This window comes from Frondihabitans australicus, from assembly GCF_003634555.1.
Taxonomy (GTDB): domain Bacteria; phylum Actinomycetota; class Actinomycetes; order Actinomycetales; family Microbacteriaceae; genus Frondihabitans; species Frondihabitans australicus.
Window position 1 is genome coordinate 2,320,739 of the sequence record NZ_RBKS01000001.1, and the last position, 115,343, is coordinate 2,436,081.

Annotated in this window: 101 protein-coding genes and 1 tRNA gene (2 of these 102 running past the window's edge); 40 read left to right on the forward strand and 62 right to left on the reverse strand. The window is 69.7% G+C overall.

The window, feature by feature from the left end:
- The 6 genes from C8E83_RS10895 to C8E83_RS10920 form a co-directional block, all read left to right on the forward strand.
- Positions 1–1,467: the 3' portion of a cell wall-binding repeat-containing protein gene (locus C8E83_RS10895; protein WP_147430151.1), read on the forward strand. 783 nt of this gene lie to the left of the window's left edge; the window shows 1,467 of its 2,250 coding nt (coding positions 784–2,250); its start codon lies beyond the left edge, outside the window; it ends in the stop codon at positions 1,465–1,467.
- Positions 1,468–1,493: 26 nt separating this feature from the next.
- Positions 1,494–3,671: a cell wall-binding repeat-containing protein gene (locus C8E83_RS10900; RefSeq protein ID WP_121369914.1), complete on the forward strand. Its 2,178-nt coding sequence runs from the start codon at positions 1,494–1,496 to the stop codon at positions 3,669–3,671.
- A gap of 89 nt (positions 3,672–3,760) precedes the next feature.
- Positions 3,761–5,890, forward strand: coding sequence for a cell wall-binding repeat-containing protein (locus tag C8E83_RS10905; RefSeq protein ID WP_170159917.1), 2,130 nt, complete (start codon positions 3,761–3,763; stop codon positions 5,888–5,890).
- Between the two features lie 153 nt (positions 5,891–6,043).
- A complete protein-coding gene (locus C8E83_RS10910) occupies positions 6,044–7,405 on the forward strand; it encodes an LLM class flavin-dependent oxidoreductase (RefSeq protein WP_121369916.1) in 1,362 nt (453 codons plus the stop codon).
- A gap of 242 nt (positions 7,406–7,647) precedes the next feature.
- The gene (locus C8E83_RS10915; protein WP_121369917.1) at positions 7,648–9,348 is read left to right on the forward strand and encodes an NHL repeat-containing protein; all 1,701 of its coding nucleotides are present in this window, start codon (positions 7,648–7,650) and stop codon (positions 9,346–9,348) included.
- A gap of 174 nt (positions 9,349–9,522) precedes the next feature.
- Positions 9,523–11,901 carry a LamG domain-containing protein gene (locus tag C8E83_RS10920; RefSeq protein WP_121369918.1) on the forward strand — a complete coding sequence of 793 codons (2,379 nt, stop codon included), beginning with the start codon at positions 9,523–9,525 and terminating at the stop codon, positions 11,899–11,901.
- Between the two features lie 133 nt (positions 11,902–12,034).
- On the opposite strand, the gene C8E83_RS10925 is transcribed toward C8E83_RS10920, so the two are convergent.
- The 5 genes from C8E83_RS10925 to rsmI all read right to left on the reverse strand — a co-directional run bounded on the left by C8E83_RS10925 (position 12,035) and on the right by rsmI (position 16,912).
- On the reverse strand, positions 12,035–12,634 hold the full coding sequence (locus tag C8E83_RS10925) for a hypothetical protein (RefSeq protein WP_121369919.1): 600 nt from the start codon (positions 12,632–12,634) through the stop codon (positions 12,035–12,037).
- Between the two features lie 3 nt (positions 12,635–12,637).
- The gene (gene rsmA / locus C8E83_RS10930) at positions 12,638–13,486 is read right to left on the reverse strand and encodes a 16S rRNA (adenine(1518)-N(6)/adenine(1519)-N(6))-dimethyltransferase RsmA (RefSeq protein WP_121369920.1); all 849 of its coding nucleotides are present in this window, start codon (positions 13,484–13,486) and stop codon (positions 12,638–12,640) included.
- 3 nt (positions 13,487–13,489) lie between these two features.
- Positions 13,490–14,428, reverse strand: coding sequence for a TatD family hydrolase (locus tag C8E83_RS10935; RefSeq protein ID WP_121369921.1), 939 nt, complete (start codon positions 14,426–14,428; stop codon positions 13,490–13,492).
- Positions 14,425–15,996: a methionine--tRNA ligase gene (gene metG / locus C8E83_RS10940; protein WP_121369922.1), complete on the reverse strand. Its 1,572-nt coding sequence runs from the start codon at positions 15,994–15,996 to the stop codon at positions 14,425–14,427. Before metG ends, C8E83_RS10935 begins: the two co-directional genes overlap by 4 nt.
- A 100-nt stretch (positions 15,997–16,096) precedes the next feature.
- Entirely contained in the window at positions 16,097–16,912 is an 816-nt protein-coding gene (gene rsmI / locus C8E83_RS10945) for a 16S rRNA (cytidine(1402)-2'-O)-methyltransferase (protein WP_121369923.1), read from the reverse strand.
- A 62-nt stretch (positions 16,913–16,974) separates the two neighbouring features.
- Between rsmI and C8E83_RS10950 the strand changes: the two genes are divergently transcribed.
- Positions 16,975–18,717, forward strand: coding sequence for a dolichyl-phosphate-mannose--protein mannosyltransferase (locus C8E83_RS10950; RefSeq protein ID WP_245981599.1), 1,743 nt, complete (start codon positions 16,975–16,977; stop codon positions 18,715–18,717).
- Positions 18,718–18,729: 12 nt separating this feature from the next.
- Here C8E83_RS10950 and C8E83_RS10955 read toward each other — a convergent pair whose 3' ends face one another.
- On the reverse strand, positions 18,730–20,295 hold the full coding sequence (locus tag C8E83_RS10955; protein ID WP_121369924.1) for a long-chain-fatty-acid--CoA ligase: 1,566 nt from the start codon (positions 20,293–20,295) through the stop codon (positions 18,730–18,732).
- A 146-nt stretch (positions 20,296–20,441) separates the two neighbouring features.
- Positions 20,442–20,963 carry a hypothetical protein gene (locus tag C8E83_RS10960; RefSeq protein WP_147430152.1) on the reverse strand — a complete coding sequence of 174 codons (522 nt, stop codon included), beginning with the start codon at positions 20,961–20,963 and terminating at the stop codon, positions 20,442–20,444.
- A 169-nt stretch (positions 20,964–21,132) separates the two neighbouring features.
- Here C8E83_RS10960 and hrpA point away from each other — a divergent pair, with 169 nt between their 5' ends.
- The 3 genes from hrpA to arfA all read left to right on the forward strand — a co-directional run bounded on the left by hrpA (position 21,133) and on the right by arfA (position 27,671).
- Complete coding sequence (gene hrpA, locus C8E83_RS10965; RefSeq protein WP_121369926.1) at positions 21,133–24,927, forward strand: ATP-dependent RNA helicase HrpA; 3,795 nt, start codon at positions 21,133–21,135, stop codon at positions 24,925–24,927.
- An 18-nt stretch (positions 24,928–24,945) separates the two neighbouring features.
- On the forward strand, positions 24,946–25,953 hold the full coding sequence (locus C8E83_RS10970) for a LacI family DNA-binding transcriptional regulator (RefSeq protein ID WP_121369927.1): 1,008 nt from the start codon (positions 24,946–24,948) through the stop codon (positions 25,951–25,953).
- Positions 25,954–26,135: 182 nt separating this feature from the next.
- The gene (gene arfA, locus C8E83_RS10975) at positions 26,136–27,671 is read left to right on the forward strand and encodes an arabinosylfuranosidase ArfA (RefSeq protein WP_121369928.1); all 1,536 of its coding nucleotides are present in this window, start codon (positions 26,136–26,138) and stop codon (positions 27,669–27,671) included.
- 48 nt (positions 27,672–27,719) lie between these two features.
- On the opposite strand, the gene C8E83_RS10980 is transcribed toward arfA, so the two are convergent.
- Positions 27,720–28,205: a GNAT family N-acetyltransferase gene (locus C8E83_RS10980; RefSeq protein WP_121369929.1), complete on the reverse strand. Its 486-nt coding sequence runs from the start codon at positions 28,203–28,205 to the stop codon at positions 27,720–27,722.
- A gap of 38 nt (positions 28,206–28,243) precedes the next feature.
- Here C8E83_RS10980 and C8E83_RS10985 point away from each other — a divergent pair, with 38 nt between their 5' ends.
- From C8E83_RS10985 to C8E83_RS10990, 3 genes are read left to right on the forward strand one after another with little or no spacing between them, the layout of a single operon-like run.
- Positions 28,244–29,017, forward strand: a complete 774-nt coding sequence (locus tag C8E83_RS10985) for a class I SAM-dependent methyltransferase (RefSeq protein ID WP_121369930.1) — start codon at positions 28,244–28,246, stop codon at positions 29,015–29,017.
- Positions 29,018–29,044: 27 nt separating this feature from the next.
- Positions 29,045–29,206, forward strand: coding sequence for a hypothetical protein (locus C8E83_RS19520; RefSeq protein ID WP_170159918.1), 162 nt, complete (start codon positions 29,045–29,047; stop codon positions 29,204–29,206).
- Positions 29,207–29,242: 36 nt separating this feature from the next.
- Positions 29,243–29,734: a GNAT family N-acetyltransferase gene (locus tag C8E83_RS10990; RefSeq protein WP_121369931.1), complete on the forward strand. Its 492-nt coding sequence runs from the start codon at positions 29,243–29,245 to the stop codon at positions 29,732–29,734.
- 13 nt (positions 29,735–29,747) lie between these two features.
- On the opposite strand, the gene C8E83_RS10995 is transcribed toward C8E83_RS10990, so the two are convergent.
- The 6 genes from C8E83_RS10995 to C8E83_RS19895 form a co-directional block, all read right to left on the reverse strand.
- On the reverse strand, positions 29,748–30,659 hold the full coding sequence (locus C8E83_RS10995) for a carbohydrate ABC transporter permease (RefSeq protein WP_121369932.1): 912 nt from the start codon (positions 30,657–30,659) through the stop codon (positions 29,748–29,750).
- Positions 30,660–30,661: 2 nt separating this feature from the next.
- Positions 30,662–31,624: a carbohydrate ABC transporter permease gene (locus tag C8E83_RS11000; protein WP_170159919.1), complete on the reverse strand. Its 963-nt coding sequence runs from the start codon at positions 31,622–31,624 to the stop codon at positions 30,662–30,664.
- Between the two features lie 52 nt (positions 31,625–31,676).
- Complete coding sequence (locus C8E83_RS11005; protein WP_121369933.1) at positions 31,677–33,023, reverse strand: type 2 periplasmic-binding domain-containing protein; 1,347 nt, start codon at positions 33,021–33,023, stop codon at positions 31,677–31,679.
- Positions 33,024–33,258: 235 nt separating this feature from the next.
- Positions 33,259–34,038 carry an amino acid ABC transporter ATP-binding protein gene (locus tag C8E83_RS11010; RefSeq protein ID WP_121369934.1) on the reverse strand — a complete coding sequence of 260 codons (780 nt, stop codon included), beginning with the start codon at positions 34,036–34,038 and terminating at the stop codon, positions 33,259–33,261.
- Complete coding sequence (locus C8E83_RS11015; RefSeq protein ID WP_121369935.1) at positions 34,035–34,916, reverse strand: amino acid ABC transporter permease; 882 nt, start codon at positions 34,914–34,916, stop codon at positions 34,035–34,037. Before C8E83_RS11015 ends, C8E83_RS11010 begins: the two co-directional genes overlap by 4 nt.
- A complete protein-coding gene (locus C8E83_RS19895) occupies positions 34,913–35,743 on the reverse strand; it encodes an ABC transporter substrate-binding protein (RefSeq protein WP_245981601.1) in 831 nt (276 codons plus the stop codon). Before C8E83_RS19895 ends, C8E83_RS11015 begins: the two co-directional genes overlap by 4 nt.
- Positions 35,744–35,864: 121 nt before the next feature.
- On the opposite strand from C8E83_RS19895, the gene C8E83_RS19525 reads away from it, so the two are divergent.
- Genes C8E83_RS19525 through C8E83_RS11040 form a run of 4 tightly spaced genes read left to right on the forward strand, consistent with a single transcriptional unit; the run spans position 35,865 to position 40,211 of the window.
- On the forward strand, positions 35,865–37,553 hold the full coding sequence (locus C8E83_RS19525; protein ID WP_245981602.1) for an adenosylhomocysteinase: 1,689 nt from the start codon (positions 35,865–35,867) through the stop codon (positions 37,551–37,553).
- Positions 37,550–38,872 carry an amidohydrolase family protein gene (locus tag C8E83_RS11030; RefSeq protein WP_121369937.1) on the forward strand — a complete coding sequence of 441 codons (1,323 nt, stop codon included), beginning with the start codon at positions 37,550–37,552 and terminating at the stop codon, positions 38,870–38,872. Before C8E83_RS19525 ends, C8E83_RS11030 begins: the two co-directional genes overlap by 4 nt.
- A 53-nt stretch (positions 38,873–38,925) precedes the next feature.
- Complete coding sequence (locus C8E83_RS11035; RefSeq protein WP_245981603.1) at positions 38,926–39,441, forward strand: cupin domain-containing protein; 516 nt, start codon at positions 38,926–38,928, stop codon at positions 39,439–39,441.
- A complete protein-coding gene (locus C8E83_RS11040; RefSeq protein WP_121369939.1) occupies positions 39,438–40,211 on the forward strand; it encodes a hypothetical protein in 774 nt (257 codons plus the stop codon). The genes C8E83_RS11035 and C8E83_RS11040 overlap by 4 nt, the downstream gene beginning before the upstream one ends.
- A 170-nt stretch (positions 40,212–40,381) precedes the next feature.
- On the opposite strand, the gene C8E83_RS11045 is transcribed toward C8E83_RS11040, so the two are convergent.
- From C8E83_RS11045 to nrdH, 8 genes are all read right to left on the reverse strand, one after another.
- Positions 40,382–40,987, reverse strand: coding sequence for a response regulator transcription factor (locus tag C8E83_RS11045; protein ID WP_121369940.1), 606 nt, complete (start codon positions 40,985–40,987; stop codon positions 40,382–40,384).
- On the reverse strand, positions 40,984–42,162 hold the full coding sequence (locus tag C8E83_RS11050) for a sensor histidine kinase (protein ID WP_121369941.1): 1,179 nt from the start codon (positions 42,160–42,162) through the stop codon (positions 40,984–40,986). Before C8E83_RS11050 ends, C8E83_RS11045 begins: the two co-directional genes overlap by 4 nt.
- Positions 42,163–42,565: 403 nt before the next feature.
- Positions 42,566–42,772 (reverse strand): hypothetical protein, encoded by a 207-nt coding sequence (locus tag C8E83_RS11055; protein WP_147430153.1) that lies wholly within the window; start codon positions 42,770–42,772, stop codon positions 42,566–42,568.
- A gap of 35 nt (positions 42,773–42,807) precedes the next feature.
- A complete protein-coding gene (locus tag C8E83_RS11060) occupies positions 42,808–43,410 on the reverse strand; it encodes a hypothetical protein (RefSeq protein ID WP_121369943.1) in 603 nt (200 codons plus the stop codon).
- Positions 43,411–43,541: 131 nt separating this feature from the next.
- On the reverse strand, positions 43,542–44,543 hold the full coding sequence (nrdF, locus tag C8E83_RS11065; protein ID WP_245981606.1) for a class 1b ribonucleoside-diphosphate reductase subunit beta: 1,002 nt from the start codon (positions 44,541–44,543) through the stop codon (positions 43,542–43,544).
- A gap of 12 nt (positions 44,544–44,555) precedes the next feature.
- Positions 44,556–46,709 carry a class 1b ribonucleoside-diphosphate reductase subunit alpha gene (gene nrdE, locus C8E83_RS11070; protein WP_281270809.1) on the reverse strand — a complete coding sequence of 718 codons (2,154 nt, stop codon included), beginning with the start codon at positions 46,707–46,709 and terminating at the stop codon, positions 44,556–44,558.
- Positions 46,679–47,095: a class Ib ribonucleoside-diphosphate reductase assembly flavoprotein NrdI gene (nrdI, locus tag C8E83_RS11075; protein ID WP_121369944.1), complete on the reverse strand. Its 417-nt coding sequence runs from the start codon at positions 47,093–47,095 to the stop codon at positions 46,679–46,681. The genes nrdE and nrdI overlap by 31 nt, the downstream gene beginning before the upstream one ends.
- A gap of 86 nt (positions 47,096–47,181) precedes the next feature.
- Positions 47,182–47,415, reverse strand: a complete 234-nt coding sequence (gene nrdH / locus C8E83_RS11080) for a glutaredoxin-like protein NrdH (protein ID WP_121369945.1) — start codon at positions 47,413–47,415, stop codon at positions 47,182–47,184.
- A 298-nt stretch (positions 47,416–47,713) separates the two neighbouring features.
- Between nrdH and C8E83_RS11085 the strand changes: the two genes are divergently transcribed.
- The 4 genes from C8E83_RS11085 to C8E83_RS11100 are packed head-to-tail and all read left to right on the forward strand — an operon-like array spanning position 47,714 to position 51,273.
- Complete coding sequence (locus C8E83_RS11085) at positions 47,714–48,925, forward strand: MFS transporter (RefSeq protein ID WP_121369946.1); 1,212 nt, start codon at positions 47,714–47,716, stop codon at positions 48,923–48,925.
- Positions 48,926–48,938: 13 nt separating this feature from the next.
- A complete protein-coding gene (locus C8E83_RS11090) occupies positions 48,939–49,769 on the forward strand; it encodes an aldo/keto reductase (RefSeq protein ID WP_121369947.1) in 831 nt (276 codons plus the stop codon).
- Positions 49,770–49,771: 2 nt separating this feature from the next.
- A complete protein-coding gene (locus tag C8E83_RS11095; RefSeq protein WP_121369948.1) occupies positions 49,772–50,692 on the forward strand; it encodes a patatin-like phospholipase family protein in 921 nt (306 codons plus the stop codon).
- A 53-nt stretch (positions 50,693–50,745) separates the two neighbouring features.
- Positions 50,746–51,273, forward strand: coding sequence for a ribonuclease H family protein (locus C8E83_RS11100; protein ID WP_121369949.1), 528 nt, complete (start codon positions 50,746–50,748; stop codon positions 51,271–51,273).
- Between the two features lie 95 nt (positions 51,274–51,368).
- Here the strand turns inward: C8E83_RS11100 and C8E83_RS11105 are convergent, their stop codons facing one another.
- The 3 genes from C8E83_RS11105 to C8E83_RS11115 form a co-directional block, all read right to left on the reverse strand.
- The gene (locus tag C8E83_RS11105) at positions 51,369–53,939 is read right to left on the reverse strand and encodes a DEAD/DEAH box helicase (protein ID WP_121369950.1); all 2,571 of its coding nucleotides are present in this window, start codon (positions 53,937–53,939) and stop codon (positions 51,369–51,371) included.
- A 538-nt stretch (positions 53,940–54,477) separates the two neighbouring features.
- Positions 54,478–55,149 carry a hypothetical protein gene (locus tag C8E83_RS11110; RefSeq protein ID WP_121369951.1) on the reverse strand — a complete coding sequence of 224 codons (672 nt, stop codon included), beginning with the start codon at positions 55,147–55,149 and terminating at the stop codon, positions 54,478–54,480.
- Between the two features lie 100 nt (positions 55,150–55,249).
- Entirely contained in the window at positions 55,250–56,791 is a 1,542-nt protein-coding gene (locus C8E83_RS11115; protein ID WP_121369952.1) for a DUF7059 domain-containing protein, read from the reverse strand.
- Positions 56,792–56,888: 97 nt separating this feature from the next.
- On the opposite strand from C8E83_RS11115, the gene C8E83_RS11120 reads away from it, so the two are divergent.
- Positions 56,889–58,622 (forward strand): ABC transporter ATP-binding protein, encoded by a 1,734-nt coding sequence (locus C8E83_RS11120; RefSeq protein ID WP_121369953.1) that lies wholly within the window; start codon positions 56,889–56,891, stop codon positions 58,620–58,622.
- Entirely contained in the window at positions 58,619–60,580 is a 1,962-nt protein-coding gene (locus C8E83_RS11125; protein ID WP_121369954.1) for an ABC transporter ATP-binding protein, read from the forward strand. Before C8E83_RS11120 ends, C8E83_RS11125 begins: the two co-directional genes overlap by 4 nt.
- A 468-nt stretch (positions 60,581–61,048) precedes the next feature.
- On the opposite strand, the gene C8E83_RS11130 is transcribed toward C8E83_RS11125, so the two are convergent.
- The 5 genes from C8E83_RS11130 to galU form a co-directional block, all read right to left on the reverse strand.
- Entirely contained in the window at positions 61,049–61,333 is a 285-nt protein-coding gene (locus C8E83_RS11130; RefSeq protein WP_121369955.1) for a hypothetical protein, read from the reverse strand.
- A 305-nt stretch (positions 61,334–61,638) separates the two neighbouring features.
- Positions 61,639–61,711: transfer RNA gene (locus C8E83_RS11135), tRNA-Ala, on the reverse strand.
- 37 nt (positions 61,712–61,748) lie between these two features.
- Positions 61,749–62,885, reverse strand: a complete 1,137-nt coding sequence (locus C8E83_RS11140; protein ID WP_121369956.1) for a hypothetical protein — start codon at positions 62,883–62,885, stop codon at positions 61,749–61,751.
- A 124-nt stretch (positions 62,886–63,009) separates the two neighbouring features.
- Positions 63,010–63,648, reverse strand: coding sequence for a GNAT family N-acetyltransferase (locus C8E83_RS11145; protein WP_121369957.1), 639 nt, complete (start codon positions 63,646–63,648; stop codon positions 63,010–63,012).
- A 144-nt stretch (positions 63,649–63,792) separates the two neighbouring features.
- Positions 63,793–64,686 carry a UTP--glucose-1-phosphate uridylyltransferase GalU gene (galU, locus tag C8E83_RS11150; protein ID WP_121369958.1) on the reverse strand — a complete coding sequence of 298 codons (894 nt, stop codon included), beginning with the start codon at positions 64,684–64,686 and terminating at the stop codon, positions 63,793–63,795.
- 51 nt (positions 64,687–64,737) lie between these two features.
- Between galU and C8E83_RS11155 the strand changes: the two genes are divergently transcribed.
- The 3 genes from C8E83_RS11155 (at position 64,738) to mscL (ending at position 66,307) form a co-directional block, all read left to right on the forward strand.
- Positions 64,738–65,319 (forward strand): 5-formyltetrahydrofolate cyclo-ligase, encoded by a 582-nt coding sequence (locus C8E83_RS11155; protein WP_121369959.1) that lies wholly within the window; start codon positions 64,738–64,740, stop codon positions 65,317–65,319.
- Positions 65,320–65,362: 43 nt separating this feature from the next.
- Complete coding sequence (locus C8E83_RS11160; protein WP_121369960.1) at positions 65,363–65,719, forward strand: FmdB family zinc ribbon protein; 357 nt, start codon at positions 65,363–65,365, stop codon at positions 65,717–65,719.
- Positions 65,720–65,803: 84 nt separating this feature from the next.
- Entirely contained in the window at positions 65,804–66,307 is a 504-nt protein-coding gene (gene mscL, locus C8E83_RS11165; protein WP_121369961.1) for a large conductance mechanosensitive channel protein MscL, read from the forward strand.
- Positions 66,308–66,408: 101 nt separating this feature from the next.
- Here the strand turns inward: mscL and C8E83_RS11170 are convergent, their stop codons facing one another.
- Both C8E83_RS11170 and C8E83_RS11175 read right to left on the reverse strand, forming a co-directional pair.
- On the reverse strand, positions 66,409–66,660 hold the full coding sequence (locus C8E83_RS11170) for a hypothetical protein (RefSeq protein WP_147430154.1): 252 nt from the start codon (positions 66,658–66,660) through the stop codon (positions 66,409–66,411).
- Positions 66,644–70,450, reverse strand: coding sequence for an AAA family ATPase (locus tag C8E83_RS11175; protein ID WP_245981960.1), 3,807 nt, complete (start codon positions 70,448–70,450; stop codon positions 66,644–66,646). The genes C8E83_RS11170 and C8E83_RS11175 overlap by 17 nt, the downstream gene beginning before the upstream one ends.
- Positions 70,451–70,690: 240 nt before the next feature.
- Here C8E83_RS11175 and C8E83_RS11180 point away from each other — a divergent pair, with 240 nt between their 5' ends.
- From C8E83_RS11180 to C8E83_RS11195, 4 genes are all read left to right on the forward strand, one after another.
- Entirely contained in the window at positions 70,691–71,098 is a 408-nt protein-coding gene (locus C8E83_RS11180; RefSeq protein ID WP_121369963.1) for a transposase, read from the forward strand.
- A 44-nt stretch (positions 71,099–71,142) separates the two neighbouring features.
- Positions 71,143–71,331, forward strand: coding sequence for a YegP family protein (locus tag C8E83_RS11185; protein WP_121369964.1), 189 nt, complete (start codon positions 71,143–71,145; stop codon positions 71,329–71,331).
- A gap of 92 nt (positions 71,332–71,423) precedes the next feature.
- Positions 71,424–72,065 carry a DUF4166 domain-containing protein gene (locus C8E83_RS11190; RefSeq protein WP_245981609.1) on the forward strand — a complete coding sequence of 214 codons (642 nt, stop codon included), beginning with the start codon at positions 71,424–71,426 and terminating at the stop codon, positions 72,063–72,065.
- On the forward strand, positions 72,062–73,030 hold the full coding sequence (locus tag C8E83_RS11195; protein ID WP_121369965.1) for an epimerase: 969 nt from the start codon (positions 72,062–72,064) through the stop codon (positions 73,028–73,030). Before C8E83_RS11190 ends, C8E83_RS11195 begins: the two co-directional genes overlap by 4 nt.
- A 25-nt stretch (positions 73,031–73,055) precedes the next feature.
- Here C8E83_RS11195 and C8E83_RS11200 read toward each other — a convergent pair whose 3' ends face one another.
- The 6 genes from C8E83_RS11200 to C8E83_RS11225 form a co-directional block, all read right to left on the reverse strand.
- Positions 73,056–73,643 carry a GNAT family N-acetyltransferase gene (locus tag C8E83_RS11200; RefSeq protein ID WP_121369966.1) on the reverse strand — a complete coding sequence of 196 codons (588 nt, stop codon included), beginning with the start codon at positions 73,641–73,643 and terminating at the stop codon, positions 73,056–73,058.
- 83 nt (positions 73,644–73,726) lie between these two features.
- Positions 73,727–74,092, reverse strand: a complete 366-nt coding sequence (locus C8E83_RS11205) for a hypothetical protein (RefSeq protein WP_121369967.1) — start codon at positions 74,090–74,092, stop codon at positions 73,727–73,729.
- Positions 74,093–74,107: 15 nt separating this feature from the next.
- Positions 74,108–74,449, reverse strand: coding sequence for a hypothetical protein (locus C8E83_RS11210; protein WP_147430155.1), 342 nt, complete (start codon positions 74,447–74,449; stop codon positions 74,108–74,110).
- Positions 74,446–76,044, reverse strand: a complete 1,599-nt coding sequence (locus tag C8E83_RS11215) for a WXG100-like domain-containing protein (protein ID WP_147430156.1) — start codon at positions 76,042–76,044, stop codon at positions 74,446–74,448. Before C8E83_RS11215 ends, C8E83_RS11210 begins: the two co-directional genes overlap by 4 nt.
- Before the next feature lie 47 nt (positions 76,045–76,091).
- Complete coding sequence (locus C8E83_RS11220) at positions 76,092–77,366, reverse strand: GAF domain-containing protein (protein ID WP_121369970.1); 1,275 nt, start codon at positions 77,364–77,366, stop codon at positions 76,092–76,094.
- Between the two features lie 59 nt (positions 77,367–77,425).
- Positions 77,426–77,872 carry a GtrA family protein gene (locus C8E83_RS11225; protein WP_121369971.1) on the reverse strand — a complete coding sequence of 149 codons (447 nt, stop codon included), beginning with the start codon at positions 77,870–77,872 and terminating at the stop codon, positions 77,426–77,428.
- 93 nt (positions 77,873–77,965) lie between these two features.
- Between C8E83_RS11225 and pbfA the strand changes: the two genes are divergently transcribed.
- From pbfA to C8E83_RS11245, 4 genes are all read left to right on the forward strand, one after another.
- Positions 77,966–79,357, forward strand: coding sequence for a (R)-1-hydroxy-2-aminoethylphosphonate ammonia-lyase (gene pbfA, locus C8E83_RS11230; RefSeq protein WP_211331689.1), 1,392 nt, complete (start codon positions 77,966–77,968; stop codon positions 79,355–79,357).
- A 67-nt stretch (positions 79,358–79,424) separates the two neighbouring features.
- Positions 79,425–80,438, forward strand: a complete 1,014-nt coding sequence (locus C8E83_RS11235) for a heavy metal-binding domain-containing protein (RefSeq protein WP_147430157.1) — start codon at positions 79,425–79,427, stop codon at positions 80,436–80,438.
- 64 nt (positions 80,439–80,502) lie between these two features.
- Positions 80,503–81,333, forward strand: coding sequence for a heavy metal-binding domain-containing protein (locus C8E83_RS11240; RefSeq protein ID WP_121369974.1), 831 nt, complete (start codon positions 80,503–80,505; stop codon positions 81,331–81,333).
- Complete coding sequence (locus C8E83_RS11245; protein WP_121369975.1) at positions 81,330–82,160, forward strand: hypothetical protein; 831 nt, start codon at positions 81,330–81,332, stop codon at positions 82,158–82,160. The genes C8E83_RS11240 and C8E83_RS11245 overlap by 4 nt, the downstream gene beginning before the upstream one ends.
- A gap of 3 nt (positions 82,161–82,163) precedes the next feature.
- On the opposite strand, the gene C8E83_RS11250 is transcribed toward C8E83_RS11245, so the two are convergent.
- The 4 genes from C8E83_RS11250 to C8E83_RS19245 form a co-directional block, all read right to left on the reverse strand.
- Complete coding sequence (locus C8E83_RS11250) at positions 82,164–83,405, reverse strand: toxic anion resistance protein (RefSeq protein ID WP_121369976.1); 1,242 nt, start codon at positions 83,403–83,405, stop codon at positions 82,164–82,166.
- A gap of 176 nt (positions 83,406–83,581) precedes the next feature.
- The gene (locus C8E83_RS11255) at positions 83,582–84,178 is read right to left on the reverse strand and encodes a TetR/AcrR family transcriptional regulator (protein WP_121369977.1); all 597 of its coding nucleotides are present in this window, start codon (positions 84,176–84,178) and stop codon (positions 83,582–83,584) included.
- 136 nt (positions 84,179–84,314) lie between these two features.
- On the reverse strand, positions 84,315–84,998 hold the full coding sequence (locus C8E83_RS19240) for a hypothetical protein (RefSeq protein WP_147430158.1): 684 nt from the start codon (positions 84,996–84,998) through the stop codon (positions 84,315–84,317).
- A gap of 148 nt (positions 84,999–85,146) precedes the next feature.
- A complete protein-coding gene (locus C8E83_RS19245) occupies positions 85,147–86,229 on the reverse strand; it encodes a hypothetical protein (RefSeq protein WP_147430159.1) in 1,083 nt (360 codons plus the stop codon).
- 173 nt (positions 86,230–86,402) lie between these two features.
- Here C8E83_RS19245 and C8E83_RS11270 point away from each other — a divergent pair, with 173 nt between their 5' ends.
- A complete protein-coding gene (locus C8E83_RS11270; protein WP_121369980.1) occupies positions 86,403–88,136 on the forward strand; it encodes a flavin monoamine oxidase family protein in 1,734 nt (577 codons plus the stop codon).
- 14 nt (positions 88,137–88,150) lie between these two features.
- Here the strand turns inward: C8E83_RS11270 and C8E83_RS11275 are convergent, their stop codons facing one another.
- The 5 genes from C8E83_RS11275 to C8E83_RS11295 all read right to left on the reverse strand — a co-directional run bounded on the left by C8E83_RS11275 (position 88,151) and on the right by C8E83_RS11295 (position 95,304).
- The gene (locus C8E83_RS11275) at positions 88,151–90,226 is read right to left on the reverse strand and encodes a GMC oxidoreductase (RefSeq protein WP_121369981.1); all 2,076 of its coding nucleotides are present in this window, start codon (positions 90,224–90,226) and stop codon (positions 88,151–88,153) included.
- A 108-nt stretch (positions 90,227–90,334) separates the two neighbouring features.
- Positions 90,335–91,369, reverse strand: a complete 1,035-nt coding sequence (locus C8E83_RS11280) for a LacI family DNA-binding transcriptional regulator (RefSeq protein WP_121369982.1) — start codon at positions 91,367–91,369, stop codon at positions 90,335–90,337.
- A gap of 140 nt (positions 91,370–91,509) precedes the next feature.
- Complete coding sequence (locus tag C8E83_RS11285; protein ID WP_211331690.1) at positions 91,510–92,373, reverse strand: MIP/aquaporin family protein; 864 nt, start codon at positions 92,371–92,373, stop codon at positions 91,510–91,512.
- The gene (glpK, locus tag C8E83_RS11290; protein ID WP_121369983.1) at positions 92,373–93,887 is read right to left on the reverse strand and encodes a glycerol kinase GlpK; all 1,515 of its coding nucleotides are present in this window, start codon (positions 93,885–93,887) and stop codon (positions 92,373–92,375) included. The genes C8E83_RS11285 and glpK overlap by 1 nt, the downstream gene beginning before the upstream one ends.
- Before the next feature lie 214 nt (positions 93,888–94,101).
- Positions 94,102–95,304: a hypothetical protein gene (locus tag C8E83_RS11295; RefSeq protein ID WP_121369984.1), complete on the reverse strand. Its 1,203-nt coding sequence runs from the start codon at positions 95,302–95,304 to the stop codon at positions 94,102–94,104.
- Positions 95,305–95,427: 123 nt separating this feature from the next.
- On the opposite strand from C8E83_RS11295, the gene C8E83_RS11300 reads away from it, so the two are divergent.
- A complete protein-coding gene (locus C8E83_RS11300) occupies positions 95,428–96,564 on the forward strand; it encodes a bifunctional 2-methylcitrate synthase/citrate synthase (RefSeq protein ID WP_121369985.1) in 1,137 nt (378 codons plus the stop codon).
- Positions 96,565–96,876: 312 nt separating this feature from the next.
- Here the strand turns inward: C8E83_RS11300 and C8E83_RS11305 are convergent, their stop codons facing one another.
- Together C8E83_RS11305 and C8E83_RS11310 are read right to left on the reverse strand one after the other, a co-directional pair.
- A complete protein-coding gene (locus C8E83_RS11305) occupies positions 96,877–97,896 on the reverse strand; it encodes a Gfo/Idh/MocA family protein (protein ID WP_121369986.1) in 1,020 nt (339 codons plus the stop codon).
- 93 nt (positions 97,897–97,989) lie between these two features.
- A complete protein-coding gene (locus C8E83_RS11310) occupies positions 97,990–99,354 on the reverse strand; it encodes an amidohydrolase family protein (protein WP_121369987.1) in 1,365 nt (454 codons plus the stop codon).
- A 126-nt stretch (positions 99,355–99,480) separates the two neighbouring features.
- Here C8E83_RS11310 and C8E83_RS11315 point away from each other — a divergent pair, with 126 nt between their 5' ends.
- Complete coding sequence (locus tag C8E83_RS11315; RefSeq protein ID WP_121369988.1) at positions 99,481–99,666, forward strand: hypothetical protein; 186 nt, start codon at positions 99,481–99,483, stop codon at positions 99,664–99,666.
- 27 nt (positions 99,667–99,693) lie between these two features.
- Here the strand turns inward: C8E83_RS11315 and C8E83_RS11320 are convergent, their stop codons facing one another.
- Positions 99,694–100,158 (reverse strand): Lrp/AsnC family transcriptional regulator, encoded by a 465-nt coding sequence (locus C8E83_RS11320; RefSeq protein WP_121369989.1) that lies wholly within the window; start codon positions 100,156–100,158, stop codon positions 99,694–99,696.
- Between the two features lie 98 nt (positions 100,159–100,256).
- Between C8E83_RS11320 and C8E83_RS11325 the strand changes: the two genes are divergently transcribed.
- Complete coding sequence (locus C8E83_RS11325; protein WP_245981616.1) at positions 100,257–100,724, forward strand: DUF2000 domain-containing protein; 468 nt, start codon at positions 100,257–100,259, stop codon at positions 100,722–100,724.
- A gap of 6 nt (positions 100,725–100,730) precedes the next feature.
- On the opposite strand, the gene C8E83_RS11330 is transcribed toward C8E83_RS11325, so the two are convergent.
- Positions 100,731–101,978 carry an MFS transporter gene (locus C8E83_RS11330; protein ID WP_121369990.1) on the reverse strand — a complete coding sequence of 416 codons (1,248 nt, stop codon included), beginning with the start codon at positions 101,976–101,978 and terminating at the stop codon, positions 100,731–100,733.
- 81 nt (positions 101,979–102,059) lie between these two features.
- Here C8E83_RS11330 and C8E83_RS11335 point away from each other — a divergent pair, with 81 nt between their 5' ends.
- Positions 102,060–102,986 (forward strand): LysR family transcriptional regulator, encoded by a 927-nt coding sequence (locus tag C8E83_RS11335; RefSeq protein ID WP_121369991.1) that lies wholly within the window; start codon positions 102,060–102,062, stop codon positions 102,984–102,986.
- Here the strand turns inward: C8E83_RS11335 and C8E83_RS11340 are convergent.
- Genes C8E83_RS11340 through C8E83_RS11370 form a run of 7 tightly spaced genes read right to left on the reverse strand, consistent with a single transcriptional unit; the run spans position 102,937 to position 110,241 of the window.
- Positions 102,937–103,992 (reverse strand): class I mannose-6-phosphate isomerase, encoded by a 1,056-nt coding sequence (locus C8E83_RS11340; RefSeq protein ID WP_121369992.1) that lies wholly within the window; start codon positions 103,990–103,992, stop codon positions 102,937–102,939. The two genes, C8E83_RS11335 and C8E83_RS11340, sit on opposite strands and share 50 nt — an antisense overlap.
- A gap of 34 nt (positions 103,993–104,026) precedes the next feature.
- Positions 104,027–104,938, reverse strand: a complete 912-nt coding sequence (locus C8E83_RS11345) for a phosphogluconate dehydrogenase C-terminal domain-containing protein (RefSeq protein WP_121369993.1) — start codon at positions 104,936–104,938, stop codon at positions 104,027–104,029.
- Entirely contained in the window at positions 104,935–105,747 is an 813-nt protein-coding gene (locus C8E83_RS11350; protein ID WP_121369994.1) for a sugar phosphate isomerase/epimerase family protein, read from the reverse strand. The genes C8E83_RS11345 and C8E83_RS11350 overlap by 4 nt, the downstream gene beginning before the upstream one ends.
- Positions 105,744–106,562, reverse strand: a complete 819-nt coding sequence (locus C8E83_RS11355) for a triose-phosphate isomerase family protein (protein WP_170159922.1) — start codon at positions 106,560–106,562, stop codon at positions 105,744–105,746. Before C8E83_RS11355 ends, C8E83_RS11350 begins: the two co-directional genes overlap by 4 nt.
- Complete coding sequence (locus C8E83_RS11360) at positions 106,556–107,056, reverse strand: ribose-5-phosphate isomerase (RefSeq protein ID WP_121369995.1); 501 nt, start codon at positions 107,054–107,056, stop codon at positions 106,556–106,558. The genes C8E83_RS11355 and C8E83_RS11360 overlap by 7 nt, the downstream gene beginning before the upstream one ends.
- 24 nt (positions 107,057–107,080) lie before the next feature.
- Positions 107,081–108,808, reverse strand: coding sequence for a dihydroxyacetone kinase family protein (locus C8E83_RS11365; RefSeq protein ID WP_121369996.1), 1,728 nt, complete (start codon positions 108,806–108,808; stop codon positions 107,081–107,083).
- Positions 108,805–110,241: an MFS transporter gene (locus C8E83_RS11370; RefSeq protein ID WP_245981618.1), complete on the reverse strand. Its 1,437-nt coding sequence runs from the start codon at positions 110,239–110,241 to the stop codon at positions 108,805–108,807. Before C8E83_RS11370 ends, C8E83_RS11365 begins: the two co-directional genes overlap by 4 nt.
- 170 nt (positions 110,242–110,411) lie before the next feature.
- On the opposite strand from C8E83_RS11370, the gene C8E83_RS11375 reads away from it, so the two are divergent.
- Entirely contained in the window at positions 110,412–111,155 is a 744-nt protein-coding gene (locus tag C8E83_RS11375) for a FadR/GntR family transcriptional regulator (protein WP_121369997.1), read from the forward strand.
- Here C8E83_RS11375 and C8E83_RS11380 read toward each other — a convergent pair.
- The 4 genes in view from C8E83_RS11380 to C8E83_RS11395 are tightly spaced (at most 12 nt apart) and all read right to left on the reverse strand, a layout consistent with a single transcriptional unit that may run on beyond the window.
- A complete protein-coding gene (locus C8E83_RS11380) occupies positions 111,152–112,171 on the reverse strand; it encodes an ABC transporter permease (RefSeq protein WP_121369998.1) in 1,020 nt (339 codons plus the stop codon). The genes C8E83_RS11375 and C8E83_RS11380 overlap by 4 nt on opposite strands.
- Entirely contained in the window at positions 112,168–113,172 is a 1,005-nt protein-coding gene (locus tag C8E83_RS11385; protein WP_121369999.1) for an ABC transporter permease, read from the reverse strand. The genes C8E83_RS11380 and C8E83_RS11385 overlap by 4 nt, the downstream gene beginning before the upstream one ends.
- Positions 113,169–114,674, reverse strand: coding sequence for an ATP-binding cassette domain-containing protein (locus tag C8E83_RS11390; RefSeq protein WP_121370000.1), 1,506 nt, complete (start codon positions 114,672–114,674; stop codon positions 113,169–113,171). The genes C8E83_RS11385 and C8E83_RS11390 overlap by 4 nt, the downstream gene beginning before the upstream one ends.
- Positions 114,675–114,686: 12 nt before the next feature.
- Positions 114,687–115,343 carry the 3' portion of a substrate-binding domain-containing protein gene (locus C8E83_RS11395; RefSeq protein WP_121370001.1) on the reverse strand. Its footprint extends 411 nt past the window's final position, so 657 of the gene's 1,068 nt are visible here — the last part of the coding sequence; the start codon falls outside the window, past its right edge; its stop codon occupies positions 114,687–114,689.

Genomic DNA, 115,343 nt, shown 5'->3' on the forward strand with positions numbered 1-115,343 from the left:
GGAATCGTCCCGAGCAACGTGCTCGTCTCCCCCGACGGCTCCCGGGTGTTCGTGTCGAGCCTGAACGAGTCGAACAATCTGTCGGAAGTGGGTGTCTTCACTGCCCCTGGCCTCAGGCCCGTGTCGACGATCACGCTCCGGGACACTCAGGAGGACGTCCTCCAGGAGACCGGCGACGGCAGTCGGATCATCGCCAGCGGCGGCTACGACGTCACCTCGATCGACCCGACGACCCTGGCCACGTCGACCATCGGCGGAATCGCCGAGGGCGTCGTCCCGATTCCGGGAAGCTCCAAGGTCTACTTCGGCAACCCTCCGCGCATAAACGACCCCGACCCGTACGCCGTCGACTGGAGCTCTTTCGGTGAGGTGGAGGACGCCGCCGCGGGAAAGACCGTCAGCATGTACCACCCGGGGGCCGACGGCTTCCTCGCCGACGAGGCCGTGATCGTGGGCGACCACGACCTGTACTTCCCCGGTCCTTCTGCGACCTCCGGACAGGGCGACATCGACCACCTCGACCTCAATGAGGGCTACAGCCAGGTGGCCGTGTCACGTCACGCGGGGCCCGACCGCTACACGACCGCTGTCGACGTCGCCGAGTACGCGGCTCTCGATGCCAACTCCCGACGCACCTCGACTCTCTTCCTCGTCAGCGGCGAGGAGTACCCGGACGCCCTGAGCGCGGGGCCGGTCGCCTCGCACGAGGGAGGACAAGTCCTCTTGACGACCAAGACCACGCTCCCGAATGCCGTCATCAGCTACATCACCCACTTCATCCCCCACAAGATCGTGATAGTCGGCAGCACGGCGTCGATCTCCCAACACGTCGCCGACGAGGCGAAGACCCTGACCCACGGGCACATCCCCGTGGAGCGTGTGGCAGGTGCCGACCGCTATGCGACATCGCGCGCGCTGGTGACGGACTTCTTCGGGTCGAGGCTGAAGCACGTCTGGATCGCCACCGGCCGCGACTTCCCGGATGCGCTGGCGACGGTGTCGGCGGCGAGCTTCAAGAACGAGCCGCTGATCTTGGTCGACGGATCCCGGTCGACGCTCGACTCGACCACCGCCGCCTACCTCCGTCACGAGGGAGTCACGTCCATCACGGTGGTCGGATCGGAGTCCTCGGTCAGCACCGGCGTCGCACAGGGTCTAGCGTCCATCGCACCCGTCGCACGGATCTCGGGCTCGGATCGCTACGAGACGTCCAAGGCTGGGAACGACTCGGTGTTCCCTCGGGCGACGACGGCGACCGCCGTCCTGACGACCGGAGAGGGTTGGGCAGACGCGCTCGCCGGTGACCAGCTCGCCGCACCGCTGCACTCCCCCATGGAGCTCGTGCCGCCGACCTGTCTCCCGGACGACTTCGCCGAGCAGCTTTCCGCGCATCCCGGCGTGAATGTGCACCTCCTGGGCGGCACCCCGTCGCTGTCCACCGAGATCGCGAACTTCGCCGCGTGCTGAGACCTCGTGCGTCCCAAGGAATCCAGATGAATACGATCCGTCGTCGTCCCACCCGCCTCCTGACCGCAGGAGCCGCGGCACTGCTGCTCGTGGCCGGCGTCACGGCGCTCGGTGCCGCCCCCGCCTCCGCCACGACGGTCATCTCGGGGCAAGCCTCGCATCACGATCTGCCGATCAAACCGACTCAGCTCGCCGCCTCGCCCGACGGGACCGCCATCTACGCGGCGACGAACAGCCCAACGATCCTGGTCATCGACCCCGTCACAGTGACGGTGAAGCGCACCATCGTGCTTCCAGCCCCAGTCACGAACATCGTCGTGACGTCGGCGGGAGACATCGACTCGATCGCGCTGAATTCAGACGCATCGTCGTCACCCGAATCGCTGTACGACATCGACCCACAGACGGGCAGCTGGGTGGCCACGCCGCTGCCCTCCGGTTTCCTCCCGTGGGCGTGGACCGTCACGCCCGACGGGACGACGGCCGTGCTGGCCGCAAACACGGTCGACTCGGACGGCGTGCTGTCGGGTTCCGAGGACGTCGTCGTTCATCCACAAGCCGGAACCCTCGGGGCCGTCACGACGTTACCCAACCTCGTTCGACCCTGGGAGGTCGCCATTACGCCCGACGGCTCCGAGTACATGACCGTGACCGAAATCGACGCGACGAAGCCAAGGGGGCACGGAGGAATCGCACTCGTCGACGCGGCGAGCGGATCCGTCCTGGCGACGCTCGATTCCGGAACCGCGTCGTCTCCGACCGGCGCCCTGGCCTCCCCTGACGGGAGCCGCTTCTTCGCCTCCTTCGGCCGCGCTGCAGGGGAAGGCACTGACATTGCGCCAGTCCTCGTCATCGACACGGCGACCTCATCGATCGTCTCGACCATCGACGTCCCGGGTTTCTACCTCGGCGAGAGAAACCTCGGATCGGGACAAGAGACCTATCCGCCGTCCGGCGGAGTGGTCCTGGCGGGTGACGGATCGACAGTCCTGGCGACGACCGATACCCACACGGCTTTCATCGATCCCACGACGCTCGACACGCACCTCGTCACGTGGGGTGACGCGGAGAACGCTCCGGTCGTGGTGCCCGGCTCCGACGACGTCTACATCGACGGCGACGAGTTCACGACGAATGGCGTGGCCTCTTCGACCCGTCGGGCGTACTCCTCCGGCCTCGACTTCGGCAGCACCATCGCTCTCCCCGGCGATCACGACCTCTTCTCTCCCAGTGCATCGCTCGACGGAGCACCGGGCGCCCTCGCTCACCTCGACCTGGCCGCGTTCCTCAGTTCGGTCAACGTTGACCGTATTGAAGGATCGGATCGGTACGTCACGACCTCGATGGTGGCCGACGCGTCGAAGTCGACGAACTCGGGCGTGCTGTACCTCACCAGCGGCGAGGAGTACCCGGACTCGTTGAGCGCGGGGCCGGCCGTCACGCACACTGACGCGCGTCTCCTGCTGACGACGCCGACCAGCCTGCCCCAGGTCGACAAGTCGTACCTGACTTATCGACCCGTGAAGAAGGTGGTGATCGTCGGCAGCACGGCATCGATCTCCGCGAAGGTCCAGGCGCAGGTCAGGTCCGTCACGCACGGCAAGATCCCAGTGGTTCGCATCGCGGGTGCCGACCGATACGCCACGTCTCGGGCACTGATCCGAAATGCCTTCGGCTCCAGGCTGTCGCACGTCTGGATCGCTACCGGCCGCGACTTCCCTGACGCTCTGGCCACGGTGTCGGCGGCGAGCCACGAGAACGAGCCACTCCTCCTCGTCGACGGCTCACGAACGACCCTCGACGCGTCGACTGCGGCCTTTCTGAAAGGCGAGGGCGTGAGCTCGATCACTGTCGTCGGAGCGGAATCGTCCGTGACGGCCGGCGTGATGAACGGCCTCCAGGCCCTCGCTCCCACGACTCGTGTTGCCGGACAAGACCGCTACGCGACGTCGCAGGCCGTTCTCGACTCGGCGTTCGGAACGTCGCGCTCTCGCGTCGTGCTCACCTCGGGCGCGAACTGGCCGGATGCACTCGGCGGCAATCAGTTCGCGGCCTCTCTGGGCGCCCCGATGGCACTGGTGAAGCCCACCTGCGTGCCGGATCCTCTGGCCGAGCAGGTCGCCGCAAGTCCCGGGCACGACGTCGACCTCCTCGGTGGACTCCCTTCTCTCAACGCCGAAGTCGGCAACTTCGCCGCCTGCTGATGTCCCGTCGCGCCCAAGGAACCAGAATGAGTCCGCTCCGCCGTCGCCCCACCCGCCTCCTGGCCGCAGGAGCCGCGGCACTGCTGCTCGTGGCCGGTGTCGCGACGCTCGGTGCCGCGCCCGCCTCCGCCGCGCCTACCGACACCGTTGATCACTATCCAGGCCAAGGGACGACCTACAGCCTGCCGCTCCCGCCGATTCACATCGTCGCGGCGAGCGACGGGTCGGAGATCTACGCGGCCACGGGAACGAACGTGATGATGGTGATCAGTCCTCAAACCGAGCACGTCATCAGGGAGATCACGCTTCCCGGTCGCGTCGGTTTCATGACGCTCACCAATACAGGGATGCTCGACGCCCTGGCTCAACCCGCCGCCGGCAGCACGGCTCCATACTCGTTCTTGGAGATCTCACCGTCGACAGGAGAAACGACCGCCACCTCATTCCCCACGGGATTCGTTCCCAAGAACTTCGCCGTGACGCCGGACGGTTCGACGGCGGTCGCCACGACCGAGACGTCAGGGGACAGCGTCACGTCCACTGCATCGGCGATCGTGGTACATCCTCACGCCGGAACCCTAGGGCCGACCACGGTCCTCAAGGGGCTCGTGACGATCGTCGCCGACACCATCACGCCCGATGGGTCCAAGTACTTCGTCACGTCGGCGCAGGTCCTCCCCGCGATCGATCACCAGGGTGGGTCAAAAGGTGGAGTCGTGGAAGTCGACACCGCCTCGGGAGCCGCAGCGCCGCTCCTCGTTCTGGATGGGATGTACAGTCGCGCCGCCGTCGTCTCCCTCGACGGTTCGAAGCTCTTCATCGCCAACAGCACCGGACCCGTCGATGTCGTAGACACGGCATCGCTGACCATCGAGGCGTCGTTGGATACCGGCGACACGTTCGATGACACACTCCAGCTCACCGGGGATGGAAGCACGGTGGTGGCGGGAAGTTCGGATTCGAACCTGCTGATCGATGTCACGACGCTCAAGACGATGACGATTCCGTACAACGGCAACAGCTACCCGGCCACGATGATCCCCGGCTCGTCACACATCCTCGCTTACTCCTTCCAGCCACCCACGATCGTCGATGGACGCGAGACCATGTGGCAGGCCTTCCTCGCCAACGAGATCGACGCTCACACTGGCAAGATCGTTCGCACTGCCGCAATCGGTGGAGGCGACGCTCGCAACGTCAATCTCGTCCTGCCGAACGACCGCGACTTCTTTTTCGTGACGCCTATTCCGGGCATCAAAGAGATCACGCACGTCGACCTCGACGCGACGGGCCGCGTCGTGACGACCCTCAGGCATTTCGGGGATGACCGCTACGAGACGGCCGAATCCGTCGCGGCCGCGACGGTGTCGCACACATCCGCCGCGCGTGCTCGAACCCTCTATCTCGTGAGTGGTCAGGAGTATCCCGACGCTCTGGGCGCCGGGCCTGCCGCATCGCATCAGAATGCCGCGCTGCTCCTCACCCCGCCGTCCGGTCTCTCGCCGTGGGTGACGTACTTCGTGAAGCACCATCCGATCAACAAAATCGTTGTCGTGGGGAGCACCGCGTCGCTCCCCGACCGGATCATCGAGCAGGCGAAGGCCCTCACGCACTATCGAATCCCCGTCGTGAGAACCGCCGGCACGGATCGTTACGCGACGAACCGAGCGCTCATCTCGTCGTCGTTCGGCTCGAAGTTCACGCACGTGTGGGTCGCGACGGGTACGGACTTCCCGGATGCGCTGTCGACCGTCTCGGCGGCGAGTCACGACGACGAACCTCTGCTGCTCGTGAACGGCTCAACGTCATCACTCGACTCTGCGACGACGGCGTTCCTACGCCGAGCGGGGGTCAAGTCGATCAACGTCGTCGGCGGCACCACATCGATCTCCACCGGCGTCGAGTCTTCCTTGGCGTCCATAGCCTCGACGACCCGCATCGCCGGATCCGATCGCTACGCGACATCTGAGCTCGTGAACGATGCCGCCTTCACGGCCCCTCTCCATGACGAAGTCATGGCGTCGGGGGCGAACTGGCCCGACGCTCTGTCCAGCGACCAGCTCGCTGCCGTCATGCATGCCCCTCTGGCGATCGTCCCGACCAGCTGCGTACCGGATCACCTGGCCGAACAGATCGATGCTCGTTCGAACTCTCTCGTCGAGTTGATCGGCGGCTACCCGTCGCTCGACAACGACATGGACCTGTTCGAGTCCTGCTGACCGCAGAGTTCCGGCCCACGCGCCCCGCCTAGGAGCGGCGCGCAGGCCGGCCAGCCGCGGACACGCCGGAACGACGCGCGCAGACGCACCACGCGAGCGACGCCCGGTTACGACCCGACCACGCGCCGCGCCTCGACGCGGCAGACTGTCCGCATGGCTCCACGCGCACAGCACTTCGGATGGTTCTTCGGCCGCGGCTTCGGCCCGCAGGGCTGGCTGCGCGACGACTACCTGTGGGGCCACCGGTGGGACCGCCCGCAGCTCTACCAGCAGTCCGCGAAAGAGCTCGAGCAGGCCGGCCTCGACCTCCTCATCATCGAGGACAGCCTCTCCCCCGGGCCGCGTGAGCAGCTCGACCTCCGCGTGCGGAGCGCACTCGGCGCCCCGAAGCTCGATCCGCTGCTCCTGACCCCCTATCTCTTCGCGGCCACCGAGCACCTCGGGGTGGCGCCGACGATCAACGCGGGCGTCTACCCGCCCTACCTCGCCGCCCGGCAGTTCGCGACGCTGCAGCACCTGAGCGACTACCGCGTCGGCCTCAATGTCGTCACCGACGTCAAGGGCAGCCGCCACTTCGGCATCCCCGAGCTCGCCCACGACCAGGCGTACGACCGCGCCGAGGAGTGGATGCACGTCGTCCGCCGCCTCTGGCACAGCTGGGCCGACGGCGCGATCGTCGAGGACACCGAGACGTGGCGGTACGCCGACGGCACGAAACTCGACGCGTTCGAGCACCGGGGCGACTACTTCTCGCTCGACGGGCCCCTGAACGCCCTGCCGTTCGACCGACAGGCCGACACGGCGGCAGGAGCACCCGCAGCAGGAGCAGGCGACGGCGACCCGGTGATCGTGTCCCCCGGCGGCTCGGGCCGCGGCCTGCAGTTCGCCGGCCACAACAGCGACGTGCAGCTCGCCCTGGCGCCCCTCGACGCCGACAGCGTGCGGGCGTACCGCGAGAAGATCCACGCGGCGGCGCGGGCCGAGGGGCGCGACCCCGAGAGCATCCGGATCCTGTTCGTCTTCACCCCCGAGATCGTGCCGAGCGACGAGGAGGCCGACCGCCTGGTGAGGGCGTCGGCGCATCCGTCCGACTCCGACCTGCACGAGGTCATCGAGCGGCAGTCGATCATCACCGAGACCGACCTGACCGGGCAGGATCTCGACAGTCCGCTCGACCTCACCGTCTTCGGCCAGCACGTCTCCGCCGGATCGATCGGCGGTCTCGTCGGCAAGCACGACCCGTCGACGCCGCTGCGCGAGCTGTTCACCGCGAAGTACCGCAAGGGCCGCATCGCCGACGGCACCGGCACCGTCGGCACCGTCCGCCAGGTCGCCGACTTCATCGAGGCGCTCGGCGACGACGCAGGAAACGACGGCTTCATCTTCAATGGCGACCTGCACCCGGCGACGGTGCATCGCGTGCTCGACCGGCTCGTTCCCGAGCTGCGACGGCGCGGGATCCTGCGCACCGAGTTCGGCGGAGGCGGCCTCCGGGGCAACCTCTTCGACTTCTAGGCGGCGCGACGCCTGTCGCGCAACGGGGCTCACCGCGGTGTCCCCCATACGAAGGACCCCCATTTGGGGGGACATTCCGGTGCGAACCCCTTTCGCACTGAGGACTGTTCACCTAGTGTCGAATCAACGGAACACGAGCCTGCATCCCACAGGCCGCGACGTCCGGGGCCCGAAACCCACCGTCGCGCGCGACCACCCATCGCGCGTCTCTACCCGAAGAGGCATCGCTCCGGCGACCACGCATGAACCCGAAGACCTACCCGCGCCCGAATCGCGTCGGCCGACGCCGACTCGCGATCGTCGCCGTCGTCACGGCGGCTCTGGCGACCGCCCTCACCACCGCCCTCGCCGGACCGGTGAATGCCGACACCGCTCCCAGCGACCCGGGCTCCCCGTCGACACCGACCACGGTCTCGGCCGACGCCCTCCCTGCGCCGCAGATCGACGGCGTCGTCTGGACTCAGGCGATCGCCGGCAACACGGTCTGGGCCGCCGGCTCCTTCACGACCGCGCGCCCCGCGGGCGTCGCCCTCGGAGGCGCCGGCACCGTCCCGCGCTTCAACGTGCTCTCGTACAACCTCACGACCGGCGTGCTGAACGCCGGCTTCGCGCCCCAGGTGAACGGCGCCATCCGGGCCATCGCGGTCGACAGCACCGGCCAGCACCTGTGGCTCGGAGGCTCGTTCACGCAGGTCGGCGGGCGCACGGCGAACCACATCGCCGAGCTGAACGCGCAGACCGGCGCCGTGCTCACCGGCTTCCGCGGAAACATCAACGGAACCGTCAACGCCCTCGCGCTGCGGAGTGACAAGAACACTCTGTTCGTCGGCGGCGGCTTCAGCTCGGCCGACCTCAAGAAGCACTTCAACCTCGCAGCGCTCACCGCGAACGCCGGGACGCTCCGCAACTGGTCGCCGACGGCGACCGGCGGCACGGTGCAGGCCATCGCGGTGGCGCCCGACTACTCGCGCGTGGTCGTCGGCGGAGCGTTCACCGCGCTCAACTCCGTCGCCAACCCGGGCTACGGGATCGGCTCGCTCAACCCCTCGACCGGGCAGCACCAGACCTGGGCGATGAACTCCGTCATCCGCAACGGCGGCAAGAACGCCGCGATCACCACCCTCGCGGCCGACAGCACGGGCCTCTACGGCGGCGGCTACACCTACGGCTCGGGCGGCAACCTCGAGGGCACCTTCCGGGCCGACTGGAAGACCGGCAACCTCGTCTGGATGGAGGACTGCCACGGCGACACCTACTCCGTCGCGGTGACGCCCACCGCCGAGTACGTGGCCGGACACGCCCACTACTGCGGCAACGTCGGCGGCTTCGTCGACGAGAAGGCGACGAACTACCGCGGCATCGCGTTCAGCAAGGCGGCCACGCAGACGATCACGACGAACCCGGTGAGCGGCTACGCGAACTTCGCCGGTCAGCCGGCCCCGTCGCTCCTGCAGTGGTACCCGAACTTCAACGTCGGCACGTACACCGGCCAGGGGCAGGGGCCCTGGAGCGTCGCCGCCACCTCGCAGTACGTCGTGTACGGCGGCGAGTTCACCACCGTCAACGGCGTGGCCCAGCAGGGCCTGGTGCGCTTCGCGGTGTCGTCGATCGCCCCGAACAAGATGGGTCCGCAGGCGGTGGGGCAGGATCTGATGCCGACCTCGACCGTCTCGTACAACCGGCCCACGCTGTCCTGGCAGTCGGACTACGACCCGGACAACAAGACCCTGACCTACGAGATCTGGCGCCGCGACCCGCAGGCCACGACGTACACCCAGATCGCCTCCGTGAAGGGCGACTCCAGCGTCTGGAACCGGCCGACGATGTCGTGGACGGAGCCGAATTCGCTCGCCGCCGGGAAGTACTTCTACGAGATCGTGGCGGTCGACCCGTTCGGCAACCAGGCGATCGGTCAGCAGACTCCGGTGACCGTCGGCGGCTGACCCGAAGATTTTTCTTCCGGGGGGCTGTGCTCCGGTGGAAATCGATCTATCCTCACCACTATGTCCCCCGTGAGGGGGACTCTCACAACGAACGCGACCTCGCCGCGTTTGGGGCCCGAAACCCACACGTCATCTCGGTCTTCGCCGAGCCGATCACACAGAGGCAGTTCATTCATGGGGATCTCCATCCGTGCGCTCCGGCGTACTCTCGCAGTCACCGCGGTCGGTGCGCTGGTCACCGCCGGCGCTCTCGTCGCCACGTCGTCGGCTCAGGCCGACACCGCCCCGGTCAACCCGACCGACCCGAAGACCCCGGTCTCGGTCTCGGCGGACGCCCTGCCCGCGCCGCAGATCGACGGCGTCGTCTGGGTCCAGGCTGTCTCGGGCAACACGGTGTTCGTCGGCGGCAACTTCCAGAAGGTGCGCCCCGCGGGTGCGGCCGCCGGCACGAGCACCGTGTCGCAGCCCTACTTCTTCTCGTACAACCTCACGACCGGCGTGATGAACGCCGCCTTCGCGCCGAAGCTCAATGCGCAGGTGCGAGCGATCGTCCCGTCGGCGGACGGCTCCACCGTCTACGCGTCGGGTAGCTTCACGACGGTCAACGGCGTGACGCGCAACCGCGTGGCCGAGTTCAATGCGACCACGGGCGCGCTGATCACCACCTTCACCGCGACCCCGAACTACGTGGTGAACGCGCTGGCGCTCTCGGGCAACCAGCTCTTCATCGGCGGTGGCTTCACGACCGTCGGCGGTGCGACGCACAACCACGTGGCGTCGGTCAACGCCACGACGGGCGCGGTGAACAACGCGTTCACGACCGACCTCGAGGGCGGCAGCGCGACGTCCCTCACCGCGGACCCCGACGGATCGCGCATCGTGGTCGGCGGCAACTTCCAGACGACCAACGGGTCGAGCAACCCCGGCTTCGGCGTCGCCATGGTGACGAGCACGACCGGGTCGCTCCTGCCGCTGAAGGCGAACGCGCAGCTCCGTGACGCGAGCGACGGCTCGGGAGTGACCTCTCTCGCGAGCGACGCCAGCGGCTTCTACGTCTCGGGCTACGACTACGGCGGAGACGGCAACTTCGAGGGCTCGTGGCACGCCAGCTGGACCGACGGCACGCTGATCTGGCTCGAGGACTGCCACGGCGACAGCTACTCGATCGCCGTCACGGACAACGCCGAGTACCTCGCCGGCCACCCGCACGTGTGCTCCACGCTCGGCGGCTTTCCGCAGACCAACCCGTTCACGTACCACCGGGGCATCGCGTTCACGAAGGTCGCGACCCAGACGCTGACCAGGAGCGCCGACCTCACCAACTGGGCCGGGAAGCCGGCACCGTCGCTGCTCGACTGGTTCCCCGACTTCAACGTCGGCACCTTCACCGGCGAGAGCCAGGGCCCCTGGAGCGTCGCCACCTCCGCCGACTCCCGCTACGTTGTCTACGGCGGCGAGTTCACGACCGTCAACGGCGTGAAGCAGCAGGGCCTCGTGCGCTTCGAGCTCCCCGCCTTCGCGCCGAACAAGATGGGCCCGACGACGAACCTCGCCGCGCCGACGTTCTCATCGGTCGGCAACACCAGCGTGACGGTCAACTGGAAGACCGTCAGCGACCAGGACAACCAGACGCTCACCTACAGCATCTACCGCGACGGCAGCACGACCCCGATCGCGACGAAGCAGGTCGCGTCCACGTTCTGGAACCTGCCCAGCGCAAGTTGGACCGACACGACCGTGACGGCCGGGACGACTCACACCTACCGCGTCGCGGCGAGCGACCCCTTCGGCAACACGCAGCCCGGCGTGGCCGCGACCGTCAAGACGACGGGCACGGCCGGCGGCGGTGGCGGCGGCGGCGGTGGCGGCACCACGCCCACCGGCTACGCGGCGACCGTCGCGTCGCAGGGCGCCGTCGACTACTGGCGCCTCGACCAGGCCAGCGGCACGACCGCGGCCGACAGCCGCGGCTCGCTGCCCATGACGCTCCAGGCCGGGGTCACCTCCGGCACGGCCGGCGCCATCAGCGACGGCGACAAGGCGTCGACGTTCAACGGCACGACGACGGGCACGGCCTCGACGACCAGCCCGATCACCGCGCCGAACACGTTCTCGGTCGCCGCGTGGTTCAAGACGACCACGACCGCAGGAGGCAAGATCGTCGGCTTCGGCGATACGCAGACCGGCGGGTCGGGCAAGTACGACCGCCACGTGTTCATGAACGCCGACGGCACGCTGACCTACGGCGTGCGGACCAACGGCGTCAACAAGCCGATCTCGACGACCGCGAAGTACAACGACGGAGCCTGGCACTTCGTCGTCGGCACGACGTCGTCGGCCGGATCGACGTTCTACGTCGACGGGAAGCTCGTCGGCAGCGACGCGAGCGCGACGAGCGGGCAGACGAACACCGGCTACTGGCGGATCGGCGGCGACAAGACGTGGACCACCGGCGTGCAGTGGTTCGCCGGCTCCATCGACGACGTGTCGATCTACGCCGCGCCGCTGTCGGCCGCGCAGGTCGCCGCCCAGTGGACGGCGGCCGGCCACTAGGCAGGCCCTCGCCGGCGCCGGACTCCAGGACGTGCCGCTCACCTTCGGGGGTGGGCGGCATCTTCTGGAGTCCGGCGCCGGCGGTCACGCTCCGCTTGCACGCATCAGCGCCGCGCCCGGGCGCGGTCGTCGGTCAGGCCCCGGCGGCCACCGCCCGAACGACCTTCTCGAGCCGCGACCGGACCCCCGGCACGAGCTCGGGCAGGCGGATCCGCGACTCGACGAGGCTGACCGCACACGGCGACCCCGGCGCCGACGCCGCGGGTGCGCCCACGCGGGCCTCGAGCACGTCGCCCCCGTCGAGCTCCCAGCGCGCCAGGCTTCGCTCGGGGAGTCGGTGGACCTCCGTCGGCTCCTGCTTCACGGCCGCGTTGACGCTCGCGATCGCGAGGTCGAGGAGCGCCGGCTGGCTGCCGCGCAGGCTGCGGCTGACCGACACCTCGAAGGTGCCGTCGGGCTGCTCACCGGGCAGCAGGATCCCGTGATCGTGCTGGTACCGAACCGCCACGGCGCGCGCACCCCACTCCGGCGCCTCGTAGACCTCCACGAGCAGGTCGACGATCTGCTCGTGCGACAGTCGCACAGCGCCTTCCGCGTCGAGGATCTCGTACCAGGCGGCGGCCGACCGGCCCGTCCGCGCGGCGAGCTTCGCGTCGCTGAGGCCGCCCGCTGCTCCTGCGCCCTGAGCGCCCTGCTGGCGACCTCGCGCGCCGGAGCCGCGTGAGCGCGCCACGCCCTAGTGCTCCCCCGCTGCGATCAGCCCCCGCGCGATCGCCAGGAAGTCGTCGACGGTGAGCTCTTCGCCGCGCGACGTGGCGGCGAGACCGGCGGACTCGATCGCCTCGGAGGCGGCCTGCGACGACCCGATGACGTTCGAGAGCGACTGCCGCAGCATCTTGCGGCGCTGCTGGAACGCGGCGTCGACGAGCTCGAACGTGACCCTGCGTTCGGCCTCGGTGCCCTTCGGCTCGTGGCGGTCGTAGGCCACCAGGATGCTGTCGACGTTCGGCACGGGCCAGAAGACCTGCCGCGACACGAGCCCGGCGGTCGACCAGTCGCCGTACCAGGCGGCCTTGATGCTCGGCGACCCATAGACCTTCGACCCGGGCTCGGCGGCGAGACGCTGACCGACCTCGGCCTGCACCATCACCAGACCGCGTTCGAGGCTCGGGAAGTGCTCGAGGAAGTGCAGGAGCACGGGCACCGAGATGTTGTAGGGCAGGTTCGCCACGAGATGGCTGGGTTCGGTCGGCAGCGACACGACCTTCATGGCGTCGTCGACGACCACCGTGAGCCGGGCGCCGGGCTGCATCAGCTCGACCGTCTTGGGCAACTGCTCGGCGAGCCGGCGATCGATCTCGACCGCGGTGACCGTGGCCCCGCGCTCGACGAGCCCGAGCGTGAGCGAGCCGAGGCCGGGGCCGATCTCGACGACGCTGGTGCCCTCGCCGATGCCGGAGGCCTGGACGATGCGGCGCACCGTGTTGGCGTCGTGGACGAAGTTCTGGCCGAGCTTCTTGGTCGGCGAGACGCCGAGGAGGTCGGCGAGATCGCGGATCTCCGCCGGGCCGAGGAGGGTGGGCATCGGCTACTCGTCGATCAGCGGGGGCTCGGACTCCCACGTGCCGTAGACGAGCTCGGTGGTGGAGGTGATCTGCGCGGCGAGCATGGAGACGTCGGTGCCGATCGTCTCCGCCATCGAGCGGAGCGTCAGCGGGATCAGGTACGGGGAGTTCGGTCGGCCGCGGTGCGGGGTCGGCGTGAGGAACGGGGCGTCGGTCTCGACCATGATCAGGTTGCGCGGCGCCTGCCGGAGGGCCTCGCGGAGCGGCTCGGCGTTCTTGAACGTCACCGTGCCGGCGAACGACATGTACCAGCCGTTGTCGGCGCAGACGCGGGCCAGCGCGGTGTCGCCCGAGAAGCAGTGGAAGACGGTCATCTCGGGGGCGCCGACGCGCTTCAGGGTCTCGACGACGTCGTCGTGGGCGTTGCGGTCATGGATCTGGAGGGCGAGCCCGTGACGCTTCGCGATCTCGATGTGCGCCTCGAACGACTCGTGCTGCGCGCGTCGGGCCGCCTGCTCGTCGAGACCGAACTCGGCCGCCTCGTCGACCCGGAACCAGTCGAGGCCCGTCTCGCCGACAGCGCGCACGCGAGGGCGCCCGGCGAGCTCGTCGATGACGGCGATCGACTCGTCGAGGGTGCCGGCGGCCGCGAGCCGCGGGGCCTCGTTGGGGTGGAGCGCGACCGCCGCGAGCACACGGGGCTCGCGCGCCGCGATCTCGGCCGACCAGCGCGACGTCGCCACGTCGTTGCCGACCTGGACGACGCCGCGGATGCCGACGCTGGAGGCGCGGTCGAGGTGCTCGCGATGGTCGAGCCCCTCGCCGTCCTCGATCTCGAGGTGCGTGTGGTTGTCGTAGACCGGCACCGTCAGCGCCTCGGGCAGCGGCGGGTAGGTGAGGTCGCGCTTCTGCCCGTCGGCGCTGGTGGCCTGGCGCTGGCGGATGTGCGCGGCGTCGCTCACGCGGCGCCTTCCTCCGGCTGCTCGATGCGCGGGAAGAGCGTCGACTCGAGCGGGGTCACGCTCGGCGCCGACGACCACTCGGCGGCGCGGTCGATGTTCTGGCTGGTCAGCTCGCCCTGGCCGATGCTCGCCCACAGGCGGTGCGCCGCACCGGGGATGAACGGGCTCAGGAGCACGGTGAGCGTGCCGAGACCGCGCAGCGCCGTGTTCAGCACCGTGGCGAGGCGGTCGCGAGTGGCCTCGTCTTTCGCGAGCACCCAGGGCTCCTGCTCGGTGATGTAGCCGTTGAGGGCGTCCACGAGTTCCCAGATCGTCGCGACGGCCTCGTGGATCGCGTACCGGCCGATCGCCGCGTCGGCCTCGGCCGTCACGCGCAGCTCGGTCTCGCGGATCGCCAGGTCGGCGTCGGTCAGCTCGCCGGCCACCGGCACCGTGCCACCGAAGTAGCGCGTGATCATCGCGATGATGCGCGACGCCAGGTTGCCGAAGCCGTTCGCGAGCTCGGCCTGGTATCGAGCCGAGATGTCCTCCCACGAGAAGTTGCCGTCTTGGCCGAAGGTGATCGCGCGCATGAAGTAGTAGCGGAATGCGTCGACGCCGAAGGTGTCGGTGATCTGCTGCGGCGCGATGCCCGTGAGCTTGGACTTCGACATCTTCTCGCCGCCGACGAGCAGCCAGCCGTGGCCGAAGACGTTCTTGGGCACCGGCAGGCCGGCGGCCATGAGCATGGCCGGCCAGATGACGGCGTGGAACCGCGCGATGTCCTTGCCGACGAGGTGCATGGCGGGCCAGCGGCGGGCGAACTGCTCGTCGTCGACGCCGTAGCCGATCGCGGTCACGTAGTTGAGCAGTGCGTCGAACCAGACGTAGACGACGTGAGAGTCGTCCCACGGCACCTTGATGCCCCAGTCGAACGACGCGCGCGAGATCGAGAGGTCGCGCAGGCCCTGCTTGACGAACTGCACGATCTCGTTGCGGACGCTCTCGGGCTGAATGAAGTCGCGCTGCGACTCGTACAGGTCGAGCAGCGGCTGCTCGAAGTCGCTCATGCGGAAGAAGTAGTTGCTCTCCTTCAAGAGCTCGACCGGCTTGGAGTGGATCGCGCAGACCAGCTCGCCCTCGTAGGGGCCGGTGCCGTCGACGAGGTCGGAGAGCTGCTTGTACTCCTCACAGCCGACGCAGTAGTAGCCCTCGAACTCGCCCTGGTAGATGAAGCCGTCGTCGTAGAGCTTCTGGAGGAAGCGCTTCACGCCCTCCTCGTGCCGCACGTCGGTGGTGCGGATGAAGTCGTCGTTCGTGATGTCGATCGCCTGCAGGAGGGGCTTCCACGCCTCCTCGACGAGGCGGTCGGCCCACGCCTTGGGCGTGACCTCGTGGCTGACGGCGGTGCGCTGGATCTTCTGCCCGTGCTCGTCGGTGCCGGTCAGCAGCCAGGTGTCGTCGCCGCGCTGGCGGTGCCAGCGGGCGAGCACGTCGGCCGCCACCTCGGTGTACGCGTGGCCGATGTGGGGCACGTCGTTGACATAGAAGATGGGCGTGGTGACGTAAAAGGAATCGCCGGCGGGCATGTCGTCCAGTCTAAAGCGCGCCACCGACGTGATGACGCCCGTTCTCCACAGGCGTCAGCGCGCGGGCGCAGTAGGCGTCAGCGGGCGGGCACAGCCGGCGTCAGCGCGCGGCGAGCGCCCCCTGGTAGAGGTCGCGCTTGGACAGCCCGGTCGCCTCGGCGACGTCCGCCGCAGCCTCTTTCAGGCGGTCGCCGGACGCAACGGCCGCGAGCACCTGCGCGACTCCGGCCGCGAGGTCGAACTCCCTGGCAGGCGCGCCTTCCACGACCAGGCAGATCTCGCCCCGGACCCCGTCGGCGGCCCAGTCGGCGAGCTCGCGCGCGGTGCCTCGGCGGACCTCCTCGTGGAGCTTCGTGAGCTCGCGGCAGACCACGGCCCGGCGGGCGTCGCCGAGCTCCTGCGCCAGATCGGCCAGCGAGTCGGCGAGACGGTGCGGCGACTCGAAGAAGACGAGGGTGCGTCGCTCGTCGGCGAGGTCGCGCAGGGCCTTGCGGCGGTCGCCGGGCTTGCGCGGCAGGAACCCCTCGAACGCGAAGCGGTCGGTCGGCAAGCCGGAGACGGCGAGCGCGGTGAGGACGGCGCTCGGACCGGGGATGGCCGTGACGGTCACGCCGGCAGCGGCAGCGGCCTCGACGAGCGGGAACCCGGGGTCGCTGATCGCCGGCATGCCCGCATCGGTGAGGACGACGACGTCGGCCTCGCGGGCGAGCTCGACGACCTCGGCCGCGCGGTCGCGCTCGTTGTGCTCGTGCAGCGCGAGGAGCCTCGGCCGGTTCTCGACTCCCAGGGCGCGCATGAGGTGCACGGCCGTCCGCGTGTCCTCGGCGGCGACGATCTCGGCGTTCGACAGCACCTCGATCAGCCGTGCCGAGGCGTCGCCGAGGTTGCCGATGGGCGTTGCCGCGAGAACGATCACGAGATCATTGTCCCCGGTTCTGGTGCGGTTTCCCGCAGAGGAAGCACCCCTACGATGGCCTGGTGACCCCGAGCCCCGACGACTTCGACGCGATCGTGGGCTCGCGGACCCCCGTCGAGTCGGGTGGCGGCCCGTCGTCGGCTCCGGCTCCGACTCCGACTCCGGCTCCGGTCGCAGGAGCAGCGGCACAGCCCGTCGCCCTCGCGCCCGAGCCGCGCCACGCCCTCCCGGCCGAACCCCACCGCCTCACTCTCCTCGACGAGTGGTGGGGGCGCGTGCTGGCCACGGAGTCCTCCCGGCGACTGTGGGCGGTCCTCGGCCCCGTCTTCGTCACCCTCCTCGCAGCCGTGCTGCGCCTCTACCACCTGGGGCACCCGCACTCCCTCGTGTTCGACGAGACCTACTACGTCAAGGACGCGTGGTCGCTGCACAGCCTCGGCTACGAGGGCACGTGGCCGCAGAACGTCGACGACAGGTTCGCGAACGGCCAGACGAGCCTGTTCACGTCCGCACCCGAGTTCGTGGCGCACCCGCCGCTCGGCAAGTGGCTCGTCAGCCTCGGCATGGCACTCTTCGGGCCCGACGACCCGGCCGGCTGGCGCTTCAGCGTCGCCGTCGCGGGCATCCTCGCGGTGCTCGTCGTCACCCTCATCGCGCGTCACCTGCTGAAGTCGAACCTGCTCGGAGTGCTCGCCGGCTTCTTCATGGCCATCGACGGCCAGGCGATCGTCATGTCGAGGGTGTCGCTGCTCGACAACTTCGTCATGTTCTTCTCGCTGCTCGGCTTCGGCGCAGTGCTCCTCGACCGATATCAGTCGAAGCGGAGGCTCGACGCCTGGGTGGTGCGGATGGACCACGCGGGGCGCGACCTCACCTGGGGCCCGGCGATGTGGTTCCGCCCCTGGCTGATCGTCGCCGGGCTGCTGCTCGGCGCGGCGACGGGCGTGAAATGGAACGGCGCCTACTTCCTCGCGATCTTCGCCGTCTACACGATCGTCGTCGACATGGCCGCCCGCCGTCGCGCCGGCGTCGAGTTCTGGGGGTCGGGCACCCTGTTCAAGCAGGGTCCGGTCACCTTCGTCCTCATGGTGCCGATCGCCGCGGCGACCTACGTGGCCTGCTGGACGGGCTGGTTCGTCACCAGGGGCGGCTTCTACCGCGAGTGGGTCGAACAGGGCGGCACCCGCTGGAAGGGCGCGCTGGCCTGGGTGCCCGACGTCGTGCAGAACTGGTGGCATTACCAGGTCGGGATGTACGAGTTCAACATCACGCTCGCGACGCCGCACCCCTACCAGGCGAACCCTCTGCTCTGGCTCGTGGTGCAGCGGCCCACGAGCATGTACTACCTCGGCATCGCCGACGGAACGAGCGGCTGCACCTCGGTCGGCTCGTGCGGGCAGGCGATCGCCGGGATCCCGAACCCCCTCATCTGGTACGGGGCCGTCCTGGCGTGCCTGTACCTGCTGTACCGCCTCGTCCGCTTCCGCGAGTGGCGCTACGGCCTGATCCTCACGGGGCTCGCCGCGGGCTACCTGCCGTGGATGCTGTACATCCGCCGGACGGTCTTCCAGTTCTACACGATCTCGTTCGAGCCCTACCTCATCCTCGCGCTGGCCGCGGCGCTGGGCGTCGTGCTCGGGAAACGCAGCGACGACGTGGTCCGGCGCACCTCGGGGATCCGGGTGGCCGGGATCGTGGTGATCGTGGCGATCCTGCTGACGGTGTTCTACTACCCGATGTGGACGGCCGAGCAGGAGCCGTTCTTCTACATCAACCTGCACTACTTCGTGCCGAGCTGGAAGTAGCTCCGCCCGCGGTCAGGCGTGGGCGGGGGCGAACTTCGCGACGAGCTCGCGTTTGAGCACCTTCCCGCTCGGGCCGAGCGGCAGGGCGTCGACCAGGTGGACGACCCGCGGGTACTTGTAGGCGGCGATCTCGTCCTTCACGAAGTCGATCAGCTCGTCGGGTGTCGCCTCCGCGCCGGGGCGGAGCACGACCGCGGCCTCGATCTCCTGGCCGTGCGTCTCGTGCGGGACTCCGAACACGGCGGCCATGGCGACCGCGGTGTGGGCCGCGAGGACCTCCTCGACCTGCCGCGGGTAGACGTTGTAGCCGTTGCGGATGATCATGTCCTTCGTGCGGTCGACGATCGTGAGGTAGCCGTCGTCGCCCTTCGTGCCGAGGTCGCCGGTGCGGAACCAGCCGTCGACGATGGCCTTCGCGGTGTCGTCGGGGCGGTTGAGGTAGCCGTTCATGATGTTGTGGCCGCGGACGACGATCTCGCCGATCGACCCTGGGGGCATCAGCACGATGGCGTCCTCGACGTTCTGGTCGGCGACCTCGACGTCGACGCCCCAGACCGGGGTGCCGATCGTGCCGGGGTGCGGCGCGACCCCGACGTGGTTGAAGCACGCCACCGGCGAGGTCTCGGTGAGGCCGTAGCCCTCGTGGATATCGGCGCCGTACACCTCTCGGAAGCGGTCCATCACCGCCAGCGGAAGCGCGGCGCCACCCGAGATCGCGTACTTGAGGGTGGGCCGGGCCTCGCTGCGGGTGGCCGCGTCGAGCAGGGCCATGTACATCGTCGGCACGCCCATGAAGATGTCGCAGCCCTCGTCGGCCATGACCTGGAGGGCCGCGTCGCCGGTGAACTTCGGCACCATGACGACGGTGGCGCCGGCCCGGAAGGCGACGTTCATGGTGCAGGTCTGGCCGAACGTGTGGAAGAGCGGCAGCGCGCCGAGCACCTTGTCGCCGGCCTTCATCTCGAAGGTCGAGAGCAGCAGCACGTTGGCCTGCTCGATGAGCGAGAAATGGCAGCCCTCCGCCCCCTTCGGCTGCCCGGTCGTGCCGCTCGTGTAGAGGATCGTGGCGGTGTCGAACGGGTCGCGGGGCACGTACGTGTCGATCGGCTCGGCGGCCTCGGCGAGCGCCTCGAGCCGGTCGAAGCCGGTGGCCAGGTCGGGCGGCGCGAGCACGGTGACGACGTCGACGCCGGCGAGGCCGGCCCCGGAGGCGCCCTCGGCGAGCAGCGGCGCCGCGCAGACGAGCATCGTCGAGCCGGAGTCGCGCAGGACGTACTCGATCTCGTGCTGCTTGAGCAGGGCGTGGATCGGCACGGCGACGGCACCGAGCGACAGGATCGCGTAGTAGACGCGCGGGAAGTCGGCCACGTTCGGCACGAGCATCGCCACCCGAGTGCCCTCGGTCACCCCCTTGGCTCGGAGAGCCCCGGCGTACGCCTTCGTCTGCGCCCAGAGCTCGGCGTAGGTGACGCGCTCGGGCCCGACGACGACCGCCACCTCGTCGGAGAATCGCTCGGCCGACTCCCGGAGGATCGAGGCGACCGAGGCGGTGGCGCGCGAGGGTGCGGGCGTTGTCATGATGACTCCTTCGTCGACGGTGACGGGTCTTCGTGCCTCGCCGGGCCGGCGTCGGGTGGTAGGTCCGGTGCCGCGGCGGTGCCGATGCACGAATCCTACGAGCGCAGGAGCCGGGGCGCGCCCTTCTCGCAGCAAATCCACCCCCGTCACCCGGCCTCGGGCAGACGCTCGTCGCCGAACTGCGCGTCGTCGGTCGCCGAGTCGACGTCGGGGTCGGCGAAGGCGAAGCCGAGCGATCTGGCGCGGACGCGCGCGGCGTGACGCCGCCCGGCCTCCGACTCTCGGAAGAGCGCGCCGCGGCGCCGACGGAACGGGTCGGTGCTGCGGGTGTCCCACGCGGCGAGGATCGCGCCGACCGTGTCGGCCGCGTGCTCGTCGTCGCCCACGGCCCGGAGCCATGCCAGGTGGTCGAGGCCTTCCCGGCAGTGCTCGTCGAAGTCGTCGATCCCCTTCGACGCGATCCGGTCGAGCCCGGCGCGCTCGATCCAGCCGATGCCCACGAGCCCGTCGATCACCTCGGCGGTGTGCTCGACGGAGAGGCCGAGACGTCGGCTGACGAGGGCGGCCACGGCGGACTCGCACGTGTGACCCGAGTTCACGAGATCGAGGGCGAAGACGCAGGCGGGGTCGGTGAGGACGATGAGGGACTGGATACCTGTTGTACGCATGGGCGTCATGGTGCGACGAACCGGCCCCGTCGGATCCTGAGACCTGCTCGAACTGTGGAGAACCGGGCAGAGGCGCCCGTTGTGGAGGAGAGACGGGTCAGCGCTCAGGATCGGCCACAGCCGCTCGGCCACACTGTTCTCCGGCCGCGCTCGATAGACTGGAGGGCTCATGATTCCTGCCATCACGTACCCGCCCGAGCTGCCGGTCAGCCAGCGTCGCGACGACATCGCCGCGGCGATCCGCGATCACCAGGTCGTGATCGTGGCGGGCGCGACCGGCTCGGGCAAGACGACTCAGCTGCCGAAGATCTGCCTCGAGCTCGGCCGGGAGATGATCGGCCACACGCAGCCTCGACGCATCGCGGCCCGCAGCGTGGCGGAGCGCATCGCCGAGGAACTCGGCGTCGAGATGGGCGGCCTCGTGGGCTACCAGGTGCGCTTCACCGACCGGGTCGGCGACGAGACGCGCGTGAAGCTCATGACCGACGGGATCCTGCTCAACGAGATCCACTTCGACCGCGACCTCACGAAGTACGACACGATCATCATCGACGAGGCGCACGAGCGCAGCCTCACCATCGACTTCCTCATCGGCTACCTCAAGCAGCTGCTGCCCCGCCGCCCCGATCTGAAGGTGATCATCACCTCGGCGACGATCGACCCCGAGTCGTTCTCGAAGCACTTCGGCGGTGCGCCGATCATCGAGGTGTCCGGCCGCACCTACCCGGTGGAGATCCGGTATCGGCCGCTGGTGGCCGACGCCGACGCGGGCGACGACGACCCCGACGACGAGGGCGAGCAGGGCTCGCCGAGCCGGTCCGACGATAAGGACTATCTGCAAGGCATCAACGACGCCCTCGACGAACTCGCCCGCGAGAGCAACGGCGACGTGCTCGTCTTCCTCTCCGGCGAGAACGAGATCCGCGACGCCGAGGAGTCGATCCGCGGCCGCAATCTGCCCTACACCGAGGTGCTCCCGCTCTACGGCCGCCTGAGCGCCGCCGACCAGCACCGCGTCTTCGAGCCGAGCAGCATGGCGGGCGTCCGTCGCCGCATCATCCTGGCCACCAACGTCGCCGAGACGAGCCTCACGGTGCCGGGCATCCGCTACGTGATCGACGCGGGCACGGCGCGCATCAGCCGCTACTCGACCCGGGCGAAGGTGCAGCGGCTCCCGATCGAGGCCATCTCGCAGGCCAGCGCTAACCAGCGCTCGGGGCGCTCGGGCCGCACGAGCGACGGCATCGCGATCCGGCTGTACTCCGAGCAGGACTTCGATCGGCGGCCCGAGTTCACCGAGCCGGAGATCCTGCGCACGAACCTGGCCGCGGTGATCCTGCAGATGATCTCGCTCGGCCTCGGCGACATCGCCAGGTTCCCGTTCCTCCAGCCGCCCGACAGCCGCGGCATCAAGGACGGCCTCGACCTCCTGCGCGAGCTCGGCGCCGTCCACACGAAGGCGAACGGCGACCCGGTGGCGACGCGCATCGGCCGTCAGATCACGCGGCTGCCGATCGACCCGCGCCTGGCGCGCATGGTGCTCGAGTCGAAGCAGCACGGCACGACCCGCGAGGTCATGGCGATCGTGGCCGCCCTCAGCATCCAGGATCCCCGAGAGCGCCCGCTCGAGAAGCGCCCGCAGGCCGATCAGCAGCACGCGCGCTTCGTCGATCCGGCCGGCGACTTCATCACGCTGCTGAATCTCTGGAACTACCTGGAGGACCGCCAGAAGGAGCTCGGCTCCAGCGCCTTCCGACGCCTCTGCCGCGCCGAGTTCCTCAACTACCTCCGGATCCGCGAGTGGCAGGACGTCTACCGCCAGCTCGTCCGGTCGAGCCGCGACCTCGGTCTCCACGTCGGCGGCCGCTCGACCAACCCCGACGGCATCCACAAGTCCCTCCTCGCCGGGCTCCTGAGCCAGATCGGCCTCAAGGACGTCCAGAAGAAGGATTACGTCGGCGCCCGCCAGACCCGCTTCGTGATCTTCCCGGGGTCTGCCCTGGCCAAGAAGCAGCCGAACGCCATCATGAGCGCCGAGCTCGTCGAGACGAGCCGCCTGTTCGCCCGGGTGAACGGCGCCATCGACCCGGCGTGGGCCGCTCCGATCGCGGGCGACCTCGTCAAGCGCAGCCACTCCGAGCCGCACTGGGAGAAGAAGCAGGGCGCGGTCGTCGCCTTCGAACGCGTCACGCTCTACGGCGTGCCGATCATCCCGAGGCAGCGGGTGCAGTTCAACCGCATCGACCCGCCGTACGCGCGCGAGCTCTTCATCCGCCACGCCCTCGTCGACGGCGACTGGGAGTCGCACCAGGCGTTCCAGCAGAAGAACGCCGACCTCATCGACGAGCTCACCGAGCTCGAGGAGCGCACGAGGCGGCGCGACATCCTCGTCGACGGCGACGCGGTGTTCGAGTTCTACCAGCGGCGCATCCCGGCCGACGTGTCGACGACGCGCTCGTTCGAGGGCTGGTGGCGGAAGGCGCGCACCGAGACGCCCGACCTCCTCACCATGCGCCAGGAGGACCTCCTCGGCGACGACGAACCCGAGGTCGACGAGTCCGCGTACCCGACGACGTGGCGCCAGGGCGACCAGACCCTCGCCCTGCGGTACCGCTTCGAGCCCGGAACACACGACGACGGTGTCACCGTGCTGGTGCCGCTGCCACTCCTGGCACGCCTGTCGCCGCTCGGCTTCGACTGGCAGGTGCCCGCGTTCCGCGACGAGCTCGTGCAGGCGATGATCCGCTCGCTGCCGAAGCAGATCCGCAAGAACGTCGTGCCGGCGGGCGACTGGGCGACGAAGATCACGGCCGAGCTGCCGGCCGACCCGCCGACGCAGCCCACCGAGCCGTTCGCCGACACCGTCGCGGCCGTCATCAAGCGCCTCGCCTACACCCCGGTCACCGGCGCCGACTTCGACCTCGCGCGCCTGCCCGCCCACCTGCGCATCACCTTCGCCGTGGTCGACGAGCGATCGCGCGTCGTCGGCATCGACAAAGACCTCCGAACCCTGCAGCAGGAGCTCGCGGCAGACACCCGCACCAGCGTCGCCCGCGCCACCGAGCAGCCCGCGGTCGGCCCCTCGATCCAGCAGCGAGGTCTCACCCGCTTCGACTTCGACGACCTCCCCGCCTTCGTCGACACGCGTCACGGCGAGACGACGGTCCGCGCCTACCCCGCGATCGTCGACGACGGCGACTCGGTTTCGATCCAGCTCATGGCGACCGAGGCCGATCAGCGGATCGCGACGCCGCAGGGCGTCCGGCGGCTGCTCATGCTGGGCACGCCGTCGCCCATCGCGTACGTGCAGCAGCACCTCACCGCGCCCGAGAAGCTGATCCTCGCCACGAGCCCGTACCAGAACACCGCGGCCCTGTTCGCCGACTGCCTGCAGGCGGTGGTCGACGACGTCCTCTACCGGGTGAAGCCCGACGGCATGGTCCTCACCCGGAAGGAGTTCGAGACCGTGCGCGACCGCGTGTCGGCCGCCGTCATGGACTCCATGTTCCAGACCGTGTCGCTGGTCGCCCGGACGCTCACGGCCGCCCGGGATGCCGACAAGGCGCTGAAGCAGGCGACGAACCTCGCGCTGCTGCCGGCGCTGACCGACGCGCGCGAGCAGCGCGACCGGCTCCTCTACCCCGGATTCGTGGGGCGGACCGGGCTGCAGCAGCTGCAGCGCGTGCCCGTCTACCTCGTCGGGATCCAGCGACGGGTCGCGAAGCTGGTCGAGAACCCGGCCCGCGACCGGGCCTGGATGGTCGAGGTCCAGCAGGCGACGAGCAGGTACGTGGATGCGGGGGGCTCGTTCCCGCCGGAGGTCGCGGCTCCTGCGCCCCTCGTCAGGGCCCGCTGGATGCTCGAGGAGTTCCGCCTGTCGCTCTTCGCACAAGACCTCCGGCCCAGCGAATCGGTGTCGCTGCAGCGGATCGTCAAGGTGCTTGCCAGCGCTCGGCAGGCCTGACCGATAGCCTGTCCGAACATGCGAGCAACAGTCAGAGACGTCGCCGCCCGCGCCGGGGTGAGCCCGAAGACGGTCTCGAACGTCATCAACGGCGTGGTGTTCGTCCGCCCGGAGACGAAGGAGCGCGTCGAGGAGGCCATCGCCGAGCTGCAGTACGTGCCCAACCTCTCGGCCCGGGGCTTGCGGAACGGGCGCACCGGGGCGATCGCGCTCGCGTTCCCCGACCTCAGCATGGAGTACAGCGCCGAGATGCTCGACCAGTTCGTCGAGGTCGCGCACGAGAAGGGCTGGTCGATCCAGCTCGAGCAGACGGGCAAACGGCCCGAGCGCGAACTCGAGCTGCTCTCTCGAGGGCGCGAGCACCTCGTCGACGGGCTCGTGCTCAACCCGACGCGGCTCGAGACGAGCGCCATCGTGGGCGCCGACGCCCTGCCGCCGGTCGTCGTGATCGGAGAGGTCGAGCAGAACCTCGTCGACCGCGTCGCCCTCGACAGCGTCGCCGCCGCTCGCGACATGACCGCGTACCTCCTCTCTCTCGGCCATCGGCGGATCGCCGCCGTGGGCACCGTCGGCGACCGTTTCGAGTCGGCGTCGGCCCGCACGCGCACCCTCGGCTATCGGCAGGCGCTCGACGCCGCGGGCGTTCCCCTCGACCCCGCGCTCGAGATCGACGTCGACTCATGGGCGCCCGGGGCGGCCGGCGAACGGCTGCTGGAGATGCTCGACGCCGGAATCGAGATCGACGCCGTCTTCTGCTTCACCGACACCATGGCCACCGGCGTGCTCAGCGCCCTCGCCGGGCGCGGCGTCCGTGTGCCCGAAGACCTCTCGGTGGCGGGCTTCGACGACGTCGCCAGCGGGCGGTACGCGGCGCCTCCCCTCACGACGGTGTCGTTCGACAAGCGGCAGTTCGCCGAGGACACCCTCTCGCTGCTCGCCGACCGGGTGGCCGACCGATCGCTGCCGCCCCGCGCCCGCGTCGTACCGCACCGCATCGTGCCTCGCGAGAGCACCCGCCCCGCCTGAGCCGCGGCGCCTGCATCTACCGCTCCTCTCCTGCTCTGCGACAAAACGCGACACCTGCGACGCGGTCGGGCGTCGCGGGTGTCGCGTTTTGTCGCGGACGGCGCGAAGAGGCACTTGAACGGGCGCTTTACAACGATGTAATGTGAGAGCGAAAGCACGCCACCACGAAGCAACGGAGCTCCATGTCGACCGCACGCATCACCCTCGATCGCGACTTCACCATCGGCCCGGTGCCGCGCCGCCTCTTCGGCTCGTTCGTCGAGCACATGGGCCGCTGCGTCTACACCGGCATCTACGAGCCCGGGCATCCCGAGGCCGACGAGAAGGGCTACCGGCAGGACGTCCTGAAGCTCGTCAAAGAGCTCGGCGCCACCGTCGTACGCTACCCCGGCGGCAACTTCGTCTCCGGCTACAACTGGGAAGACGGAGTGGGCCCGGTCGAAGGCCGCCCGCGCCGCCTCGACGGCGCCTGGCACACGATCGAGACCAACGCCTTCGGCCTGCACGAGTTCGTCGACTGGTCGAAGGAGGCCGGCGTCGAGGTGATGGAGGCGATCAACCTCGGCACCCGGGGCGTCGACGCCGCCCGCGAGCTCGTCGAGTACGCCAACCACCCCGGTGGCACGGCCCTGAGCGACCGCCGCATCGCGAACGGCGCGAAGGACCCCTTCGACATCAAGCTCTGGTGCCTCGGCAACGAACTCGACGGCCCCTGGCAGATCGGCCACAAGACCGCCGACGAGTACGGCCGACTGGCGCAGGAGGCCGGCAAGGCGATGCGCTTCGTCGATCCCTCCATCGAGCTGGTCGCGGTGGGATCGTCGAACTCGGGCATGCCGACCTTCGGCGAGTGGGAGCACACGGTGCTGTCGCACGCCTACGACGAGGTCGACTACATGTCGATGCACGCCTACTACCAGGAGCACGACGGCGACGCCCTGTCGTTCCTCGCGTCTGCTGTCGATATGGACTACTTCATCGAGTCCGTCGTCGCGACCTGCGACGCCGTGCGCGCCAAGCGCAAGGCCACGAAGCACATCAACCTCTCGTTCGACGAGTGGAACGTCTGGTACCAGCGCGGCCTCGACACCGACGACCAGCCGCACAACGTCTCGAAGGGCTGGGTCGAGCACCCGCGCCTCATCGAGGACGCCTACAACGTCACCGACGCCGTCGTCGTCGGCACCCTGCTCAACTCGCTGCTGCGTCACGGCGACCGGGTCTCGATCGCGAACCAGGCTCAGCTGGTCAACGTGATCGCCCCGATCCGCTCGGAGGAGAACGGGCCGGCGTGGCGGCAGTCGATCTTCTGGCCGTTCGCACGCACCGCGGAGCTCGCAAAGGGTCAGATCCTGCGCACCGCCGTGACGAGCGACCGGGTCGACACCCCGCAGTTCGGCGACGCCGACCTCGTCGACGTCTCGAGCACCTACGACGAGGAGGCCGGGCGCGTGGCGCTCTTCCTCGCGAACCGCGGCCTCGACGAGAGCGCCGACGTGTCGATCGACCTGCGCGGCTTCACGGCCTCGCGCGTCACCCGCGCCGAGGTGCTGCAGATCCCCGAGGGCGGAACGCGCAAGTCCGCCAACACCGAGAGCGAGCAGGATGCCGTCGGCCTCGCGCCGCTCGACGGCGTGACCCTCGACGGCTCGTCGGCACGCCTCACGCTGCCCGCCCTCTCGTGGGCGGTCGTCGAGCTCGAGGTCGCGAAGGCCTAGGCACCGACTCGTGCTCCTGCGTCCACGGCTCTGGGCGCAGGAGCACGGCTACAGCCTGCGGTACATCACGAGCAGCCCGACGAGCCCGTACACGGGGTGGTCGAACGCCTCGGGCACGACCGTGAGCGTCTCGAAGCCCAGCGAATGCCACAGCGCGACGGCCCGGGTGTTGGTCTCGACCACCGCGTTGAACTGCATGCTGCGGAAGCCCGCGTCGCGCGCCGCCTCGACGACGTGCTCGCCGAGGGCTCGCCCGATTCCGCGACGCGAAGCCCCCGGTGCGACCATGAAGCTCGCCGTGCCGACGTGACTGCCGCGAGCCGGCCGGTTCGGCCCGAAGTGCGCCGAGCCGAGCACCGAGCCGTCGTCGTCGACCGCGACGACGACCGTGTGGCCGGGCGTGAACCAGTGCCCGAACGCCTCGTCGCTCGTGAGACCGGCGGGGATCGCGTAGGTCTCGCCGGCCTCGACGATGTCGCGGAAGAACGGCCAGATCGCCGGCCAGTCGGCCTCGTCGGCGGTGCGGATCTCCATGTCAGAAGGCTATCGGCGAGCCGGGGCAGGATGGCCCCATGACCGATCACGCCGACGCCTTCGAACCCGATCTCCCGAACCCCGGCCAGGCGACGAGCTTCGGTCCGGCCGCCGCGCTCTACGAGAAGGGGCGCCCCTCGTATCCGGCCGAGGTCGTCGACTGGCTCGTCCCGGAGGGGGCGACGCACGTCGTCGACCTCGGCGCCGGCACGGGCAAGTTCACGCGGCTCCTGGTGGCGAAGGGTCTGCACGTGGCCGCGGTCGAGCCCTCGGCGGGCATGCGCGACGAGCTGATCAGGGCGGTCCCCGGAGCACAGGTGCTGCCGGGGTCGGCCGAGCGGCTTCCGATCGACGGCGAGAGCGTCGACGCGGTGCTGGCGGCCCAGTCGTGGCACTGGGTCGACCCGGCCCGCGCCGTGCCCGAGGTCGCCCGCGTGCTGCGGCCCGGCGGCACCCTCGGCATGGTGTGGAACATGCGCGCCCGCGACGACGGCTGGCTCGACGAGCTCGACGTCCTGCTCGAGAAGGCGAACGGCGCGAGCGTCGTGGAGTCGGGCGATCCCACCGTGGGCGCGCCGTTCGGGCCGGTCGAGAAGGCCGAGTTCGCCTGGGTGAACCGGGTGCCGCACGACGACGTCATCGCGATGGTCGCATCGCGCAGCTACGTGATCACCCGGCCCGACGACCAGCGGGCGGCGATCCTCGGCGAGGTGCGCGAGCTGCTCGAGACCCACCCGGCGACACGGGGCCGTGCCCTCGTCGACATCCCCTACGTCGCCAAGGCTTCGCGAACCCGCCTCCTCCCCTCCTGACCCGGCTCCGCCCGGTAGGGTCGACGGATGCCCCTCCGCCGCACCCTCGCGATCGCCGGGATCATCGCCGTGGTCGTCGTCTTCGTCGGCATCGGTGTCGCGGCGGCCCTGACTGCGGGCAGGATCCTCACGCCGCACTCCCCCACGCCCACACCGGCCCCGAGCGCCACGGCGACACCCGCGGGCTGAGGTGCGCCGTGCTCGCCCGCGTGGCACGGTGGTGACATGACCGTGTCACTGAAGCCCATGGATCCTGCGACCTTCGAACAGTGGAAGGTCGTGAACCGGGCCGAGTACGTCGAGTCGCGGATGAAGGCCGGCGAGTCGCGCGAGGCGGCGCAGGACAACGCGAATCGGTCGTTCGAGCGGTACTTCCCGAACGGAGTGCCGGGGCCCGACCAGGTGGTGTTCGACGTGGTCGACACACCCGACGACGCGGCCGACGGGCCGTCCGAGGGCGAGGTCGTCGGCGTGCTCTGGATCGGCGTCTCGGACGCCGCGAACAGGGCGTGGTACGTCTACGACATCGAGATGCACGAGTCGCAGCGGGGCCGCGGCCTCGGCCGCCAGACCATGCTGCTCGCCGAAGCCGAGGCCCGCGCTCGGGGAGCGCAGAGCCTCGGCCTCAACGTGTTCGGTTTCAATACGGTGGCCCGTCACCTGTACGAGTCGCTCGGCTACGAGCCGACCGCCATCCAGATGAAGAAGCCGTTGTGAGCAGGAGCCCGCGTCAGCCCTTCAGGCCGGAGCCGGTGACGCCCTCGACGATCTGCCGCTGGAAGATCAGGTACAGGATGATCAGCGGCAGGGCGGCCAGCAGCGCGCCGGCCTGGATGTCGGCGTAGCGGAGGCCGTACGAGCCCTGCACCGTGGCGAGCCCGACCGGGATCGTCATGAGGTTAGGGTTCGACAGCACGAACAGCGGCAGCAGCAGGTTGTTCCAGACGCCGACGAAGGTCAGGATCGTCACGGCCGCGATCACGGGGCGCGACAGCGGCATGACGACCGACCAGTAGACCTTCCAGATGCCGGCGCCGTCGATGCGGGCGGCCTCCTCGAGCTCCTTCGGAATCCCGTCGAAGAACTGCTTGAAGATGAACACCGCGATCACGGCGGGCACCTGCGGGAAGATCACCGACCAGTAGGTGTTCAGCAGGTTGGTGGCGTTCAGCTCCTGGAAGATCGGCACGATCAGCACCTGACCGGGGATCATGATGCCCAGGATGATCAGCAGGAACACGACGTTCTGCCCGCGGAACTTCAGCCTCGACAGCGCGAACGCGGCCATCGACGCGAACAGCACCGTCAGGATCGCCGTGACGACCGACGTGAAGCCCGAGGCGAAGTACCAGTTCCAGATGTCTCCGGCCTGGAAGAACGACGCGTACGAGTGCAGCGTCGGGTTCCAGTCCTTGAGGATGTTCGTGGCTCCCAGCGCCGCCGTGCCGTTGTCGGTCAGCGACGTCTTGAGGGCGAACAGGCTCGGGATCAGCCAGACGATCGCGAACACGATCAGCACGATCACCGAGACGATGGTGAAGGTGCGGCCGTTGATCGAGGTCTTGCCGCTGGTGCGGCCGGCGGCGGGTGCCGCGGCGGAGACCGGCGACTTGCGCCGGGAGGGTGCGGTGGTGGTCGACATGGCTAGGCGTCCTTCCGAGCGAGGCGCGTGTCGATGATCTGCCGGATGACGGCGATCGCGACGATGACGATGAGCAGGAGCACCGAGGCCGCCGAGGCCGCGCCGATGCGGTCGTCGGTGAAGCCGGTGTTGGTGATGAGGCCCAGGGCGACCTGGGTCGAGATGCCCGGGCCTCCGGAGGTCATCAGGTAGACCTGGTCGAAGATCTTCAGGGAGGCGACGATCTGCAGCAGGATCACCAGCGTCGTCGTGCGGCTCAGCAGCGGCAGCGTGATGTAGCGGATCTGGTTCCACGTCGTCGCGCCGTCGACCGCGGCCGCCTCGTACAGCTCGCGCGGGATCTCCTGGAGACCCGCGAGGTAGAGCACGAAGTTGAAGCCGAGGGTCCACCACACGGTCGCGACGGCGACGCCGATCATGGCCGTGTTCGGGCTGGCGAGGACGCCCGCACCGGGCGTCATGCCGAGGGCCGACTGCACGGAGGCGAACAGGCCCGAGCTGGGGGTGAAGATGAACACCCAGATCAGCGAGATCGTCGCCGACGGCAGGATGTACGGCAGGAAGAAGGCGAGGCGGAAGAACCACTGGCCGCGCCGGATCCTGTTGGTGAGCACTGCGAAGAAGAACGCGAGGATCACGAGGGGCGGGGTCGTGTAGATCGTGAACTGCAGCGTGTGCCACATCGAGCTCCAGAAGTCGGAGCGCGTGAGCATCTCGCCGTAGTTCTTGAATCCGGCGAACGAGCCGAGGCCCGCGTGGACGGTCGACGTGTTGAAGAAGCTCGAGACGAGCATCCACACGGTCGGGCCGAGCAGGAAGGCCAGGTAGAAGACGCCGAAGGGCGCGAGGAAGAGCCAGGCTCGGCGCCCGTCGCCGCGGCTCAGCGGCGAGAAGCGCTTGGTGGAGCGGACTTCGGACGTCGTGCGTGCGGCAGCTGTCCGGCCCAGGGCGGGTGTGGCGGTCACTTCGTTGTACCTCCGGATGACGGGTGGGCTGAATGGGTCGTGGGTGCGGCGATCACAGCGGGCTCGGCGTGTTGAGGTAGACCTTGAGCTGGCTCTTGATGGCGTCCATCGCGCCCTGCGGCGAGACGGCGAGCTGCTGGATCAGACCGAGCTGCGCGCCGACGGTGTTCTCGAACGTCGATCCCGAGCCGCCGTACCAGGCCGGGTCGTCGTAGACCGCCGCGGTGGCGGCCGAGGCGTAGTCGGCCTGCGGCTCGAGCTTCTTGTAGGCGGTGCTGTTGAACGTCGGCAGGTAGGCGGGGATGTGGCCGCCCATGGCCCAGGTCTGGCTCTGGGCGAGCATCTGCTTGATGAAGAGCAGGTGCTGCTTGCGCTCGGCAGGGGTCCGGTTCTTCCGGGGCAGGATGAACGTGTGCGAGTCCGCCTGGTTGGCGGCCTTGTCGTAGATGGTCGGGATCGGCACCATGCCGAACTTGAGACCCTTGACCGCCTCGGCGGTGGTGATCTCCCACTCGCCCTCGAGGTAGAAGCCGGTCTTGCCCGTGAACAGGTCAGACTCGGCTCCTGCGTAGTCGAGGCCCTTGTTCAGCCAGCCCTTCTTGACCCACGACTGGATGCGGCTGGTGACGGTGTTGAAGGCGTCCTCGTCGACGGAGAGGTCGGCGCCGTTGTTCGAGAGGAACGGAGTGACCCCCTTGATCTGGTTGTAGAAGGTCCAGAAGACGCGCCACGGGGTCGCCGTCTCGGAGACGTTCGCGACGGTGATCGCGGGGCCGCCGGTCACCTTCGACACGGCGGCGAGGGCCGACTCGAAGGTGTCCATGCCGTCGAGGTTCTTGAGCTTGCCGTCCGAGTCGAGCAGGCCCGCCTTCTTCGCCACGGCGGTGTTGAAGAACATGACGATCGGGTGCGTGTCGAGCGGGATCGCGATGTTGTTGCCGTCGGTCTTCTGCGCCGCCCAGGTCTTCGGGTTGAAGTCGCTCGACGACAGCCCGACCGAGGCGAGGTCGGCCTCGGTGATCGGCTCGATGATGTTGCCGTCGTAGAGCGGCTTCGCCCGGGTGAGGTGCGAGATCGCGACGTCCGGCGGCTGGTTGCCGACCGTGGCGAGGGTGAGCTTGGAGTAGTACGGGTTGCCCCAGGCGAACGTGGTCGCCTGCAGCGACGCCGCTCCGCCGTGGAGCTTCTCGTAGCCGGCCTCCATCGCCTGCATGCGGGTGCCGTCGCCGCCGCCGAAGAGGTTCCAGTAGATGAGCTGGCTGGGGTTCAGCTTGCTGCCGACGAGGCCGGAGGCGACCGGGCTGGTCGCGCAACCGGCGAGCGCGAGGCTCCCAGCGGCGGCCAGGCCTCCTCCGAACAGTGCTCGTCGTGTGAAAGTGGCGGGATTTCTCGGTGCCATGGTCGACCTCCTCGTCGTTCCGGCAGTGCGGGACTCGCGATCAGCGAGCTCTCGAGGTGAGCGCTCACATGATCTTCCAGGCTCCGGAAGTGGGGTCTCCTCGGCTCAGGTGTCGCCATAGTAATCCCATTCCAACGTTGTAAGCAACAGGATCCGAGGGTGGCTCGGTCGTGTCGCGGACGCCCGCCGAATACCGACGACAGGCGTCGCCGAGTCCGCGCGCGAGTGCGATCGATCAGCGGGCGACGCGCGCCAGGAACTCCTGCAGTGCCGGGTGCTGCGGCGAGTCGAGCAGGTCGGCCGGAGCGCCCTGCTCGACGATCTCGCCGCGGTGGAGGAACACGATGCGATCGGCGACGTGGCGCGCGAACGACATCTCGTGTGTCGTCATGAGGATCGTCGCCCCCTGCTCTTTCAGCTCGGTGACGAGGTCGAGCACCTCGCCCACGAGCTGCGGGTCGAGGGCGCTGGTCACCTCGTCGAGCAGGATCAGCTCGGGAGTGTGCGCGATGGCCCGCACGATGGCTACACGCTGCTGCTGTCCGCCCGAGAGCCGGTCGGGGTAGGCGGTGGCGAACTGCCCGAGACCGATGCGCTCCAGGAGCCGGTGACCCGTCTCCTCGGCCTCCGCTCGTGGCACCCCGTGCACCTTCCGCAGGGCCAGGGTGACGTTGTCGATGACCGAAAGGTGCGGGAAGAGGTTGAACTGCTGGAAGACGACGCCGATCTTCGCCCGGGCGGCGTCGACGTCGATGCGCGGATCGCTGATGTCGTCGCCCTTGACCAGGATCTGCCCGTCGTCGATGCCCTCGAGGAGGTTGACGGTCTTGAGCAGCGTCGACTTGCCCGACCCCGAGGCGCCGATCACGGCGATGACCTCGTGGGGGTGCAGGGTGAGGTCGATGCCTCGGAGGACGGGCTGGTGGCCGAACGACTTGCGGATGCCGCGGAGCTCGAGGACGGCGCCGGCCGGGGAGGCGTCGCCGCGAGCGACCCCCGGATCCTGCGCGCTCATACCAGCCCGCCGATCTGCTCGCGCTGCTGCTGACGCCTCGCCAGCGAGTCGGTGACACGGATCAGCGGCAGGCTGATGACGACGAACAGGAGCCCGGCGACGACGTACGGCGTGAAGTTCGCGGCCTCCGAGACGTCGATCGACGCCTGCCGGACGGCGTCGATCGCCCCGAGGATCGAGACGAGCCCGACGTCTTTCTGCATCGAGACGAAGTCGTTCATGAGGGCCGGAGTCACCTTGCGGAGTCCCTGCGGGAGCACGACCAGGCGGAGGGTCTGCACGTGGCTGAGGCCGAGCGACCTCGCGGCGAGACGCTGCGAGGGGTGCACGGCCTCCATGCCGGCCCGGAGCACCTCCGCCACGTAGGCCGAGTAGGTCAGGATGATCGCGATCGTGCCCCACACCTCGGGTGGCAGGCGCGGCGTGATCCCGAGACCGGGGATCCCGAAGCCGACGAGGTACAGCACGATGATGAGCGGCAGGCCGCGGAAGAGGTCGGTGTAGCCGGTCGCGAGGATCCGCAGGGGGAAGAACACCGGGCTCTGCAGGCCGCGGACCACGGCGAGGAGCGTCGCGAAGACGCCGACCCCGATGGCGGCGAAGAACAGGATGCGGATGTTCAGCCACAGGCCCAGCAGGATGCCCGGGAAGTATTGCCCGGCAACCTTCGGGTCGAAGAACGACTCCTGCACCGCCGCCCAGCCCGGCGTGTTCACGACGCCGAGCCAGACGATGACGATCACGACCAGCGACGACCCCAGGCTGATCAGGATCGAGCGCCTGCCGCGGGCGCGACGGTAGAGGCGCCGCTCCAGCTCGATCTGGCTGGGGATGGCTGCTCCGGCCGACGCGACCGGTGCTCCGGCGGGCGACGTCACTTCAGGACGGGCGCGTCGACCGCCGTCGACAGCCACTTCTTGGTGAGGGCGGCCAGCTCGCCGTCGCTCTTCAGCTCGTCGATCGCCTTCGTGGCCTTCGCGGTGAGCTTGGAGCCCTTCGGCAGGACGATGCCGAACTGGTCGCCGGAACCGTCGTCGGCGAACTGGCCGACGACCTTGCCCTTCTTCAGCTGTCCGGAGGTCGCGATGTAGAAGGCGGTCGGGAGGTCGGTGACGATCGCGTCGATCTGCCCGGACTTCAGGGCGAGCACGGCGTCGTCGTTCGAGTTGAACACCTGCGGCGTGGTGCCGAGCTCCTTCTGCGCGACGGTGAGGCTCGTCGTGCCCGTGGCCACGCCGACCTTGAAGGTCTTGAGCTGGGCGAGCGTGGTCACGCTCGCGGCCTTGGAGGCGGCGTCGGTCACGACCGCCTGCGTGGTCGTGTAGTACGGCGCCGAGAAGTCGACGGCCTTCTTGCGCTGCGCGGTGATCGAGAACTGCTGGATGTTCATGTCCCAGTCCTTCGCCCCCGGCGCGATGGCCGAGTCGAAGGTCGAGCGGGTCCAGACCACGTCGCTCTTCTTGTAGCCCATCTTCTCGGCGACGGCGTACGCGACGGCCGACTCGAAGCCCTTGCCCGACTGCGGCTTGTTGCCCTCGACCCAGGGCGAGTACGCCGGCTGGCCGGTCGCGATGGTGAGCTTGCCGCTCGTCACGGTGCCGGCGTCGTTGCTGCTCGACGACGAGCAGCCCGTCAGTGCCGCGGCGACGGCGACAGCGGTCACGGCCGCGGCGATGAGAGCGGTGCGGGGGCGGAGTCGGGTCACGGGAGGGCCTTTGTTCGCGGGGTTCTGGGGAGAGAAGGATCGTATCGCGACCGCGCCGTGGCCCGCGTCGGGGCCGTCACAGTGTGACTCGCGCCCGGGGCACGCCTGCCAGACTGGGGAGGTGAGCGCGATCGAGACGGTGCGGCGATTCGCCCGGGCGACGAATCTCGGGGTGGCCGGGCGGCGGTTCCGGGTGGCGGGCGACGGTGCCGACGCCGAGGCCGTGCGCCGGATCCTGCTGGCCCTCGGCGGTGTCGAGGTCGAACCCGGCGAGCGCGCCGACACGCTCTGGTGCACGCGGTCCGCCTCCCGCGACGAGCTCGCGGCCGTCGCGGGCGTGACCCCGCTGGTCGTCGTGGACGCAGGAGCCGCGTCCCCCGCCCTCGACCTCGACGCCCTGGGCGCTCGCACTCCCGCCCGCCCCGGCGTCCTCGCCGTCGACGGCCTGCCGGGCGTCTTCGTGGTGCCGCAGGCGGAGGAGTCCGACGAGATCGACGGAGATCCGACCACCCGGTCACACAGTGTCGCCGATGCGCGGGCGCGGATCGCGTGGGCCCGTCGTTTCATGCCGGTCTCCGCCCGTCTTGCCGAGTGGCCCGACGGCCCCGGCCTCTACGGCCTCCGCATCGCGCTCAGCATGGTGCTCGAGCCGAAGACCGCCGTGCTCGCCCTTCTGCTGCGCGACGCCGGCGCCGTGGTCGACGTCTACGCCCACGCCGACGAGACCGACGACGCCGTCGCCGACGCCCTGCGCGACGAGGGCTTCGACGTGTTCGCGTCGAGCACCGCGACGCCGCTCGAGTCCCGCGACCTCGCGCTGAGCATGCTCGACCGGCGACCCGACCTGCTCATCGACGACGGATCGCACGTCATCCGCCTGGCGCACGAGCTGCGTCCAGCAGTGCTGGACACGATGATCGGCGCCGCCGAAGAGACCACCAGCGGCCTCCGCCCCCTGCGCGTCATGGCCGCGCGCGACGAGCTGCGCCTGCCCGTCGTCGCCGTCAACGACGCCCTCACCAAGACGTTCTTCGACAACCGGTACGGCACCGGCCAGTCGTGCGTGTTCGCGATCCTCGACCTGGCTGCCATGGGACCGAAGCGGGTGCGGAAGCGCGTCGCGGCCGGTCGCACGGCCGTCGTCGCAGGCTTCGGGCCGGTGGGCGAGGGCGTGGCGCAGGCCCTTCGTGCCAGCGGGCTGCGTGTCGTCGTGAGCGAGATCGACCCCGTGCGGGCCCTGCAGGCGAGCTACGCCGGCTACCCCGTGCGGCCGCTCCTCGAGGCCGTGACTCAGGCCGATGTCGTGATCTCGGCCACGGGGGTCCGCGACACGATCTCGCCCGACGTGCTGGGCGCGTGCTCCGACGGCGCGCTGGTGGCCGTCGCCGGCGGCGTCGACGGCGAGGTCGCGATCGACGAGGCCCAGGCCGCAGGAGCAGCGACAGACCTCCTCGCCCCGAACCTCGACGCGCTCGCCCTGCCCGACGGCCCCACCGTCGTCGTGCTGGGCGGCGCCGGGTGCATCAACATCACCGCCGGCGAAGGCAACCCGATCGAGATCATGGACCTCTCGTTCGCCGGGCAGCTCGCCGCGATCCGCACCCTGCTGGACGGCGCGGGCCGCCTCGACGCAGGCGTGCACCCCGTGGGCGCCGGGTGGGATGCCCGGATCGCCGACGAGGCGCTGCGAGCCGCCGGGCTGTCGGTCGGCGACGACGGTGACGACGACCCGGGAGTCGTCGCGTCGGCTCCTGCGCCCGCTCTTCTCGACACGCGGACCACCCGCTTCGACGACCGGACGCTCGCATGAGCGTCGTCGTCCACTCCGCCCGCATCGTCGTGCCGATGACCGCCCCGCCCATCCTCGACGGCGCCGTCGCGGTGCGCGGGGGCACGATCCTGCACGTCGGCGAGCGCTCGTGGGTGCTCGATCAGCTCGCCGGGGCGGGCGAGACGTTCACCGAGAGGGCGTGGCGGGGCGCGATCCTGCCGGGGCTCGTCAACGCGCACACGCACCTGCAGTACACGGGGATGGACTCGGTCGGGCGCGGCCGGTACGACGGCTTCGACGACTGGGCGGCCGCGTTCGGTCCGGTCTACGAGGCCCCGCACGACTGGGCCGCCGAGGCCGCCGCCGGTGCCGCCCTGTCGCTGCAGGCCGGCGTCACCAGCGTCGCCGACGTCGTCACCGACCTCTCCGCGGCCTCCGCCCTCGCCGACGCGGGCCTCGGCGGAATCGCGTACTGGGAGGTCATGGACTGGGAGAACGCGGCCTGGGCATCGCACGGCCGCGCGCAAGTGCTCGACGAGCTGACCAGGATCCCGCAGTCGCCCGGCGTCGGCCTCTCGCCCCACGCCCCCTACTCCCTCGACGTCGAGCCCCTGCTCGAGCTGCCCGACATCGTGCGCCAGCAGGGCCTCCGCCTCCACATCCACCTCGGCGAGTCGGCGTTCGAGGGCGAGCGCGTGCTGTCGGTCGACGGCTCCGCCGAGCACCACGAGGACTGGCGGTTCGTCGGGGTGCCGAGCTTCCGCGCGCTCCGCGAGCTCGGGTTCGGGGCCAGCGCCACCTCGTTCGTCGACCGCCTCGGCGTGCTGGGGCCGGACTGCCATGTGGCGCACGGGGTGTACATGACGGCCGACGATCGCGCGCTCCTGCGAGCCCGAGGCACCACGGTCGCACTCTGCCCGCGGTCGAACGCCGTGATCGGGCTGGAGGAGCCGCCGGTCGCCGACTACCTGCGCGAGGGCAGCGCCATCGCCGTCGGAACCGACTCGCTCTCGTCGTCGCCCTCGCTCGACCCGATGGCCGACATCACCGCCCTGCACCTCATCGCTCGCCGGCAGGGATACTCGGGCCACGACCTGCACGCGCGCCTGCTGTCGGCCGCCACGCTCGGCGGCGCGCACGCGATCGGGCTCGACACGGGCCCCGACCGGATCGGGCACCTCGCCGTCGGAGCCCGCGCCGACCTCGCCGTCTTCGACGTCGACGCCCGCACCGTGCCCGACGCGTTCGCCGAGCTCGTCGAGGACGGCGCCGGGCGGGCCGTCGGCACGGTGATCCGCGGCGTCGTCCGCTCGGTCGACGGAACACTCACCCCGCACCCCGACCTGGAGGCCGTATGAGCTCCGACACCCCACCCGCCGTCCCTCCGAGCGCCTCGCCCGACACTCCCCCGGTGCCCGGGCAGGTCGCGCGACGCACCGTCTCGGGCGAGGTCATCGAATGGCTCGACGTGCCCGCCCGCGCCGAGGCGCTCGGGCTCGAGCCGCACCCCGAGGGCGGCTGGTACCGACGCACCTGGACCTCGCCCATCACCGTGCCCTTCGGCGACTCGACCCGCCCCGGCGCGACCCTCATCCACTTCCTCCTGCCGCCCGGCGAGGCGTCGGCCTGGCACAGGGTCGAGTCCGACGAGATCTGGCTGTGGCACGGGCCCGACCCGCTCGTGCTCGAGCTCGGCGGGCACGGCGAGTCGCCCGTCTCCCCCTCCGACGACGAGAGCACGCAGGAGCAGCCCGACGTCTTCCGGATCCTGCTCGGCGGCGGCGCCGGCACCCTGCTCGGCGAAGCGGCGCAGGGTCTGATCCCGGGCGGTGTCTGGCAGCGCACGCTCCCCTCGGACGGCGAGACGCTCGTCTCGTGCGTCGTCTCGCCCGGGTTCTCGTTCGACGACTTCACGCTGGCCGAGTGAGCGCCGCGTCGCTGCGGGCCGCGATCGCGAACGGCTTCGGGCTGCGGCTCCGGAACCGCGGACTGAAAGCGGCATATGTCGTCGTCTACTTCGCCGTCCCGTTCGCCATCGCGGAGGGCCTTCGTGCGACCGGCGTAGCGACCATCCCGTCGGCGGTCGTCGCCCAGACACTGGGTCTCCTCCTCCTGCTCTTCGGCGCGCGAGTCTTCCGCGGCCCTGACGAAGACGTCGATCCGCCGCGGCTCTGGTGGCGGATGACGGCGACGTCGAGGGTGAGCGCCTCCCTCGGCGTCCTCGCCGCCGTCTCGTTCCTGGGTCTCGTGGCGGTGCTCGTCGTGGACCTCGCGACGAGGGACGGCGGCGCGGCAGCCGACGTCAGCAGCGCCGTCGAGTACGGACTGATCGCCTACCTCTACCTCACCTCCGCCGTGCGCCTCGACCGCCGCGAACGCCTGGCCGGCCCGCCGCCCGCGCCTCCCGTGCTCCTGCCGCCCGACGCCCCGGTGGTCGACGTACCCGGGCCCACCGTGCGGGTGCTCGTGTCCGAGTCGAAACCCACCGATGCGGGCGCAGGCGCCGAGCCCGGCCTCCTGCGCCCCTCCGCCGACGGCCGCCGCATCGAAGTGTTCCACGGCGGCCTGCGCATCGGCGAGCTCGCGCGGCTCGCACCGGAACATCGCGATGCCCTCGCCGGCGTCGGCGCCGTCGTGCGCGTGCGTCTCCTCCGCACCGGCGACCTGCTCTGGGCCGACGTCCCGACGCTGGAGTAGCCCGCGGTTGACGATCGCATCACTCGCGGCGTGCGAGCGCGAGGTCGCTGCCTAGGCTTCTGACGCGGCCCGGCGTGGAACACCCGAGTTCCCGTCGCCGGTGCCGCTCGGCCCGCGCGGCCGGGTCTCGCCGACCGGGTTCTCTGATCCAGCCCGGTCGGCGAGGCCCTTCAGTCTCCGGCTCGGTCGCGGAGGAGGTTCGCGAGCTGCACGCGGTTCTCGACGCCGAGTTTCGTGAAGCACCGCGAGACGTAGGTCTTCACCGTGCTCGAACTCAGGTGCAGCCGCTCGGCGATCTGCGGGTTGCTCCAGCCGTCGACGACGAGGCCCGCCACGGCGCGCTCCCGCTCCGACAGGCCCGCGAGGAGACCGCCGGGGCGGGCGGCGTCGACGCCGTGCGGCGATGCGCCGGCTCCTGCGCCCGACCCGAGAGCCCCGAGGAGCACGTCGACGCTCGCCGTCTTCGGCACGAACGCGTCCGCGCCCGCATTGCGCGCATGCTGCTCGAACCCGGCGTCGGCGAAGCCCGTCATCAGGACGATCCGCAGGCCGGGGTGCCTGCGTCGCAAGGTCATCGCCGCCGCGACCCCGGACGTGCGGCGCATGTGGACGTCCATGAGCACGACGTCGAACGACTCCTCCTCGAGCAGACGGATCGCCTCGAGCCCGTCGCCGGCCTCCCCGACCACTTCCAGGCCCGGCCGGTCACGGCAGAGGAGGCGGATCCCGGTCCGCACCAGCGGGTCGTCGTCGACCACCAGGATCCGGGTCGTCACGCGGCGTCCTCCGCCCTTTCCTCGCCCCGCGTGGTGGCCGGCAGGCGGAGGAGCAGGTCGAGGTGCGACGACGTCAGGTCGACCCACACGGAGCCGCCGAGCAGCGCGGCGCGCTCCTCCAGCCCCGCGATGCCCGAGCTCGTCGGAGCCGGACCTCTCGGCTCGGTCCGGCTGGGATCGTGGAACGGCGAGCGGATCCTGGCGCTCAGGGCGCCGTCGGCCGAGGAGTCGATCTCCACCGAGACGGGGCCGGGCGCTGCGTACTTGAGCGCGTTGGTGAGGCCCTCCCGGCAGAAGCGCTCGAGCGTGCGACGGTAGGCGTCCGTCACCGTGTCGGCCCCGAGGCCTCGGTCGACGGTGAGGTCCATGCCCGCGGCGAGGAACCGTTCGAAGAGCGAGTCGAGGGGCTCCGGCGAGGGCCCGACCGAGGCCGGGCCGTCCGACCGGTGCAGCACTTCCAGGAGCTGGGCCAGATCGCTCGCAGCACCCTGCACGTTCGTCGTGATGAGCTCCACGATGCCCCGCTTCTCGGCGTCGGCGGTGGCGTCGCCGGCGAGCGCCGAGCTGAAGAGATTGAGCAGGGCCAGGCGGTGTCCCAGGAGGTCGTGGATCTCGCGCGACAGCTGCTCGCGCTCGGCGAGTCGTGCGCGGGACGCCGACTCGATGTCGAGCCGGACGATCTCCCGCACCACGGCTTCGTGGCGAGCGGCGGCCATGCCCGCGGCGGCTCCGGTCACCGCGGCTCCCAGCGCGACGACGAGCGAGAAGAGGCCGAACACCCCGATCATGTCGGTCGATCGGCCGTATCCGTCCGCGCGGAGGTAGAGGCCGGTGCACAGGATGAGGGCGGCCGCTCCGCCCGTGCAGCTCACGATCACCGACCGGTAGCGCTGGTGGGTGCCGAAGCTGTACAGCGCGAGCCACAGAGCCGGGACCGCGGCGGGCGAGAACGCCGTGCACACGACCACGACCGCCGCGCACAGTCGATGGAAGCGGGTCCGGAAGGCGACGGCGACGGCGGCGACGATCCCCAGGGCCTGTGCGCCGACCAGCGCGGGCGGCGAGAGCGGGATGGCCGTCCGGTACAGCTCCATCATCACGAGGCCGACGACGACCACCGCGATAGCGACGATGCCGATCAGCAGTCCGTGCTCGACTCTTCGGGGCGCTGACATCGCGGTCCCCCTTTCACACTCACGACCTCGACCGGGGTTTCTCGACCCGATCGAGTAACGCGAGACGCTAGCAGTTCGAGGCACCCTCGCGTCCTGTGAGCCTCCGATGATCCGTGCCGATCGCGGGCCCCTGTCAACTTCGGGCGACAAAATCGTTTCGGCCGCCGACGCCAGGGGGCTCCGGGCGCACGCAAGAGGGCCCCGGCGACGATGCCGCCGAGGCCCTCCCTGCTAGGTGATCCCCTGATCCTGATCGCACCGCCGACGCAGGCGCCGGAGGCGAAGCCTCGGTCTCTCTCAGGGGCTCGCGGCGGTCACAGGACCGCCGGCTCCATTGGAACAGACGAAGAGGTCACGAACCTGAGAGCGTCCGCACGACAGATCGTCCGAGCACGGCCCACGCTCACGAGCGCTTATCCCCGACGGGGCGCGGATGCGAATGCCGGAACCGGATGATCACCGCAGCCAGGATGCCCAGCCCGAAGGCGATCGAGGAGAACGCGGTGGAGAGCGCCGTCAGATACTCACCGCGCTGAGATCCGAGAGGTTCCTGCCACGCGACGACGAGCAGGGTGACACCCACGACCAGTGCGACCACGGCCGGTGCCACCAGCAGCGCCTTCTGCGCGCGCGAGACTGACGAACTCATTGGCTCGTGCACCACGTGATGGCCGACATGACGATCTGGTGAATCGCCACGCCGCGGCCCTTGGCCGAGCAGGAGCCGAGAACCCCGGCCCCGATGCCGAGCAGCCCCGCGATGACCCCGGCGACGATGGGCCCCGCACCCGTCGCAGCCGTGACAGCCGCGACGATTCCGGCCAAACCGGCGCCGGACCCCATGAGCGAGATGACGCGCTGTGTGACACACGAGTCGATGTAGACATTGGACTGAAGCCCGGTCGTGTCCTGACGGTTCTTTCCGGCGCAGGCTCTCGGCATCGGGATGTCGTTCATCATCGACGACAACGCGGCGTCTGGGGTGGCGCGAACGATCTGGCCGCCCGAGGCCGCGTAGCCTGCAGCGAATTCGCGAACGTCAGCGGCTGCCGCTCCGTGTGCGAGTGCGACCTGACCATCGAAGACGTGAGTCGCCGGATCGACGGCGCCGCCGGCCGCGTTGATCGAAGCAGTGCTACCCGGGCGAGAGACACGAACCTCGGCTTGCGCGGGTACAGCTGACGCGACGACAGATGCGACGACCGTCACCGCCAGCGCGACATGGATGAATCGTCTGGACAAGGACATGTGGGCTCCTTATCTTCACTGAGTTGATACTCCACATCCTGATGTATTAATTATGCTCCGCGCAACTTGAGACGGAATGACGAAGGCCCCGGCGAGCGCATGCTCGTCGGGGCCGTCGGACGGGGTGGGAACTAGAAGTCCCAGTCCTCGTCTTGCGTGTTCTCGGCCTTGCCGATGACGTACGACGAACCGGACCCCGAGAAGAAGTCGTGGTTCTCGTCGGCGTTCGGCGACAGGGCCGACAGGATCGCCGGGTTCACGTCGGTGACGTCCTTCGGGAACATCGGCTCGTAGCCCAGGTTCATCAGCGCCTTGTTGGCGTTGTAGTGCAGGAACTTCTTGACGTCTTCGGTCAGGCCGACCGAGTCGTAGAGGTCTTGCGTGTACTGCACCTCGTTGTCGTAGAGCTCGAAGAGGAGGTTGAACGTGTAGTCCTTGATCTCCTGCTTGCGCTCGTCGGAGGCGCCCTCGAGCCCCTTCTGGAACTTGTAGCCGATGTAGTACCCGTGCACGGCCTCGTCGCGGATGATGAGGCGGATGAGGTCGGCCGTGTTCGTCAGCTTGGCGCGCGACGACCAGTACATCGGCAGGTAGAAGCCCGAGTAGAAGAGGAACGACTCGAGCAGCGTCGAGGCGACCTTGCGCTTCAGGGGGTCGTCGCCGGTGTAGTAGTCGAGGACGATCTGAGCCTTCTTCTGGAGGTTCGGGTTCTCGACCGACCAGCGGAACGCGTCGTCGATCTCCGGGGTCGACGCGAGGGTCGAGAAGATCGACGAGTAGCTCTTCGCGTGCACCGACTCCATGAACGCGATGTTCGTGTAGACGGCCTCCTCGTGCGGGGTCAGGGCGTCGGGGATCAGGCTGATCGCGCCGACGGTGCCCTGGATCGTGTCGAGGAGGGTGAGGCCGGTGAACACGCGCATCGTGAGCTGCTGTTCGTCGGGGGTCAGCGTGTTCCACGACTGGACGTCGTTCGACAGCGGCACCTTCTCGGGCAGCCAGAAGTTGTTGACGAGGCGGTTCCAGACCTCCACGTCCTTGTCGTCCTGGATGCGGTTCCAGTTGATCGCGGAGACGGGGCGGATGAGCGGGACCGACTTGCCGGTCGCGTGAACGGGATCTGTAACAGTCATTTTCGTGTGCCCTTACAGCATGCAGCTGACGCAGCCGTCGACCTCGGTGCCCTCGAGCGCCAGCTGACGGAGTCGGATGTAGTAGATCGTCTTGATGCCCTTGCGCCAGGCGTAGATCTGCGCGCGGTTGATGTCGCGCGTGGTGGCGGTGTCCTTGAAGAAGAGCGTCAGCGACAGGCCCTGGTCGACGTGCTGGGTGGCAGCCGCGTAGGTGTCGATGATCTTCTCGGGGCCGATCTCGTAGGCGTCCTGGTAGTAGTCCAGGTTGTCGTTCGTCATGAACGGCGCCGGGTAGTAGACGCGGCCGAGCTTGCCTTCCTTGCGGATCTCGATCTTCGACGCGATCGGGTGGATGGACGACGTCGAGTGGTTGATGTACGAGATCGAGCCGGTCGGCGGCACCGCCTGGAGGTTCTGGTTGTAGATGCCGTGCTCCATGACGCTGGCCTTGAGCTCACGCCAGTCGTCCTGCGTCGGGATGTGCACGCCCTTGTCGGCGAACAGCTGCGCCGCGCGCTCGGTGGCGGGCACCCACTCCTGCTCGGTGTACTTGTCGAAGAACTCGCCCGACGCGTACTTGGAGTCCTCGAAGCCGCCGAACTTCACCTTGCGCTCGATGGCGATCTTGTTCGAAGCGCGGAGGGCGTGGAACAGCACCGTGTAGAAGTAGATGTTCGTGAAGTCGATGCCCTCCTCGCTGCCGTAGTAGACGCGCTCGCGGGCGAGGTAGCCGTGCAGGTTCATCTGACCGAGGCCGATGGCGTGCGACGAGTCGTTGCCGACCTCGACCGAACGCACCGACGAGATGTGGCTCATGTCGCTGACCGCGCTGAGGCCGCGGATCGCGGTCTCGACCGTGCGGCCGAAGTCGGGCGAGTCCATCGACAGCGCGATGTTCATCGACCCAAGGTTGCACGAGATGTCCTTGCCGATCTCGTTGTACGACAGGTCTTCGTTGAACGTGGTCGGCGTGTTGACCTGCAGGATCTCGGAGCACAGGTTCGACATGTTGATCCGGCCCTTGATCGGGTTGGCGTTGTTCACCGTGTCTTCGAACACGATGTACGGGTAGCCCGACTCGAACTGGATCTCGGCGATGGTCTGGAAGAACTCGCGTGCGTTGATCTTGGTCTTCTTGATGCGAGCGTCGTCGACCATCTCGCGGTACTTCTCGGAGATCGAGATGTCGCCGAACGGCTTGCCGTAGACGCGCTCGACGTCGTACGGCGAGAAGAGGTACATGTCCTCGTTGTTCTTGGCGAGCTCGAACGTGATGTCGGGCACGACGACGCCGAGAGACAGCGTCTTGATGCGGATCTTCTCGTCGGCGTTCTCACGCTTGGTGTCGAGGAATCGCAGGATGTCGGGGTGGTGCGCCGACAGATACACCGCGCCCGCACCCTGGCGTGCACCGAGCTGGTTCGCGTAGCTGAAGCTGTCTTCGAGCAGCTTCATCACCGGGATGATGCCGGAGGACTGGTTCTCGATCTGCTTGATCGGGGCGCCGGCCTCGCGGATGTTCGAGAGCGACAGGGCGACGCCGCCGCCGCGCTTCGACAGCTGCAGCGACGAGTTGATGCCGCGGGAGATCGACTCCATGTTGTCTTCGATGCGGAGCAGGAAGCAGGAGACGAGCTCGCCGCGCTGGGCCTTCGCCGTGTTGAGGAACGTCGGGGTGGCCGGCTGGAAGCGGCCGGCGATGATCTCCTCGACGAGGTCGATGGCGAGCTGCTCGTCGCCCTGCGCGAGTCCGAGGGCGGTCATGACCACTCGGTCTTCGAAGCGCTCGAGGTAGCGCTTGCCGTCGAAGGTCTTGAGCGTGTAGCTCGTGTAGTACTTGAAGGCGCCCAGGAAGGTCTGGAAGCGGAACTTCTTCGAGTACGCCAGGTCGTTCAGGCGCTCGATGAACGAGAACGAGTACTGGTCGATCGTCGCCTGCTCGTAGTAGTCGTTCTCGACCAGGTAGTCGAGGCGCTCCTTGAGGTTGTGGAAGAAGACGGTGTTCTGGTTCACGTGCTGCAGGAAGTACTGCTTGGCGGCTTCGCGATCCTTGTCGAACTGGATCTTGCCGTCGGCGTCGTACAGGTTGAGCATCGCGTTGAGCGCGTGGTAGTCGAGGCCGCTCGGCCCCGCGATCACCTCGAGGTCATCGACTGCTGTGTCCAAAATCGATCCAATCCGTTCTGTACTGCTTCTACGTCGTCTGGCGTGCCGAAGACCTCGACACGGTAGAGGAGGGGGACCTGGCATTTCGCGGCGACGATGTCGCCGGCCAGGCAGTAGCCCTCACCGAAGTTCGTGTTGCCTGCGGCGATGACGCCGCGGATGAGCGAGCGGTTGCCCTCGTCGTTGAGGAACCTGATGACCTGCTTCGGCACCGCGCCCCTCCCCTCGCCGCCGCCGTAGGTCGGCAGGACGAGGACGTAGGGGTCGCGGGCGAAGAGGGGCTCGTCGCTCGGGAAGAGAGGAATGCGCTCGGCCGGGATGCCCAGCTTCTCGACGAAACGCGCGGTGTTGCCCGACACGCTCGAGAAGTAAATGAGGTGGGTCACGGCTGACCTCTCGAATCCCGGTGGTTGCGTCTAGTGCGTGGAGCGGGCTTCGCCCGCACTGGCTTCTTGCGAAGCGCTGCCCTGTGCTAGCTGATCGCGGCGCGGAGCGCTGCGATTTTGTCGGGGCGGAAGCCGCTCCAGGAGTCCTCGTCGGTGACCACGACGGGAGCCTGCAGGTAGCCCAGCGCCTTGACCGTCTCGAGAGCCTTCTCGTCGACGGAGACGTCGAAGACCTCGTACTCGATGCCGCTGTTGTCGAGGGCGCGGTAGGTGGCCGTGCACTGGACGCAGGACGGCTTGGTGTAGACGGTGATAGCCATGTTTTCTCCCCTGGATGGTCTCCGGTTGTTGCTGCGGATCGATACTACATCTAGGGGCCGACATCGGAAGGCACAACTAGATGATGTGTTACACCGCTGTAATTACGCGACCAGGATTATCCACAGGTTTTCCGACAACTGGGGATGGTTATCCCCAGAAAATCGCCACTGTGCACAGTGTCTTCCCCACCCCCGACATCCGAATCTGTGGATAACAAGTCGTGTCCCCAATTCGGGGGCACGGCGTGTCGCTCGTCGGCCGCGCGCGGCGCGTGGCTGTCCCTAGACTGGACGTCTCGTGAGCGCCTATTCGAACCTGCTGAAGTCGCCAGGGGTCGCCCGCATCATCGCGGCGCAGCTGACCGCCCGGTTCCCCTTCGGCATGCTCTCGCTCGCCTTCCTCCTCCACGTCGAGCACAACACCCACTCCTACGGGGCGGCGGGCCTCGTGCTCGCGGCGACGAGCGTCGGGCAGGCGATCTCCGGGCCGCTGACGAGCCGGTGGATGGGTCAGTGGGGAATGCGTCCGGTGCTCCTGCTCACCCTCGGGTTCTGCCTGGCCAGCCTGATCGTCTTCGCGCTCGCGCCGCTCACTCTTCCCCTCTACATGGTCGTCGGATTCGTCGCCGGTCTGAGCGTGCCGCCGGTGCAGCCCGCCGTGCGAACGATCTACCCCAAGATGGTCAATTCGTCGCTGCTCACGCCGCTGTTCTCACTCGACGCCTCGGCGCAGGAGATCATCTGGGTCGCCGGGCCGGTCATCACGACGTTCGTGGGCACGCAGATCGGCACGCGCTACGCGATCCTGCTGGCCGCCCTGTTCCTCATCGGCGGCGGCACCTGGTTCATCGCGTCGCCCGAGGTCGGCCGGGTGCGCATTCCGAAGAGCAAGCGGGCCTTCGGCAAGGTGCTGCAGCGCCCGACCGTGCTGCTGTCGACGATCACCGGGTTCCTTCTCATCGGCACGTGTGCGGCGGTCGAGGCGGGCGTGATCAGCGCGTTCGGCGACGGCAGCCCGAATTCGGGGTTCGTGCTGGCCGTGTTCGCGATCGGATCGCTGGCAGGCGGTCTGATCCTGGGCCATCTGCCGGTGGGGCCGTGGGCTCTGCCCGTGCGCATGGTGATCGTGTTCGTCGGCATCTCGCTGACCGTGCTGTTCCCCTCGTCGTTCGTCGGCCTCTGCGTGACCCTGCTGATCGCCGGCATGGGCATCGCGCCCGCCCTGGCCGTGATGTTCGCGATCATCTCGTCGAGCGTGCGCTTCAGCGACACTGCCGAGGCCTACGGGTGGGCCGGCACCGGCCAGCTGATCGGCGCGGCCATCGGCTCGGCCATCGCCGGCGCCCTCATCGACCGCACCGGCACTGTCGGCGGCCTCGCCGTGGCGTCGGGGTTCGCGCTGCTCGGGGTGCTCACGCCGACCGTGTTCAAGCGAGTCCTGCCCGATCTGCGCGGAACGGACGCCAGCCCTATAGCCGACACGGAGCCGGTGCCGATTCAGGCGAGCTGACCATAATCGAGGCATGACTCTCGACGCCGTGCCGCGCATCCCCCTCAACGACGGACACTTGATCCCCCAGCTGGGCCTCGGCGTCTACAAGGTGCCCGACGACGAGGCCGAGCACACCGTCGTCACCGCCCTTGAGGCCGGCTACCGCCACATCGACACGGCGACGCTCTACGGCAACGAGGCGGGTGTCGGCCGGGCTCTCCGGACGTCGGGCGTGCCGCGCGACGACGTGTTCGTCACGACCAAGGTCTGGAACGACCAGCAGGGCTACGAGTCGACCCTGCGCGCCTTCGACCTGAGCCTCGCCAAGCTGGGCCTCGACGAGGTCGACCTGTACCTCATCCACTGGCCGGCCCCGAAGCAGGATCTCTACGTCGAGACGTACCGAGCCCTCGAAGAGATCCGCTCCACGGGGCGGGCCCGGTCGATCGGCGTCTCGAACTTCCACATCCACCACCTCGAGCGGCTGCTCGGCGAGACCGACGTGGTGCCCGTCATCAACCAGATCGAGGTGCAGCCGTGGCTGCAGCAGCGCGAGCTGCGCGCGTTCGGCGAGGTCAACCACATCGTCACCGAGGCGTGGTCGCCGCTCGCGCGCGGCCGCGTTCTCGACGCACCGGTGCTCGCCCGGATCGCCGACGCCCACGGGGTGACGCCGGCTCAGGTCGTGATCCGCTGGCACCTGCAGTCGGGGCTCGTCGTGATCCCGAAGTCGGTGACGCCGTCGCGCATCGCAGCGAACCTCGACGTCTTCTCGTTCGAGCTCACCGGCGACGACATGGCGGCGATCGGCGCCCTCGACTCGGGCGAGCGCGTCGGCTCGCACCCCGACGAGGTCGGCTGACGATGCCCGCGACCTCGGCCGGCTTCACGGTCGTCTTCGGCGGCGGAGGGGCGACCGGCAACGCCTGGACGATCGGCGTCGTGGCGGGCCTCGCCGAGGGCGGCTTCGACGTGACGACGGCGGATCTCACGGTGGGCACCTCGTCGGGCGCGACGGCGGCGGCGCAGCTGGTGGGGGCCGATCCGAAGACCCACTTCGATGCGATCGTCTCGGCGCGACGAGCGGGTCGGCCGGGCGGCGGTCCCACGGCAGGCCCGACCGCTGGCGGCCAGGGCGGGGGCAGATCAGCGGTCGCGGACCATCTCGCTCGCCTCCGGGCGATCATCGACGCGTCCGAGAGCGTCGACGACTTCCGGCGACGCATGGGTTCAGCAGCGCTCGAACGTGAGGACGGCGACGAGTCCGCCGGCTCCTGGACCTCGCGCTGGCACGAGACCACCGCCGCCCGTCTGCCGGGCGCGACGTGGCCCGACCGTCGGGTGGTGATCACGGCGATCGACGCCCGCACCGGCGAGCCTGCCCTGTTCGAGCGCGACGGCGGCGTGAGCCTCGTCGACGCCGTCGCGGCGAGCACCTCGAGCGGGCTGCCGTACCGGGTCGATGGGCTGCCCTACCTCGACGGCGGCTTCCGTCGCAACGAGAACGCCGATCTGGCAGCAGGATCCGAGAGCGTCCTCGTCCTCTCGCCGCTCGGCGGCCGCACCCTGCACCCCCTCCCCTGGCGCACCCGGCTCGACGCCCAGGTCGACGACCTGCTTGCCGGCGGCAGCCGCGTCGAGGTCGTCGTTCCGGGAGACGACGCGCAGCCGCTGATCGGCGAGGCGTCGACGAATCTCTCTCTTCGGCCGGCCGCCGCACGCGCCGGCTTCGAGCAGGGCCGCGCGCTGGCCGAGCGGCTCGGCAACGCCTGGGCGGGACGGTAGGGTCTCGGCCCCGCGGCTCGGGGGCACCCGGACGGGACGGTAGCGTGGACGCCATGACGATCACCGCTGCCGCCGACGGATCCGCCCTCGGAAACCCGGGCCCCGCGGGCTGGGCCTGGTACGTCGACGACGACCGCTGGGCGGCCGGTGGCTGGCCGCGGAACACGAACAACGTCGGCGAGCTGACCGCCGTGCTCGAGCTGCTGCGCGCCACCGCCGACGAAGACGACGACCTGCTGATCCTGTGCGACAGCCAGTACGCGATCAACGCGTGCACCACGTGGATGGCCGGCTGGAAGCGGAAGGGCTGGCGGAAGGCCGACGGCAAGCCCGTGATGAACGTCGAGATCATCAAGCAGCTCGACGAGGCGCTGCAGGGCCGCCACGTGAAGTTCCAGTGGGTGCGCGGACACGTGGGTCACGAGATGAACGAGGCGGCCGACCTCCGCGCGCGGTCGGCGGCCGAGGCGTATCAGTCTCGGCGCGACGTGCCCGCGGGGCCGGGGTGGCCGGGGAAGCCCGTCACCACGGTGTCGAGTGCCCCTGCTCCTGCGCCCGAGCCGCCCGCGACGCTCTTCTAGGCCCGGTCGCGAAATCGCGACAGAATTCGCCGCCGAGTCACACCTGTGACAGCAGTTGAGTGCCGTCTCGACGAAATGTGTCGCGAATTCGCGACTCAGCCTGCGGTGACGGGGCCGACGGCGGTGACGCGCAGCACGGCGAGGCCCTGCTCGTTCGACTCGGCCAGGTCGACCGTGCCCGAGATGCCCCAGTCGTGGTCGCCGGAAGGGTCGTCGAAGATCTGGCGGACGGACCAGGATGCAGCGCCCTCGTCGATCACGAGCAGCGCGGCCGAGCGGGCGTCCGGCCCGGTGCCGATCGAGTCGTACTCGTCGTAGTAGTCGTCGAGCGCGGCGCCCCAGCGCTCCTCGTCGAAGCCCGCGGCGGCGTCGAGCTCGCCGAGCGCCGCCGCGTCGTCGAGCGCAGCCAGCTGCACGCGCCGGAAGAGCTCGTTCCGCACCAGGACGCGGAAGGCCCGGTGATTGCCCGTGAGCGTCCGCAGCGTCGGCGGCACGATGGCGTCGTTCGCGGCGACCTCGGCCGGGTTGATCATCTCCTCCCACTCGTCGACGAGCGACGAGTCGACCTGCCGCACCAGCTCGCCGAGCCACTCGATGATGTCGAGGAGGTCGTCGGTCTTGAGCTCGTTCGGCACCGTCTGGCGCAGCGCGCGGTACGCGTCCGAGAGGTACCGGAGCACGAGGCCCTCCGAGCGGGCGAGCCCGTAGAAGTTCACGTAGTCGCCGAACGTCATCGCGCGCTCGTAGAGGTCGCGGACGACCGACTTGGGCGACAGCTCGAAGTCGCCGATCCACGGCTGCGACGCCTTGTACGTCTCGAACAGCGCGGTGAGGAGCTCGTCGAGGGGCTTCGGCCAGGTGACCTCCTCGAGCAGCTCCATGCGCTCGTCGTACTCGATGCCCTCCTGCTTCATCGCCGCGACCGCCTCGCCGCGCGCCTTGAACTGCTGCTGCGACAGGATCGGCCGAGGGTCGTCGAGCGTGGACTCGACCACGCTCACCACGTCGAGCGCGTACGTGTCGGCCTCCGGGTCGAGGACGTCGAAGGATGCCAGGGCGAAGGGAGAGAGCGGCTGATTGAGGGCGAAGTTCGGCTGGAGGTCGACGGTGAGCTGGATGGTCGGGCGGGGCGTGGGCTCCCGCGCCGTTACGACCCCGGGCACCTGCTCGACGACGCCGCTCTCGCGCAGGGCCCGGTAGATCGAGATCGCCTGACGCGCGAGGGAGAACTGCTGCGCGCGCGTCGAGTGGTTTCCGAAGACGAGCTCACGGACGTTGGCGAACGCGTCGCCACCGCGCGCGATCACGTTGAGGATCATCGCGTGGGTGATCTGCATGCTCGAGACGAGCGGCTCGGGCTGCGCTTCGACGAGCTTGAAGAACGACGGCTCGCCCCACGATACGAAACCGTCGGGCGCCTTCTTCCGGATGATCTTCCGCTTCTTCTTCGGGTCGTCACCGGCCTTCTTGACGGCCTGGAGGTTCTCGATCTCGTGCTCGGGCGCCTCGAGCACCACCGTGCCCGCGGTGTCGTAGCCGGCGCGGCCCGCGCGACCCGCCACCTGGTGGAACTCTCTCGCGGTGAGCTGTCGCATCCTGGTGCCGTCGAATTTGGTGAGCGCGGTGAGCAGGACGGTGCGGATCGGCACGTTGATGCCGACGCCGAGCGTGTCGGTGCCGCAGATGACGCGCAGGAGCCCGCGCTGCGCGAGTTGCTCGACGAGCCGCCGGTACTTCGGCAGCATGCCGGCGTGGTGCACGCCGATCCCCTGCCGCACCAGCCGGTTGAGGGTCTTGCCGAAGCTCGTGGAGAAGCGGAAGCCGCCGATCAGCTCGGCGATCTCGTCGCGCTGCTCGCGCGTGGCGATCTTGATGCTCGAGAGGGCCTGGGCGCGTTCGAGGGCGGCGGCCTGCGAGAAGTGGACGATGTAGATGGGCGCCTCGCCGGTGCCGAGCAGGTCCTCGACGGTCTCGTGGACGGGAGTCGTCGCGTACGAGAAGTGCAGCGGCACCGGGCGCTCGACGCCGGTGACGAGGGCGACGGGGCGCCCGGTGCGGCGCCCGAGGTCGTCGCTGATCTTTTCCACGTCGCCGAGCGTCGCGCTCATGAGCAGGAACTGGACGTCGGGCAGCAGGAGCAGAGGCACCTGCCAGGCCCATCCGCGCGCCGGGTCGCCGTAGAAGTGGAACTCGTCCATGACGACCTGCCCCACCTCGGCTGCCGACCCGTGTCTCAGGGCGAGGTTCGCGAGGATCTCGGCGGTGCAGCAGATGATCGGCGCGTCGGAGTTCACCGACGAGTCGCCCGTGACCATGCCGACGTTCTCGGGGCCGAAGAGCTCGACGAGGGCGAAGAACTTCTCGCTGACGAGGGCCTTGATCGGCGCCGTGTAGTAGGTGCGACGGCCGGTCGCGAGGGCGACGAAGTGAGCGGCCGCGGCGACGAGCGACTTGCCCGTGCCAGTGGGGGTGCTCAGGATCACGCTGGACCCCGACACGAGTTCGATCAGCGCTTCATCCTGCGCGGGGTAGAGCGCAAGGCCGCGCGACTCGGACCACTCGGCGAAGTCGCTGTAGACCTGGTCGGCGTCGAACTCGCCGTCGCCCTTCGTGTCGTTCGGACCGTAGTACTGGCCGAGGAGGGCGGCGAGAGGGGCGTCAGGCATGGTGCGTCTAGCCTGCCGTAGTTCTGGGCTCGCTGCTGGCGGGGCGGGGCGCGGGCCGGCCGCCCCCTTGTACCGCTTCCCCCGTGAGTGGCAAGAATCAGCTGATGCTGGACGCTGGCACCAGCAGATTCTTGCCACTCGCGGGGGTGTTGCGGCGGCTTAACGGAGGATGCGCCCCGTCGACGAGCGTGGGCTCGGACTGGGGCGCATCGCACGTCCCGTGCAGGGGCCGAGCGGAATCGGATCAGGTGACTGCCGCGCAACCGGTGAACGTTGTGTGGACGTGTTGCCTCGGTAACCAGCCGAGAGCGATATCAATCTATATGCCCTTGAATCGAACCCGGGGGTGATTTCGGGGTGATAGACAAACCGGTTTACAGGATGGGAGTGCCGATCGGGGGACGAATTGCGCGCTTCGGGGCACAGGTTTGTTGCTCAGTGCGCGAAATATACCCGCCACTCACCACGCCGACAAGGCGTTCGTGATTCGGACATCCTTCGCGCCTCCACCCCTCGGCGACCCTCGCAACCCCGAGGATCACCCGCCCGCGATGACCGTCTTCGCGACGGCGACCATGCCGGCCGCTACCCCGATCATGATTCCGACGACGACCACCCGCCTGGACGACGGCACGCCTCGGAAGCGCTCGGCCGCCGCGCCGACCAGGCCGATGCGCGAACAGACCAGGAGCTCGGCGATCGCCGCGCTGACCGGATCGCTCCAGCCGAGCAGGTCTCCGCAGGCCAGGGCCGCGACCGGCGCGAGCGCCGACGTCGCGATGGGAAGCGATGTGCGTGCGGCGTGGAGCGCAGCGTGCACCACCGAGCGGTGCCCGTGGCCCACCCGGTGCGCCAGGAGGTCGGCGAACGAGTGAGCCACGAACGTCGACGCGCCCGCAGCGAGCACGGCGATCGCACCGCGCCGGCTGACGGCGTCGGACGGCGAGAGAGCCAGCAGCGCCGCGAGCACGACGAGGTTCCCGTAGACGTAGGCGGAGAGCCGCGCCGTCGCATCGGCGAAGCGGAGCGGACGACGCGAGAGCAGCCGGGCGAGCCGGGGCGCGATTCTCTCGATCGGCGGCGCCCAGGGCGGTTCGACGAGGGCCCTCGGGTCGAGCGGCCTGTCGACCGGGATCGGGCTTCGAGGGACGACGACCGGGGTCGTCGCGAGGGGCAGGTCGAGGGGAGCGGTGGGTGCGGGCGGCGTCATGCCCCGACGGTAGGGAGCGGGACTGTGCCGTTTCGATGGGCTGTCGGTGTGCAGGCTTTGGCGATCCTGCGCAGCGACCGGACATCTCGTGGGCGGCGAGTCAGAAGCGCAGGATGCCCGTGGTCACCAACTCGCGAACCTGCGGCAGCAGCTCGGCACGAAGGTCTGCCTCGTCGACCTCGAGCAGCTCAGCGAGCGCCCCGACGATCGCGCCGACGCTCAGCTCGCCGTCGCACGCTCCGACGAGGCCCGACAGAGCTGTGCCCGACGGCACGGTGCGGGCGAACCCGCCGCCCTGGCGGAGCTCGATGACGGTGGGGTCGTCGTTGCCCGGCCAGTAGTGGCGCTGCTCGGTGACGTCGCCCGCCACCCGGAGCGTCTGGGCTGCCAGCTGATCGTCGCCGAGGTCGCGAAGGCGGTCGAGGGCGTCGAGAGTGTCGGCCAGGTGAGGGCCGAGGCCCACCTCGGAGCCGCCGAGGGCACCGGTGAGGCGCTCGATCCGCTCGACGGCTGCGGCGTCGGCGCTCGTCGGTCGCCGGAGCGTGATGTAGCCGAAGCCGACCTCGGTGATTCCACGGGCCTCGAAGTCGTCGAGCCAGGCCTCGTACAGTCGCTCGAAGTCGGGGCTGCCGGGGCGGGTGCCTCCGTCGCGGATCCACGTCTCCGCGTAGGTGGGAGCGTCTTGCACCTCTCGCTCGACCACCCAGACGTCGAGCGGCCGGGCACCGCGTCTCACCCAGTCGGCGACCGAGTAGGCGCCGCGACGGCCGTCGCGACCTGTCTCCCAGTTGCCCAGGAGCTGCGCCACGCCGCCCGGGGCGAGGTGCTCGGCGCACCCCGCCACCACCGTCGCCACGAGCGCGTCGCCCACCATGCCGCCGTCGCGGTATTCGTAGGCGGGCACACCCTCGACGCGAGGCGTGATCACGAACGGCGGGTTGGACACGATGTGGTCGAAGGTCTCGCCCCGGACGGGCTCGAAGAGGCTGCCGAGGCGGAAGTCGATGCCGTCGATGAGGTTCAGCTCGGCGTTGAGCCGTGCGAAGGCGAGTGCTCGCTCGGAGATGTCCGTGGCGACGACCTCGCGAGCGTGGCGGGCGGCGTGGAGAGCCTGGATGCCCGACCCCGTGCCCAGGTCGAGGACCCGGTCGACGCGGCGCGGGATCATCAGCCCGCTCAGCGTCGTCGACGCGCCGCCGATACCGAGGACGTGGTCTTCGCGGAGCGGGCCCTGGAGAGCGAGCTCGCCGAGATCGGAGGCGATCCACCAGTTGGCCTCGCCGGCGGAGTCGACGAACGAATAGGGGCGAAGGTCGACCAGCGGCCTCACGACATCGCCGTCGACGTCGAGGAGGTCGAGCTCGAAGGCCCCGGCGAGGCCGAGGCGAGGCAGTGCGGCCTCGACGTCGTCGCGATCCTGCGGGTAGCCCAGCACGAACAGTCGCGCGAGCGTGTCGGACGCGCGTTCGCGCTCACCGGCCGGGGACCGCGACTCGAGCGCGCGCCGGGCCGCGATCCGCTCGCCGCGGAACAGGGCCGCGCCGCCCGCGGCACCCCAGGCTCCGGCGCCGGAGAGGTGGGACACCGTGAAAAGCGAGTGGTCGAGGTCGGAGCGGAGCGCGGCGATGAGGGAGGAGGACACGGGTCAATCCCATCACAGCGCGCAGGCCCCATCGGAGTTATCCACAGTCACGTCGGGTGCCCGCACGGCGAGCGACCGTCGGTCGTAGTCTCGTCGCATGCTCCTCGCACTGCTCCTGCGTTTCCTCCGCCCTCACCGGCGGCTGCTCGCCGGCGTGGTGGTCTTCCAGCTCGCGCAGTCGATCGCCTCGCTGTATTTGCCCACTCTCAACGCCGACATCATCGACGATGGCATCGCGAAGGGCGACACCGGCTACATCCTCCGAATCGGGGGCGTCATGCTCCTGATCACGCTGGCTCAGATCGCCTGCTCGATTCTCGCGGTCTGGTTCGGCGCACGCGCGGCCATGCGCACGGGCCGCGACCTCCGCGAGGCCGTCTTCGTCCGCGTCGGGGCGTTCTCCGAGCGCGAGGTGACGCGCTTCGGGCCGCCCTCGCTGATCACGCGCAACACGAACGACGTCCAGCAGGTGCAGATGCTGGTGCTGATGAGCTGCACGCTCCTGGTGTCCGCACCCATCCTCTGCATCGGAGGCATCATCCTCGCGATCCAGCAAAGCCCGGGCCTCTCCTGGATCATCGCGGTCAGCGTGCCCGTGCTCCTGGTCTGCGTCGGCCTCATCATCACGCGCATGGTGCCCCAGTTCCGCCGGATGCAGGCGCGCATCGACACCGTCAACCGCGTCCTCCGCGAGCAGCTGACCGGCATCCGGGTCGTGCGCGCCTTCGTCCGCGAGCGCATCGAGACCGACCGGTTCGGCCGGGCGAACGCCGACGTCACCGAGACCGCGCTGCGAGCCGGCCGGCTGTTCGCGCTCATGTTCCCGACGGTCATGCTGATCCTCAACGCCTCGAGCGTCGCCGTCATCTGGTTCGGGGGCATGCGCGTCGAGAACGGCTCCATCCAGGTCGGCACGCTCACCGCATTCCTCAGCTACCTCGCGCAGATCCTCATGTCGGTGATGATGGCCACGTTCATGGCTATCCTGGTGCCGCGAGCGGCCGTCTGCGCCGACCGCATCGGAGAGGTGCTCGCGACCGAGCCGAGCGTCATGGCCGCGGCCGACCCCGTCTCCGAGCTCTCCGGCCGTGGGGCGATCGAGTTGACCGACGTCGAGTTCTCGTACCCGGGGGCGGAGCAGCCGGTGCTGACGGACGTCGACCTCCACATCACACGGGGCACGACGACGGCCGTGATCGGAAGCACCGGGGCCGGCAAGACCACGCTGATCAACCTGCTCCCCCGACTCTTCGACGCCACCGCGGGCACCGTGCAGGTCGACGGAGTCGATGTGCGGCGCCTCGTGCCCGACGTCCTCTGGTCGACGATCGGTCTCGTGCCGCAGAAGCCCTACCTCTTCTCGGGGACCGTGGCGACGAACCTCCGCTACGGCAGACCGGACGCCGACGACGACGAGTTGTGGACGGCCCTCGAGGTCGCCCAGGCTAAGTCGTTCGTCGAGAAGATGGAGGGCGGGCTCGATGCGGCGATCGCCCAAGGCGGCACGAACGTCTCCGGCGGTCAGCGACAACGCCTGGCCATCGCCCGCGCGCTGGTGAAGCGGCCCGAGATCCTGATCTTCGACGACTCGTTCTCCGCCCTCGACCTGGCGACCGATGCTCGGCTCCGAGCGGCGCTCCGCGAGAACATGGCGGGCGCGACCTTCGTCGTCGTCGCCCAGAGGGTGTCGACCGTCCTCGAGGCCGACCAGATCATCGTGCTCGAGAACGGCAGGATCGTCGGTCGCGGCACCCACGACGAGCTCCTCGAGTCGAACGAGACCTACGCCGAGATCGTCTCGTCGCAGCTGACGGCGGAGGAGGCGGCATGAGCACGTCCACTCCCAGCCGCCCGCAGATGCGACGCGGGCCCGGAGGCGGCGGGCCGTTCGGCGGCCAGATGCCGACGGAGAAGTCGCTGGCTTTCGGTCCGAGCGCCAAGCGCCTCCTCCGGCGGCTCGCACCCGAGATGCCGAAGCTCGTCCTCGTGGCCATCCTCGCCGTCGGCAGCGTCGTCTTCACGGTGCTCGGTCCGAAGCTCCTCGGCAACGGGACCAACCTCATCGTCGCGGGCGCCTTCTCCAAAGGCCTGCCCTCGAACCTCACGAAGGCGCAGGTGATCGCCGGGCTTCGTGCCAAGGGGCAGGACCAGTACGCGTCGCTCCTGAGCGGCATGGACCTCACGCCGGGGCACGGCATCGACTTCACCGCTCTGGCCCACGTCCTCCTCGTCGTGCTCGCGCTCTACGTGGTCGCCTCGGGTTTCAGCTGGCTGCAGTCCTACGTGCTCAACGGGGTCGTCCAGCGGACGGTCTTCCGGCTGCGCGCCGACGTCGAGGCGAAGCTGCACCGCATGCCGTTGTCGTACTTCGACCGGACGCCACGCGGAGAGACGCTGAGTCGCGTCACCAACGACATCGACAACGTGTCGCAGACGCTTCAACAGACGATGAGCCAGCTGCTCACCTCGCTTCTCACGGTCGTCGGCGTCCTGGTCATGATGTTCGTCGTGTCGCCGCTGCTCGCGGTGATCGCGCTCGTCACCGTGCCGCTGACGATCATCATCACGACCCTCATCGCCATACGCTCGCAGAAGCTGTTCCTGGCGCAGTGGACCCACACGGGTGCGCTCAACGCCCAGATCGAAGAGGCGTTCAGCGGGCACGCGCTGGTCAAGGTCTTCGGTCGCCACCGCGAGGTCGAGGAGCGCTTCCGCGAGAAGAACGACGAGTTGTATCGGGCGAGCTTCGGCGCCCAGTTCGTGTCCGGCATCATCATGCCCGCGATGATGTTCGTCGGGAACCTCGTGTTCGTCGCCATCGCCGTCGTCGGCGCCCTCCGGGTCGCCGCCGGGGCGATGCAGATCGGCGACGTGCAGGCGTTCATCCAGTACTCGCGGTCGTTCACCCAGCCCCTCACGCAGCTCGGCTCCATGGCGAACGTGCTGCAATCGGGCGTCGCCTCCGCTGAGCGGGTCTTCGAGGTGCTCGATGCCCAGGAGCAGTCGGCGGATCCAGCGGATCCTGCGACCGCGCCGGAGACACGGGGGCGACTCGCCTTCGAGGACGTGTCGTTCCGGTACGTCCCCGACAAGCCGCTCATCGACGACCTGTCGCTGGTCGCGGAGCCCGGGCAGACCGTCGCCATCGTCGGCCCGACGGGTGCCGGCAAGACGACGCTCGTCAATCTGATGATGCGCTTCTACGAGGTCGATGCCGGGCGGATCACGCTCGACGAAGTCGACGTCGCGAGCATGGCGCGCGACGACCTGCGGCGTCGCATGGGAATGGTGCTGCAAGACACCTGGCTGTTCTCGGGCACCATTCGCGACAACATCGCGTACGGCCGCCCGGAGGCCAGCGAGAGCGAGATCGTCGCCGCGGCCGAGGCCACCTATGTCGATCGGTTCGTGCGGTCGCTGCCCGACGGCTACGACACCGTGCTGGACGACGAGGGCTCGAACATCAGCGCCGGCGAGAAGCAGCTGCTCACCATCGCCAGAGCGTTCCTGAGCCGGCCGAGCGTCCTGATCCTCGACGAGGCGACCTCGTCGGTCGACACCCGGACGGAGCTTCTCGTTCAACAGGCCATGAGCGCACTCCGTCAGGGACGCACCAGCTTCGTCATCGCGCACCGGCTGTCGACCATCCGAGACGCAGACCTGATCCTCGTCATGGAGTCCGGCAGCATCGTCGAGCAGGGGTCGCACGCTGAGCTCCTCGCCGCCGGGGGCGCGTACTACTCGCTCTACAACGCTCAGTTCGCGGGGGCGCTCGTCGACGACGAGTAGCGGGTCGCCCGCCGTCTTCCGGCTCGTGCTCGGTCGGGGGCCGGTGGGGCACCGCCGCCGGTACGGCGACGACGGCACTCCCGCTAGCCCTTGATCAGGGCGACCAGCAGCCTCGCGAGACCGACGACGAGAATCGCCGCCTGCATCTTCGAGACCGATCGCCTGGGCCGGCGCCTCGTGTCTTCATCAGACATGGGCGTCCACCTCCTGGTGTCAGGTCGGCCACACCGAGAGGAGCCAGGGATGAACACCTCCTGCCCACGAATGTCCGACTGGATGCCGGTTGCGATCGCGAAGCAGTCGGTATTAGAATTCCGGTGATGTTACCGGGGATCTTGTTCATCCCTAGCTCCACATCGGAAGGTAATGCGAGGCCCGGATCTGTTGCTGCAGATTCGGGCCTCGATCATTCCCAGGAAGCTTCTCCGACCGCTCCGCTTCCCGCAATCAGACTATCGAGTCGCGGACTCATATTCCAGACTTCAGCCGACCGTTTCCGGCCGGAAAGAGCGGAGCGCGATAAGTCAGGGTCGTGGGTAGCGGGTCCACGAGTTCGAGGGAGGCGCCGCCGAAACGCCACAGGCGATTGAAGAGGTAGACGCCGATCGTGGTGCCCGACCGGACCTGCCACGTGCCGCGGCCCCACTGCGCCGGCTGCCCGCGCCCGTCGATCACGACGGTCGGTTTCGGATACCAGCCGATGCTCGGCTTCTCGAGCACGAGTTCGATGCGGACGACGTCTTCGGGCGGCACCCTCCGACCCTACAGCCTCACCCCGACCCACGCGGTCGACCCATTCTTCACCGTTCGCCCCGACGAGCGAAGCGAAGTCGTGAGCGCCGCAGGCGCGACGCGAGCGGCAGCTGCGGCCGGCGTCGAACAGTCAACGCGCGGCCCCGACGAGCGAAGCGAAGTCGTGAGCGCCGCAGGCGCGACGCGAGCGGCAGCTGCGGCCGGCGTCAAACAATCGCCGTGCGGCCCTGCCGCCCGCGAGCGGAGCGAGCCAAACCAGCACTACGAGAAATGGCCCCACCCGTAGGGGTGGAGCCAATTTCGAGTGGAGCTAAGGGGATTCGAACCCCTGACCTTCTCATTGCGAACGAGACGCGCTACCAACTGCGCCATAGCCCCAAACTGCCGTACAACCCTAGCACGGCCGAGGCGCGGGTCAGACCGCGCGGCGACGCTGCAGGATCTCGTCGAGCCGCAGCTCCTGCGTCTCGCCCTCGTCGAGGTAGCCCATGCGCGCGAAGGGCGACGTGGGCGATGGCGACGTCACCACCGGGGCAGGCGCCGACGCAGCGGGCGCAGGATGCGACACCCGCCCGACCACGGCCTTTTCGTCGCGAGAGACACCGCGCGCCTCGACGACGGCCGCCTCGCGCTGAGCATCGAGGGCCGCCTCGGCACGTGCGACCTCGCGCAGGGCCTGCCGCTGCGCCTCGAGGCGAGCGCGCTCCTGCGCCTGGCGCAGGGCCTCGGCCGAGCGCTCGGCGGCGGCGCGGAGTGCGTCCGCGTCGCCGGACGACGTGGGCGCGACAGCCGACGAGCGGGCGAAGTCGCGCGCCGAGCCTCGGCGAAGGTACAGGGGGCGCGGCATGGGGACGGGGGTCCATTCGCGCGACGAGTCGGTGTCGGCCGAGGAGACGCCTGGATCCTGCACCTCGGAGGATGTCGACGAGGGGGCGAAGTCCTGGAAGGCCTGCGCGACGGGTGCTGCGGCGACGGACGGCCGGGCGGCCGAGCCCGTGTCGGCGGCGCGACGGGCTCGTGCGCGGGAGACGGCGGCCAGTTGTCCGAGGACGGCGATCGAGCCGACACCGGCGACCGCGGCGGCGACGACCATGAGCCACGACGACGCGAAGTGCAGCGCGCCCACGACGACCAGAGCGATCGAGACGGCGAGGACGAGGGTCGCGACGAGTCGGGTGCGGCGAAGGCGGCGGGCGGCCAGCGCGGGCGCGCTCGCGGCGACCGCGAGAGCCGGCGCGGCGGCGGCGAGCTCGCGGGTGATGGCACGCTGGCGAGCGGCCTCCTGCGCACGGCGGATCGCCTCGCGCTTGGCCTCTTCGGTGCGGAGGATCTTCTGGGCGCTCGCCACGGACTTGGCGTTGGCTTCCACGCGGATCTCCTCGGGCAGTTCAGCGGTCTGGGCGAGGATCCGCAGCGTCTGCTGCAGGCGCACGGCGTTGCGCTCGGTGGCGAGGTACTGCTGCCGTTTCGCCCACGAGGGGATGAGGTAGACCAGCCAGAGCACGGCGACCAGCCCGAGGACGATGCCTCCACCCCACGAGCTGATTCCCATGGAGGCAAGGGTAGGAGCGGGTCTCGCCCGATCCTGGTTCATCGGCTGGTGTGTTCGCCAGATCGCGACCAAACCCGCAGAAAACCTCGTCTACGGGTGCGACGCCCGGGCTCGACCGAATGCTCTACGGGTGCGACGCCTCGATCAGCGCGTCGGGCGGCACGCTCCCCTGCCCGGCCGGCACGCGACCGTCCAGCCAGCGACGGAGGACGCCCTCGCGCACCTCCTCGGCGACGAGCGCGAAGCAGAAGTGGTCACGCCAGTCGCCGTAGATGTGGATGTACCGCCGACGCAGGCCCTCGTAGCGGAAGCCCAGCTTCTCGACGACCCGTAGGGAGGGCCCGTTCTCGGGCCGGATGCAGATCTCCATGCGGTGCAGGCCGAGCCGCTGGAAGCAGTAGTCGGTCGCGAGCGCGACGGCCGTGGGAGTGACGCCGTGGCCGGCCGCGGCCTGCGTCACCCAGTAGCCGATGGTCGCCGAGGCGAGCGAGCCGTAGGTGATGCCCGAGACGTTGAGCTGCCCGACGAACGAGCCGTCGAGCTCCATCGCGAACGGCAGGCCGAGGCCGGCGCGCGCGTTCGTCTGCAGCGACCGGATGCTCGAGCGCACGTCGATGGAGGTGAACCCGTGCGGATTCGTGGCTTCCCACTGCCGGAGCCAGGTGCGGTTCTCGGCGAGCGCTCGGTCGAGATCGCGGGTGTCGCGGAGCCGAAGCGGCCGGATGGTGGTTCTCCCCTGCACCAGCGTGGGAATGGTGGTCACGTCGTCGTCTCTGCTTCGGTCGGGTTCCGGCCCTCAGGTGCGAGAGACGGTGTCGCCCCTCCCGCGCGGAGGGCGATGACGCCCGGCCCGGCGAGAGGGACGGTGCCGCCCCTCCACGGAAGGAGGGGCGGTGAGCACTCCGGCCTAATCGAGGTCGGAGGTGAACTCCTTCAGCCAGGCGCGCAGGTCGGCGCCCAGGTCTTCCCGGTCGCTCGCCAGCTGCACGATGGCCTTGATGTAGTCGAGTTTGTCACCAGTGTCGTACCGGCGTCCACGGAACACGACGCCGTACACGCCGCCGGTCCACTCCTCGGCGTTCGCCATCTTCATCAGGGCGTCGGTGAGCTGGATCTCGCCGCCCTTCCCCGGCTCCTGCTTCTCGAGGACGTCGAAGACCTCGGGGCGGATCACGTAACGGCCGATGATCGCCAGGTTCGACGGGGCCTCGCCCGCCGGGGGCTTCTCGACGAGGTCCGTGATCTTCACGACGTCGTCTTCGTCGGTGGGCTGGACAGTCGCGACGCCGTAGAGGTGCGTCATCGACTCCGGCACCTCGAGCAGGGCGACCACGGTGGCGTTCTTCTTGGCCTGCACCTCCAGCATGCGTGAGAGCAGCGGGTCGCGGGCGTCGATGATGTCGTCGCCCAGGAGCACGGCGAACGGCTCACGACCCACGTGCATCTTGGCCCGGAGCACCGCGTGCCCGAGACCGAGCGGGTCGCCCTGGCGCACGTAGTGCATGTCGGCGAGGTCGGTGGAGAGGTTGACCTTCGCGAGCTTCTCGTGGTCGCCCTTCTTGCGGAGGGTCTCTTCGAGCTCGGAGACGTGGTCGAAGTGGTTCTCGAGGGCGTTCTTGTTGCGCCCCGTGATCATGAGGACGTCGGTGAGGCCCGCCGAGACGGCCTCCTCGACGACGTACTGGATGGCCGGCTTGTCGACGACCGCGAGCATCTCCTTCGGGATGGCCTTGGTTGCGGGCAGGAAGCGTGTGCCCAGGCCTGCGGCGGGAATGACTGCTTTAGTGATGGTGAAACCCATGCCGGTCAGCGTATCTATTCCGTGCGTTACGCGGCGGTTAAGATTGCCCCCATGACTGACGCCGTCGGCGACGCGAAGCGCGCCCTCCGCCGTGAACTCCGCTCCAGACGGCGGAACATGGGCGATCGCGAACTCGCCGAGTCCACCGAAGCGCTGACAGCACATCTGACGACACTGGCCCTCGAACTGGGGGTGCGCTCGATCTCGGCGTACCTCTCCGCCGAGAAGGAGCCCAACACGCGACCGTTCCTCAACTGGGCCCACGACCAGGGCATCCGCGTGCTGTTCCCCATCACCCGTGCCGACGGTCTGCTGGACTGGTCGCTCTCGACGGATTTCGAGACGGAGGTCGAGGGTCTGTACGGGATCCCCGAGCCGGTGGGCGAGATCCTGAGCCCCATGGCCATCAACGACGTCGACCTCATCATCGTCCCGGCGGCGCAGATCGACCGGTCGGGCATGCGCATGGGCTGGGGCAAGGGGTACTTCGACAAGACCCTCGGTTCGATGGCGAAGCGGCCGCCGGTTTATGCTGTGGTGTTCGACAGCGAGTTCGTCGACGCGGTGCCCTCCGAGCGGCACGACCAGCCGGTCGACGGCGTGGTCACCCCGTCGGCCGTCCACCGCTTCTGAGCTTCCCTCCTTCGTCCACCGACGACCCAGCCACAGGAACCCCGTGCCCACCTATAGCTACCGCTGCACCGAGTGCGGCAACGCGTTCGACATCCAGCAGTCCTTCTCCGACGCCTCGCTCACCGAGTGCCCGGCGTGCGGCGGCAAGCTCCGCAAGATCTTCTCGGCCGTGGGCGTGACCTTCAACGGCTCCGGCTTCTACCGCACCGACTCGCGTGCGTCCGGCACGTCAGGGTCGGGCAAGGGCGCAGGATCCGACGGCTCCTCGGGCTCGAGCTCCTCGCCCGCGAAGTCCGACTCCTCCTCGTCGAGCGCATCGTCGTCCAAGCCGGCGTCGACGGGCTCATCCTCGTCGTCGTCGTCGGGTTCGTCGGGTTCGTCGGGCTCGTCGTCCTCCTGACACCCTCGCCCGTCGGGATCTCGACCTTTTCTCGCTGATCCCGATACGCTCCAAGGGTCCGACCTCGACCCGAAGGAGCACACCGTGAAGGGCTTCAAAGAGTTCATTCTGCGCGGCAACGTCATCGATCTGGCCGTCGCGGTCGTCATCGGTGCTGCGTTCACCGCCATCGTCACGTCGCTCGTGACGAACATCTTCAACCCGCTGATCGGCGCGATCTTCAACGCGTCGATGCTCGACAAGACCCTGATCGTCTCGATTCCGACGGCATCGGGCGGTCACGCCAAGCTCATGTTCGGCGCGGTCATCGGCGCGGCGATCAACTTCATCATCATCGCGGCGGTGGTCTACTTCTGCCTGGTGCTGCCCATCAACCACCTGCTCAAGAGCGCGTTCAAGAAGCAGCAGGAGACCGAGGGCACGCCCGAGGAGGTCCCGCCGACCGACGTCGAGCTGCTCAGCGAGATCCGCGACCTGCTCCGCGCTCAGAACTCGTCGCTCAACAGCACGGGCGGGTCGCACGCGGCGGAGGTCGCCCCGCCCACGGCGACGGGCACGACCGGCGTCCCCGGGATGCCCTCCGCCTGACCTCGCGGTCTTCCGCGGTCCTCCGCGACAAAACGCGACACCTGCGACGCTCCAGTGCGTCGCAGGTGTCGCGTTTTGTCGCTTGGGGAAGGCCGGACGGGTCAGCCCCAGTGCGGCGGCCGGTCGGCCTTGAGACGCTGGTCGTTGTCGCGCGAGTCGGTGCGGCGGTCCCCCGCGGCGGGCTCGGGGTCGGTGCCCGGAGCCGGGGCCGTGGTGACTCTGCGGCCGCGGCGGCGGACCTCGGGGGCCGCGGCGGGCGTCGCCTCGATGAGGTGACCGGCGGGATCCTGCGCCCCCTCGGTGCCGGAGGAGGGCGGTGTCACGGGCGAGGAGTCGTCAGCGGGAGTTGACATGCTGGCGCGCCGGCATGACCGGGGTCTCGGCGGGAGCGTGCAGGCCGAGCCCGAGGACGTCGGAGATGCGCTGCGCGACCGCGTCGGGGTCGGTGAAGAGCTGGAACGCGTGCACGCGCACGTAGTGCCAGCCGAGGCGGCGCAGGATCTCGGGCCGCTCGCGGAGCGACTCGCGCAGGCTCGACGACACCAGCGTCGAGTCGGTCTCGATCGTGACGCAAACGCCGTCGTTCGCGCACACCAGACCGAGCTTGCCGCGGTGGCCGAGGGCGACGGGGATGCCCTTCGCCTCGAGGCGGCGCGCCAGGTCGACGAGCATGGGGTCGCTGTCGTCGGGGACGTGCTCGGCCGAGGTGCGCACCTGCACCTCGCTGAGGATCTCGGCGAGCGCCACGGTTCCGTGACCCATGCGGTCGGCGTCGATGTCGCTCGGCTGGAAGCAGGTGACGATGATCATCGACCGGCGGGCCCGGGTCATGGCGACGGCCAGGAGCCGCTCGCCGCCCGGCTGGCCGAGCGACCCGAAGTCGCTGAGCACGCGCCCGTGCGGCGTGCGCCCGTAGCCGATCGAGAAGATCACGTGGTCGCGGCTCTGCGCAACGGACTGCTCGAGCGTGGCGATCATGAACGGCTCGCGGCGGTCGCCGACGACGAACTCGGTGAGGTCCTTATGGCCGGAGACCGCCGAGAGCAGGGCCTGCTGGACGCGGATCGCGTGCTTGGCGCTGGCGGTGATGACCATGAGCGACTCGGTGGGGCGAGTCCGGGCGTGCTCGAGCACGAGGGCGACGACACGGTCGACCTCGGCGTCGACGCTCTCGACGGCACCCGACTCGGGGTCGGGGATCGCCGTTCCGCCCGAGACGTAGTCGAGCGAGATGCTGCCGTGGCCGAGGAAGGATCCCGCCCAGGGCAGCGACTCGATGCGGCCGCCGTAGAACCGGCGGTTGACGAGTTCGGCGAGGTCTTCGCCGCCGGCCCGGTAGCTGCGCGTGAGCGACAGCGTCGGCAGGAGGGTCGACAGCTGCGCCAGGGCGCTCTGCTCGTGGAGCTCGGCGAGGCGCGTCTCGGCGGTGGCCATCTCGCCCTTCGCGGCGGCATCGCCGGAGTCGTCGAAGTCGGAGTCGCTCCGGCCCGACCCGAGGCCCGCGCGCGAGCGGACCGACGGGGCGTCGTCGACGAACGGCGCGATGGCGATGGAGAAGTCGGAGGGCGTCTCGGTCACCGGATCGCCGAACGCCACCGTCTGCTTGCCGCGGCGGATCGCACCGATGTTCTCGGCGAGGGTGGTCGCGCCGGCGTCGACGAGGATGACAGTGTCGAACGGGACCGTGTCGGCGATCCTGTGCACCTCGTACGGCGAGGCCACCCAGACCGGCGCGATGGCCCGCGACAGATGCGGTGCGGCGTCTTGAAGGTGTCGCGCGGTGACGTGGTCGTGGCGCAGGAGCTGCTTGAGCTGCGTGGCCTCCTCGGGCCAGTCGACGAGGCCGATCTTCCAGTTCTCGGCGAGCTGCCACCCCAGCGACTGGGCGCTGCCCGCGGCGTGCGCCTCGTCGACGAGACGGAAGTCGGCCTCGAGCCGGTCGAGCATCGTCGTGTTCGCACCGAGGAGGGCGCGGTCGGCCTCGAGGAGCGATTCGAGCGCCGAACGCCACCAGGCCAGCTCGAGCTCGGCGGCGACCTGCGCCTCGGGCACGTGGCGGTTGGCGAGGTCGGTGATGAGCGGCGACAGCTCGAGGTCGCGGAGGGTCGTCATGAGCTCGGTGCGCTCTTGCAGGTTGTTCAGCACGTCGCTCTCGGCCGCGAGGACCTCGAGCTTCTGGAGGAGCTCGTCGGTGCCGATCTCCGCCAGGAGGTCGTCGCCCGAGAGACCCAGGGGGCGGTCGAGCTGCGCGAGGTCGTCGGCGACCTGGCGGTGCAGGCTCACCGCGTCGGCGACACCGGTCGGAACCTCGGGCGGCGTGCCCGCGGCCACGTAGCGCTGCCAGAGGATCCGCTGCTGCTGGACGCGGGTCAGGGCCTCGTGGAGGTCGGGCACGTGCATGCCGGGCCGGACGTACTCGCGGGCGAGCTTCTTGAGGCGGCGGCGGTTCGCGCTCGACATGTCGATGTCGCGACGGTTCGACGTGGCGTCGACGAGTTCGGAGACCGACCGGTCGAAGACCACCGGGAGGAACTTGTCGAGGGTGTCCTGGATGTCGGCGAGGAGGGTCAGGTAGATGCCGAGCTCGCGGATGCTCACGAACGGGCGCATCCGGGTCGAGCCGACGACCTCGTTGGCGCGCTCGAGCAGGTGCGGCACGTCGCGGTGGAAGAGGTTCTTGGCGAGCTGATGCGCCTGACCGGCGGTGAGGCTGCCGCCGGCCCCGTCGTCGAAGCGCGCGCCGTACCAGGGCGAGTCGCCCGGGCCGTAGCGGAACTCGCCCAGGTTGGCGGCGTTGACCATCGTCTCGGCGACGCGGCCACGGCCCTCCACCATCGACTCGACGCTGTGCCGGCTGAGCCGCGCGGTCGTCGCGGGCGAGGCAGGGAGGAGGGCGAGGCGGGCGAGCTCGGTGAGGCAGTCGAGCACCGAGACGCCGAGAGCCGGGTCGCGGCGGCTGAGAGCGCCGCGGTAGTCGACGAGCACGCGACGGAGGCGGACGAGGGCGTCGTCGACCTCGGCCATGCTCGGCTGCTTCGCCTTCTCGTTGCGCCCGATCGCGCGGATGACGTCGCGGCGAAGTGTCGCCGGCGACACCGCGACGCCGGGCAGGCCGACCTCGGTGAGCCGGGCGCCGATGGCCCCGAGTGTGGCACGGCGGGCGCTCACGACGAGAACGCGCTTGTTCTGGCCGACCAGCGTGCCGATGGTGTTGACGATGGTCTGCGTGCCGCCGGTGCCCGGGAGCGTCTTCACGACGACGGAGTTGCCCGCCGTGATCTGCGCGACCACGTTCTCCTGCTCGGTGTCGGCGTCGAGCAGCAGCACGTCGGTCTCGGGGCTCCGTTCGTCCTGCGGGGTGGCCGAGACGGGCCGGTAGGAGGAGCGGATCTGCTGCGCCGCCGACGGGTTGCCCGCCAGGGCGTCGAGCACCGGGTGGGTGAGGTCGCGGGCGTCGTCGACCATGGCGGCGGACACCTCGGCGAAGGTCGAGACGATGAGCCTCGGCTGCACGGTGAAGCCGTCGATGTGCGCGGTGAGGCCGCGCAGGCGGTCGATCACCGGATTGGGCGTGAACGACCCCTCACGGTCGGCGAGCGCGACGAACGCGGAGGCGTCGAGCGAGATGCCGAACTGGTCGCGGAGGGCGTCGGCGAGCGCCGGGTTGAGCGAGGGCCGGCCGAGCAGCTTGACCTCGAAGTCACGCCCGTGCCTGCGGATGGCGAGGGGGCGCAGGAGCAGAGGCGCCCGGTAGGTCTCGCCGGCGTGGGCCCACTGCGCCATGCCGATGGCGAGATGCACGGCGTCGATGCCGCGGACCGTCGAGAGCTCGAGCCCCTTGGCGGCGATCTCGCCGGCCGCCAGGCGCGCCGACCGGAGGGCGAGGTCGTCGCGGATCAGGCTCGACAGGAGGGTCGTCTTGCCCGTGATGAACTGCGCCAGGCCGCCCGGATGGGTCGTCGACAGCTCGATGCGGGTGCGGGGCGCGTCGCGGAAGTGCAGCAGCGTCGAGACCCCGCCGACCTCGGCCAGTCGGGCCCGCCAGGCGTCCCAGACGGGCTGCGCGACGTTGCCGACGGTGACGTTCGGGTCGCCGAGACTCAGGGTGTGGGGCTGTGTCGCGGTCGCGGGCAGGGGGGACATCACGCCGGAGCGCTCGCCGTCGCCGTCACCCTGCTGATCATCCACTCGCCACACCCTTCGACCCTACGGCGTCACTCGCCCGAATGCTGGGAGGACGGGCGGTTTTCTCGGCGAACCGGGGCCGCGGCGTCGTCGACCGGGGCCGTTCGATGCATCGCGACGACAGCGTGGGCTCGCATCGTGCATACTCTCCGTATATAACCCGGCCCGCACCCGAATGCATGACATCAAGGAGCACATATGCCGTTCGAACAGAAGTACACGCCCGAGACGCGAGAAGCCTCGTTGGCACGTGTGCTGGAGCGCCGCGAGGCCGAGCCGGGCAACCGCAGCATCATCCGTGAGACGGCCGAGCAGTTCGACGTCGGCGAGCAGTCGCTCCGCAGCTGGATCCGGCAGTACGAGAAGGCGAACGAGCCCGAGGCCGCGCCCGAGCCCGTGACCGAGAGCGCTCCCGCCGCCCCGGCGGCTGCGGAGGCCGCGCCTGCGCGTCGGGCGAGCGGGCGGTCGGCTGCTCCTGCGATCTCCTCCGGTGTCGGCGCCGGTTCGACCGGCTCGCGCGTCGCCGAGCTCGAGGCCGAGGTCGCGAAGCTCCGCCGCGACCGCGAGGCCCTCAAGAGCGCCCTCGCCGTCCTGCTCGACGACTGACCACCCATCACCCGCAGCACCACCATCGATCGAGGGGACACACCATGCCGGGCAAGTTCGTGCTGACGAAGTCGGAGTCGGGCAAGTTCCACTTCAACCTGCTGGCGACCAACGGGCAGGTGATCGCCACCAGCCAGATGTACGCCACGAAGGGGTCCGCCCTGAACGGCATCGACTCGGTGCGGACCGTGGCCGAGGGCGCCACGCTCGACGACCAGACGACCGAGTCCTGAGCGCGGCTGCGGGCGCGCGGCCGGCCGCGGCGCAAGCGGCCGCGGCTACGGCTACGGCTGCGGCTGCGGGCGCGAGGTCGCCGTACGAGGTCGTGCTCGGCGCGGCGCTCGACGACCTCCACGAGCGCCTCGGGGCGTACTTCGGTGCGATCCCGGCCGGTCATGTAGGCCGCGGCCACGGCGTCTTCGACGTGGTCGGCACGCCCCGCCGTTGGCTCTGGCCGATCCTCGCGGTGCTCGGGCGCGAGGGCATCGCGTTCCCCGCCTGGGCGCACGGCGTGGCGTTCGACGTCGAGAACCGTCCGACACGGACCCACGAGGGCGACGCGGCGGTGAGCGCGCGGCGCACCTTCCACCTGTCGGGCGGCGACCGCGCGATGGTCGACGAGATCGCGGCCGACAATCGCGGGCCCCACGGCGACTGGCGGCTCGTCGACCGGCTCGGGCCGGGGAGGCTGGTGCAGGCCTCGTTCGGCGCCGACGTGCGCGGTGGCGCGCTCGTGCTGCGGTCGACGGGGGTGGGGGTGCGGCTGGGGGCGTGGGTGCTGCCGATCCTGCGCCCCCTCGCCCCGGTCGTGCGGCTGACGGAGCGGTTCGACGGCGACCGCGAGCGTCAGCACGTGTCGATCACGCTCAGCATGCCGGTGATCGGCAGGATCTATGAGTACTCGGGCTTCTTCACCTACCGAATCGAGCCCGACACCGCATCAGTCGTCTCCGAGGGGGAATCATGACCGAGCACATCGTCATCGCCGGGGCCTCGGGCTTCATCGGCAGCTACCTCGCCGACGCGTTCCGCGCCCGGGGTGCCCGCGTCAGCCTCATCGGGCGACACGGGCCCGACGCCCGCTGGGGCGACACGTCGGGCATCGCGCGTCTCGTCGACGGTGCCGACATGGTGATCAACCTCGCCGGCAAGAGCGTGAACTGCCGGTACGGCGAGGCGAACCGGCGCGAGATCCTGCGGTCGCGCATCGAGACCACGCAGGAGCTGGGCGACGCCATCTCGAGGGCGGCCACTCCCCCGCGCCTCTGGCTCAACTCCTCGACGGCGACGATCTACCGCCACGCCGAAGACCGCCCGCAGACCGAGTCGACGGGCGAGATCGGCACGGGCTTCTCGGTGTCGATCGCGACGACGTGGGAGGAGGCGTTCTTCGCCGCGCCGACGCCCGGGACACGCAAGGTCGCCCTGCGAATGGCGATCGTGCTCGGTGACGGCAGCGCGCTGGTGCCGCTCATGAACCTCGCCCGGTTCGGCCTCGGCGGCCCGCAGCTCGACGGGCCCTGGCCGGCGTCGGCGGCGCGACTCGACGCCGGGACGTACCACGCGTTCGGCGCGCGGGGCGGGCGACAGAAGTTCAGCTGGATCCACGTCGACGACGTTCTCGGCAGCATCCTCTTCCTGCAGGAGCACGACGAGATCGACGGCATCGTCAACCTCGCCTCCCCGAACCCCAGCGACAACCGCACGATGATGCGCGACCTGCGGCACGCCCTCGGCGTCCGCTTCGGGCTGCCTGCCTGGCGGTGGATGCTCGAGGTCGGCTCGGCGGCGATCCGCACCGAGGTCGAGCTGGTACTGAAGAGCCGGTGGGTGGTGCCCGAGAGGCTCACGGCGGCCGGCTACGAGTTCTCGTACCCGTACCTCGACATGGCGCTGAAGTCGATCGTCGACGAGCGCCGCACGCGGGCCTAGCGGCCTCGACACCGAGGGCGCAGGATCAGCGGGAGCTCTGCGCGGCGAACCAGTCCGCCGCCACGATCCCCATGAACACCTCGTCGTGGAAGACGCCCTCGTGGAACGCCGCGGCCCGCCGGACGCCCTCGCGGACGAACCCGGCCTTCTCGTAGGCGCGGATGGCGCGCGTGTTGTACGCCCAGACGTGGAGCTCGATCTTGTTCAGGCCGAGTTCTTCGAAGCCGTAGCGGATCAGCATCCTGGTCGCCTCGGAGCCGTAGCCGTGGCCGGTCGCGTTCGGGCCGAGCATGATGGCGAACGTCGCGAGCCGCAGCGGCAGTGTCGCGCCGAAGAGGGTCGCATGGCCGAGGAGGGCGCCGGACTCGTCGCAGATGCTGAAGCCGACGCCGGAGCCCGTGTCGTTGGTGATCCAGCCGCGCATGATCTCCTTGATCGCGTCGCGGCCGCGCGGGCGGATCGAGAGCTGCTGGAAGACGGCGAGCTCGTCGTCGACCCACCACTCGGCGAGGCGGTCGAGGTCGTCCTCCGTCGTGACGCGCAGGCCTACGCGCTCGCCGTGCAGGAGTCCGCGCGCGTACGCGGTCGCGGTGTCCATGTCGTCCCAGGGCATGGCTCGACGCTATCGCGTGTGTGGCGTGCGGGGCGGTGCGACGGCCGACCTTGACAGGACCCTGCGGCTCCCGCGCTGCGCTCCTAGGACACGGTGGAGTACAGGGGAGATTGCTTCGGTCTCGTGGTGATGCCTTGCTCGAATCTTCGGACGAACTCGGTCGGCAGGTGCAGCCGACACCACTCGTCGATGACCTCGAGCCCCCGCCTGATCGAGTCCCTGTTGGCGTCGGGCGACACGTTGCGTCCGAAGAAGGTGCTGGTCGCCTGATTCTCAGAGACGACGATCGCGGCATGGAACGTCCCATATTGCAGATCGAGGGAGCAAACCACCTCGAAAGTCTCGTAGAGGAGGCATGACAGACGCTGTTCATCGGAATCGATCGACTGAGAGGAGGCCCTCGCTTCGAAGTGGTCGAAGACGAGGTTGTAGAACTCATCGAAGTCCATGCGAGGGCGATCCCGTCATCTTTGGTGCGCCGCGTCGAACGCGGCGAGGAACTTGTCGGTGAGGTGCAAGCGGCACCAGTCGACGATCTGGTCCAGGCTGGCCCGGATCGAGGCGGGATCTGAATTCAGTGAGATCGGCTTGCCCAGGAATGTCGAGGCACCGCGGTGACGCCCGAGGAGGATCGTGGCTCCGAATGTGCCATGGGGTTCTTCGAGGCCGCACTCCAACTCGAAGGTTTCGAAGAGGACACAGGTCACTGACTGGTCAGCCGAGTCGTATGAGAAGTCCGATCCGATCGCACCCAGATGTTCCTCGACGAGGTCGTAGAGGTCGTCAACTGTCATGTGCTTTGTCATCGAGTCCCCTTGTTGATACCGGGCATAGCGGGTTTAGCTGTCATCGTTCTGGCATCGAACCTGTATCCATGCGCTTTGAGATACGTCAGTTCTTTGAATAGAGCCGAGCGTGAATACAGCTCGGGGTTGTGACTGAATCGGAACGGTCGCCCGTCGGCGATGAGTTCGTCGAGGAACTTGGTGTTGTACACGTTGAACATGTCCTCGTCGGTCAGATGGAGGAAGGCTTTCATCATGTTCCAGTCGCTGCCCATGTCGAAGTAGGCGTGGTCGGTGCCGGCTCGGGCGATGTAGCTGTCGGGGCTGTTCGGCACGTATTTCCCTAGCATGCCCTGCGTTTCGGTCATCTGGTGCGCGCCTCGCGTGTAGGTGTCGTTGAAGAGGCGGCGCGGGATCGTGACGGTGCGCCCGGGGACGATGACGGGGCGGTCGGGGCCGTGCCAGAACCGGTATCGGTCGATCGCGGTGATCGCCATGTCGCCGCCGTGCGCGACGGCGGAGAGGGCGGCGCCGCCTAAGGCGCCCCAGGCGGCCTCGGACGCGACGGTGTCGGCGTCGGTGAGCGAAGACGGGTCGGTGATCGCCCCGATCGCGACGTTCGTCGCGGCGCCGGTGACGGCGGTGTTCACGGTCCGCCCCGCGACCGTCGACAGGCGGACGGTGATCTCCCGCGCGAACCCCGTCGCGCGACTCAGAGTCGTCGCGGTGATCGCGACGTCGTCCGTGACCCGAATGACGAGCGGGGTCATGGTGCGGATGAACCCGAGGATCCGCGACGCCGCCAGGCCGACTTCGCCCGCGGCGGCACCGCCGGCGGCGAGATCCGACGCGCCCGCGGTGACGAGGGTGAGGGCGATGCCGACGGCGGCGGTCGCGGCGACCTGCTCACCCAGCTCGTTCAGCACGGCCAGGGTCTGCCGGTGCACGTCGTCGATGTGATCGGCGCAGGATCGGCACGCCGCCGCAAGAGATCGCGCCTCGCCCTCCAACGTTCGCACGGCGGCACCCGCGGCCGACACCTTCTCCAGGATCCGGGGCATCTCGGGTGTCCGCTCGTCGGCGAGCGCGTCCGACACCGCGACCACCTGCACCGCCCCGACGGCGTCGGCGAACGCCGACCATGCGTCGGCGGCCTCCCGAAGGCGCGCGGGCGACCCGTCTGGCCATAGGCCACCGATCAGACCCGCGACGAGCGAAAACCCCGGCAGGGACGGCAGCCCGCCCGACCCCGCAGCCGAGACCGGCGGGGCAGAACACAAGGGCGCCGGCAGGACTGGCAGAGAATGCCCGGGCGCGAACCCCGTCCCGCCCGAGTTCAGATGCTCGACGGTGGCGTAGTTCAGCCCCGTGACGGCAAGCCCCGCGGCGACATGCCCCAAAGCGTCGACGCACGCGTCCGCCAGCCGCACCGCCTGCGCGGCGGCAGCGTCGTACGACGCCGCCCACGACACCCCCGCCGGGTCCGTTCCGGCCATCGCCCCGCAGGACGCCAGAGCGGCCAGAAGTTTGCCCCGAGCAGACGTGACCGCTGCTCCTGCACCCGTAGCCCGACCGGCAGCCGACACGAACGCTGCGGGGTCGACATCGAGAAGCACCCACCCATACTAGCGTGTGGAATGTCAGACGCGCATACCGGCAAGGGTCAGGCGGCGACCTCGTCGGTCGACTCGAGCGGCTCGACCGGCCCCATGGCCAGCTCGCGCTGCACCGACAGGGCGAGCTCGCGCAGCAGCACGAGATCGACGCTGTCGGCCGAGCGCGGCTCGGGGTCGGTCACGCAGAGGGCGCCGATACGGACGCCGTCGGGCGACTCGACCGGGTGGCCGGCGTAGAAGCGGACGGACGGGTGGGTGACGAAGCGGTCGTCCTTCCAGACGTCGGGCACGACGAACGGCCGGCCCGACTGGATCGTGACCGAGCACATCGCCCCGCGCAGAGGCACCTCGGTGCGGCCGACGCCCGAGTACGACTTGTTGTAGAGGCGGTCCTCGTCGACGATCGAGAAGGCCGCACCGGCCGTGCCGAGCAGCACGCGGGCGCGCTCGGTGATGTCGTCGAAGCGCTTCTCGGGAGGCGAGTCGAGCAGCCCCAGCGCGCGTATCGCGTCCATGCGCATCTCGAGGCTCTGCGGGCGGTGGCGGCGGTCGCGCGCCGCCGTGCCGCGGCCGACGTGCTGGTCGAGGAGCGGCGCGAGCAGGAGGGCGTGGGCGTCGGCCCACAGGGCGAACCCCTTGCGTGCACGACTCCGTGCGACCGCCTCGGACGCACTGACGGCGGCCTCGGGCACGGCACTGGCGGCGGTCGACTCGGCGGGCAGGATCGGCGGCTCGACGAAGTGCGTCCGCTTCCGCGCGTCGCAGATCATGCGCGTGATGTCGTCGAGGCGTGCGGCGTGACGGTCGACGACGCCCGCTTCGCGGACCGAGAAGACGCTGATGGCGCTGGGCCGGTGGATGCCCACGATCACGATCTCGGTGCCGGGGTGCGCGTGGGCGTCGATGACGTCCAGGAGCTCGAGGACGCCACGCCGCCACGCGGCCGCCGAGGTGAGACGGAGCGCGTCGCTGACGCCGACGATGACGACGATCGCGTCGTAGTCCGAGAGTCGTTCGGTCGGCACGGCGGCCGCCGCGGTGCGGATCGTCATGAGCGGGTCGGCGACGGCGTCGACGTCGACCCCGCGACCGGTGAGCGCGGAGAGGCGGCGGGCGATCTGCCCGGGCAGAGCGAGGTCGTGGCTGCGGACGCCCCAGCCGACGGCGGCGCCGTTGCCGAACACCAGGATCCGGTCGGGATCGACCCCGGGCGCGTGCGACTGCGGCGCGTCGTCCGGGCGCGGCACGCCGAGACGCCCGCCAATCGACTCGTACTTCGAGCGGAGGATCGGCAGGACCAGATGATGCAGCAGGGAGGGCACGCTACGAGTGTGGCCGCGGGCGACAGCCGTCGGACAGCCCCACAAGGGGAGTCCGCCCTTCAGCGGACACCCGGGTCGGCGCCGGGCACCGGCGCGGGCCGCCGCCGGAACGAGAAGAACTTGTGGCCGAAGTAGCTGATCAGCGTGGTCACGACCACTGTCACGGCCTGAGCGACCAGGGGCTGCCAGTGCGCGACCTCGACCAGCAGGGGCAGGATCACGGAGTTGATCGCGAGCGACACGACGTAGACGCCGCAGAATCGCAGGAAGTCGACGACGACGTTCCCCGAATCCTGCGCCCTGAAAGTGAAGCGCCGATGCAGCACGAACGCGACGACCGTCGAGATGGCGTACGAGGCGTACAGGCTGCCGAGGTAGCCGATGGTGTGCCCGATCGTGAGCTCGAACGCGGCGAAGAGCGCGTAACCGAACACGGTGTTGAACCCGCCCACCAGGAGGAAGCGGAACCGTTCGTCGGCCAGCAGCCGGCGCGCAAGGCGGATCATCGCCGCCCTGCCCTCTGCTCGTGACCGCTCTTCATTCCGGCATCGTATCGGGGCGACACGAACAGGACACCACCGGGTGCTACGGTCCGCGCCGTGCAACCGAAACCCCTGCAACCGAAGCAGAGCGAGAGCGACACCAACACCGGCACCCGCCGCCAGGCCTGGGACGCCGAGCGGACGCCCGCCGACCGCGACCTCCTCGACCGCGACGCCGCCGTCTACCTCAAGCAGTCGGTGTCGACCCCGTGCCTGACGAGCATCGTCGGCGCCGACGGCCCCTACCTCTACGCCTCCGACGGCACCCGCTACCTCGACTTCCACGGCAACTCGGCGCATCAGATCGGCTACGGCCACCCGCGCCTCGTGGCGGCGCTCGAGGCGCAGCTGCGTGAGCTGCCGTTCGTGCCGAGGCGGTTCACCAGCGATGTGAGCGTGCGTTTCGCCGAGTCGCTGGTCGAGCATGCGCCGCGAGAGGCGGACGGGACGGGGCTCGATCGGGTCCTGCTCACCACTGGCGGATCGGATGCCGTCGAGGTGGCCCTCAAGCTCGCCCGCGTGGCGACGGGCCGCCACAGGACGCTGTCGTTCTGGGAGTCGTTCCACGGCGCCGGCTTCGGCGCGTCGAGCGTCGGCGGCGAGCAGATGTTCCGCGGCGGGCCGCTCTCGCCCCTCCTCTCGGGCACCGAGCACGTGCCCCCGATCGGCTGCTATCGAGACATGCTCGGCTCGGGCCACGGGTCGCAGGAGCCGCACGACGCCTCCTGCGGAAAAGCGCTGGCGCAGCTGATCGACTACACCCTGAAGGTCCAGGGCGACGTCGCCGCCGTCATCGCCGAGCCCATGCGAGCCGTGCCGCAGATGGCCGCGCCCGGCTTCTGGCAGGCGGTGCGTCGGAGCTGCGACGAGACCGGGACGCTGCTGATCTTCGACGAGATCCCGACGGGTCTCGGCCGCACCGGCGAGTTCTCGGCGTCGACGCACGAGAGCGTCGTGCCCGACATGCTCGTCTGGGGCAAGGGCCTCGGCGGCGGCGCGCTGCCGGTCGCCGCCGTGCTGGCCCGTGCCGAGCTCGATGTCGCCGGCGACTGGGCTCTCGGCCACTACACGCACGAGAAGAACCCGATGATGTCGCGGGCGGGCCTCACCACCATCGAGATCCTCGACGACGAGGGCCTCGTCGAAGATTCGGCCCGCAAGGGCGCGCACGCGCTGTCACGCCTGCGCGATCTCCAGTCGCGCCACGACGTCATCGGCGACACCCGCGGGCGAGGGCTCATGCTGGGCGTTGACCTGGTCGAGCCGGGCACGCAGCGTCCCAATGCCGACCTGGCCGAGGCCGTCCTCTACGGCTGCCTCCGCCGCGGCCTCAGCTTCAAGACGACGATGGGCAACGTGCTGACGCTCGCGCCGGCGCTGACGATCCCCGACGACGAGCTCGATCGCGCGCTCGACATCCTCGAGGAGGCGCTGGTCGAGGCGCTCTAGCTGCGGGGTCCCTGTAGGCGTTTCGGCTCTCTGGTGCCCACAGGCTGGGCGGTGTTGGATGACACTCGTGAGCGGATGGACGAACGGGCTGCCCCCGGCGGCGCACGATCGAGTGGCCCGACAGCGGGCGAGCGGCACGGCCGGCTCGCTGTTCTCGGCACCTGCGGCGGCAGCGGCGAAGAGCGCGGGACTGGTGCCGATCGGTGAGGTCTTCGGCTCGCTCGTGATGAACCTCGGTTGGTCGGGCACGGGCTGCAACTTCTACGGGATGTACGGCCGCGGCGGCGCGGGCGGCTTCGGCGGTGGTGGCTTCAATGGCGGCGGCGGTTTCGCCGCCGGCGGCCTGTTCGGCGGCAACATGATGAACTACCAGACCCCCGTCACCACGTCGGGCGACCACGGCGGATACGCAGGCTTCGCGCCCTACGTGAAGGCGTTCGAGCACGGCTGGCACGGCGCGATCCAGCGCATGCTCGCCGAGGCCCTCGCCCTGGGCGCCGAGGGAGTCGTCGGCGTGAAGGTCTCGCGCGTGAGGATCGACCAGTCCGCCTACGAGTTCGCCGCGATCGGCACGGCTGTCCGCAGCGTCGACACGTCCCTCGTCGCCCGCCCGCGGGAGGGCACGGTCTGGTACGCGAACCTCTCCGCCGAGGACTGCGCCAGCGCGATCCACTCTGGCTTCCAGCCGAGCGAGATGGCTCTCGGGCTCTCCGTCGCGACGAAGCACGAGGACTACGTGCTCAAGCAGCAGCGCTCGTCCTGGGCGGGCAACCAGGAGATCGAGGGTCTCACGCTCCTCGTCAACGCCGCCCGGCACGACGCCCGCAACCAGCTCGTCGCCCGGGCGCGACGCGACGGGGGCGCAGGAGCCGACCTCGTCATCACGAACACCGACGTCACCGAGTTCGAGACCCCCTGCGGAGAGGAGATCGACCTGCACGCCGAGGCCGTGTTCATCGGCACAATCCTCGTGCCCGGCCCGATGCGGGCCTTCCGCACCCGCGATCGGCCGGGGTCGGCGGCCGTCACGACCGTCCTGCCGCTCAGCGACCCGGGCGTCCGCACCCGACGCTACCGGTGACGATCCTGCGCATCGCCCCTACCCGACCCACACGAACCGTTCGACCCACCGAAGAAGGACCACGATGACCGACTCCCCCGACCTCTCGCGCGTCGCACTGCCGCAGGATGCACGGGCCCGCCTCGCCGACGGCAAGTCGCGGCTGTTCACCAGCGACCTCTCGGTGAACGAGTTCCTGCTCGTGCGGCAGGCGGGGTTCACGCCGGTCGGCCTCGTTCTCGGATCGAGCGTCTACCACGTCGGCCTCCAGGTCGGGAAGTGGTCGAAGAACATGGAGATGGACCGCCTCAGCCAGGCGATGTACCACGCCCGTGAACTGGCCATGACCCGTATGGAGGCCGAAGCGCAGGCGCTCGGCGCCGACGGGATCGTCGGTGTGCGGCTCGAGATCGAGTTCAAGGAGTACGGCAACGACCTCGCCGAGTTCATCGCCATCGGCACCGCCGTCGTCGGCGATCAGGCGCCTCCGACGGGGCAGTGGCGCAACAACAAGAACATGCCGTTCACGTCCGATCTGTCGGGCCAGGACTTCTGGACCCTGATCCAGTCCGGCTACGTGCCTCAGGGGCTCGTCATGGGCACCTGCGTCTACCACATCGCCCACCGGGGCATGATGGCGTCGATGGGCACGATGGGCCAGAACGTCGAGATCCCGCAGTACACCGAGGCGCTCTACGACGCCCGCGAGCTCGCCATGGGCCGCATGCAGGCCGAGGCGGAGGTGCTGGACGCCGAGGGGATCGTGGGCGTGCAGCTCCTCTCGCTGCCCCACCGCTGGGGCGGCCACACCACCGAGTTCTTCGCGATCGGCACGGCCGTGCGACCGCTGCGCGAGGACCACGTGATCCAGACGCCGAACCTGGTGCTGCCGCTGACCGACGGTCCCTACCGATGACGGTCGACCCCCTCAGAAGCGCCCCGACCGACGACCCCCAGGCCCTGCTCCAGGGCCTCGTCGAGGGCGCGACGCGCGCACTGCCCGCAGGGTCGGCGTCGAGCCTCCTGCAGGTCGAACGCGCCAGGAGCCTGCGCGACCGGCTCTCGGGTGGCCAGGGCCGGATCACCAGCCTGGCGCTGCTCGGCCCGAAGGACCGCCTGACTCTGCGACTCGACGGCTCGCGGTTGGCCGGCGAGACGGCCTACGTCTCGGGCGGTGTGATCATCTCGCGCAAGCAGCTGTCGCTCGGCGACTGGCTCACGGCGTTCGCGGGCGAGGTCGCGGCCATCGCGGCCGACGCCGCCGGCGACGCCGCCTCCGCTGCCCGTGCCCTGCAGGTGCTCGGCGTCGAACCCGCCGGCTCGGACGTCGCCGTCGACGAGGTCGACGTCGACTCCGGGCTCAGGATGCTGCCCGCCCGTCTCCGAGGTCGGGTGCCGACGGGCGCGGCGGAGGCCGTGGAGCGCATCGCCGGGCTCCTACGCGACACGCTGCCGCGCGTGGCCGGCGACGGCGACTCCGACGTGCTCGTACGGCGCACCGCGACGGCGTACCTGCCCGACACGATCCGCGCCTACGTCGCCCTGCCGCCGGACTGGGCCACGACGCACCGGTTCGCCGACGGCACGACGCCCGCCGACATCCTCGAGGCCCAGCTGGCGACGCTCGAGGAGGCGGTCGTGAAGATGCGCGACGCGGCGATCGAGCAGGACGCCACAGCCCTGCTCGTCAACGGGCGCTTCCTCTCGGACCGCTTCGCGACGTCGAGCCTCGAACTGCCGTAGGCGCTACGACCCGATCGAGGGCGTCGCGTCGCCGCCGCGCACCTGCTCGGCCCGCGAGCGCTCGAGGTAGCTCCGCGACCGCTGGATCTGGCCCTCGAGCGCTGTGACCGTCGCTTCCATGCCCTGGACCGCCTTCGCCCGGTACGAGTCGATGTCGTCCATGGTGGCGAAGACGTTGTCGAACGCGTGCTGCAGCGTCTCGACGCTCACGCCGGAAGTCGTGGCCTGCTCGTGGATCATGCTGGTCTGCTGTTTAAGCAGCTCGCTCGTGCGCCCGATCATCGTGTTGGTCGTGTCGTTGAGCGCCGAGATCTGGTCGAGCACGAGCCGCTGGTTCGCGAGCGCCTGCGCGACGACCACGGCGGTGCGCAGGGCGGCGACGGTCGTGGTGCGGGCGCGCTCGACGCCCTTGATGAGCTCGAGGTTGTTCTTGCGGATCATGTCGAGCGCGAGATAGCCCTGCACCGACACGGCGATCTGCGTGGTGAGGTCTTGTCGACGCTGCCGGATCGGGAAGAGCGCGTCGGCCAGGAGCGCGTCGGCCGCCTTCGGGTCGGTCGCGCGGAGTTCGTCGGCCTTGCGGCTCGTCGCCTCGTCGAGAGCCCCGGCGAGCGTCGCGTACTCGCCGAGCCGGCCCATGGTCGCCCAGAGGTTCTGGCGCTCCTGCTCGATCGAGGCGTTGTCGCGCCGAAGTTCGTCCTGGCCGGAGACCAGAGCGTTCACGATCGCGTCGAGCTGCTTCTGCGACGACTGGTACCGCTCGAAGTAGTGGGTGAGCTTCCTCGCCCCGGGGATCATGCCCAGCAGCTTCTTCGCCCCGGTGAGCTCGGCGCGCGCGGGATCCAGGTCGGTGATCGTGGATCGAAGGTCTTGCAGCGTCTTCGCCACCTTGGCCTGCGGGGCTCCCGCGTCGCCCCGGCCCTTCGCCGCCGCCAGAGACGACGACGGGCGCTCGAGCATGCGGTTCGACACCTGGCTCGACGCCGTGATCTCTTTCTCGCCCATGCGGACGATGTCGTCGATCTTCTTCGAGAAGGCCGGGCTGCCGGGTTCCTCCCCCGCGAGGTCGGCGACGAAGTCGGCGGCCTTCTGCTGCAGCTCGGTGCGCTTGTCGGCCGGGATTGCGACCATGCCGACGGCCTGCTCTCCCTCGAGCTCGGGGACGGCGGCGGGGGGCGTCAGTTCGACGCCCTGGGCGGGCTCGTCGGGTGGCGTCAGCGGCTGGCTGAGATCGAGGTCGGACATCGGCTTCCCTTCGCTCGGCGCCGGGATGGTGCGCCTCTCTCAGCGTAGAACGCGGGGCGGCGCGACCCCCATCCTGTTATCAGGAGTCGGTGAACCGGTCACCAGCGTGGATGAGGGAGCAGCACCGACCGACGAGGCCCGTACGAAGTCCGGTTCTGCGGACGCATCCGCGCCAGTTACCAACTATCGGTGAAGTAGTCCATCGCGCGATTGAAGGCGGCGCCCAGGTCGAAGCGCGGGCGGAGCATCGCCTGCAGCTGCAGCCCCTCGTAGAGGGCGACGATCTGCTCGGCGACGGCGGCCGGCTCGATGTCGTCGGGGGCGAGGCCGTTCGCGATGTCCTCGCGGAGACCCTGCTGGATCATCGTATGGAAGTCCTGGTACCGCTCGCGGAAGTACTTCGCGGCGGGGTGCGTCGGATCGGCGGCCTCGTTCGCCAGCGAGACGAGCAGTCGCATGAGGGCGGGCTCGGCGACGTTGTAGGCGACGAGGGTGCGGAGCATCTGGATCGTGCCGCGGCCGTGGGCGACGGCGACGACGCGCTCGAGGCGGCGGCGGTTCCAGCGGTCGATGACGGCAAGGACGAGGCCCGGCCAGGTCGGGAACTCGCGTTCGACGTCTTCGACGGGAATCTGCATCTGGTCGGCGACGTCTTCGACGGTGGTCGCGCGGTAGCCGCGATTCGTGAAGACGACGATGGTCGCCTCGACGATGTCGATGCGGAGCTGGACGCTGGGGCTCGTGGCCTGCGGCTGCTCGAGGGTGTCGTTCATGGATCCTTCCGAGGGACCTCGTGGGTGGTCATGACAAGCCTCGCAAGTGAAGCGCTCTACGTCAGCCCCCGCCGCGCCCCCAGAACTGGTGCACCGCTGCGGGCTCTCGCCGGGCGACCGTCGGCGATCCTGCGACCTAATTCATTTGTGCTTTGTCGGTATAGGCATCGTGGAGGCGACCGCCGAGGACTCGAAACGCTGTCTCCACCTGCGAGGGCGGTTCGAAACCCTCGAATTCCTCCGTCGCCAACGCAACGAGTCGCGATCGGGGGTCGGAGAGATCGTCGTGAATCGCTGCAACAGTTGCTGTGACGATGTCTGTCAACGTAGGAAGCCGGACCAACTCAGCCATTCGCGTTCCGATGGTCGTGGCGTCGCAAAGACGGAGCAGCCGAAGAACGTCACCGGCATCCTTGCTGATCACGCGATCGACCCGTGCCGACCCGAGGCGTTCGCGAATCTTCACGATCTTCGCCACCACGAGTGAGGCTGGGCCGGCGACACGGATTTCCTCCTGCCGCTCGTCCGATTCAAAGGACCGGATCATCATGAGCGAATTGTCGAACAGCGCGGCCTCGAGGCCCGCCGTCCGGCGCGCCGTCGATGGAGATTGACCAGCCAGAACCGCTGTTCTCCGACTCGAACGAGGAAGTGCACCGTCCGGCACCATGAGGTCGATGGGAATTCCGTCTGGACTGAAGAATCGGCCGGGACTCGAATGACGCTGGTAACCCGCAGCCAGGAGCAGCGCCCCGATGTTCGGAACGTCTGTCAGGAGATCTGGGTCGAGCGCGAGATCACTATCGGTCGTGTAGGTCACCTGCCTCGACTGATTCTGAGGCGCCCTCGCATAGACGGCCTGCGCACCGACCAGGACTATCCCTGGTAGTTGGTCACGGAGGAGGTCAATCACGTCCAAGAGGGCACGGCGAGCGGCCACGAACTCCGGAGCAATGCCATTGGCCGATTCACCGCTGGGCATCGCTGTCTCCGGTGACGAGGTCGTCAAGAAGATCGGCCCCGAGTGCCGCACTCCTCCCCCGGGTCGACAGCAAATCGCCCACTATTCGCCATGGCGTGACGTACGAGACACCATCCCACGAGAAGGAATGCTCTCGGTTCAGGAATTCACTGTGAGCCACCAGGACATCGCCCTGCCGCTGGTCCGGCGCGAGGTCGGCCGCCCGCTCGACCGCCTCGAGATCGTTCGTGTAAATCCAGATTTCGCTCGGTGCCAACCGGCCGGGACTCCCCTTTTCGGCAAACCATGCCTGGCCCGCAGAAACACCCGTGACCGCATAGTCGACGTCCGAGCGGCGTAGGCGATCGATCACCGACTCGCGACCTCCGAGAGAAAAGTACCGTCGGGGCGAGAATGTCGACGCGAATCCGTAGTCCTCGGTCCATCGCTCCGCACAGAGCCGTCGATCCCGCAGCACGATTGGCCCCCCACCCGTGGGCGTCAGGAGGTTCTCGTAACGCAACAGGCTGATGACCCGGCTCACAGACGACACGGGTAGGCGTCGGTCGCGAGCGAAGTCACGCAGTGACGTTGCCCCTCGATTGGCGAGAAGACCAACCATGACCTCAGAGGTGGTCTCACCTTTCAAGCTCTTTAGCGGTCGCGGATCGGTGGCGGCCCGATCCGGATCGCGAGTCGCGCCGGTTCGCTGCACAGCGAGCGGGGGGTGCGAACTCACAATCAGAATGTTGCCGGTCGGGTCCCAGTACGACCATCCGGCACGCGCCAATGCTTCTTGCGTGGCGGGAGCGAGGAAGGGGGATATGACGACGGGCACCGAGCCTGGTGTGACGAATGCATCACGAACTCCATCGGGACGGAGGACACCCAACTTGACATCGAGTTCCAGGCGCACGACCGTCTCAGCAACCTGCCACTCGACGTAGGCATCGATGGAACCGTCGTCATACGCGGGCGCGGACACCCGGTTGAGCACTCCCAGAGGGAAGAGAGTCCGCAGGCTCGTCATGAAACGGTCGATGAGATCGCTTGTTCCGTAAAAAGGACTGTTCCGCATGACATGGAACATAGCATTTCTCGGAACACCGTGCATTGCGCGGACCACGCGTCTCGCCGGGCCGGTGTCGGCGATCCTGCGACCGCGTGCAGTTTTTCGCCGATCAGGGTGCTGGGCGCGCAACGAATCGCCGGTCGACGGGCGCAGGATCAGCGAGAGTGCGCGCGCCGGTTAGTCTGTGCCGCATGACCGACGCCCCTCCCGCCCCCGGCACCGCAGCCGCAGCCGAAGCAGCGGCCGCCGAAGCCGCTCTGCCGCCGGTGACGATGTTCGGCCCGGACTTCCCGTTCGGCTACGACGACTGGCTGGCGAACCCGGCAGGTATCGGCTCGGTGCCCGAAGCGCGGCACGGCGAGCCCGTGGCGATCATCGGCGGCGGCATCGCCGGCATGGTCGCGGCCTACGAGCTGATGAACCTCGGCCTGCGCCCCGTCGTATACGAGGGCGCTCGCATCGGCGGGCGGCTGCGGAGCGTGCCGTTCTCGGGATCCGGCCGAGACGCAGAGCAGACGGACATCGTGGCTGAGCTCGGAGGCATGCGCTTCCCGGTCTCGTCGACGACGCTCTACCACTACGTCGACCTGCTCTCGCTCGACTCGGCGCCGTTCCCGAACCCGCTGACGCCGGCATCCGGCTCGACCGTCGTCGACCTCGAGGGCGAGACCTTCTACGCGCGCTCGCTCGACGACCTCCCGCCGCTCTTCCGCGAGGTGGCCGACGCGTGGGACTCCGCCCTCGACCGGATCCTGCACCTGGGCGGCCTGCAGAGCGCGATCCGCGACCGCGACGCGAGCCGGCTCAAGGAGATCTGGAACGCGCTGGTGGAGGCGTGGGACGACCGCAGCTTCTACGAGTTCGTGGCGTCGAGCGACGAGTTCGCGAACCTGTCGTTCCGGCATCGCGAGGTGTTCGGTCAGGTCGGATTCGGCACCGGAGGCTGGGACAGCGACTTCGCGAACACGATGCTCGAGATCCTGCGCGTGGTCGTCACCAACTGCGACACCGACCAGCGCCTCATCGTCGGCGGCGCCGAGCAGGTTCCGCGGGGGCTCTGGGCGCGCAGGAGCCGAGGCGCCGCCCACTGGCCCGACGGCACGAGCGTCGCCTCCCTCAACGACGGCGAGCCCCGCCCGAGCGTCACCCGCCTCGCGCGCGGTGCCGACGGCCGACTCGGGGTCACCGACGAGTCGGGTGAGACGAGGCACTACGAGGCTGCGCTCGTGACCTGCCAGTCGTGGCTCCTGACCACCCAGATCCAGACCGACGAGAGCCTGTTCTCGCAGAAGATGTGGATGGCGCTCGACCGCACCCGCTACATGCAGTCGTCGAAGACGTTCGTGATGGTCGACCGGCCGTTCTGGAAGGACGTCGACCCGGCCACCGGCCGCGACGTGATGAGCATGACGCTCACCGATCGGCTGACGCGCGGCACCTACCTCTTCGACAACGGACCCGATCGCCCCGGCGTGATCTGCCTCACCTACTCGTGGATGAGCGATGCGCTGAAGATGCTGCCCCACCCCGTCGAGCGCCGCGTCGAACTGGCCCTCGAGGCGCTCGGACACATCTACCCCGGCCTCGACATCCGCTCGCACATCGTCGGCGACCCGATCACCGTGTCGTGGGAGGACGACCCGCACTTCCTCGGCGCGTTCAAGGGCGCGCTGCCCGGTCACTACCGCTACAACCAGCGGATGTACGCGCACTTCATGCAGCAGGGGACACCCGACGCCGAGCGCGGCCTGTTCATCGCGGGCGACGACGTGTCGTTCACCCCGGCCTGGGCCGAGGGCGCCGTGCAGACGTCGCTCAACGCCGTCTGGGGCATCATGAACCACTTCGGCGGCGCCTCGGCCCCGGGCAACCCGGGGCCGGGCGACGTCTTCGACGAGCTGGGGCCGATCGCGCTGCCCGAGTAGCCGCAGCGGGCCGGTCAGCCCGCGTGGGCCGGCGCTGCTCCGGTCGAAGTGCGTGCCGGGGCGGCCCACCCGCCGACCATCTCGTCGACCGACCGGATCGAGGTCGCGAAGATTGTCAGCACCGGGTTCACGCCGCCGTTGGTGACGTGCACCGAGCCGTCCATCACGCGCAGGTTGTCGTGGCCCCAGACGCGCCCGAACGGGTCGACGACACTGGTCGCAGGATCGGCGCCCATGCGCAGCGTCCCCGCCTGGTGCTGGCCCACACTCGGCCCCGGCCGATCGCCGCCGAACTCCACCACGGCGGTGGCCCCGGCCGCCCGGAGCCACTCGGCGCTCTTCGTACTCGTGAAGTCGCGCGCGCGGAGGTCCTCGTGGTGGACGGCGCCCGAGAGCTTCGCCACCGGAACGCCGTAGCGGTCGACGGTCGAGGCGTCGATGCGGACGCGCGACTCGGCGTTCGTCATCTCCTGGATCGGGCCCATGATCCGCATGAAGCGCCGCGCGTACTCGCGCATGCCCTTCTTCGAGTCGAGCCCGGCGCGCGGGATGAATCCCGGCCCGGAGAGGTAGCGGTAGGTGTTCGACGGGGTCGGGACGAACTCGTTGACGATGATGCCGCCGCCGACGATGTCGCCGTTGCGGTGCCGGTAGTCGGTCGTCGCGATCGACGGGCCGGGCCCGATGAGGTCCTCGACGATGTCGTCGAACAGGCCGACGGCACCGCCGTAGAGGTGGCCCTGCAGGTGCCGGCCGACCTGGTCGGCGTTGTTGCCGAGGCCGTTCGGCTCGCGCGCAGAGCGGCTGTTGAGCAGGAGCCGCGCCGACTCGGTGGCGCCCGCGGAGACGACCACCTCGGACGCATCGATGTCGCGCGTCCACACTCCGTCCCCCTCCGCGCCGACGAGGGTCACGCCGATGACACGGCCTGAGTGGTCGGTTCGGATCCTGCTCGCCCGGGTCTCGAGCACGATCGACGCGTTCCCGGTCGCGAAGGCCCTCGTGAGCATGGTGTTCTGACTGCCGTTCTTGGCGTCGACGGGGCAGGCGAAGCCGATGCAGAGGCGGCACTGGCGGCAGGCGTGACGGCCGAGGTACTCCGTCGAGTTCACCAGCAGGGGCACGTGCAGCGTCGTGAAGCCGAGCGCGGTCGCGGCCTTCGCGAGACGGTCGCGGGCGGGGCCGGCGGGCAGCTCGGGCATGGGCAGCGGCGTCTCGCGGTGGCCGTCGAACGGGCCCTCGGCCCGCGAGCCGGAGACCCCGACCTCCCACTCGGCGCGCTCGTAGAACGGCTCGAGGTCGGCGTACGAGATCGGCCAGTCCGACAGCGCCGACCCCTCGGGCACGCCGTACGTCGACGCCATCCGGAAGTCGAGCTCGCCGAAGCGCCAGGCCTGCGCGCCGTAGACGCGGGTGCCGCCTCCGGCGGTGAACGCGTTGTTGCCCCAGGCGCCCTCGGAGGGCCGGATCGGCAGGCGGGTGCGGCCGTCGAGCGACTCGGAGACGCGGGGGTTGCCCTCGTTCGGTGGGCCGGAGAGCGGTGCGACGCCCCAGTCGGAGCGCGGATTGCGCAGGTGGTCGTGCGAGAGCTCCGCGATCGAAGGCCACGCGCCGGCCTCGACCACCAGCACGCGGCGCCCCGACTCGGCGAGGCCGGCCGCGGCCGTTCCTCCCCCGGCGCCGGAGCCGATGACGATCGCGTCGTAGCGCCCCTCGAGGTCGCGCGGGTGCACCACCCTGCGCGGCGCCTCGTCCACGGGCACGGCGACCCCCCATCCCGCCGGGGGCTCGGGGCTCCAGTCGACCATGCGCCATGACGCCGCGTCGGCGTTGCCGCCGTTCGCCGGGTCGGCGTAGTAGCCGCCGGCGACGAGCTCGGCGAACCAGTCCCAGTGCTCGCTCGCGTCGCCGGAGTCGATCACATCGCGCACGTCGTCGAGCCAGTCGGGTCGCTCGGCGAGCATCCGGCCGAGGTACTCCAGCCCGCCCGCCTCGGTGCCCGACGGGTAGTCGTCGCGTGGCACCACCTCGTCGATCAGCGCGCTCAGGCGATCGCGGTGCTCGTCGAGGAACGACTCGACTGCTGTCATCACAACTCCTTCGTTGCCGGGTGTTCATTGCCGGGTGCGCGGCGCAGCACATCCTTGTCACGTGCTAAACCGGTTTAGTGCGATGCTACGGCACGTGCGGCGAGCAGGTCAATCCAGAGACTGCGGCACGTCTCCGAGGCTTCCGCGGTCGACGAATTGCAAGGGCGGCAGGATCAAGTCGCCTCGCTCGCCCGACTCCAGCACCCCCAGCAGACGCCGGGTCAGCAGCCGCCCGAACTCCGTCGTCGGGTGCCGCAGGGCGGCGATCTCGGGCCGGGACACCTCGCACAGCGCCGAGTCGATCCACGAGAGCACCGACACGTCGCGGGGCACCTCCAGGCCGAGCTCGCGGATGGCACCGAGACCCGCGAGCGCCATGAGGTCGTTGTCGAAGACGACGCAGGTCGGGGGCTCGGGCGATCGCAGGATCCGACGCACCGCCTCGGATCCTGCCTCCCTCGAGAAATCGGTGAACGTGGTCTCGACGGCCGCACCCCTCTCGCGCGCCCACGACTCCGCAGCCTCGGTGCGGAGACCGATCGAGAGCATGCGGGCGTCGCCGCTCACCCACGCGATGCGGCGGTGCCCGCGCGCGAAGGCCGGGTCGAGGACCGCGGCGACGGGCGCGCTCTCGTCCGACCAGACGGATGCGAAGCCGTCCTCGGGCGGCCGGGAGCCGGCGTAGCTGCGGAAGGCCGCGAACGGCAGGCCGAGGCCGGAGAGCAGGTCGAAACGCTGCTCGTCGAGGTCGATGTCCATCGTGAGGACGCCGTCTACCCGGCGTTCGGCGGCCCAGCGCCGGTACAGCGCCTCCTCCTCGGCGCGGTCGGCGACGAGCTTCACGACGAGGGCGAGGTCGGTGCCGGCGAGCTCGAGCTCGATGCCGGCGAAGAGCTCCATGAAGTACGGGTCGATCGACGGTGACTTCGACGTGCGGACGATCGCCCAGCCGATGGCGCCGGCCTTCGCCCCGGAGAGAGCGCGGGCGGTGCTGTTGGGCGACCAGTGGAGCTCCTGCGCCGCAGCCTTGACCCGGGCCCGGGTCTCGGCGCTCACGCCCGGCATGTCGTTGAGAGCGTGCGAGGCGGCCCCCTTGCTCACCCCGGCGGCACGTGCGACGTCCATGATCGTCACTCGCCCCATGCCGACTCCCGTCTCGCGCGGCCGTCGCTCCCTGATGCGCGGCGCGCTGCGTCCCTCAGCATAGGACTGCGCGGCCCCGGGAAGGACTCCCGGGGCCGCGCAGGGTGGTGCGGTGGTGCGGTGGTGCGGTGGTGTCGGGCTCAGGCCTTCTTGGCCAGGGTCATCGGCAGGGTGCGGGCGATGGTCGCCTGGTACACGCCGCCTCCCACGATCGCGCCGATGATCGGTCCGACGATCGGCACCCAGAAGAACACGGTGCCGCGCTGGTCGAGCCAGGCGTCCTTGTAGCCGACGATCCACTCCATCAGGCGCGGGCCGAAGTCGCGGGCCGGGTTGATGGCGTAGCCGTCGTTGAGGCCGAGCGCGAAGCCGATGCCGACCACGATGAGACCCACTGCGATCGCCGAGACGGCGGGCGTCGGGTTGGCGCCGAGCGCGTCGGTGATGGCGAAGATGAGGAACACGAGGACGGCGGTGCCGAGCACCTGGTCGAGGAGCGCCTGCGGGATGTGCACGTCGTACGCGTTCGTGCCGTTGCCCGGCAGCGTCGAGAACACGCCCTGCGTCTTCAGCGTCTTGCCCGGGTCGATGGCCTTCAGCGAGTACATGTAGTTGAGGTAGATCGCGAGGGCTCCGAGGAAGAAGCCGATCACCTGCGCCACGATGTACGGCCCGACCTTCGACCACGGGAAGCCCTTGTAGAGGGCGACCGCGAGGGTGACGGCGGGGTTGAGGTGCGCGCCCGAGATCGTGCCGGCGACGAAGATGCCGAAGGTCACGCCGAGGCCCCACGACCAGGCGATGGAGTCGTGGCCGCCGAGGGCGCCGGCGCCGACCGTCACCTGGGCGACGACGCCGAATCCGAAGAGGGCGATCATCATCGAGCCGAGGATCTCGGCGATGAACTCGCCGAAGAGGGTGGGCTGCGCCTTGGCACCGGGATCGGCCATGCCTGCGAGCTCGCTGTGCGACTCGGCGGGCTTGCGGAGAGCGAAGATCGACATCAGTTGACGTCCCCGTCCACCCAGTCGAACGTCTTGGTGACGGCTTTCTTCCAGAGACGGAGAGTGCGCTCGCGCTCGATGACGTCGAGGTTCGGTTCCCACCGCTTCGACTCCTGCCAGTTGGCGCGGAGGTCGTCGAGCGTCTCCCAGAAGCCGACCGCGAGGCCGGCCGCGTACGCGGCGCCGAGCGCGGTGGTCTCGGCGACGACGGGGCGGATGACCGGCACGTTGAGGATGTCGGCCTGGAACTGCATGAGCGCGTCGTTGGCGGTCATGCCGCCGTCGACCTTCAGCTCGGTCAGGTCGACGCCGGAGTCGGCGTTCACCGCGTCGAGGACCTCACGGGTCTGGAAGGCGGTCGCCTCCAGGGCGGCGCGGGCGATGTGGCCCTTGTTGACGTACCGGGTCATGCCGACGAGCGCGCCGCGGGCGTCGCTGCGCCAGTACGGCGCGAACAGGCCCGAGAACGCCGGAACGAAGTACACGCCGCCGTTGTCCTCGACGGTGTTCGCGAGCGTCTCGACCTCGGGGGCCGAGTCGATGATGCCGAGGTTGTCGCGCAGCCACTGGATCAGCGATCCGGTGACTGCGATGGAGCCCTCGAGCGCGTAGTGCGTGGGCTGGTCGCCGAGCTTGTAGCCGACGGTGGTCAGGAGCCCGTTCTCGGAGCGGACGATCTCCTCGCCCGTGTTGAAGATGAGGAAGTTGCCGGTGCCGTAGGTGTTCTTCGACTCGCCGGCGTCGAACGCAGCCTGGCCGAAGGTCGCGGCCTGCTGGTCGCCGAGGATGCCGGCGATCGGGACCTCGCGCAGGAGGCTCGAGGCCGAGACCGTGCCGTACACCTCGGAGGAGGACTTGATCTCGGGCAGCATCGACTTCGGCACGCCGAAGTCCGCGAGGATGTCGTCGCGCCAGGTCAGGGTCTCGAGGTCCATGAACAGCGTGCGGCTGGCGTTGGTGACGTCGGTGACGTGCACGCCGCCCTCGACGCCGCCGGTGAGGTTCCACAGCACCCACGAGTCCGTGGTGCCGAAGAGGAGGTCTCCGGCCTCGGCCTTCTCGCGGGCTCCCTCGACGTTCTCGAGGATCCAGACGATCTTCGTGCCCGAGAAGTACGTGGCGAGCGGCAGGCCGACGATCGACTTGTAGCGCTCGACGCCGCCGTCCTTGGCGAGGCGGTCGACGATCGACTGGGTGCGGGTGTCCTGCCAGACGATGGCGTTGTAGACGGGCTGACCGGTCGTCTTGTCCCAGACGACCGCGGTCTCGCGCTGGTTCGTGATGCCCACGGCCTTGATGTCGTGGCGCGTGATGTTGGCCTTCGACAGGGCCTGGCCGATCACCTCGCGGGTGTTGTTCCAGATCTCGATCGGGTCGTGCTCGACCCAGCCGGCCCGGGGGAAGATCTGCTCGTGCTCGAGCTGCCCCGTCGAGACGATCGACCCCGAGTGGTCGAAGATGATGGCTCGAGTGGACGTGGTGCCCTGGTCGAGCGCGATGACGTAATCGCTCACTGAATGAACTCCGTTGTTGTCAGGATGTGCGGCGCCGGTGGGAGGCCGGCGTCGGGTGTCGCGCATCTTCCCGATGCGCTTCCTGGAATGTAGTGGGCCGTGCACGCCCTCTACGGCCGTTTGCACGTATGTGCACAGCGCGCGGCGCAAAACATCCCCCGACGTGCGCGCCCGGTGGGAATTCGTGCACGCGTTCGTCCCCCGGTCGGATGGCTCAGGCGTCGAGCGGAGGATGCGCGTCGAGACTCAGCCGGGAGCGGATGCGTTCCAGCACCGCCCCGAAGTCGTCGCGCGCCATCGCCGCCGCGGCCGACCCGCCCTCGATGCTCCCGACGGGGCGACTGAAGCTGCCCGTGATCTCGTCCCCGAGACGGATCCGCACGCCCGGCTTGACCGCGTCGTACCACCAGAACACCGTGACCGCCGTCGCGCCGGCCTGGAGCCACCAGTCCCGCCACGGTCCCTCGGCGCTCACGACGTCGCCGAGGCGTGCGATCTCGCCGACGTACTGCCGGGGCACGCCGTTCATCGGCCCTCCGCCTCCGAGCCGGAGCTCGATGTAGCGCGCGGGGCGCTCCCACAACCGGACGCCGACGCTCGAGGCGGCGGTCTCCACCGGCGCTGAGGACCGAGGCGCGGGCGGCGCAGCGTCGACGGAGAGTTCGCCGGTGCGGGCGTCCGCCCGGACAACGCCGATCTCCGAAGGCAGGCCGGGCATGGCGCGCGCCTCCCCGCCGACGAGGACGTCGTCGAGCCATCGCAACCCGCCGATCGCGCGACGCGCCGCCTCCACCGACGAGCCGCCGAGGAACTCGGGCGTCGTGACGAGGGAGCCGTCGTCGCCGGCGGACGAGTCCCGGAACTCGAGCTGCAGCCTCAGGAACCCGTCATCGTGCAGCGCGCCGACCACGCGCATCCTGCGGTCACCCGCCGGGTTCGGCACCTCTGGCCCAGCGAAGGCCAGGGTGAAGCCCTGGCGGCGCACGACGTCGGCGGCGCGCTCGACGGCGGCAGGGTCGGGCCACGCCCTCAGCTCGGCGATGCGGAGGAGTGCCGTGGTCCAGACCGTCAGCACGACCTCGGCGCGCGCTTCGGGTGCCAGCGACTCCAGCCCGTGCGGCACAAGAAGTCCGACGACCTCGCCGCCGTCGATCAGCTTCGAGTGCACGCGGACCTCGACGTCGCCCGACTCGGAGGCTCCCTGCGGCATGATCCGGATCGACGATCGGCGCGCGTCGATCCGCTCCGCCGCGATCGCGATGCTCATCATCTCGCTCACCCGACGCGCCGTCCTCAGCAGGGCGTCGAGCGACTCACGCGGGTAGTCGGGGTCGTCGGGATCCCAGCCCTCGGTCCAGAGCTGATCGGCGAAACCGGTTCGCGGCCAGATGTCGAGCTCGCGGCGGATCGGCGCCATCCCCCGATCCAACCAGAGTGATGTGCCGCGGGCGTCGCGCGTCTCGCGCGGCAGGCGTCACAGGGGCCGGGACTAGGGTGAGAGACCCGCGCAGCCCCGCCGCCGACGCACGAAGGAGTGCCCGTGACCGACACCGAGACCACCATCCACAAGGGCCTCGCCGGCGTGGTCGTCGACCGCACCGCAATCTCGAAGGTGAATCCCGAGACGAACTCGCTGCTCTACCGGGGCTATCCGGTGCAGGAGCTCGCGAAGGCCTGCACCTTCGAAGAGGTCGCGTACCTCCTGTGGCACGGCGACCTCCCGGACGCCGCCCAGCTCGCCGAGTTCGAGACCCTGGAGCGGTCGCTGCGCGACCTCGCCCCCGCCGTCCACCGCGTGATCGACGACCTGCCGACGACCGCGCACCCGATGGACGTCCTGCGCACCGCGGTGAGTGTCATCGGCGCTCTCGACCCGCTGGCCTCCAAGTCGACGTCCGAGGCCAACCTGCAGAAGGGCGTCGCGCTCCTCGCGCAGATCCCGTCGATCGTCGCCTACGACCAGCGTCGGCGCCGCGGTCAGGAGATCGTGCGGCCCCGCGACGACCTCGGCTTCTCGGCGAACTTCCTCTGGATGACCTTCGGCGAACTGCCGGAGGAGGCGGTCGTCGACGCGTTCGACGTCTCGATGATCCTGTACGCCGAGCACTCGTTCAACGCGTCGACCTTCACTGCGCGCGTCGTCACGTCGACGCTCAGCGACCTGCACTCGGCGATCGTGGCGGGCATCGGCGCGCTGAAGGGTCCGCTCCACGGCGGCGCGAACGAGGCCGTCATGGGCGTGATCGACGAGATCGGCACGGCCTCGCGCGCCGAGGAGTGGCTCGACGAGGCGCTGGCGTCGAAGCGCAAGATCATGGGCTTCGGGCACCGCGTCTACAAGAACGGCGACTCGCGCGTCCCGACCATGAAGGCCTCGCTCGACGTGCTCGTCGACCATTACGACGCCGGCCCGCTCAAGGCGATCTACGACGCCCTCGAGCAGGCGATGGAGGAGCGCAAGCAGATCAAGCCGAACCTCGACTTCCCGTCCGGCCCCGCCTATCACCTCATCGGCTTCGACACCGAGATGTTCACGCCGCTGTTCGTGGCGTCACGCGTCGTCGGCTGGACCGCGCACGTGATCGAGCAGCTCGAGTCGAACTCGCTCATCCGCCCGCTCTCCGTCTACGACGGCCCCGACGAGCGTCACGTCGCGCCGCGCGAGGGTCGCCTCTAGCCCCAGCCCCGCCCCGCGCCAGACGACGACAGGTGGCGCGGCCCGTCGCCCATGGTGCTCCTCTCAGGACTACGTCCGGGAGAGGGACTACGGATCGGTCGCCGGGCGCCACGCGTTTGCATGCCACCCCAGGCGGGCGTATCATTCCAGAGAATCGATTCTGGGTGATATTCCACCCAAGCCGCACCCTCACCGGTCGGTTGCTCCATCAGAAGGCCCCGTTGCTGCGGGGCCTTCTTCATGTCGTCAACCGGGCGGACCGTAGAACTCCGCCGCCGCTATTCTTGCAGAATACCGGCGTGATATTCCTGTTCAACCGAGCTGATAACGCGCCTCGTCGAGCGTGGCCATGACGGCGACGGTCTCGTCGAGCGTGTGCAGCGGCGACTCGGTGCGCCCCTCGCCGACGTAGCGGGCGAGCGCGACGGCCTGGCAGCACAGCGACTCGCGCGCGGTCCGGCCGAACGGATCGTGCCACGTGTCGACGACCTGACCGTCGCTGTCGACGAGGCGGAGGTCGTCGGCGAACCAGAACGGGGAGGGGATCTCGAGCCGGCCCTCGGATCCTGCGATCATCGCGGCCTCGGGCGTGCGCGCGTTCAGGCCCGTGGTCAGCACGGCCTGGGCTCCCCCGGCGTGCTCGAGGATCATCGCCGCCTGCCGATCGACCCCGCTCGGGGCGAGGTCGCCCGACGCCAGCACCCGGGTCGGCGAGCCGAGCACGAACGACCCGTACGAGGCCGGGTACACGCCGAGGTCGAGCAGGGCGCCTCCGGCGAGCGCAGGATCCCAGAGCCTCGACGACGCATCGAACTCAGCCAGCCCGTTGAACGCCGCAGTCACCACCCTCACCTCGCCGAGGTCGCCGCGCTCGAGGACCTGCCGGACGACGTCCGACTGGGGTCGATAGCGGGTCCACATCGCCTCCATCGCGAAGACGCCGGCCGCGCGCGCCGCGTCGACGATGCGCTGCGCGGAGGCCGCCGTGGTCGCGATCGGCTTCTCGATCAGCACGTGCTTGCCCGCGGCGATCGCCAGCAGCGCCTGCGCCTCGTGCTCGCTGTGAGGCGAGGCGATGTACACGACGTCGACCTCGGCGTCGTGCACGAGTTCGTCGTACGACCCGTACGCCCGCTCGATGCCGTGGCGCGCCGCGAAGGCCTGCGCGCGCTCCGCCGACCGCGAGCCGACGGCGACGATCCGCTGCGAGGTGTGCCGCAGCACCGAGTCGGCCCAGTCGGTCGCGATGCGGCCCGGGGCGATGATGCCCCAGCGCAGGATCGGTGAGTCGTGCAGGTCGGTGTCTCTCGGCCGGGGCAACGTCGTCGTCATACCCCGAGCATGGCAGGCGCGGCGGAAGCGCGACAGGCCCGGCCCTGTCCGAGCGCACGGGCGCCCGCCCGCTGCGCGCCGGGCGGCCGCCACTCAGCCGCCGAAGGCGCCCTGCGGATCGCCGACGGACTCGAGGTAGGCGGTGCGCCGGGCGAACAGGCCGGGGACCAGGGCGCGGACCCGGTCGATCAGCGACGCCAGGTCGGCGTTCGTGAGGGCGCCGTCGCGGGCGATCTCGGCTCCTGCGACCATGGTCATCGCCACGTCGGAGCCTCGCACGGCGTGCACGAGGTTGTGGTGGATGTTCGCGTACGGGCCGTCGCCGATCAGCGGGGTCATGCGCGGGGTGTCGGCGCGCACCGCGATGAGGTCGGCCTGCTTGCCCGGCTCGATCGAGCCGATCGACGCGTCGAGGCCGAGTGCGCGGGCGCCGCCGATCGTGGCCATCTCGAGGACGTCCCACGAGTCCATGGCCGCGGCGTCCATCGTGCGGAGCTTGCCGAGCAGCGACGCCGTCTTCAGCTCTTCGAACATGTCGAGGTTGTTGTTCTCCTTCTCGCCGTCGGTGCCGAGCCCGACCGGGATGCCGGCGGCGAGGAAGTCGGCGACGGGCGCCATGCCGCTCGCCAGCTTCATGTTGCTCACCGGGTTGTGCGAGATGCCGACGGTGCGCCCGGCGAGCGCGTCGATCTCGGACTGGTCGAGCCACACGGCGTGGGCGAAGAACGCCCGCGGGGCTTCGAACCAGCCGAGCTTCTCGAGCGCGTGGATCGGACGGGCACCGTAGCGTCGGTCGAACTCGGCGAGCTCGACCTCTCCCTCGGAGAGGTGCGTGTAGAGGCCCGTGTCGTAGTGCCGGGCCAGGGCGATCGCGCGCGCTCGGCCGGCGTCGTCGGCGTAGAAGGGGTGCTCGAGTCCGACGAACGGGGTGATCCTGCCGCCTGCCGCCCCCGACCACTCGCGGAGCATCCGCTCGTTGTCGTCGAGGGTGTCGAAGTAGTCGTGGTCGGGGTGGGCGCCTGTGTAGTTGACGCTCACGAGGCGGTTGCCGAGGGTCTCGGCGGCGCGGGCGGCGCCGTCCATGTAGCGCCACATGTCGGCGACCGTCGTGGTGCCGCTGAGGATTCCCTCGGCGTAGCAGAGCCAGGCCGAGGCCTCGGCCTCGTCGGCGCGGAGCACCCGGTGCATCGGGTCGATGTGGAGGCGCAGCCACTCCCACACCGGCAGGTGCTCGGCGGTGCCGCGGAGCATGCCGGAGTGGTGGTGTGCGTTGACGAGGCCGGGCATCAGCACGACCTGGCCGAGCTCATCGACCGGCGCACCCGGGTGGTTTTTCAGGACGGTCGCGGCGGGGCCGACCTCGACGATCGTCGATCCGTCGACGGCGACGGCGGCGTCCGCGATGACGTCGCAGGCGGCGTTCATGGTGACGAGGTGGTCGGCGGTCAGGATGCGCATGCGCTCAGTGTCGCGGACGCGCGTGTCGCGCGTGTTACGCGTCGTGCTCCTGCTCACGCGGCCTCGCGCGCGTGTAGGCAGAAGAACCCTCTGTCCACCCCTGGCGCGGACACGTAGGGTCGAGACATGGATCAGACCGGCATGCTGCTGTTCGCGGGCGCCGTCGTGCTCGCGATCGCCGGTGTCATCGCGATCTGCGCCGTCATCTTCCTGCGGCCGATCGAGCCGTCACGCCAGCCGAAGCCCGTGACCGCGACGCGCCGCCACGAGAGCGCGCACGCCGACGACACGACCGAGCAGCTCGTCCACTAGGCGCAGGCGGCGCGGGCCGGGCGCGGATCACCGCGCGACGGGAGCGATCCTGCGATTCTGCACGTGCTCGTAGACGACCGAGGTGCGGACGTCCGCGACCTCGGGGCGGGTGGTGAGCTCGTCGACCACGAATTCGTAGAGGGCCTGGTTGTCGGGGACGGCGACGTGGAGCGAGAAGTCCTCGGATCCTGAGGTCACGAAGAGCCCCAGCGTGTCGGGCCTCGAGAGCGCCCAGTCGCGGAACCCCTCGATGTTCCGCCGCGACGGTGGGCGGATGCGCACGGCGATGAGCGCCTGCACCCCGCGCCCGATCTTGCCGAGGTCGACGTCGAGCGTCGCCCCGCGGATCACACCTCGCGCCCGCAGCGCCCGCGTGCGGTCGAGCGCGGTCGTCGGCGAGACCCCGACCGCCGCCGCGATGTCGCGATTCGTGCGCCGTGCATCCACCTGGAGTTCGGCCACGATCGCCTGATCAAGTTCGTCGAGTGGCACGTTCTCGCTCCGATCTCGTACTTCGTACGGTTTCCGTGGCTCACGCCGAACGTAGCACCTAGAGTCGACGCACAATCCGACACGAGCGCAGGAGCAGCGTGACACTGACACAGACGATCGGCTTCGCCCCCGACGAGATCGACACCTCCCTCTCGACCCGCAGCGCGCGACTGAAGTGGGTGGTCGTCGTCGACGAGACGCTTCCCGCCGGGCGTGCGGCCAACGCCGCCATCTGCGCGGCCGCGGCGACGAGCGCCGGGGTGTCCGGGCTCCTGGGCCCCGATGCCGTCGACGCCGCGGGCGGTGTGCACCCGGGTCTGCCCTGGGCCGGATGCTCGGTGCTCGGCGGCTCGCCCGAGCAGCTCGCCGCGCTCCGCGACAAGGCCGGGCGCAGCGAGGGAGTCTTCGTGGCCGACATGCCCCGGGCCGCCCAGCTGACCCGCGTGTACGACGAGTACCTCGGCGAGATGGCGGGGGCGCAGGAGCCGGGGTACTTAGCCGTGAGCATCGTCGGCCCCCGAAACCGCGTCGACAAGCTCGCGAAGGGGCTGACGCTCCTCCCCTGACCCCGGTCAGGCGGCAGCGCGACGGAGCGCAGCGACGAGCGGCAGCGCCGTCGCGAGCGCCAGCGCGACGATCACCGCCGCGAAGCCGACGAGCGCCGCCGAGAGGCTCACCGCCAGCGTCGCCACGCCGATGCCGACCACCGGCACGGTGAGCCCGATGTAGCCGAGCAGGAAGATGCCCGCCAGCACCTCGCCCCGGTTCGACGCCGGGGTCAGGGATCCTGCGACCGCGAGAGCGGCCTTGAACGTGACGCCCGCTCCGGCGCCCGAGAGGATGCCACCGGCGACGAACGCCGCGAGCCCGAGCGAGCCGACGACGGTCACCGCGAGCACGGCGATGCCGACGGCGAGGAGGGCGGCGCCGAGGCCGACCTGAGCGCGGAGGCCGAGGGGCCGCACGACGACCTGCGAGAGGGCCGCCGCGGCGAAGGTGACGAAGACGACCAATCCGGCGACGGCGCGCGACGTGATGTGCAGCTGCCCGGCGACGACGATCGGGGCGAGCGAGGTGAAGAGTCCGAGCACCGAGAAGGCGGCGAACGCCGTTCCGCCCGCGAGGAAGAAGCGCGCCCGGGCGGCAGCCGGCACCCGCACCCGCTGCGGGCGATACGGGGGCCGCACGGCGGGGCGCTGCGCGGTCTCGGGCACGAGCGCGACACCCACGAGCGCGAGCACCAGGAGCACGGCGAACACCGCGAACGGCACCACCAGCGGCCCGGCGACCCACCGGGCGAGCACGCCCGAGACGAGGGCTCCCACGCCGAAGCCGCCGAGGTTCGCCATGCCGGCGACGATCTGGCCACGTGCGGGGTCCGAGCCGGGTCGTGACGTGAGGTGGAGGTCGAGGATGTGCGCGGTCACGGTGGCGGTCAGCATGCCGATGCCGAGTCCAGAAACCACCCGCGCGACGATCAGGCCGGGCAGCTCGGGCCAGACGATGAAGACGAGGGCGGAGACGATCTCGAGGCCGATGGCGGGGATCAGGATCCGCCGGCGCCCGAGCGTGTCGCCCAGGTGCCCGGCGAAGAGCAGGCTGATGACGACGCCGACCGCGTAGGCGGCGAAGGCGACCGTGATGGCGAAGGTCGAGAATCCGTCGCGCTGCTGGTAGAGGGACCAGAGGGGTGTGGGCACCGTGCTGTACGCCATGACGACGAGGAACGCCGCCGCGGCGATCCAGAAGCCGGTGCGGTGGCTGACGCCGCGGTGTGCGGTCGTGGTCGCCTCGGGAGAACTGAGTGCTGTCGTGGACATGACCCCAGTGTGCGGCGGCGCGTGCATCAAGTCCAACGCTGAATATTGATCGTATTGATCGTCCAGAGCGATACTAGCGGTATGGACAACCGCCAGCTCGAGGTCTTCGTCGCCGTCGCCCGCGAGGGCGGCTTCACCCGCGCCGCCGAACGCCTCCACACCGTGCAGTCCGCGGTCTCGGCCACGATCCTCGCCCTCGAGACCGACCTCGGCGAGCGCCTCTTCGACCGCACCACCCGCACGGTGCGTCTTACGGGCGCAGGAGCAGCGCTCCTCCCGCACGCCGAGACGATCCTGGCCGCCTTCACCGCCGCCCGCGACGCCGTCGAGAGCGTCTCGGGCGGGCTGTCCGGAGCGATCCGCATCGGCTACATGACCAACGTCACCCTGTTCGACATCCCGGCTCTCCTCGGGACGTTCAGCGCCGACCACCCGGGTGTCACCCTGCACCTCGCCCCGGCGTCCCGGGGCACGGGCGGCCTCGTCGACGCGCTCCGGGGCGGCGATCTCGACGTGGCGTTCCTCTCGGCGGCACCCGAGCAGTATCCCGACCTCGACATCAGCGTGCTGGCGTCGTCGCCGGTCGGGCTCGTCGTGGCGGCGGGCGACCCTCTGGCGAGGAGGGATCGGATCCTGCTGGCGGAGACCGCAGGTCTGCGATTCGTCGACTTCCGCGAGGGCTTCGGCAACCGCACGGTCATCGACGCCGAGCTCGCACGGCGCGGGCTGCGGCGCGACGTGCCCATCGAGACCAGCGACATCAACGACCTCGCGGCACTCGCGCGGAACGGTCTCGGGGCGGCGTTCCTGCCGCGCTACCTCGTCGACGGGGATCCGACGCTGCACTGGATCACTGTGTCCGACGCGGCGTTCGAGATGCCGGTGAGCGTGGCGACGTCGCGCGAGCGGCCGCTCAGCGCGGCGGCCGGGCGGCTCGCACTCCTGGCGCGCGACGCGGCTACGCCGTCGCCCTCACCGGCGCCGGCGGGCGGGCCCGCAGGGCGCTGAGAGACCCGGTGAGGCGGACCGCGTCGGCGGCGAAGGGCACGAGCACGACCGAGCCGCGCGTGAGGTCGAGCGAGCCACCGGCCCATGCCAGCGTGCCCGATCCGTCGGTGACCACGAGCACGCCGTAGCCCCGGTCGAGGTCGAGCGGGGCCTCGGGCGTCACAAGCAGGCTCGACGCGCTGAAGAACGCGGCGGCCTCGGACGGCAGGAGCGGCGACTCGCCCGGACCCGACCCCGGACCCCGGGTCGGCGCGGCCCCGTGCAGCCGCGCCACCGCCTCCTGCCCCACGACGCCCGGCTCGAGGCCGCCGAGCGCCTCGTCGAGCCCCAGGCCGAGGAACGCCCCCGCGGGATCGAGGGGGAAGCCCGCGTACTCGAGCAGGATCGAGAGGTCGCTCGGCTCCTGCAGCTCGACCAGGGTGATGCCCTGCCCGATGGCGTGCGGAGTGCCGGCCGGCACGTGCACCCAGTCGCCGGCTCGCACGGTGAGAGGCACGAGCGAGTCGAGCAGCGCCGGGACGTCCTGCGACGACACCCACTCGGCGAGCGTCGACGCCGCCACCGGCTGCCGGAACCCGAGCCACACCTCGGCGGTCGGCGACGCGCCCGTCGACGTGATGAGCCTCGCCTCGGTCTTGCCGCGCGGCTGCCCCAGGTGCGCGGCTGCGAAGGCGGCGTCGGGGTGGAAGTGCGCGAACAGCCGCTCGCCGGTGTCGAGCAGCTTGACGAGCAGGGCGGGGTCGGCCCCGAACGTCTCGACGTGCGCGGCCCCGAGCCACGCCTCGGGGTCGGCGGCGATCGCCTCGCGGAGGGTGCGCCCGTCGGGCAGCGTCGTGAGCCCCGTGGTGTCGCTGCCGAACGTCGTGGTCACCGAGGCGACGAAGTCCTCGGGCACGTGGTCGTCGGTCGAGCCGGACCCCCTCAACGCCAGAATGCCCGCCCCTCCCCGATAGGGGCGGGCGGGCGGCTGGTTCGGGGGCAGGAGCAGGGGAACGACGTCGGTCACCCCTCCATCCTGCCCCCTCGACAGGCGTGCCGGGCTAGCGCTTGACGGCGTCGATCTTCAGCATCTTGGCGATGACCGTGTCGAGGTCGTCGTCGTTGAAGATGCGCTTCCAGTCGGGCTTGATCAGGGCCTCGCGGCCGTAGTCCATAGCGATGTGGCAGGCGTCCGAGAACGGGTTCGAGCCGCGGAGGCCGTTGGTGAGGGCGATCCAGGTGTGGCCGTAGAGCATCGCGCGGGCGGCCTCGAAGGGCACGCCGACGCCGTTGACGGTCTCGTCGAGGGCCTCTTTGAGGAAGTCGCCGATCATGCAGGCGATGGTCTCGACGAGGGTCGGCTCGAGCACGGCGAGCTGCTTGACGGTCACGTAGTGCACGGCGATGACGGGCGCGTAGATCGTCGAGATGACCTGCGTGGCAAGCGTTCGCACGGGCGAGGTCTCGTCGACGCCCTCGAGGGCCGCGATGACCTCCTGCGGGGCGGCGACGCCGCCGAACGTGTCGGCCCACTCCTCCTTGGTGGTGCGTTCGAGGAACACCGACGGGTGGCAGGGGTGCGCGACGGCGTAGTGGATGTCCTCGCGGGCGAGGAGCAGGCCCGCGTAGGCGGCGGCCGGGTCGAGGGTGAGGATGATCGCGCCCGACTTCATGGCGGGGACGACCGACTCCGAGACCTTGCCGAGCACGACGTCCGGCACGGCGAGGATCACGACGTCGGCGTCTTTCACGGCCTCGTCGGTCGGGGTGACGGTGCGGCCGAGCGACTCGATGTGGGCGACGCCGTTCGGCGAGGCCTCCGAGTAGAGCACGCTGTACGAGCTCTTGGCGAGGTTGTTCGAGACGCGCTGCCCCATCTTTCCGCCGGCGCCGATCACCGCGACGGTGATGTCGGCCGAGCCCTGGCCGTCCGCGTACGTGACGGTCGAGGTCTGGTCGAGTGTGTCGGTCATTTCGTGTTCTCCTTCAGGTAGTCCAGGTTGTGCTGGGTCCACTCCGCTTCGATGCGGGTGGTGGTCTCGGGGTCGCCCTGCCAGGGCAGCCAGTGCTCGATGACTCGGTTGATCGCGCGGCCGTCCTTGCCCGTCGCGGGCAGGTCGGCGAGCATGCCGGCGTAGTCGAGCTTTCCCTCGCCGAGCGGCACGCCGACGAGGCTGAACCCGACCCAGCCGTCCTTGCGCGTGAAGTCGAAGTCCTTCACGTGCCAGTTGACGACGTGCGGCAGCACGCGGGCGGTGACCTCGGCGGGCAGCTCGAGGCGGGCGACCGTGTTGGCGGGGTCGAGGCAGATCCCGAGGCAGGAGCTGCCGATCGCCTCGACGAGCGACACCAGATCGGCCGACGACACCTGCTCGTACGTCTCGAGCGCGAGGGTGACCCCGGCGCGCTCGTAGCCGGGCATGACCCGGCGCAGTCGCGCGACGTTCTCGTCGAGCGTGGGCCGGTCGTCGCCGGAAGTCCACATGCTGCGCACGAGCGTCGCGCCGAGGGCGACCGCGATCTCGAGGAAGCGCAGGAGGTGGCCCGGCTCGGTGCCGCGTGTGCCGATCTCGAGCGTGAGGCCGAGCGACTCCGCGAGGTCGCGCGTCGCGGCGAGCTCGTCGTCGCTCATCAGGGCCAGCGGTGCGTAGTCGCAGATCTGGAAGAGCTCTGCGCCGAGGCGCGCGGTGTCGCGGAGCATGTCCTCGAGACTCATCGGGGCCTCGACCTGGTCGGAGAACCGCCAGAAGTACGCGTAGGTGCTGAGGCCGACGAGGCTCATCGAGCACCCCCGGCGGTCGCGTCGGCCGACGCGTGGGCCAGCGTGAGCACCTCGTCGAGGATCAGCTCGACCGCGGCGGGGTCGTGGGCGAAGCGGCCGAGGAAGAGGCCCTTCACGTCGCCGCCGAGGGCGGTCAGCAGCCCGGGCTTGGCGCTGCCGCCGTAGATCACCCGGCTGCCGTCGCGACCGGCGAACCCGGCGACGACGGACTCCAGCTGCGCGACGACCTGCGCGATGTATTCGGGGCTCGCAGGTTCGGGGGCTCCGATCGCCCACTGCGGCTCGTACGCGACCACGATCGGCCCGGTGAGCCCTGCCTCGTCGGAGTCGGCGAGCGCCGCGCGCAGCTGCGACTCGACCTCGAGGGCCGCGATCGCGGCCGGGGCCTCGGTCTCCTCGCCGACGCAGAGCAGCGGCGTGAGGCCGTTGCGCAGCGCGGCGGCGGTCTTGGCGGCGATGACGGCGTCGTCCTCGTGGAAGAGGGCGCGCCGTTCGGCGTGGCCGACCTCGGCGAGCGTGCAGCCGATCTCGGCGAGCTCGACGCCGGAGACCTCGCCGGTGAACGCGCCGGAGTCGGCGGTGGCGAGATCCTGCGCCCCGAGCCTCACGGGAGCGCCGGCGAGGGCCTCGCGCACGGGCACGAGGGAGGGGAACGTGGGCACGACGAAGAGCTCGACGAGCCCCTCGGCGACCGCCGGGTGGCGACGGGCAATGTCGCCGATGGCGGCGGCCCACTCCACGGTGCGGGCGTGCCCGAAGTACATCTTGAGGCTCACCCCCACCATGTAGGGGGCTGCCGCCGGGCCGGTCAGCACGCGGCGCCCGTGACCGTCACGCCCTCGGGGGCGTGCGACTGCTCGTAGTCGGTGAGCACCTGGACCTTCTCGGCCGAGGCGCTCGACTCGTCGAAGCGGTAGGTGAGCCACTCGCGCACGTTGCGGCGCGCCAGCTCGATGCCGACGACGCGCTGGCCCATGCACAGGATCTGCACGTTGTTCGACAGGATCGACCGCTCGACCGAGAACGAGTCGTGCGCGGTGACGGCGCGGATGCCGGGCACCTTGTTGGCGCTCATGGCGACGCCGAGGCCGGTGCCGCAGATGAGGATCGCACGGTCGGCGTCGCCGCGGGCGATGATCTCGGCGGCGGCGATCGCGACCGACGGGTACGGGGTGTGGGAGTCGGCGTCGACGCCGACGTCGATCACGGAAGCGACGCCCTCGTTCTTCTCGAGGTCGCCCTTGATGATCTCCTTGTAGTCGAAGCCGGCGTCGTCGGCGCCGATGACGAGTCGAAGCTGATCGGTCATGATGCTCTCCTTCTGTCTGGTTTGTTACGAGCGGGCGTCGGCGAGGACGCCTGCGATGGTCTGGGTGATGAGGGCGAGCGAGACGGCGCCCGCGTCGGGCGTGCCGAGGCTCTTCTCGGCGTGCGGGCGGGCGCGGCCCATCTTCGGCAGGAGGTCCTTGGTCGCGTCCGCGGCGGCGGTCGCCACGTCGGCGGCGGCCTTCCAGGCGTCGACGAGGGTGTCTCCGGCGTCGATGCGCTCGGTGAGGGTGTCGCTGAACGGCACGAGCACGTCGACCATGGTCTTGTCGCCGACCGTGGCGCCGAAGTCGAGGATCTCGGACTTCGCGCTCGCGACACCTTCGGCGATGCGGTGCCGCGACGCGGGCTCGGTGTCGGTGAGTGCCGCTCCGACGGCGGCGAGGGCCGAGCCCCAGAGGGCGCCCGAGGTGCCGCCGGCCCGGTCGGACCACGCGTCGCCGGCGAGGTTCAGCACCGTCTCGGCTCCTGCGCCCTTGCCCGACGCGTCGCGGGCGGCGTCGACGGCGGCGTGGACTCCGCGCTGCATGCCGATGCCGTGGTCGCCGTCGCCGGCGACCGCGTCGATGCGGCCGAGCTCGTCGGCGTTCTCGTCGATGGTGCCCTTGATCGCTTCCAGGGCGGTCACGACGAGCGCGGCAGCCTCCCGCGATTCGGGCGAGGAGTCAGGGATGGCGGCGGCGAAGTCGTCCTCGTCGTGGATGTCCGCTGCTCCTGCGACCTCGGCGACCGCGCCCTTCTTGTAGGCGGGAGCGTCGCACGGAGCCGACCAGAAGCCCTCGAGCTCGTCGTCGAGCCAGAACAGCGTCAGCGAGGCGCCGGCCATGTCGAAGCTCGTGACGAGCTCGCCGACCTCGGGCTCGACGATCTCGATGCCCTTCTCGGTGAGCAGCTGGTCGATCTTCGCGTAGACGACGAAGAGCTCTTCGTACTTCACCGAGCCGAGACCGTTCAGGATCACGGCCACCCGCTGCCCGGCCGCCTGCTCGACCCCGTCGGGCAACTCGGCCAGCAGGGTGTCGACGAACAGCTCGGCGAGGCCGTTCGCGGTCGGGATGTCGGTCTCGGAGATGCCGGGCTCGCCGTGGATTCCGAGGCCCACGGCCATGCGGCCCTCCGGCACGGTGAACAGCGGCTCGTCGGCACCGGGCAGCGAGCAGCCGGTGAAGGCGACCCCGAACGACCGGGTGCGCTCGTTGGCCTTCTGCGCGACCGCGACCACCTGGTCGAGGTCGTAGCCGGCGTCGGACGCCGCGCTCGCCACCTTGAAGACGGTGAGGTCGCCGGCGATGCCGCGACGCTTGTGCTTCTCGTCTTTCGAGGCACTGGCGACGTCGTCGGTGATCGTGACGGTCTGCGTCGGGATGCCCTCGGCGCGCAGCTTCTCCTGTGCGCGGTCGAAGTTCAGCACGTCGCCGGCGTAGTTGCCGTAGCTCAGCAGCACGCCGCCGCCGTTGTTCGCCGACTTCGACACCGAGCGCACCTGCTGCCAGGACGGAGACGCGAAGAGGTTGCCGAGGGCGGCGCCGTGGGCGAGGCCCTGGCCGACGAGGCCGCCGAACGCCGGGTAGTGGCCCGAGCCGCCGCCGATGACGACTGCCACCGATCCTGGTGTCGAAGCGGTCGACCGCACCACCCCGCCGTGGACCTTGCGGACCCAGCGCTTGTTGGCGGCGACGAATCCGTCGGTCGCCTCGTCGGCGAAGTCGGTGGGCTCGTTGTAGAGACGAGTCATGAAACGCTCCCTTGCGCGGTCGGGGTGGATGCGCTGAAGTGCGCTGATCCAGTCTGCGCGCGCCCGGGCAGCGGTGCCGCCACCGTGTCGGACGTCGGCACGCCGCGGCGGCGCCTCTGGCCCAGCAGGAGCGTGAGCACGGCCGAGACGATCATGAAGAAGCCGACGATGAACATCGCGGGCTTGTAGCTGCCGCCCGAGGCGTCGGTGACAGCGCCCGTGATGTACGGCGCGAGGAAGCCGGCGAGGTTGCCCATCGTGTTGATGAGGGCGACGCCCGCGGCCGCGGCGGTGCCGGTGAGGAACTGCGTGGGCAGGGTCCAGAAGTTCGGCAGGGCGGCGAAGATCGCCATGGCCGTCACGGCGATGACCGCGATGGTCGCGGCGGGCGACTGCATGTAGAGCGCGACCGGGATGCTGATGCCGCCGACGACGGCCGGGATCGCGATGTGCCAGGTCTTGAGGCCGTTCTTCGTGGCGTTCTGCGACCAGAACCAGAGCACGATGGCGGCCGGCACGTACGGGATGGCCGTGATGAGGCCCTTCTCGAACAGGCCGAAGGTCGTGCCGAACTGGGTCTGGAAGCCGTCGATGATCGTCGGCAGGAAGAACGCCAGCGCGTACAGGCCGTAGATGAAGCCGAAGTAGATGAAGGCGAGCATCCACACGCGGCCGCTCTTCATCACGCGGCCGAGGCCGACGCCGTGGCCGCCGATGCCGGCCTCGCTCGTCTCGGTGCCGACCTTCTCGGCCTCGAGCTCGTTCTCGAGCCACTGCTGCTCGTCGGCGGTGAGCCACTTCGCGAGCGACGGGCGGTCCTTGAGGTAGAACCAGGCGACGGCGCCGACGATGATCGCCGGGATCGCGGTGCAGAGGAACATGAAGCGCCAGCCCTCGAGGCCGAAGACGCCGTGGTTCTGCAGGAGCAGGCCGGCCAGCGGAGCGCCGATGACGCTCGTGAGCGGCTGGGCCAGGTAGAACAGCGCCAGGATCTTCGAGCGGTGACGAGCCGGCACCCAGAGGCTGAGGAAGAGGATGGCGCCGGGGAAGAAGCCCGCCTCGGCCACGCCGAGGAGGAAGCGCAGCCCGGTGAGCTGCCAGAAGTTCTGCGCGAACGTGAAGAAGAACGCGACGAGGCCCCAGCTCACCATGATGCGGGCGAGCCAGCGGCGGGCGCCGACCCGGGCGAGGGCGAGGTTCGACGGCACCTCGAGGAGGATGTAGCCGATGAAGAAGACGCCCGAGGCGAAGCCGTACTGAGCGGCGGTGAGGCCGAGGTCGCTCTCCATGCCGTTGGGGGCGGCGAAGCCGATCGCGGTGCGGTCGAGGTAGTTGATGAAGAACATCAGCGCCACGAAGGGCACGAGCCGGATCGAGATCTTGCGGATCGCGGACCTCTCGACGGGGCTGTGGGTGCGGGCGGGGGTGTCCACATCGACTCCTGTTCTTCAACGACTCTGTCGGACTTCGTCTATTTTGCGGCGTTTCCGATCAGTTGTCAACCGGTTGACCAATTAGCTCCGACGCTCGATTCCTGAGGATTACACACGAACCGGTTCGCCACCTCTCGCATGATTGGTTGACCAATTGCTACGATTCATCCGTGCCTGCGTACCCCGAAGACGACCCCGCGACGCTGCGACTCGAGCTCGAGACGGTTCCGCGCGGCACCGCCGTGTCCGAGGTCGTGAAGCAGCTCATCTCGCTCCTCACCACCGGCGAGCTCACCCCCGGCTCCCGTCTCCCTCCCGAGCGGCAGCTGGCCGAAGAGCTCGGCGTCGGCCGGTCGGCCGTGCGCGAGGCGCTGGCGGCCCTCGAGATCCTCGGCATCGTGAGCGTGCGCCCGGGGTCGGGCACGTACCTGCGCGACTCGACCTCCGAGCTCCTGCCCACCACCCTGAGCTGGGGCCTCATGCTCTCGGCGTCGCGCACGCGCGAGCTGATCGAGGTCCGTGGCGCGCTCGAGATCCAGGCGGCGGCGTTCGCGGCGACGCGGGCGACCGACGACGACATCGCGAAGCTCGGCTCGTACATCTCGACGATGAAAGAGGCCATGGCGAGCCTCGACCTTCCGCGCTTCGTCGACGCCGACGTGAGGTTCCACCTCGTCATCGCGACGAGCGCCGACAACGTGGTGCTCCGCGACCTCCTGCAGAGCATCCGGTCGCTGCTGCGCCTCTGGGTTGAGCGCGGCCTCAGCGACAAAGACCAGGGCGACGCCGCGCTGCGTGAGCACATCGCCATCTACGAGGCCATCGCCCGACGCGACGAGGCCGCCGCCGAGGCTGCGATGAGGCAGCACATGGCGACGGCCGGCGCGCGGGTGGCGAGTCTCGACCTGCCCTAGGGGGTCGCAGGAGCAGCGGGAGCGACCGGCGTCCCCGCCGTCTCCTCCGCACCCCGAACCTCGACCGGCGGCAGCGGCACGCTCTTGCGCTTCCGCACCGCTCCTCCCGCGAGGAACAGCACCGCGAGCACGAGCGCGCCCTTGAGCACGTTCTGGCCGGCGAGGCTCCAGCCGATGAGGTTGAGGAACGAGTCGAGCAGGATGAAGAACAGCGCGCCGCCCCAGACGCCCGCCGACACCGCGCGGCCACCCGAGATGAGCGTGCCGCCGACGACGACCACGGCGATCGAGTCGAGCAGGTACACGGTGCCGAGGTCGGCCGTCGGCGCGACGTACGTCGCCAGAAGCGACCCGGACACACCGGCCAGGACGCCCGACACGAGGTAGGTGCCCGCGGTCACCCAGGTCGCCTTGATGCCGGCGAACTCGGCGGCGCGGCGGTTCTGGCCGACGGCGATGAGCGAGCGGCCGAGCACCGTGCGGCGCAGCGCCAGCACCACCAGGACGGTGAAGGCCGCCGTGATGATGGCGATCCACGGGATTCCGACGACGTCGGCGTTCAGGAACGAGCGCAGCGACGTGTTCGGGTTGGCCGTGAAGCCGTTCGCCAGCGTCAGTGTGAACGACGAGGCGATGAGGCCGGAGGCGAGGGTGGCGACGATCGGCGGGATCTTCACCACGACGATGGCGAACACGCTGATCATCGCGATGCCGAGGCCGCAGCCGGCGCCCGTGAGGATGCCGAGCGCCACCGATCCGGTGCTCTGCGTCACACCCACCGACGTGAAGCCGGAGAGCGAGATGATGTTGCCGACCGACACGTCGATGTTGCCGGGCCCGGCCGAGATGACGAGCATCTGGCCGACGCCGACGAGCACGAGGTACGGCGCGAGGGCCAGCGCGAGCGAGATCGTGCCGAGGCCGAACGAGTGCGTGGCGATGAAGATGCCCGCCAGGACGACGATCGCGAAGAGGAACGACCAGGTGTACGCGGGGATCTGGCGTGCGGGCTTCATTTGAGCACCTTCTCGACGGCGAGGCGGCCGGCGAGGGCCGCGATGACGATTCCGCCCTGGATGGCGGGCTGGATGTTGCTGGAGAGGTCGAGCAGGCTGAGCAGGACGCTCACGAGCCCGAGGGTGAGGGCGCCGAACATGCAGCCCCAGGCGACCGCGCGGCCGCCGGTGAAGGCTCCGCCGCCGAGGATCACCGCGGCGACCGACACGAGCGTGTAGCTGTTGGCGCTGGTGGCGTCGCCGCCGCCGATCTGCGACGAGAGCAGCAGGCCCGAGACCACGCCGAGGACGCCGACGAAGAGGTAGGCGATGACGCGGGTGCGCAGCGGCGAGATGCCGGAGCGGCCGAGGGCGAGCGGGTTGCTGCCGAGGGCGCGGATCGAGGCGCCGAGGGTCGAGCGGCGCATGACGATCCAGACCACGGCGGTGATGATCACGATCGGGATCACCGGCACCGGGAACGAGTTCGGAGTCCACGCGGCGAAGTCGAGCAGCCACTTCGGGGCGTCGCCGCCCGGGGTGGGCAGCACGAACAGTCCGATGCCGTACCAGATGAACGAGGCGCCGAGGGTGGCGATGAGCGACGGGACCTTGCGCACGTGCACCAGCACGGCGAGCACTCCGTATCCTGCGACCAGGGCCGCCAGCACGAGGATCCCGAGGGCCGGCGACGACGAGAGGAACGTCGCGGCCACCGTCGTCACGGTGCCGATGAAGGCGCCGATGCCGAGGTCGATGTCGCCGACCGACATCATCACCATCTGCGCGAGCGCGGCGACGACGAGCGGGACGATCGACGAGAGCACCAGGTTCAGGCCGGTGGCCGAGAACACGACGGGCTGCAGGATCCCGCAGACCACGATGATCGCGACGAGGGCGATGAACGTGACGCCGGCCGGGGCCTTGCGCTTGACGTCCTCGCGGTCGCCGACGAGTCGGCCGGTGAAACCGCCGCCGGGGCGGGGAGCGCGGCCCTGCGCGCTCGACGACAGGGTGGTCATGCTGCTGCCTCCTCGGAGACGTCGGTGAAGGACTCGGAGATGATGCGGTCCTCGGAGATCTGGTTGCCCTTGAGCTCGGCGGCGACGCGACCGGCCCGGAGCACGTAGACGCGGTCGCAGTGCCGCATCTCGGCGTTCTCGCTGGAGTACCAGACGATGGTGCGGCCATTCGCCGCCTCGCGGCGGATGAGGGCGTAGAGGTCGGTCTTGGTGTGGACGTCGACGCCGCGGAACGGGTCGTCGAGCAGCACGATCTCGGCGCTCGACGCGAACGCGCGGGCGACGATGACCTTCTGCTGGTTTCCGCCCGAGAGCCCGGTCATGAGCGCGTCGGCGCCGCCCTTGATGCGGAGCGCGTCGACCCACTGCGAGATGGTCTTCTCTTCGGCGGCGCGGTCGCGGAGGCCGAGGCGGCCGAGGGTGCGCATGGCCGTGACGCCGAGGTTCTCCCCCACCGTCCAGAGCGGCAGGATCCCGGACTTCTGGCGGTCGCCGGGCACGAACGCCCGCGAGGCGCTCACCGTGTCGTCGCGGCTGGAGCCCTTCCAGAGGCGCTGGAGGATCTCCTCCTGCCCCTGACCGGCGATGCCGGCGAGCCCGACGACCTCGCCCTCGCGCATGCGGATCTCGTACTTGTCGCCGGTGCGCGCCGTGCGGGCGGCGAGGGTCGCGACCACGTCGCCCTTGCCCTCCACCGGCAGGCCCATGGTGTCGTCGGTGACGGGCACAGGAGCAGCGAGAGAGCCGCCCATGGCCTCGAGCACCGCGCCCTCCGTCAGCCCCTCCACCGCGTGGGTCGAGGTGACGTGGCCGTCCTTGAGGACGACGACGCGGTCGACGGAGGCGAGGACCTCCTGGATCCGGTGCGAGATCAGGATCACCGAGATGCCGGTCGAGGCCACGCGGGCGACGTACTCGTAGAGCTTCGCGGTCGTGTCGCGGGTGAGCGACTCCGTGGGCTCGTCGAGGATCAGCAGGCGCAGGTCTTCGTCGAGGGTCGCGCGGGCGATCTCGACCATCTGGCGCTGGCCGAGCGGCAGGTCGGCGACCCACTGGTCGGCGCGGATGGTGTGTCCGGGGAAGATCTCGTCGAGGCGCGTGATGATCCTGCTGCCGGCCTGCTTGCGCCAGGCGGCCTTCGAGATGCCCGCACGCGCCGACACGAAGGCGTTCTCGCCCACGGTCAGCTCGTTGAAGAGGTTGGTCTCCTGGTACGCCATGCGGGCGCCGCGGAAGCCGTTCGCACCGGGCTTGGACTGGCCGTTGACCGTGACCGTGCCCTCGTCGACCGGCTCGAGGCCGGCCAGCATGCGCATGAGGGTCGACTTGCCGGCTCCGTTGTGGCCGACCACGCCGACGACCTCGCCGGTGGAGATCTCGAGATGGACGTCGTTGAGGGCCTTCGTCGGGCCGTACGTCTTGGAGGCGCCGGTAACGCGCACCACGGGGGCGGCTGCGCGGCCGTCCGGGGTGGACGCTGCGGCGTCTGTCGTCGTTGACATGGGGAGTGTCTCCTAGGTGCCGGGGATCGGGGGGAGGGCGGCGGTGGTCTTGTCCTCGTCGGCCGTGATCTGCTTCTTCACGAGCGACGCGGTCCAGGGCCACGAGGCCATCTGGTCGGCGTTCACGTGGGGCAGCCACTGGTCGAGCTGGTTCTCCTGGATCGTGACCGAGGGGAAGACGACGGTGTGCGGCACCTTCTGGCCCTTCTCGATCTCGAGGGCGGTGAACATGGCGGCGACGACCTGGCCGGGGTCGGACATGATGGCGATCGAGCCGGAGCCGTCGGCGTTCTTCTTCCAGAACTGCAGCGCGCGACCGGAGGGCTCGAACGTCACCGCGGGGATCTTGCGGCCGGCGGACTGGAACGCCTGAGCGATGCCGAAGCCGTCGCCGCAGCCGGCCACGCCGTCGATCTTCGGCAGGCTCGAGAGCACTCCGAGGACGGCCTTCTGAGCGGTGGCGGAGTCGCACAGGCCCGTGACCGTGCCGACGACCTTGACCTTCGGGTACTTCGCCAGCACCTTCTTCTGGGCCGCGTAGTACTCGGCCTCGGGAGCGGAGCCGACGACGCCGCGGCTGATCAGCAGGTTGCCCTTGCCGCCCATGGCCTTGATGACGGCCTCGGTGGCGGTCGACGCCCAGTCGGGGAAGCTGTTCGTGACGATCGT

Excerpts from the sequence above, each read along its gene's own strand:
- galU (WP_121369958.1), bottom strand. The coding sequence starts at position 64,686 with ATGGGTTTCACCATCACTAAAGCAGTCATTCCCGCCGCAGGCCTGGGC.
- C8E83_RS11315 (WP_121369988.1), top strand. The coding sequence starts at position 99,481 with ATGGATCAGACCGGCATGCTGCTGTTCGCGGGCGCCGTCGTGCTCGCG.
- C8E83_RS11110 (WP_121369951.1), bottom strand. The coding sequence starts at position 55,149 with ATGACGCCGCCCGCACCCACCGCTCCCCTCGACCTGCCCCTCGCGACG.
- C8E83_RS11350 (WP_121369994.1), bottom strand. The coding sequence starts at position 105,747 with ATGAGCCTCGTCGGCCTCAGCACCTACGCGTACTTCTGGCGGTTCTCC.
- C8E83_RS11390 (WP_121370000.1), bottom strand. The coding sequence starts at position 114,674 with ATGTCAACGACGACAGACGCCGCAGCGTCCACCCCGGACGGCCGCGCA.
- C8E83_RS10920 (WP_121369918.1), top strand. The coding sequence starts at position 9,523 with ATGGGGATCTCCATCCGTGCGCTCCGGCGTACTCTCGCAGTCACCGCG.
- C8E83_RS11200 (WP_121369966.1), bottom strand. The coding sequence starts at position 73,643 with ATGCCCTGGGACGACATGGACACCGCGACCGCGTACGCGCGCGGACTC.
- C8E83_RS11155 (WP_121369959.1), top strand. The coding sequence starts at position 64,738 with ATGACTGACGCCGTCGGCGACGCGAAGCGCGCCCTCCGCCGTGAACTC.
- C8E83_RS11125 (WP_121369954.1), top strand. The coding sequence starts at position 58,619 with ATGAGCACGTCCACTCCCAGCCGCCCGCAGATGCGACGCGGGCCCGGA.
- C8E83_RS10970 (WP_121369927.1), top strand. The coding sequence starts at position 24,946 with ATGCGAGCAACAGTCAGAGACGTCGCCGCCCGCGCCGGGGTGAGCCCG.
- C8E83_RS19520 (WP_170159918.1), top strand. The coding sequence starts at position 29,045 with ATGCCCCTCCGCCGCACCCTCGCGATCGCCGGGATCATCGCCGTGGTC.
- C8E83_RS10985 (WP_121369930.1), top strand. The coding sequence starts at position 28,244 with ATGACCGATCACGCCGACGCCTTCGAACCCGATCTCCCGAACCCCGGC.
- C8E83_RS11210 (WP_147430155.1), bottom strand. The coding sequence starts at position 74,449 with ATGACAAAGCACATGACAGTTGACGACCTCTACGACCTCGTCGAGGAA.
- C8E83_RS11095 (WP_121369948.1), top strand. The coding sequence starts at position 49,772 with ATGCCCGCGACCTCGGCCGGCTTCACGGTCGTCTTCGGCGGCGGAGGG.
- C8E83_RS11205 (WP_121369967.1), bottom strand. The coding sequence starts at position 74,092 with ATGGACTTCGATGAGTTCTACAACCTCGTCTTCGACCACTTCGAAGCG.
- C8E83_RS10995 (WP_121369932.1), bottom strand. The coding sequence starts at position 30,659 with ATGTCGACCACCACCGCACCCTCCCGGCGCAAGTCGCCGGTCTCCGCC.
- C8E83_RS11225 (WP_121369971.1), bottom strand. The coding sequence starts at position 77,872 with ATGATCCGCCTTGCGCGCCGGCTGCTGGCCGACGAACGGTTCCGCTTC.
- C8E83_RS11385 (WP_121369999.1), bottom strand. The coding sequence starts at position 113,172 with ATGACCACCCTGTCGTCGAGCGCGCAGGGCCGCGCTCCCCGCCCCGGC.
- C8E83_RS11335 (WP_121369991.1), top strand. The coding sequence starts at position 102,060 with ATGGACAACCGCCAGCTCGAGGTCTTCGTCGCCGTCGCCCGCGAGGGC.
- C8E83_RS11310 (WP_121369987.1), bottom strand. The coding sequence starts at position 99,354 with ATGCGCATCCTGACCGCCGACCACCTCGTCACCATGAACGCCGCCTGC.
- C8E83_RS11050 (WP_121369941.1), bottom strand. The coding sequence starts at position 42,162 with ATGTCAGCGCCCCGAAGAGTCGAGCACGGACTGCTGATCGGCATCGTC.
- C8E83_RS11060 (WP_121369943.1), bottom strand. The coding sequence starts at position 43,410 with ATGTCCTTGTCCAGACGATTCATCCATGTCGCGCTGGCGGTGACGGTC.
- C8E83_RS11380 (WP_121369998.1), bottom strand. The coding sequence starts at position 112,171 with ATGAAGCCCGCACGCCAGATCCCCGCGTACACCTGGTCGTTCCTCTTC.
- C8E83_RS11280 (WP_121369982.1), bottom strand. The coding sequence starts at position 91,369 with ATGGGGCGAGTGACGATCATGGACGTCGCACGTGCCGCCGGGGTGAGC.
- C8E83_RS11305 (WP_121369986.1), bottom strand. The coding sequence starts at position 97,896 with ATGACGACGACGTTGCCCCGGCCGAGAGACACCGACCTGCACGACTCA.
- rsmA (WP_121369920.1), bottom strand. The coding sequence starts at position 13,486 with ATGCCCACCCTCCTCGGCCCGGCGGAGATCCGCGATCTCGCCGACCTC.
- C8E83_RS11345 (WP_121369993.1), bottom strand. The coding sequence starts at position 104,938 with ATGACCGACACACTCGACCAGACCTCGACCGTCACGTACGCGGACGGC.
- C8E83_RS11330 (WP_121369990.1), bottom strand. The coding sequence starts at position 101,978 with ATGTCCACGACAGCACTCAGTTCTCCCGAGGCGACCACGACCGCACAC.
- C8E83_RS11105 (WP_121369950.1), bottom strand. The coding sequence starts at position 53,939 with ATGCCTGACGCCCCTCTCGCCGCCCTCCTCGGCCAGTACTACGGTCCG.
- C8E83_RS11030 (WP_121369937.1), top strand. The coding sequence starts at position 37,550 with ATGAGCGTCGTCGTCCACTCCGCCCGCATCGTCGTGCCGATGACCGCC.
- C8E83_RS11010 (WP_121369934.1), bottom strand. The coding sequence starts at position 34,038 with ATGAGCGCGCAGGATCCGGGGGTCGCTCGCGGCGACGCCTCCCCGGCC.
- C8E83_RS11365 (WP_121369996.1), bottom strand. The coding sequence starts at position 108,808 with ATGACTCGTCTCTACAACGAGCCCACCGACTTCGCCGACGAGGCGACC.
- C8E83_RS11360 (WP_121369995.1), bottom strand. The coding sequence starts at position 107,056 with ATGACCGATCAGCTTCGACTCGTCATCGGCGCCGACGACGCCGGCTTC.
- C8E83_RS11195 (WP_121369965.1), top strand. The coding sequence starts at position 72,062 with ATGACCGAGCACATCGTCATCGCCGGGGCCTCGGGCTTCATCGGCAGC.
- C8E83_RS11170 (WP_147430154.1), bottom strand. The coding sequence starts at position 66,660 with ATGTCAACTCCCGCTGACGACTCCTCGCCCGTGACACCGCCCTCCTCC.
- C8E83_RS11090 (WP_121369947.1), top strand. The coding sequence starts at position 48,939 with ATGACTCTCGACGCCGTGCCGCGCATCCCCCTCAACGACGGACACTTG.
- C8E83_RS11295 (WP_121369984.1), bottom strand. The coding sequence starts at position 95,304 with ATGGCGCCGATCCGCCGCGAGCTCGACATCTGGCCGCGAACCGGTTTC.
- C8E83_RS11120 (WP_121369953.1), top strand. The coding sequence starts at position 56,889 with ATGCTCCTCGCACTGCTCCTGCGTTTCCTCCGCCCTCACCGGCGGCTG.
- metG (WP_121369922.1), bottom strand. The coding sequence starts at position 15,996 with ATGCCCGCCGGCGATTCCTTTTACGTCACCACGCCCATCTTCTATGTC.
- C8E83_RS10910 (WP_121369916.1), top strand. The coding sequence starts at position 6,044 with ATGGCTCCACGCGCACAGCACTTCGGATGGTTCTTCGGCCGCGGCTTC.
- C8E83_RS11180 (WP_121369963.1), top strand. The coding sequence starts at position 70,691 with ATGCCGTTCGAACAGAAGTACACGCCCGAGACGCGAGAAGCCTCGTTG.
- nrdF (WP_245981606.1), bottom strand. The coding sequence starts at position 44,543 with ATGACTGTTACAGATCCCGTTCACGCGACCGGCAAGTCGGTCCCGCTC.
- C8E83_RS11255 (WP_121369977.1), bottom strand. The coding sequence starts at position 84,178 with ATGAACGACACCCTCGAGCAGCCGCAGGCCACGAGCCCCAGCGTCCAG.
- arfA (WP_121369928.1), top strand. The coding sequence starts at position 26,136 with ATGTCGACCGCACGCATCACCCTCGATCGCGACTTCACCATCGGCCCG.
- C8E83_RS11250 (WP_121369976.1), bottom strand. The coding sequence starts at position 83,405 with ATGTCCGACCTCGATCTCAGCCAGCCGCTGACGCCACCCGACGAGCCC.
- C8E83_RS10960 (WP_147430152.1), bottom strand. The coding sequence starts at position 20,963 with ATGCGTACAACAGGTATCCAGTCCCTCATCGTCCTCACCGACCCCGCC.
- C8E83_RS10955 (WP_121369924.1), bottom strand. The coding sequence starts at position 20,295 with ATGACAACGCCCGCACCCTCGCGCGCCACCGCCTCGGTCGCCTCGATC.
- C8E83_RS11245 (WP_121369975.1), top strand. The coding sequence starts at position 81,330 with ATGACGGTCGACCCCCTCAGAAGCGCCCCGACCGACGACCCCCAGGCC.
- hrpA (WP_121369926.1), top strand. The coding sequence starts at position 21,133 with ATGATTCCTGCCATCACGTACCCGCCCGAGCTGCCGGTCAGCCAGCGT.
- C8E83_RS19245 (WP_147430159.1), bottom strand. The coding sequence starts at position 86,229 with ATGTTCCATGTCATGCGGAACAGTCCTTTTTACGGAACAAGCGATCTC.
- C8E83_RS11175 (WP_245981960.1), bottom strand. The coding sequence starts at position 70,450 with ATGTCCCCCCTGCCCGCGACCGCGACACAGCCCCACACCCTGAGTCTC.
- C8E83_RS11270 (WP_121369980.1), top strand. The coding sequence starts at position 86,403 with ATGACCGACGCCCCTCCCGCCCCCGGCACCGCAGCCGCAGCCGAAGCA.
- C8E83_RS11275 (WP_121369981.1), bottom strand. The coding sequence starts at position 90,226 with ATGACAGCAGTCGAGTCGTTCCTCGACGAGCACCGCGATCGCCTGAGC.
- C8E83_RS11005 (WP_121369933.1), bottom strand. The coding sequence starts at position 33,023 with ATGGCACCGAGAAATCCCGCCACTTTCACACGACGAGCACTGTTCGGA.
- C8E83_RS10990 (WP_121369931.1), top strand. The coding sequence starts at position 29,243 with ATGACCGTGTCACTGAAGCCCATGGATCCTGCGACCTTCGAACAGTGG.
- C8E83_RS10900 (WP_121369914.1), top strand. The coding sequence starts at position 1,494 with ATGAATACGATCCGTCGTCGTCCCACCCGCCTCCTGACCGCAGGAGCC.
- C8E83_RS10915 (WP_121369917.1), top strand. The coding sequence starts at position 7,648 with ATGAACCCGAAGACCTACCCGCGCCCGAATCGCGTCGGCCGACGCCGA.
- C8E83_RS11240 (WP_121369974.1), top strand. The coding sequence starts at position 80,503 with ATGACCGACTCCCCCGACCTCTCGCGCGTCGCACTGCCGCAGGATGCA.
- C8E83_RS11100 (WP_121369949.1), top strand. The coding sequence starts at position 50,746 with ATGACGATCACCGCTGCCGCCGACGGATCCGCCCTCGGAAACCCGGGC.
- C8E83_RS10980 (WP_121369929.1), bottom strand. The coding sequence starts at position 28,205 with ATGGAGATCCGCACCGCCGACGAGGCCGACTGGCCGGCGATCTGGCCG.
- C8E83_RS11185 (WP_121369964.1), top strand. The coding sequence starts at position 71,143 with ATGCCGGGCAAGTTCGTGCTGACGAAGTCGGAGTCGGGCAAGTTCCAC.
- C8E83_RS11285 (WP_211331690.1), bottom strand. The coding sequence starts at position 92,373 with ATGTCGATCTTCGCTCTCCGCAAGCCCGCCGAGTCGCACAGCGAGCTC.
- C8E83_RS11140 (WP_121369956.1), bottom strand. The coding sequence starts at position 62,885 with ATGGGAATCAGCTCGTGGGGTGGAGGCATCGTCCTCGGGCTGGTCGCC.
- nrdH (WP_121369945.1), bottom strand. The coding sequence starts at position 47,415 with ATGGCTATCACCGTCTACACCAAGCCGTCCTGCGTCCAGTGCACGGCC.